We start from the raw sequence: 112973 nt of genomic DNA on the forward strand, positions 1-112973 counted from the left end.
GTCGTACTTTTCGGGGAAGTTGGTGAATGCGTTCATCGCGCTCGCCACTGAACCGGTCTCCATCAGTTCGCGCGCCATCCGGAGATGGCCTACCGCTGCCGAGACCCAGCCCCAGCCGGTCGAAAGCGTGAAGGCCGTGTTCGGCAGGTTGAAGCCCAGCGTGCAGACCGGAATCGGCATGTGCGGGATCACTTCGGCCTGTTGCTCCGGCGGCGCGCTGGCGAAGACGATGGCGTCCGCCCCCGCCTCGGCATAGGCCTTGCCGCGCCGGATCGCCTCCTCGGCCGAACCGCTGCCACCGCCGCCGTTGGCCACGGTATAAAGTTCGTCACAGCGCGCGATGATCACAAGGCCGGAATCGCCCCGCGCCTTCACCCCTGCCTCGATGCGCAGTTGCATGTCCTCGATCGAGCAGAGGCCATTGACGTGCTTGGAATGCTTCGGGTTTACCTCGTCCTCGACGTGGTAGCCGGCGATCCCGGCGGCCACATAGCGGCGCGTGAAGTGATAGGCATCGGCCACCGTCTCGCCCAGCGTGTCGGCATCGACGATCAGGGGGATGTCGATGGCCTGCGCGATCCGGCCCGACTGCTCGATCATCTCGACCTGGCTGAACACGCCATTGTCCGGCACCGCGTAGTGGAAAGCGGAGCAGGCATGGCCGCCGAGATAGGCCGCCTTGAAGCCGACATGTTCAACCGCCCGCCCGGTGATCGCCGAATAGGCCTCGGCCGCGACGAAGTGCTCGCCGTTCTCGATCAGCGCACGCAGCTTTTCACCCGGTGTCGGCATCGTCATCGTCTCCCATTCTCGCGGCCCATCCCGCGGAAGGGTCCGTCACCGCGAATGGCTCGCATGATCGGGGCGCAGCGACAAGCCGAGCCGCCATCGCCCCTGCGTTCATCGGCCCCGCGAAGCATGCCGGCTGAGGATGGGAGCCTCAAAAAGAACACGCGGCGCAACCGAAGTCGCGCCGCGTGCAGGATGCAGGCAGGAGCCCGCCGGCAGACCCCAGGGTAGGGCCTGCCAGGATAGGACTGGTTGAATTAGAAGCTGACTGTGCCTTCCACGCCGAACGTCCGCGGCGGGTTGAAGTTGGCATAATCGCCCAGCACGCCGGCGTAGCTCTTCGCGCCAGTGAGCGGGTTGACCGTGTAGACCGAGTTCGCGGCCGAACGGCGGTAGATATTCGTCTCGTTGAGCAGGTTGCGGCTCCACAGCGAGACCGTCAGCTTCGAGCCGCCATCGGTGAGCGGGATGTCCGCCAGCGCAATGCGGCCGTTGACGATGAAGCTGCTCTGCGTCTTCGTGCTTTCGTCCTCGAAGCTGTACTGCGGATCGGAATAGGCCGCGTCGAGGTGGAACAGCACGCTTTCGTCACGCACGCCCACCGGGATGCTGTAGTCGACATAGCCCGCAGCCGCGTTCTTCGGCGTGTAGACGATGAAGACGTTCTGGTAGACCGAGTTGGTATCGGTGCTGAGGAACGGGTTCAGCGTCTTCGGAACCTTGGTGTAGGTGTAGGCATAGGATGCGCCGAACGTCAGCCCATCCATCGGGTGGACGCTGAGTTCAGCTTCGATACCGCGGATCTTGGTCGTACCCGGGGCGTTGATCGTCTCCTGCGTGTGCAGGTTGAAGTACGGGCTGCTGGTATCGGTGTTGACGTTGTCGAAGTCCACCTGGGTACCGGTGCGATCCATGATGTAACCGGCCAGGTTCAGGCGAACCATGCGGTCGAGGAACAGCATCTTGGCGCCGACTTCATAGGACTTCACCGATTCCGGACCGAAAGCCGAGAAGGTCTGCGAACGGTCGTTGGCACCGCCTGCACGGTAGCCGGTCGCATACTTGGCGTAGAGGTTGATGTCCTGCGTGGCGTCATAGGCCAGCGTGACCATCGGGTCAAAGCGGTCCTTCGTGGCGTGGAAGGTATAGTCAACCGTCGCACCGTTGACCATGTCGAGCACGCCGTTACGCTTGTCGTGCGTGTAGCGGCCGCCTGCGGTCAGGTGCAGCTGGTCCAGACCGGCGGGCGTGTAAGTGGCCTGCGCGAAGGCGGCGATGCTCTGCGCCTTGGCGTGGCTGTCGCGCTGGAGGAACAGCGAGCTGTCGTCCCAACCCTGATTGCCCGAGGTCACCGGGCCGGTCACGATGGGGCTGAGCACGGTGTAGCCGGTGCCGTCCGCGTTCCACAGGTTCGAGCTGGGCGTCGCAGCGTTTTCGCTGGCATGCTCGTTGAAGTAGAAGGCGCCGGCCACGAAATCGACCTGCGGCAGGCTGCCGACCAGTTGCAGTTCCTGGCTGAACTGGTGCTGGTCAAGGAACGACAGCGAGTAACGGCTGAACTTGGCGTTCGGCAGGAACACGGTGCGGGCCGGGCCGCCCGAGTTGTCGTACTGGTCGGTATCGACCTGGCGCCATGCCGTGATCGAGCGCACCGTCAGTTCCGGGCTGATCTCATAGCTGAGGTTGCCCATGATGCCCTGCGTGCGGTCAACGCTGTACTGCTGCGGCACGCCGACATCGGCAGTCTTCACGCGCTTGTCGCCGGTGACGTCGACGATCGGCGAAAGCGGAGCGATATATCCGCTCGGCAGAGCGCCCTTGTTCGCCGCGATCTGAGCCAGCGTCGCAACCGGATAATTATTCGGGTTGTAGTTCACCAACTGGCTGTAATTCGGCGTGTTTTCGTCACGCGACTTGTCGAACGAGATGTTCGCGGTGAAACCGTCGATCGGCTTCCACAGGGCCTGAACGCGGCCGCCGACGCGGTCGTAGGCGTTCCAACCCTTTTCGCCGGCCAGCGGGTTCTTAACCGTGGGATCCTGGTGCTGGTAAACGCCGTCGACCTTGATCGAGATGTGATCGAATTCGGGGAAGTCGATGTGCGCTTCGCCGTTGCGCTGGCCATAGTTGCCCACGCCCGCCACAACGCGGCCGCCGAATTCGCCGGTGGGCGAAGCGGTGACGATGTTAAGCGCGCCGCCTTCGGTGTTACGGCCGAACAGGGTGCCCTGCGGACCGCGCAGCACTTCGATGCGCTTCACGTCGAACAGCGCGGCGTTCAGGCCCTGCTGGCGGCCGAGGTAGACGCCGTCGAGATAGACGCCCACGCCCTGATCACGCGCGGTCTGGTTGGCGTCGAACGGCACGATGCCGCGAATGCCGACGGTCAGCGCCGACTGGCGTGCTTCGAACGTGGCGACGCGCAGCGAGGGCACGCTGCCGCTCGCGAGGTCGATCAGGCTCTGGACGTGCTGCTTCTCGATATCGTCGGCGCCGATGACCGAGATGGCGATCGGGGTCTTCTGAAGGTCGGTTTCCCGCTTGGTGGCGGTGACGATGATTGTCGTATTTCCGCTGCTTTCGGCAGCAGGGCTGGCGGCGGCATCATCGGCGTAAGCAGCGACGGGCGCCTGGCTCAGCGCGACGACGCTGCAGGTGGCCGCCAGACGAATGGCGTGGCGAATCATGAGAAACTCCCTGAATTCTTTTGAATTTCTTCCCCTCGGACAGAGTGGAAGATGCGCCCGCTGGGGCGACATGGAGGCTCACTAGGGTTGGGACAGGTCAGAACTGTGTTGCTTTTTTGTGCTTTTCTTGACCAGATTGTGACGCGCAGAACATGACAAATTTGACACGTGTGTGGCGGCCGCAGTGGGCCTAATGCGACGCATAAATGCCACTGAGTTACGGAATGCCATGATCAAATCCGGCGATATCATGCTGACTTCGGGCGACCTTGCCCACGTCAGCGCCGTGCGCGACAACTTCCTCACCTTCGAGGCGGAAGTGATGGATGCGACCGCGCTTTCCGCCCGCATACCGCGAGGGCCGACCTGGGTTTTCGTGGACTGGTTGCTGCCGGAAATGTCGGGCTTGCAGCTTTGCGGCCTGCTGCGTGACCGGATCAACGACCATCCGCTGCACATTACCATGGTGCTTGGCGAGCCGGATCCCCGCGCTCAGGCCCGCGCGCTGGATGCCGGAGCGGACGACTATCTGATCGGCCCGCTCACGCCCAAGGCGCTGGTGCAACGGCTGCGCATCTATCAGCCGGTTTCGGCCGCCCGCAAGGAAGCTCCCGCGATCCAGATCGGCGAACTGGTCATCCAGCCCGATTCTCACCTGACGCGCTACAAGGGCCTTGTCGTGCCGCTCCAGTCGAACGAGCAGCGCCTGCTCAACCACTTCGCACGCAATCCGAACCGCGTGTTCACGCGCGGCGAACTGATCGGCGTGCTTGGCAAGAGCATCGCCGTTTGCGACGAACGCACGGTCGATTCGTGGGTCAGCCGCCTCCGCCGCAAGCTGCGTTCGATGCAGGTTCCGCACCTGCCGCGCACGGTCCGTTCGTTCGGTTACGTGTTCGACAGCGTGGAAGCCTGATTCGGCTCCCCGCCCGGAGCGCGAATCAAAGGCTTTCGAGCGTGGGGATCAACTCGTCAAAATGATCGATCACCGCCGTGGCGCCAAGGTCGTGTGGCGGCCTGTCATTGAAGCCGAAGCTGACCGCGACGCAGGGAATGCCCGCAGCCGCTGCTGCGCCGGTATCGTAAGTGGTGTCTCCCACGAAAGCGGCCCTGCCGCCGCCCGCGCGTTCCAGCATGAGTTCGATCAGATCGGGTTTGGGCTTCGCGCGGCCCGGGCCCAGCGTATCGCCGCCGATCACGGTGAAAAACTGATCGGACAGCCCGAGTTCGGCGAAGATCTGCACCGCCAGCGCTTCGAGCTTGTTGGTCACGATCGCCAGTTTCACCCCGCGCGCGGCAAGGCCGTCCAGCATTTCCGCGCCGCCCGGATAGAGCCGCGTGGTCATGACCACATGGTCGGAGTAGAAGGCAAGCAGCGCCTGGTGCAGTTCTTCCAGCCGCGCGTCGGAAACACCGCCGCCCGTGACTTCAAGGCCCTTGGCGAGCATCTTCCGGCCGCCGCCGCCAACCAGATCGCGCACGGCGTCCACCGCAATGGGTGGTCGCCCCTCGATCGCCAGCGCATGGTTAAGCGCCAGGGCGAGATCGCCCAGCGTATCGAGAAGAGTACCGTCGAGATCGAAGCCGACTACGTCGAAGGGGAAATCCGTCATCCGCCTTCCGTGGCCTGCCGATGTGGAAACCGCAACAATTTGCTGGCAAGTGATGAACATGGTCGAAAATTCCAACCCGCTCGCAATCGTCGTCCTCGCCGCCGGCAAGGGCACTCGCATGAAGAGCGATCTTCACAAGGTCCTTCACCCGATCGCCGGCCGCCCGATGCTGGAACACCTGCTGGAAAGCGCCGCCGCGCTCTCGCCAGAGCGGCAGGTGGTGGTGGCCGGACATGGGCGCGAACAGCTTGAAAAAGCGCTGGGCAGCCGCGCGGCGATTGCCGTGCAGGAACCGCAGCTCGGCACCGGCCATGCGGTGCAGCAGGCCGAAGGCGCCCTCGCCGGCTTCTCGGGCGATGTGCTGATTCTCTACGGCGACGTGCCTTTCGTCACCACCGAGACCATGCGCGCGATGATCGAGCGCCTTCATGCGCCCGACGCGCCCGCCGTTGTCGTGCTCGGCTTCGAACCGGAGGATCCGCTCCAGTACGGCCGCGTGCTCGCACATGATGACGGACGCATCGTCATGATGGTCGAATTCAAGGACGCGAATGAAGAGCAGCGCGCCTGCCGCCTCTGCAACTCGGGGCTCATGGCCGTGAAATCGGCCGACCTGTTCGACTTGCTCTCGCGCGTCGGCAACGACAATGCGCAGGGCGAATATTACCTTGTCGACATCGTCAACGTGGCGACGCTGGACGAGCGGACGTGCGCGGTCATCGTCACCGACGATCCGCACGAAGTGGGCGGCATCAACAGCCGCGGCGAACTGGCCGAGGCGGAAGGCCGCTGGCAAGCCCGCCGCCGCGTGCAGGCGATGGCCGACGGCGCCTCGCTGATCGCGCCCGAAACCGTGTTCTTTGCGTTCGACACCAAGCTCGGCCGCGATGTCACGATCGAACCCAACGTGGTCTTCGGTCCCGGTGTCACGGTCGCAGACGGCGTTACGATTCACGCGTTCTCGCACCTCGAAGGCGCGACGCTGGACACCGGTACCACGGTCGGCCCTTATGCCCGCCTGCGCCCCGGTACGGTGCTTCGCAAGGGCGCCAAGGTCGGCAACTTTGTCGAGATCAAGAACGCCGAACTGGGCGAAGGCGCCAAGGCCAACCACCTCTCCTACATCGGCGACGCCAGCGTGGGCGCGAAAGCCAACATCGGCGCGGGCACGATCACCTGCAATTATGACGGCTACTTCAAGTACCGCACTGTGATTGGCGAGCGCGCCTTCATCGGTTCGAACAGCGCCCTCGTCGCGCCCGTGAAGATCGGCGCCGACGCCATTGTCGCGGCAGGCAGCACGGTCACCCGCGATGTCGCCGATGGCGAACTGCGGCTGGTGCGCGGGGAACAACTGGTCAAGCCCGGCTGGGCCGACCGTTTCCATGACGCGATGAAGAAGAAAAAGGCCGAACGGGCAGCCGGCGGCAAGTGAAAAGCCGGGAGGGCGGCCAAAACCGCCCTCCTCGTCAATTCATGGCAATCAGGCGCCGATCGCCTGCCTTTGCGCAATGAAGTCCAGCTCGCTTTTCGCGCCGCTGTTGCCGGGGTCATAGAGCAGCGACTGCTCGAACATCTGCTTCGCCTCGCCAAGACGGCCGAGTTCGATCAGGTTGAAGCCCATGCCGCGCAGCGCACGCCCGGCGATTCCGGCATCCGATCCCTTGGTATTCTTGTCGACGATAGCCCAGGCATGGGCGAAGAGATCATAGCTCTTCTGGAACTGCCGCCGCGACTTGAACAGTTCGGCATATTCGTTGGCATAATGCGCGTTATCGGGCGCGAGTTCGGTCGCCCGGCGCAATTCGTTCTCGGCAAGGTCACCCCGGCCGAGATCGACGAGCGCGTAGCCCTTGCCGAAATGCGCATCGCATACCGCGCTGCTCACCATGATCGCATTGGCGGGTGCCGTATGGCCGCCGTTATCGGACAGGCACAAGCGTGGACGTGCATCCCCGGCGAGGCCCTGCTCGCTGGCGGAAATGACCGAGTCGAACAGCTTCACCGCCTTTTCGGGTTTACCCGCGCGGATCATGTCGAACCCGCGACTCACCGTGCCGACATACTCGGCATGGGCCGCTCCGCTGACCAGCGCAACGGGCGCCAGGGCGGGAGCCTCACCGGCCATCGCCATCCCGGGCACCGTCAGCGCGATACCTAAAGCCATCAAAGAAACCGACTTCAAAGCGAAGTTCATCGGCAGTGTCCTCTCCCGATCGAGCCGCTCGCACCGGTCTATGCCGGGCTGTTTCATCGAACGGCCTTCGTCGAAGCAGGTAGAGTATCCGACGAGCAAGGTTTGACAAGAAATTTCGCCGCGTCCCGATCACGGGAAGCATTATTTCACGATTGGGCGCTGATCGATATCCGCTCGTCGCGCGGGCACACTGCTTTCAACCCCGTGGCGGGATCGGGCGACAGTGGCAATCACGCCTCGCGATCCCTAAAATAACCCTTTCGCTTTGCACACATTACCAAGCCTTCATGGTGGCGCCAGCAAACGCCAACCTTTAACGGTGTAGGGCAAAGCTCTTTCCGCTCGAACAAGGTAACTTAAGCGCAATGTGTGGAATCATCGGCATCGTCGGCAAGGAACAGGTCGCGGATCGACTGGTCGACGGACTGCGGCGCATGGAATATCGCGGCTATGACAGCGCGGGCGTCTGCACCGTCGAAAACGGGCAGCTCATCCGCCGCCGCGCGCAAGGCAAGTTGATCAACCTCGTCAACGAGCTGGCCCGCGATCCCGCGCCCGGCCTGATCGGCATTGCCCACACCCGTTGGGCCACCCATGGCGCGCCCACGGCCGTCAATGCCCACCCGCACGCGACCGAGCACCTCGCCCTCGTCCACAACGGCATTATCGAAAACTTCCGCCCGCTGCGCGAAGCCCTCGAATCGCGCGGCCGCACGTTCGAAAGCCAGACCGATACCGAAGTGGTCGCCCACCTCGTGTCCGAGCAAGTCGAGGCCGGACTTTCGCCGCAGGATGCGGTGAAGGTTGTCCTCCCGCAGCTTCGCGGCGCCTTCGCCCTCGCCATCGCATTCCGCCAGCACCCCGACCTGCTGATCGGCGCGCGCCTCGGTTCGCCGCTGGTCGTCGGCTATGGCGACGGCGAGACCTATCTCGGTTCCGACGCCCTCGCCCTCGCCCCGCTCACCCAGCGCATCACGTACCTTGAGGAAGGCGACTGGGTCGTCATCACCCGCGAAGGCGCGCAGATCTTCGATGCCGACAACAACCCGGTCGAGCGCGAGATCGTCGCCTCGGGTGCCTCGGCAGTCGCCATCGAGAAGGGCAATTATCGCCACTTCATGCAGAAGGAGATCTTCGAGCAGCCGACCGTGGTGGCGCAGACCCTGCGCAGCTACATCCACCAGGTGGACCAGTCGGTCGCCCTGCCGCAGATCGATTTCGACCTTTCGGCGATCAAACGCATCACTATCGTCGCTTGCGGCACCAGCTTCTACGCCGGCATGGTGGCGAAGTACTGGATCGAGACGTTCGCCCGCCTGCCCGTCGATATCGATGTGGCTTCCGAATTCCGCTACCGCGATCCCGTTCTGGAGCCGGGCGGCCTTGCCCTGTTCATCTCGCAGTCCGGCGAGACGGCCGACACGCTCGCCGCGCTCAAGCACTGCAAGGCGGCCGGACAGACCATCGCCGTGGTCGTCAACGTACCCACCAGCACGATGGCGCGCGAGGCGGACCTGCTGCTGCCGACCCACGCCGGTCCGGAAATCGGTGTCGCCTCGACCAAGGCCTTCACCTGCCAGCTGGCCGTGCTTGCCGCGCTTGCCGCGCACCTTGCCGTCAAGCATGGACGCATGGACCGTGAGGAAGAGAACGAGGTCGTCCAGCACCTGCTCCAGACCCCGGCCAGCCTCAACGCCGCGCTCGCCTTCGACGAAGAGATCGCGGCGATGGCGCACCTCATCGCACCGGCGCGCGACGTGCTCTACCTCGGGCGCGGTCCGGACTATCCGCTGGCCCTCGAAGGCGCGCTGAAGCTGAAAGAAATCAGCTACATCCACGCCGAAGGTTACGCGTCGGGCGAGATGAAGCATGGCCCCATCGCGCTGATCGACGAAGCAGTGCCGGTCATCGTGCTCGCCCCTTCCGGCCCGCTGTTCGAGAAGACGGTCAGCAACATGCAGGAAGTGCGCGCACGCGGCGGCAAGGTCGTGCTGATCTCCGACGCCGAGGGCATTGCCGAGGCCGGTGAAGGCTGCATCGCCACCATCGAGATGCCGCGCGTCCACCCACTGATCGCACCGCTGGTCTATGCGGTGCCGGTACAGCTGCTGGCCTACCACGTCGCCTGCGTGAAGGGCACCGACGTCGATCAGCCGCGTAATCTCGCCAAGAGCGTCACCGTCGAATAAGGGAAGTGCGGCCGGATGATCGGAAAGGTTTACCTGGTAATAACCCTTCTGCGGGTAAACGCCGGGACGTGAACAAACGGTCGCAACCCCCACAAGCTCTTCCGAAGGAGCTGCCCGTCCTCGCCGTACTCGGCTTCACCGAACCGGCGGAAGGTGATTGGGCGCGTCTTCGCGGTCTCCAATATTCCTGCCTCGGCCGAGCGCGGACGGCGCGAATCGCGACGCAACTGGCAGCGCTGGCTGCTGCAGTGGCCGTGCTGTTCGGCCATATTCACCCCGCCGCCATTGGCGGCTGGGCGGCCCTCGTCTGCGCCACCCTCTGGTGGAGCGCGCGAATCGAGAGCGACCTTGCCGACGCCGACCGCCGCCGCCTGACGCACGCCGAGATCCGCCGCCATGCGATCACCGTGGTTGCCCGGGCCGTGGTCTGGTCGATCCCGGTCTGTGCCTTCGGCCCCTTCATCGATCCTCAGGCCCAGGTGAAGCTGTGGACCGTGGTGGCCATGCTGATGACCGGCTGCACCGTGCTGATGCCGGGCATTCCGCTGGGCACGCTGATCTTCACCGGCATAGTCGGCGGATCGACGATCGCCTATTTCGTGGTGCTCGGCAGCTATGACATGGCGCTGGTGGGCTTGGCCTTCGCGGGCGTCATCATCGCCGGCGCCGTTGAAAGCGCGCGCCAGTACCTCTCCACCAAAGTCGCCGAAGCGGGCATGACAGAGCGCGACGAAGTCGTCTCGATGCTGCTGCGCGAGTTCGAGGAAGGCGAGGCCGACTGGCTCTGGCAGATCGACACCGCCCGCCGCGTGCGCGCCATCTCGCCGCGCTTTGCCTATGCACTTGGCCGCGACGCGACCGAGATCGAGGGCGTTCCCTTCATCCAGCTCATCGCCGGGTCGGCTTGGGACAGCGGCCAGTTCCCGCCCAGCCTTCACGATCTGGCCGAGCGCCTCAAGCGCCGCGAAAGCTTCTCCAACCTGCTCGTGCGCGTCACCATCGATGGCAAGCCGCGCTGGTGGGAGCTTTCCGGCACGCCCAAGCTTAACGAGAATGGCCAGTTCGACGGTTTCCGGGGCGTCGGCTCCGATGTCACCGAAGCACGCGAGAACAGCGACAAGATCGCCTGGCTTGCCCGCTATGACACGCTGACCGGCCTGCCCAACCGCCTGATGCTGACTGAAGCACTAGGGGAAGCGCTCGCCTATGCCGAGAAGTGGCGCACCCGCTGCGCCTTCCTGATGATCGACCTCGACCGGTTCAAGGCGGTCAACGATACGCTTGGCCACCTCGTCGGCGACCAGTTGCTGGCCCGCGTCTCGGAACGGCTCAAGGCGCAGATGACCGAAAAGGAACTCTGCGGCCGCCTTGGCGGGGACGAGTTCGCCGTCGTCATCCGCGACGCCAGCGATCTGGAACACGTTAACCGCGTGGCCCAGCGGGTGATCCACTCGCTGTCGCAGCCCTATCACGTCGATCACCACACACTCTATGTGGGCGCCTCGGTCGGCTCCGCCATCGGCCCGCGCGATGGGCAGACGGTCGAGACGCTGATGCGCAATGCCGATCTTGCGCTCTATCGCTCCAAGGACGGCGGCGGCAACGCCCACTACACCTACGAACCCGCGCTCCACGCCCATGCCGAGGAGCGCCGCCAGCTTGAATTCTCGCTGCGTTCGGCCATCGAGCGCGGGGAGTTCACGCTCAATTACCAGCCCGTGGTCGATGCCCTGACCGAAGGCGTGGTCTCCTTCGAGGCGCTGCTGCGCTGGAATAGCAAGGAACACGGCTTCGTCAGCCCGGCGAAGTTCATTCCGCTGGCCGAAGACACCCGCCTGATCGTCCCCATCGGCGAATGGGTGCTCAAGGAAGCCTGCCTCGAAGCGATGAACTGGCCCGAGCATGTGCGCGTGGCCGTCAACGTCTCGGGCGAGCAGTTGCTTGATCACAACTTCGCGGGAAGCGTTGTCGCCGCCCTCACCCAGAGCGGGTTGTCCGCCGCGCGGCTCGAACTGGAAGTGACCGAAAGCATCTTCCTGCGCGACGCCACGCTGGCGCGTTCGGCGCTCGAACAGGTCATGGCGCTGGGCTGCAAGGTCGCGCTCGATGACTTCGGCACCGGCTATTCTTCGCTCGGCTATCTGCGCAAACTGCGGTTTTCGACGATCAAGGTGGACCGCTCGTTCGTGCAGGGCGCGGCAACGGGCAATGCCGAGAGCCTCGCCATCATCCGTGCCGTCGTCGCCATGGCCGACAGCCTCGACATGTCGACCACCGCGGAAGGCTGCGAGACCGAGAAGGAAGTCGAGATGATCCGTCAACTCGGCTGCCGCAAGATCCAGGGCTACTACTTCGGCCGTCCGATGATCGCGAAGGATGCGCTGGGGCTGTTCCATAACCGCAGTTTCGCACACGGCCAGACCGCCGCCTGAGGCGGGACGCTGCTGCGAATTGAAAAACCGCGCTCCGCATTTTCCGGGGGCGCGGCTTTTTGCATTCTCATAGCCTTCCAGCGACGACCTTCCACAATAACACTCCGTCGCCCCCGCGAAGGCGGGGGCCCCGCGTCCTTCTCTCCACGCCCGCCCAGAAAAGCGGGATCCGCCAAGTTCACAAACGAAGTGCAACACCAGGTTATGGTGTTGTCATGGGAAGAGCTTACGAACAGCTTGATCTGGAAGAGCGGTGTACGATTGCCCGTCTTCATGAAGACGGGCAATCACTGCGCCAGATCGCGGCAGCTCTGGATCGCTCGGCATCGACGATCTTTCGGGAGCTGAAGCGCAACAGCGGCAGCACGGTGGGCTATCGGCCCGGCTATGCGCAAGAGCAGGCGCGCGCCCGGCGCTGGTCGGGCATGCGCCTCGAACGCGATCAGGCCTTGCGCGAGGGCGTGCTGGGCCGCCTCGCGGCCGGCTGGTCACCCGAGCAGATCGCCGGCCGCATGGCCCGCGAGGCCGGCGTGCGTATCATCAGTCACGAGAGCATCTATCGCTTCATCCATGCCCAGATCAGGCGGACGAACGATCGATCATGGCGCCATTATCTGCCCCGCGCCAAGGCCCGCCGCGGATGGCGCCGCAAGCCCGGCGGATCCTCGGTCCGCTTCATCGCCAAGCGCCAACCCATCGCCATGCGCCCGGACGAGGCCGCGGATCGGTCCCGGCCCGGCCACTGGGAGGCCGACTTCATGCTCTTCGCCCGATACGGCCAGGCCATCCTCGTCGCCCATGAACGCTCCTCGCGCTACACCCTGATCTGCCATCCGCCCGACCGAAAGGCCCGGCGCACCGCCGACCTGCTCGCCGCCATGCTGCGGCCCTGGCCCGACGCCTTGCGCCAAACCCTGACCCTCGACAACGGCACCGAGTTTGCACAGCACCACAGGTTGCACCGTCTCGGCATCGATACGTTCTTCTGCGACCCCCACGCCCCATGGCAAAAGGGCGGCGTCGAAAACGCCATCGGCCGCCTCAGACGCGACCTGCCGCGCAAGACCAACATCGAGGATCTCTCGCCTGCCCACTTTGAGGACATCATCCAACGCTACAACAATACACCGCGAAAATGCCTCGACTTCAAAACACCCGCCGAGGCATGCTCTCTTCAACCGTTGCACTTCGAATGTGAATCCACAGCCCCGCCTTCGCGGGGATGACGAGATTAGGAAGGGCTGCGAAATTGAGAGCGTGGATGCTTTAACTACACTGACCAAAACGAAAAACGCCCCCGAAACCGGGGGCGTTCGTTCGATTCGTTATGGAGAGAACAGCGGCCTCAGGCCCCCACCAACCCGCGAATGGCGCTTTCAAACAGCGCGCGGCCGTCGGTGCCGCCATGCTTCGCATCGATGGCGCGCTCGGGGTGCGGCATCATGCCCAGCACGTTGCCAGCCGCATTGAGCACGCCGGCAATCTGGCGCGCCGAACCATTGACTTCACCCACATAGCGGAAGGCCACGCGGCCCTCGCCTTCGAGGCGATCCAGCGATTCCGCATCGGCGTGATAGTTGCCGTCGTGGTGGGCGACGGGGATCGAGATCTCCTGCCCGGCCTCATAGCCCGAGGTGAACAGCGACTGGGCGTTCTCGACCTTGAGCGTGACGTCGCGGCAAACGAAGCGGATGCCCGAATTACGCAGCAGCGCGCCCGGCAACAAACCACTTTCGGTCAGGACCTGGAAGCCGTTGCAGACGCCGAACACCGGCACGCCGCGATTGGCGGCATCGATCACGGCACGCATAACCGGCGAGCGCGAGGCAATCGCACCGCAGCGCAGGTAGTCTCCGTAGGAGAACCCGCCCGGCAGGCCGATGAAGTCCAAATTGTCCGGCAGATCGGCATCGCCGTGCCAGACGCGAATGCATTCGTTGCCCGAGATCTTTTCCAGCGCCACCGCCAGATCGCGGTCGCAGTTGGAGCCCGGGAACGTGACGACAGCGGAGCGGAACGACATCAGGCCACCTTCTCGATGCGGTAGTTCTCGATCACCATGTTGGCGAGCAGCTTGCGGCACATGTCATCGAGCGCTTCGTCGGTCACGCTCTCGTCGACATCCAGTTCGAACAGGCGGCCGGCACGCACGTCATTGACGCCGGCGAAGCCGAGGCCTTCGAGCGAGTGGTGGATCGCACGGCCCTGCGGGTCGAGGACGCCGGACTTGAGGCTGACGTGGACGCGGACTTTCATCTGGGGACCTTTCGCTTGCACAGCGCAGATTCGTTTCAGAGCGCCTATGACGCCGAGAGCGCCTCGGGGCAAGATCCGAGGGGCAAAAGCGTGTCATCTTTGCAATCGAAGAGCACTTGATGGGCGCTTGATGGGGGGCCGCCAACCTGCCATTCCCGCTTCATGCAGGATCCCATCTCGTTCGCTGGCCAGGTCGCCGTCGTCACCGGAGCCGGTCATGGCCTTGGCCGCGCTTATGCGCTGGAACTGGCGCGACGCGGTGCGAAAGTGGTCGTGAACGATCTGGGCGCCGAGCGCGACGGATCGGGGCATTCCGACGCAGCACTCGTCGTGGTCGAGGAAATCCGCAGCCTTGGCGGCGAGGCCATGGCTGACGGCGGCGACGTTTCCGATTTCGCGCAGATGGAGGCCATGGCCGCCCGCGCGAAGGAAGCGTGGGGCGGCATCCACGTGCTCATCAACAACGCCGGCACCCTGCGCGACCGTACGTTCGCCAAGATGGACATGGCGGATTTCGAGCTGGTGGTGCGCGTCCACCTGCTCGGCAGCGCCTATGCCACCAAGGCGGTGTGGGCGACCATGCACGAACAGGGCTATGGCCGCGTACTGATGACCACTAGCGCCTCCGGGCTGGGCGGCAACTTCGGGCAGGCCAATTACGGCGCCGCCAAGCTCGGCGTGCTGGGCCTTGCCCGCACCTTGCGCATGGAAGGCGCCAAGTACGGCATCCGCGTCAATTCTCTGGCCCCCACCGCCGGCACCCGGATGACCGCCGACATCTTCCCGGACGAGGCCTATGCCGCCTTCGAGCCTGAAGCGGTGGTCCCCGCCGCGCTCTACCTCGTCTCGAAAGACGCCCCCAACGACGCCATCGTCGCGGCCGGCGGCGGCGTCTGCCAAGGCGCGTTCATCACCATGAACGACGGCGTGCTGCTTTCGGGGGAGCAATTGACCGTGGAAGGTTTCGCGGCAGCGTGGGACCGCATTGCCGACCGTCATGGCGACCGGGTGATGAATACCGGCATGGAACAGGCGCATCACGCGCTCTCGCTCCTGCTAAAATCGCAGGATTGAGAGTATGTTCGCGCGGCCGCCAAAGGGCCGCGCTCAGCCCTCGACCACTTTCAGCAGCTTGCGTTCCAGCGGACTCAACACGCCGGCCAGTTCGTGCCCGCGCTTGAGGATTTGCCCCGCCTCTCCGAACAGCGTCCACATGCCCTGCTTGCCGCGCAGTGCCGGACGCTTCTCTATGCGCGCCTGCGGACGTTCGGCCGCACGGCGGAAGGCCGAGAAATTGGCCGCGTCCTTGCCGAAGTCCATCGCATAGTCGCGCCACATTCCAGCGGCGACCATGCGGCCATAGAGATCGAGAATGCGCTGGAGTTCAATCCGGTCGAACGCCGTCTGGAGCGGTACGCGCGCCGGAAAGGCGACGACGCCTGCCGGAAGCGGATTCGGACTGCCGATGGAGCTTGCCGCCATCCGCCGTTCACACCCCCTTGCGGGCCGGCTCGGTTGCCAATTCCGCTTCGCGCAGCTCAGTCTCGCGCAGCTTCAGCAGCGCATCGACTTGCGCACGAAGCGCGGCAACCTGCTCTTCCAGCTCGTCCACCCGCTGGCTACCCACCGGCTCGCACGGCTCCTTGCAGGGCGTGCCATAGGGCATGAATTCCTTCGCATATGTCTCCGCCTTGACCAGCGTGGAGCGGGCCTTGACGCCGATCATAGTCGCGCCTTCGGGCACGTCTTCAGTGACGACCGCGCTGGCGCCGACACGCGCACGCCTGCCGACCGTGACCGGGCCGATGATCTGCGCGCCCGAACCGACGATCACATTGTCCAGCAGAGTTGGGTGGCGCTTGCCACCCTTGCCGTTGGTGGGGTTCGACCCGCCCAGCGTCACGCACTGGTAGATCGTCACATTGTCACCGATCTCGGCGGTCTCGCCGATGACGGTGAAGCCATGGTCGATGAAGAAGTTCTTCCCGATCGTGGCGCCCGGATGGATGTCTATCGCGGTCAGAAAGCGGGAGACGTGGTTGACCACGCGGGCTAGGAAAAACAGGTCCGCACGGAACAGCCGGTGCGCGATCTTGTGGAAGAACAGCGCCCATACGCCCGGATAGAGCAGCACTTCCCACCGCGAACGCGGTGCAGGGTCGCGCGCGACGACCGAGTCCAGATAGCGGACAAGATTACCCAGCATCGCGCGAATCTCCCATCAAACGGCCCGTCTGGCAAGCTGCTTGGCAAGCCGGCCTCAGGTGCCTTTCGGATCGCCGCCCTTAACCTCTTCCAGCGCGTCGCGCCAGATCGCCATTGTCGGCGGACTCTTGCGCTCCAGACTGAGACGATCGATCGCGGCGACCAGTCGTTCGACGCCCAGATGGCTACGCTCGGCGCGCGGTACAAGATAGTCTAGCGCCGCCGGATCGAGAACAAGGCCGCGCATCTGCGCGTGAACCTCGATCAGGTCCGCCATCATCGCCTCGTCCGGAGCGTCGATCTCCAGCTCCAGCGCCGCACCGAGGCGCGAGCGCAAGTCGGGCAGCGCCACCTGCCAGCGCCCCTCGCCTTCGCCGCGGCGATGACTCGACACGATCAGCAGCGGCCGACGGCTTTCCTGCGCGCGGTTCCAGGCGTGGAAGACCGCGTCTTCCTCCATGCGGTCCGCATCGTCGAGCGCGTCGCCGTGTCCGGCCTCGACGAACCAGCGGGCCAGCAGCGACTTGCCCGAGCGCGGCGCGCCCGAGAGAATCGCCGCATGGAACGGCCAGCGGCCCGTCTCAAGCAGCGCGTCGATCGCCGCCGCATTGGCGTTGCCGACGACAATGCGCGGCGGGCTGTCGCTCGCGGTCGACAGCGGAAGTGGTATCTGCTTCATCCCCCGAACCCTCTAGCGGCTGATTCTCAGCGCGCCGCCTCCTGCCGAGACTTTCCAGCCCTGCGCGCGCAGCGCGGCGGCCAGTTTGTCGGCGCCGCCCTCGACGCTGACACGCAGCACCGAAATGCCGCCAATGGCAAGGCTGACCGTGGCCGCCCCCTTCACGCCCGGCACGCCGCGCACGGCAGCCAGCGCGGCATCGACCGCGGCGGCATCGGGGCTGGCGAACTGGACAGACACGGTTTCCACCGCGACCGGCGCTGCAACAGGAGCCACCGGACCCACGGGCGCCGCCGGAATTACCGGCGCAACGTCACTTTGCGGCAATGCGCCGCCCTGCGGCATCAGCTTTTCGCGCAGCTGTGCAAACGCCCGGTCGAGCGCGACCTGACTCATCGTCAGCGTCGGATCGGGGCTGAGCTGCCCGTTCGCCAGTGCGTTGCGATAGATCTCGTCGGTCCGTTCGACGGCCTTAGCCATCATGCCGGGCAATTCCTGATCGCTGGCAGCGTCCAGCTCGAAACTGTCGAGGAACGTGTTGTCCGGGCCGTAACGCGCGGTGAACGTGCCGTGGATCGGGCCACCGGGCCATTGCCGTTCAAGCCGCGCGATCGGGATCAGCACGTCGGTCGCGCCGAACTGGTCAAGCAGACCGCGCCACCACAGGCGACTGCGGCGCGTGGCCTGACCAGCGGTGAGAATCAGCGAATCGCCGCCCGCACCCACGGGGCGGACATAATCGATGGCGCTTTGCGAGGCCTGGAACTCGGCCCAGGCCTTTTGCCAGGGCCCGCGCACTTCGAAGACCTGCTGCACGCCGCCCGAATTCAGCACCGGCAGGAGGAGCAGCGGCGCCGAACGCACCATGGCCCCGCCGCCGCCCACGAATTGGCCGGCCTTGCCCTTGTCGAAGATCACGCCCAGCGTAGCGATATAGCGGCGCGGGCCGACCTGTTCCTGCCCAATCACCACCGAGGAGACCATCGCATCGATCGATTCGATCGGCATGTCCGGCCCGCCCAGTTTCTTCCAGGCTTCCTTCTCGGCCTGCTTCCAGCCTTCGAGTCGCGCTTCCGCGCCCGTCTTGGCCGTCACATCGACATGAATGCCGTTGACCTGAATGTCTTCGGAGTTGGCGAGCGGCGCAATCCCGCGGTCGCCTTCGACTTGCGCGGCGATTCGCCAGGCGCCGAATCCGACCACGCCCAGCGCGGCCGCACTGCCAAGAAGCACGGCTGCGCGTGCCGCAGTCCAGCGCCGACCCTTGTCACGGCCGGCCAATTGCCGGAATTTCTGGGGGAACGTCATCGCCATCGTCGAAACCGATGGGCCTTTTGCCTAAACGGGAATGGAAATCCAAGCCGGAAAGCGATAGGGGCGCGCAATGTCCGACGATAACTCCACGAAGAGCTACTCCTATGAGCAGGCCGGCGTCTCGATCGCCGCCGGAAACGCGCTGGTGAAAGCCATCGGCCCGCTCGCGAAATCCACTGCGCGCCCCGGCGCCGACGCCGAGCTGGGAGGCTTCGGCGGATTCTTCGACCCGCGTGCTGCGGGTTACAAGGATCCGCTGCTGGTCGCCGCCAACGACGGCGTGGGCACCAAGGTCAAGCTCGCCATCGACCACGATCGCCATGACCATATCGGCATCGATCTTGTCGCCATGTGCGTGAACGACCTTATCGTGCAGGGCGCGGAGCCCCTGTTCTTCCTCGATTATTTCGCCACCGGAAAGCTTGAAAACGGCGTTGCCGAACGTGTTGTCGCCGGCATTGCCGAAGGCTGCAAGATGTCGGGCTGCGCCCTGATCGGCGGCGAAACCGCCGAAATGCCGGGCATGTATGCTGCCGGCGACTACGACCTTGCCGGCTTCTGCGTCGGCGCCGTCGAGCGCGGCGAACAGCTTACCGGCGACAAGGTTGCTGCTGGCGACGTGCTGCTGGGCCTTGCCTCTTCGGGCGTGCATTCGAACGGCTACTCGCTGGTTCGCCGCCTTGCCGAGGACAAGGGCTGGAAGCTCGACCGCCCTGCCCTGTTCGATTCGGACACGCTGCTGATCGACGCCCTGATCGCGCCCACGCGCATCTACGTGAAGAGCCTGCTGCCCTTCATCCGCTCGGGCCGCATCCATGCGCTGGCCCACATCACTGGTGGCGGTCTGCTGGAAAACATCCCGCGCGTGCTGCCGGAAGGCCTGCATGCCCGCATCGACGTCGGCGCCTGGCCGCAGCCGCGCCTGATGGCGTTCCTGCAGGCGCAGGGCAACATCGAGCCGGGCGAGATGGCCCGCACTTTCAACTGCGGCATCGGCATGGTGCTCGCGGTCTCGGCCGACGAAGCCGCCGCGCTCAAGACCGAGCTGGAAGCCGCCGGCGAGACGGTCTTCGTGATCGGCGCCATCGAAGCGGGCGACAAGGGCTGCACCGTGCAGGGCAAGGCCGAGGAATGGTCCGCCCGTGAGGACTGGGAGGCCGTCCATCTTGCCTGAGAAGGCAAAAGTCGCCGTCCTTCTTTCGGGCAGCGGCACCAACATGGCGGCGCTGCTCTACGCCAGCCGGCGCGAGGACTGTTCTTACGAGATCGTCCTCGTCGCCAGCAACAAGCCCGAGGCCGGGGGCCTTGCCCTTGCCGAGGCAGAGGGCGTGGCGACGTTCGCGCTTAGCCACAAGGGCCTCTCGCGCGCCGAACATGACGCGGCGATGGATGCGGCGATTCGCCAGTCGGGGGCGCAGTGGGTCGCGCTCGCGGGCTACATGCGCATCCTCACCGACGAATTCGTCGCGGGCTGGGATGGCCGGATGGTCAATATCCACCCCTCGCTGCTGCCCAAGTACACCGGCCTTCATACCCACCAGCGCGCCATCGAGGCGGGTGACAGCCATGGCGGGGCGACTGTCCATCTCGTCATTCCCGAACTCGACGAAGGCCCGATTCTCGGTCAGATCCCGGTCGCCATCGTGCCCGGCGACACGGCGGAGAGCCTTGCCGCACGCGTGCTGATCGCCGAGCATCAGCTCTACTCGCGCTGTCTTGCCGAACTGGTCACGCGCGAAACGAGTCCGGAATGGCTGCTTGCCCGAGTTCGCGAACGGGCCATGGCCCTGCCGGAGACCGACGAGATCGCCAGCCACGGCATGCCGTGCTTCGGCATCGTCAAAGGCAAGAAGTTCGCCTACTTCACCGCCGACCATCACGGCGACGGCCGCACCGCGCTGCTCGTCAAGATCAGCGGGCCGGACGAGCAGGCCATGCTGATCGAACAAGACGAGGCGCGCTATTATCGCCCCGCCTACTTCGGCGACGGCTGGGTCGGCATCCGCCTCGACCTTGGCGACAATGACTGGGATGCGATTGCCGACTGGCTGTCCCGCTCATGGCGCGCGGTGGCGCCGAAGAAGCTGACTACGCTGCTGGATGTGGCCGATCAGTTCTGAGGAATTGGCGGCGTCCTGGCCTCCACCTCAATGCCGGCCCCCGATTCCTAAATCCCAAACCACGTCGTCCTCGCGCAGGCGGGGATCCCGCTTTTCTGGCGGCGTAGCGAAAAGGCAGCGGGGCCCCCGCCTTCGCGGGGGCGACGAAGTGAGGAACGTCGGGACCTGTGCCCCGCCGATTAGTTGTCGGCTCTCAATGCCTCCATGCGTCGGGAAGCATACGATTGGTCAGCCCTGAGGATCGGAGACGCGGACACGCACCATCTCCTCATCAATATCGAGCCGCATTCTATGAACCCCAAACCTCGTCGTCCCCGCGCAGGCGGGGACCCCGCTTTTCTGGCGGCGTAGCGGAAAGGCAGCGCCCTCCACCTGCGCGGGGGCGACGAAGTGTTATGCAGTCGAACCCATGCGTGCCCGACGGATTGCCCTGACTTACCGCCTCAGGCCCCAACCGCTCGCGCATCGCGGATCATGCGTCCGATCTGATCGAGCAGGGTCAGCCGCTCTTTCTTGAGATCTTCCAGCCGCGCGTCGGACGCCACTTCGAGTTGCTCCTCGATGCGGTTGATGGCGCCGTTGACCTCGCCGTAGCGATCCGCGAGCGCGGCGAAGTGACCGCGCGTGGCCTTGAGGTGGTGGAGGACCGCAATATCCTCCGGGAATTCCTCGACGAGTTCGTGGGGCTTGTAGGTCATCGGCTCTCCTCAACGCTCGATAGAGCTTCGATTTTAGCCCCTCGCCCTCCCCGCGCCTTGCGCGGGATCAAAGCGCAAGGCGGGAAATTCAGATTTGCGAGTAATCCACCTGCGGCCGGCTTTCGCGCGTGCCGCGATAGAGCTTGTCAGGTTCGCGCGGGTCCCCCGCGATCATGACGTGGTCGTCGTGGACCGCGACCAGCGTGCCCACGAACGGGAACCCCTCAAGGCTGCCGTTGACGCGGTAGCTCACGGTATCGCCGACCTTGAAGCTCGCCGCGTCGAAATTGAATTCAAAGGGGCAGGCTTCGCCCGTCTCACCCATGCCTTGCATTTATCGCTCTCCTATTCCGGGCAAAGTAACCCAGAACCCGCAGCCGCAAAACCGAAAAGCGCAGTCTTCGATCAGGTTTTACCTCTTCACACGCAAGATTGTTTTGCGCAGCCCGGACAACGGGGCCCGGCATCGAAGCCATATCGCCCCAAAACAAAAAGGCCGCCCAAACGGGCGGCCTTTTCATTCATTCGGAGAAGCGGATGCTTCAGCCGACGATTTCTTCGGGCTTGAAGAAGTAGGCGATTTCGATCGCCGCGTTCTCTTCCGAGTCCGAACCGTGAACCGAGTTAGCTTCGATCGATTCGGCGTAGACCTTGCGGATGGTGCCTTCGGCAGCATCGGCCGGGTTGGTGGCGCCCATCACGTCGCGGTTGGCCTTCACGGCGTCTTCGCCTTCGAGAACCTGCACGACCACCGGACCCGAGACCATGAACGAAACGAGGTCGTTGAAGAACGGACGTTCCTTGTGGACGGCGTAGAAGCCCTCAGCCTGTTCCTGGGTCATCTGGATGCGCTTCGAGGCGACGACGCGCAGGCCGGCTTCCTCAAGCATCTTGGTCACGCCGCCGGTCAGGTTGCGGCGGGTCGCGTCGGGCTTGATGATCGAGAAGGTGCGGGTAACCGCCATGGTAGGTTCCTTGCGAGGTAGGGGTTTTGAATTGTTGGCGGGCCCCTAGCCGGGAACGGCCCGGATCGCAAGAATTAGGCTGCGTAATGATGAACCCTCGGAGGGGAGAATCATCCAGCCTGAACCCATCTCCCGCCGTCCTGCTTCCAGTAATAGTGTTCCACGCCCTCACGGCCGCGCAACATACGCCAGGTATCGCGCGCATGCTGGAGCGTGGACTGGTCGAACAGGAAGAACATGCGCTCGAACGGAGTATCGCCTTCGCGCCATTGCCCATCGGCAATCGCCATGAACTTCGCCCCGTTGGCAGGCTTCGGCACTTCGGAAATCAGGATCGGCTGGCGGTCGTCGCCCCCGTCACCCGCGAAGCCGTTGGCAAGGAAGCTTTCCGATCCGGTCGACCACAGTGCCTGGCAGATGCGCTGGCGCTGGCCGAGGTCGGCGGAGACGACGAGCAGCCGCTCGCCATTCCCCGCGACCTTTCCGGCAATCAGCGCAAGCGCGCTTTCGGCAGGGTCGCGACTGAGCTGATAGAAATCCACGCGCATGTCGCGACCCGAGCCTTTTACTTACGCTTCAAGCGTATCGCGCACGAAGCGGTCGAGCAGGCGCACGCCGAAGCCCGAGGCGCCCTTGTCCCAGGTCGCGCCCGGCTTGTCGGTCCACACGGTACCGGCAATGTCGAGGTGCGCCCAGGGGGTGTCGTTCTCGATGAAGCGCAGCAGGAACTGCGCCGCGGTGATCGAGCCGCCGAAGCGCGGGCCGACGTTCTTGATGTCGGCAATCGGGCTGTCGATCATCTTGTCGTAGTTCGGGCCCATCGGCATGCGCCACAGGCGGTCGCCCGAGGCGTCGCCGGCAGCGTTGAGCTGGCCTGCCAGCTCGTCGTTGTTCGAGAACAGACCGGCATATTCGTGCGCGAGGCTGAGGATGATCGCGCCGGTCAGCGTAGCAAGGTCGACGATCTTGGCGGGCTTGTACTCGCGCTGCACCCAGGTCAGCGCGTCGCACAGGACCAGACGGCCCTCGGCGTCGGTATTGATGACCTCGATGGTCTGGCCCGAGAGCGAAGTGACGACGTCACCGGGGCGCTGGGCATTACCGTCGGGCATGTTTTCCACAAGACCGCAGACGCCGACGACGTTGGCCTTGGCCTTGCGCAGCGCGAGCGCGAGCATGGTGCCGGCCACCGCACCGGCGCCGCCCATGTCCCACTTCATGTCTTCCATGCCGGCGGCGGGCTTGATCGAGATGCCGCCGGTGTCGAAGGTCACGCCCTTGCCGACGAAGGCCACCGGCGCCTCGCCCGCGTTGCCGCCCAGCCATTCGAGCACCAGCAGGCGCGCCGGACGCACCGAGCCCTGTGCCACGCCGAGCAGCGAGCCCATGCCGAGATCGGCCATTTCCTTCTCGTCCAGCACGCGGACCTTCAGGCCGCTGCCCGCCATCTTCGCCTCGCAGCGGGCGACGAAAGTTTCCGGGTAGATCGCGTTGGCGGGTTCGGTAACGAGTTCGCGGGTGAAGGACACGCCCTCAACAATCGCCTGCTCCACGGCCCAGACCGCCTCGGTGCCTTCGGGCGCGCCGACCACGGCGATGTCCACGAGGCTCGGCTTGGCGTCTTCGGCCAGCTTGGTGCGATAGGTGTCGAGGCGCCATGCGCGCAGCACGGCGCCCAGCAGCGCACCGGCCGCTTCGTCGGCCGAGAGGCCCGCGCCGGTGAGGTCCAGCGTCACCGCCGTCTCGCCCGAAGTGAGGTACTTGGCGACAACAGCCGCACCGGCGCGCTCGATGGCGCCCTTGCGGTCCTTGCCGTCAGCGGACCCGATCCCGGCCAGCGCGACGCGCACGACTTTGCCGTTACGCTCGACAAAGCCCTCGAACACCTGCCCTGCCTTCGCGGTGAAACGCGATGCCTTGGCACCCTCGACCAGCACCGGCTCAAGGTCGGCGGGAATCGCGTCCTGATTCACGAAGCGGGCGACGAGACGCGCCGCGGAGGCGGCAGCTGCGTCAAGGAACTGGATATTCATGGGATCTCCTGAATTCTTGTGGGCGAGCGACGGACTTGTGCGCTTCGCCACAACAGCGGATTGCAGTTAGGCACAGGCGGTGCGATAGGCAAGCCATGCTCCCGGCCGCCCCGACCCTGCTGCATGCCCGCAAGCTGCGCCTGCACCACCTTCCGTTGCCGCTGCTGGCTGCCGGATTTGTATCTCTCTCATTGCCTTGCACTGCGTTTGCACAGGATCTGTCGCGGCAGGTGGATACCGGGCCGATTCAAGGTGCTCCGCCTGCGCCTCCGCCCGCAACTGCGGACTTGGTGCCGGTCGCTTTCGAGGCCGATACCGTCGAATACGACGAACACGGCGAAACGGTTACCGCCAAGGGCAACGTCGTCCTGCGCAAAGACAAGCAATCGGTTCGCGCCGATACCGTGACATGGAACCGGACGACCGGCCAGATCGTCGGCACCGGCAACGTGCGCGTCGTCGACCAGAACGGTAACCAGGTCTATTCCGACCATGTCGAGCTTACCGACGAGCTGAAGACCGGGGCGATGGAAAACCTGCTGCTGGTGCTGCGCGAAGGCGCGCGGCTGGCGGCGAACAAGGGCGAGCGCCTCGCCAATGGCGATGTTGTGCTCCAGCACGCCGCCTATAGCGGATGCGCCGTGTCCGACGATTCGGGTTGCCCCAAGAGCCCTACCTGGCGCGTGCTCGCCAAGTCCGTGATCTACAGCGAGGATAAGAACCTCGTGCGCTTCTCGGACGCCCGGCTCGAACTATTCGGTAAAGTCCAGATCCCGCTGTTCGGCATGTCGGTCAGCACCAATGGCGGCGCGGTGTCCGGCTTCCTGGTTCCCGATTTCCGGTCCAGCCCGTCTAACGGCATCGAGGTGGCGCAGCCCTATTACTGGAAGATCGCTCCGAACCGCGATCTGACCGGCACGCTGCACGTCTATACCGAAGCCGCGCCGATGGCTTCGTTCGAGTATCGCGCTCTCACCGATAAGGGCGCGTACCAGATCACCGGCTACGCCACGTCGAGCAACAAGATCCCGATCGACGATACCAATCCCGATCCCAACCGCGAGCGTTCGTTCCGCGGCTACATCTTCGCCAACGGCAGGTTCCAGCTCGACGAGGGCTGGAGCGTGACCGCCTCGATCCGCCGCGCCACCGACCGCACGTTCCTGCGCCGCTACGACATCAGCCGCGACGACCGCCTGCGTTCGAGCGTCGAGGTCGAGCATATCGACGAAGACAGCTACTTCTCGTTTGCAGGCTACGCCACGCAGACCATGCGCTCGGGCCAGGATCAGGGGCTGATGCCCGTTGCGATCCCGGTGATAGACTATCGCCGCCGCTTCGACGAATCGCTGCTGGGCGGCAAGATCGAGACACAGGTGAACACCATGGGTATCACCCGCGTCGACGGGCAGGATACCCAGCGTGCTTTCGCCAGCGCCCAGTGGTCGCTGCGCAAGGTCACCGGAATGGGTCAGGAAGTGGTGTTCACCGGCCTTGTGCGCGGGGATGTCTACCACTCGGACGAGAATGACACGACCACGACGGTAGCCTATCAGGGCATGCCCGGCTGGCAGAGCCGCGCGATCGCCCTGGCAGCAGTCGACGTGAAGTGGCCGCTGGTGGGGCAGGTCTTCGGCGGCACCCAGGTCCTGACCCCGCGCGTCCAGCTGGTGGCGACGCCGTCGATCAAGAATCTGGAGATTCCCAACGAGGATTCACGCGCGATCGAGTTGGAGGACACCAACCTCTTCTCGCTCAACCGCTTCCCCGGCTACGACCGTTTCGAGGACGGCGTGCGCGTCACGTACGGCTTCGACTGGATGTTCGAGCGGCCGCGCTGGCGCATCAAGAGCACGCTCGGCCAGTCGGTGCGCCTCAGCAACGATCAGTCGATTCTGCCTGACGGCACCGGCCTTTCCGACAAGACTTCGGACATCGTCGGCCGTACCGAAATCCGTTACCGCAACTTCGTCAGCCTGATCCACCGCTTCCGGCTGGACAAGGACAATCTGGCCGTGCGCCGCAACGAAGTCGATCTGGAGCTGGGCAGCAACCAGACCTATTTCGAACTCGGCTATACCAAGCTCAACCGCGACGTCACCGAGAATATCGAGGATCTCCAGAATCGCGAGGAAGTGCGCGCCGCCGGCCGCGTCGCCTTCGCGAACTACTGGTCGATGTTCGGTTCGGCGGTGGTCAATCTCACCAACCACAGCGAGGACCCGATTTACGGCTCGGACGGTTTCCAGCCGCTGCGCACGCGGTTCGGCGTTGCATATGAGGACGATTGCCTCGAAATCGCGCTGACCTGGCGCCGCGACTACGTCTCCAATGGCGACGCGCGCAAGGGCAACTCCTTCGCACTCCATTTCGCGCTCAAGAACATCGGCGTCCACTGAGCGAAAAACCCTCCAACAGGCACAAGTTGACTGGGGCACGCCCGGGGCGTTGGCAGGTCATGTCAAAGCCGCTATCGGACGCACTCAGTTTCGGTTAAGCCGCAGGCCGACATAGGCCGGAAAACGTCCGCAAGGTGTCCGTCACCTTGCGAACGGGGACCGGAAATGACTGGTCGCAGACGGGATAGAGATCAACGGTGACAGCAATCCAACGTAGCAGGTCCATCAAGCGTGCGGTGCGCAATTGCGCGATCGCGGGCGGCGCCATCGCGTCCGCCCTGTCCCCGCTCGCAGTGTCGACCGCGGCTTATGCCCAGGCTGCCGCCACGCAGACGACCGAGCAGGGCGACATCGTGATCCCCGACGACGTCAAGATCTTCGGCAACGACAACCCGAACGTCCGCCGCGCCACCGCGGTGGTCAACGGCGACATCATCACCGGTACGGACGTGGACCAGCGCCTGGCGCTGATCCTGGCCGCGAACCAGGGCAAGATCGACGATGACGAGAAGAAGCGCCTGCGCCTTCAGGTGCTGCGCAACCTGATCGACGAAACGCTCCAGATTCAGGAAGCCAAGGCGGCCGACGTCGCGGTGACCGATGCCGATGTCGACCAGACTTACGGCCGCGTCGCCTCGCAGAACTTCGGACAGAACGCTGCGGCCATGGACGCCTACCTCAAGCGCGTCGGCTCCTCCACCGATTCGCTGAAGCGCCAGATTCGCGGCGAACTGTCGTGGCAGCACCTGCTCCAGCGCAACGTCCAGCCGTACATCAACGTCTCGGACGATGAAGTGAACGAGATGCTGACGCGTCTCAAGGCGGCCAAGGGCACGGACGAGTACCGCATCGGCGAAATCTACCTCGCCTCGACGGACGATTCGCAGCAGCAGGTCTACCAGAATGCCATGCAGATCGTGCAGCAGCTCAAGCAGGGCGGCAGCTTCGTGGCCTATGCCCGCCAGTATTCACAGGCATCGACTGCCGCGGTCGGCGGCGACCTTGGCTGGATCCGCCTTGCCCAGCTTCCTGCCGAACTCGCCAATGCCGCGCACGACATGCAGCCCGGCCAGCTCGTCGGCCCGATCCAGGTGCCCGGCGGCTACGACATCATCTATCTGATCGACAAGCGTCAGGTCCTCACCGCCGATCCGCGCGACGCGGTGCTGGCGCTCAAGCAGATCTCGCTCAACTTCCCGAAGGGCATTTCGGAAGCGGAAGCCAATACCAAGGCGCAGGCTTTCGCCAAGGCCATCAGCACCGCCAAGGGCTGCGGCGATGTCGACAAGGTAGCCACCGGCGTCGGCGCGCAAGTCGTCGCCAACGATCAGGTCAAGGCGCGCGACCTTCCCGCCGCGATCCAGACCTCGATCCTTCAGCTTTCGCCCGGCGAAACGCTGCCGCCGTTCGGCTCGCTGACCGAGGGTGTGCGCATCCTGATGCTCTGCGGCCGCGACGATCCGCAGGTCGATTCGGGCCCGAGCTTCGAACAGCTCCAGTCGCAGATCGAGGACGATCGCGTGAACAAGCGCGCGCAGATGTACCTGCGCGATCTCAGGCGCGACGCGATCATCGAATACAACTGATGCGTTCATGAGCGGCACCGTAACGATGTCTGCGGCGCCGCTTGCCGTTTCGCTGGGGGATCCTGCCGGGGTCGCCCCGGAACTGATCGCCGAGGCGTGGACGCGCCGTGAAGGTTCCAACCTCGCGCCATTCTTCGCCGTCGGCGGCGCCGGCCTGCTGGCCGCTGCCGCCCACAGCCGGGGCATCGCGCTGCCGGTGATCCGCATTGCCAGCCCGGCCGAAGCGACCGCCGCTTTCGCGCACGGATTGCCCGTTCTGGGCAACGAAGACGCCTCCCCCGCATTCGGAATGCCTTCACGGGAAGGCGCGGAACTCGCGCTCCATTCGCTCTCGCAGGCAGTGCGCCTCGCCGTTTCGGGTGAAGCGGGGGGGATCGTTACCGGCCCCATCGCCAAATCGAAACTCGCGGAAGTCGGCTTCACCCAGCCCGGCCAGACCGAATTCTGCGCCGATGCCTGCGGCGTGGCCCATGACGATGCCGTGATGATGCTGGCGGGGCCGAACCTGCGGACCGTACCGCTAACCGTCCATGTGGCGCTGACTCAAGTACCCGCCCTGCTCACCCGCGACCTGATCGCGCGCAAGACGCGGATCGTCGCGCAGGCACTGGCGCGCGATTTCGGCCTGTCACCCGCGCGTATCGCCATCACCGGGCTCAATCCCCACGCCGGCGAAGACGGCCGCATGGGCCGCGAGGAAATCGACACCATCATTCCCGCCATCGAAGCGCTCGCGGCCGAAGGACTGGCCGTCACCGGCCCGCACCCGGCCGACGCGCTCTTTGCCGCCCACCAGCGCGATGCCTTCGACGTCGCGCTTTGCATGTATCACGATCAGGCCCTGATCCCGATCAAGACGCTCGACTTCGATGCCGGCGTCAATGTCACGCTCGGCCTGCCGATCGTCCGCACTTCGCCCGATCACGGCACCGCCTTCACCATCGCCGGAAAGGGCGTGGCGAGCCCGGGCGCGATGATCGCGGCGCTGCGGATGGCCGGCGAGTGCGCGGCACGCAGGGCCGCTGAAGGAATTCCGGCATGACCACTCTCCCCCCCTTGCGCGAAGTCATCGCCAAGCACGGGCTCTCGGCCAGCAAGGCGCTCGGCCAGAACTTCCTGTTTGACGAACAATTGCTCGACCGCATCGCCGCGATTCCCGGCAATCTCGACGGCGCGCAAGTGCTGGAAATCGGCCCCGGTCCCGGCGGCCTCACCCGCGCACTGCTGCGCGCCGGGGCACAGGTTACCGCGATCGAGATGGACCGGCGCTGCTTGCCCGCGCTCGCCGAACTCGAAGCGGCATTCCCCGGCAAGCTCAAGGTGATCGAAGGGGATGCGATGAAGATCGACCCCGCGACGCTGTTCGAGGGGCCGTACCATATCGTCGCCAACTTGCCCTACAATGTCGGCACCGCGCTCTTCACCGGCTGGCTTTCGGGCGAGACATGGCCGCCGCAGTGGCGCTCTCTGACCCTGATGTTCCAGGAGGAAGTGGCGCGCCGCATCATCGCCGAGCCGAACATCTCCGCCTATGGCCGCCTTGCCGTGCTGGCGCAGTGGCGCGCGAAGGCAAAGCTGGCGATGAAAGTGCACCGCAGCGCCTTCACCCCGCCGCCCAAGGTCATGTCGGCCATCGTCCATGTCGAACCGGGCGAAGCGCCCGAAGGCGTCTCCATGCGCGTTCTGGAACGGACGACCGAGGCCGCCTTCGGCCAGCGCCGCAAGATGCTGCGCCAGAGCGTAAAGGGCGTTCCCGGCGCGCTGGACGCGCTGGAACGGCTGGAAATCGACCCGCAACGCCGCGCCGAAACGCTTTCCGTCGATGAATTCGTGAGCCTCGCCCGCGAACTGAGCAAGCGCTGAGCGCGGGCTCAGCTATTTGTCGCCGAGGTCGCTTTCACCCGTCGCGGCGATATGCAAGCTGTTGAGCGGTTCCATACCCGGCGTAACAATCCGCGTCACGACGACAATGGAACACACCAGAACGCCGAGGATCAGAAAGGCCTGAAGTAGCCGCGCCGACAAAGGACCGTCCGACGCCAGTGCCGCTGCGAGCGGGCGGCGGTGCTCGGAGGCTGCTGCCGCTTCCGCACTGAGCACAATCGGCATCGCTCCACCTTCAAGCACCGCCATAACGCAGATCGGCTCACTCAAGGAAACACTGCAACGTTTGCCGCGACGCCCGCGTACCTGGCCGACCAGCGCTTGCCGGCCGACCATTACTTCAACGATTTCACCCATCGCTGGAGGTTGGGACATCATCAGGCACAGTCCACGCACGCTGGCGCCGACCACTATCGCCTCGCCCTCTACCATTCCGGTAGCCGTCGCGTGGCGCACACATGCCTGGACCATCGCACGTGCCCGGTCTCTAACGAAAACCCTCTGCTCGTTCATGGGACATGGCCCCCCAGCCGTTCCGATGAGACTACTCTACCTACCAATCTCGCAGAGGGAAGTTAATGAACTGAAAACGTTACGACATCAAACCGCGATGTCAGACTTCCGCCAACGCTAGAGATCCAGCCATCGCGGCTTTCTTGCGTAGGCGCCAGGCATGAAGCAGCGGCTCGGTATAGCCGTTGGGTTGCTCTACGCCCCGGAACACGAGGTCGCAGGCCGCGCGGAAGGCGAAGGACGTGTCCCAGTTACCCGCCATCGGCTCGTAGAGCGGATCGCCGGCATTCTGCGCATCGACCTTGGCGGCCATGCGCTTCAGCGACGCCATGACCTGTTCCTCGCTGCAAACGCCGTGCAGCAGCCAGTTGGCCATGTGCTGGCTGGAGATGCGCAGCGTCGCGCGGTCCTCCATCAGGCCCACGTCGTTGATGTCGGGCACCTTCGAACAGCCGACGCCCTGATCGATCCAGCGCACGACATAGCCGAGCAGGCCCTGCGCATTGTTGTCGAGTTCCTCGCGAATCTCGTCTTCCGACCAGTTGGCACCCTGGGCCAGCGGAACTTGCAGCAGCAGGTCCAGCCCCGGAATTTCGCCTTCCGCGATCTCTCCGCGCAGGCCGAAAACGTCGACCTCGTGATAGTGCATGGCATGGAGCGTGGCGGCCGTGGGTGACGGCACCCATGCGGTGTTCGCGCCGGTCCTGGGATGCCCGATCTTCTGCTCCAGCATGTCGCGCATCATGTCCGGCGCGGCCCACATGCCCTTGCCGATCTGCGCCACGCCCGAAAGCCCGTGTGCAAGGCCGATGGCGACGTTGCGGCGCTCGTAAGCGGCGATCCAAGTCGAGCCCTTGATCGCGCTCTTACGGATCATCGGCCCCGCGCGCATCGAGGTGTGGATCTCGTCACCCGTACGGTCGAGGAAGCCGGTGTTGATGAAGACGATTCGATCCCGGACCGCGTGGATGCAGGCGGCGAGGTTCGCAGACGTGCGCCGCTCCTCGTCCATGACGCCGACCTTGATGGTGTGACGATCCAGCCCCAGCAGATCCTCCACCGCATCGAACAGGTCGTTGGTGAAGGCACATTCCTCCGGCCCGTGCATCTTCGGCTTGACGATATAGATGCTGCTCTGACGGCTGTTGCCGAACCGGGTGAGGCCCTTCACGTCCTGCGCCGAGATCGCACTGGTAAGCACGGCATCCATGATCCCCTCGGGGATTTCCGAACCGTCCGGCAGCAGGATCGCCGGATTTGTCATCAAATGGCCGACATTGCGCACGAACAGCAGGCTGCGGCCCGGCAGGTCAACCGTTTCACCCGAGGCCAGCGTGACGCGCTTGTCGCCCGCGAGTTCGCGGGTCAGCGTGCGGCCGCCCTTCTCGAACGTTTCGGTAAGGTCGCCCCGGATCACGCCCAGCCAGTTGGCATAGGCCGCCAGCTTGTCCTCGGCATCGACCGCCGCGACCGAATCCTCCAGATCGACGATCGTGGTGAGCGCGGATTCGAGAACGATGTCGGCGATGCCCGCCTTGTCCGAACCGCCGACCTCGGTCGAGCGGTCGACCACGATCTCGATGGCCAACCCGTTCGAGCGATAGAGCCGTCCCTTCGCCGTCTCGCCCAGGTATTGCGCGGGATCGGCGAGCGGCGCGTCGGCCGTCTCCACATCGGACCAGCTTCCCGCCGCTAGCGGCAGGGCCTTGTCGAGAAACGCGCGGCCTGCCGCGATCACCGCCGCGCCGCGAACCGGATCATAGCCCTTGCCCTGTGCAGGCGCCGCGTCGAGCGCGTCGGTGCCGTAGAAGGCGTCGTAAAGACTGCCCCAGCGGGCATTGGCGGCGTTGAGCAGGAACCGCGCATTGAGCACGGGAACGACGAGCTGCGGCCCTGCCATCGTGGCGATCTCGGGATCGACGCCTGTGGTGCCGATGGCGAATTGACCGGGCTCGGGAACGAGATAGCCGATCTCACGCAGGAAGGCCTGATAATCGCCCTGATCGATGGGCTTGCCCGGGCGGCTCATATGCCAGGCGTCGATCAGCGCCTGGAGTTCGTCACGCTTCGCCAGCAGTGCGCGATTACGCGGGGCGAGTTGCCCCACCAGCGCGGCAAACCCGCTCCAGAACGTGGCAGCGTCCAGCCCGATCGGGGGCAGGACCTGCTCCTCGACAAAGCGCGCCAGTGCGGTGTCGACCCGCAGGCCCGAACGTTCCATCCTGTCAGTCATCATTCCTCGCATATCCAATGCACGCGGGCCGGTTGTTGGCGCGCGCGTCCGTGACACTGTTTTTCAAGTCTGTCCCGGGGAGGAATCGCGGGTTCTATGCCCGATCGCTGCCGCAATGGCAACAGGCCGTTCGAGACTGTGCCGCAAAGGGAGTAGTCCGTCGGACCCGCTTACATTGGCGTCGGAAAGGCTTAGATTGCAACGGTTCGTCAACCATCGAGTCCGCCGGGAACCCGTGACTGGCATGGACGTTGCTCAGAGTTAGTGAGTGGAGGTGGGGGGCGAAGTCCGCAAAGGTAAGGACATGCTGCGCAAGATTACCCGCCTATTCGTCATCAAGACGCACTGGGAAGCGTACATGATTATCTACGCCCTCGCGCTGGGCGCGGTAGAACGCGGCAGCGTCTACCTCACGCGCTTTCCCGGCTTCGGTGGCAAACTGCTGTTCCTGGCCTGCACCGGCGCGGTGTTCATGGCGGGCGCCAAGATTCTGGACGCAATCAAATACGAGAAGGCGCAAAGGCTGGCGCCCTTGCTGGAATCGGCGACTCCAAAGCCCAAAAGCCACACGTCACGGCAGGACCGCAACGCCGCCTGACGGCGGTCCGTGCCTGTCCGACCTGAAGGCCTGCCCGATCTGGAGGAAGGTGGGGTGTTTCTGTTGCAAGGTACACCCCGGACCCCTGGAATCCCTTCTGTTGCCCGGTGGGTCCAACCGCGCTTTAGCTTTGTAACTTCAGGCCGTTAGGCCCTAGAATTACGCGGCGAGAGCGAGTGCTTCGTTGTCGTTGGCACTTGTGAGTTTTGAGCCTTGAACGGGTTACTCAGCCCGGAAGAAAACACCGCTTTTCAACACACGTCGATCCTAGTTCGGCCCCGTCATCACCCCTGCGACAACAGGGTTGTCCCGCCATAAGCTGGACGGGTGATGGTGGAGCCGCCGGGTACCGCCCCCGGGTCCGCTGTGCCTATTGAACGGCGCAGTTTATCATCATAGCCAGCAAGCTGGCAGGGACCCATATAGGGTCCGCCGCGCAAAAGAAAAGGGCGGGAATCACTCCCACCCTTCTCTCGCGATCACAAAGGGTTTGCCCCGATCACCCCTTCTTCAGGGAGTCGCGGATCTCGGCGAGCAGTTCAACCTCGGTCGGCCCGGCAGGCGCGGCTTCCTTCGCCGGCATCAGCTTGTTGGCCTGACGCACGAGGAGAAAGATCACGAAAGCCAGGATCAGGAAGTTGAGCACTGCCGTGATGAACGAGCCGTAGCCCAGCATGGCGACACCCGCCGTCTTGAGCGCGGCATAGGTCATCGGGCCGTGGTAAGTGGCCGGAACCGTGCCGAGCACCACGAACTTGTTGCTGAAATCGATACCTCCGGTGATGAGGCCGATGAACGGCATGATGACATCGTCGGTAAGCGAGGAGACGATCTTGCCGAAAGCGGCGCCGATGATCACACCCACGGCAAGATCAAGCGCGTTACCGCGCGCGATGAACGTCTTGAATTCCTGAAGCATCTTCCGCTGATCCCCTATGATTTCAGGTGTTCTTACGAATTTTCAAATGGTTGTCGGGCAGGCCTGCCACGCTGCATAAGCCGCAGGTTGCCACATTGGCCCTTTGGTAACAATCGGTTGCGGGCACGGTTGCTTCCCGGACGGTCCTTGAACCGGCCCCCACCCCTGCTATCTATGCCAAGGACGCGACGTGGCCGTTTCGGCCCGATCGACCTGGAGGACACCCTATGCGCCTTTCCCTCGCCGCTCGTGCCGGACGCAACAGCCTTGCCCTTGCGGCCGCGTTGTGGCTGGCCGGTTGTGGCTTCAACTCGGTGCCGACCAAGCAGGAAGCCGCCAAGGCCAAGTGGGCCGACGTGCAGGCCGCCTATCAGGAACGCGCCAACCTCGTGCCCAACCTTGCCGCCGTGGCCAAGGGCGCGGCAACGCAGGAGAAGGAAATCCTGACCGGCGTGGTAGAAGCGCGCGCCAAGGCCACCTCGATCCAACTCAGCGCCAATGACCTCAACGATCCGGCCAAGATGCAGCAGTTCCAGGCTGCGCAGGGCCAGCTCGGCCAGAGCCTCTCGCGCCTGCTGGTCAGCGTCGAGCAGTATCCCGAGCTGAAGTCGATCGTGAACTACCAGATGCTGCAAACCCAGCTCGAAGGGCAGGAAAACCGCATCCGCATCGCCGTGCGTGACTACAACGCGGCGGTTCAGACCTACAACACCGCCGTCCGCACCTTCCCGACCATGATCGGCGCCAAGCTGCGCGGCGCGGATCCGCTGGTGCCCTACACGGCGTCGACGCCGGGCGCGGACGTCGCGCCCAGCCTCGAAGGCAAGATGTGACCCGGTGAACCCTTTCCGGGCCGTCCTTGCGGCCGTTCTTCTGGCCTTCGGCGTGCTGCTTGCCCAGCACGCAGCCGCCGAGCCCACGTTCCCCAAGCTCACCGGCCGGGTCGTGGACGACGCCAACGTCATCCCCGACGATGTCGAGGCCCGGCTGACGCAGAAACTGGACGCGCTGGAGAAGAACTCCGGCCGCCAGCTCGTCGTCGTCACCCTCCCCAGCCTTCAGGGCTACGATATCTCCGACTACGGCTATCAGCTCGGCCGCGCCTGGGGCATCGGTGAGAAGGACAAGAACACCGGCGCCTTGCTGATCGTCGCACCCAACGAACACAAGGTGCGGATCGAGGTCGGCTACGGCCTGGAGCCGATCATCACCGACGGTCTGTCGTTCCTCATCATCAACAACCAGATTCTCCCCCGCTTCAAGGCGGGCGACATGCCCGGCGGCATCGAGGCCGGGACAGACGCGATCGCCAAGCAACTCACTCTGCCGCCCGATCAGGCCCGTCAGGTGGCTGCCAATGCCGACGCCGCGCGCAAGCCGCAGGAAGGCGGATTCCCTGTGGGGACCATCATCTTCATCGGTTTCCTCGTGTTCTTCGTCGCCCTGCCGATGATCAACGAGGCACGCGCAGGCGGGCGGCGTCGGCGCGGTCTGGGCGGTCCGATCATCTGGATGCCCGGCGGTCGTGACGACGATGACCACTGGGGCGGTGGCGGCGGCTGGGGTGGCGGCGGCGGTTTCGGCGGAGGCGGCGGGTTCTCGGGCGGCGGCGGCAGCTTCGGCGGCGGCGGCGCGAGCGGAAGCTGGTAGAGGAGAACGACATGCCCTCACCCATCTACCTTTCCGAGGAAGACCACGCCCGCATTGCCGCTGCCGTCGGCGAAGCCGAGATGCGCAGTTCGGGCGAGATCGTGACCGTTCTGGCCGACCGCTCGGACGGCTATACCGACGTCGCGCTTGCGTGGAGCGCGGTAGTCGCCTTCCTTGCGCTGGCCGCGCTGGTGTTCGCGCCCGGCTTCTACATGGGACTTTACGACCGCCTGCTGGCCAGTTGGGGCCACGAATGGACTCCGCGGATGATTATCGGACTGGCCGGCGGAGTCGCCGCGATCAAGTTCGGCGCCATGCTGGCGCTGCAGCTCTGGCAGCCGCTGCGGTTCTGGCTGGTGCCGGGTCCGGTCAAGACCATGCGCGTGCACACCCATGCCCTGCGCGCCTTCCGCATCGGCGCCGAACAGCGCACCACCGGCCGTACCGGCGTGCTGATCTACCTCTCCATGCGCGAGCACCGCGCCGAGATCGTGACCGACAAGGCCATCGCCGCCAAAGTGGACCCCGAGATCTGGGGCCACGTCATGGCCGCCATGCTCGCCCACGTGGGCGACGAGCGCGTGGCTGACGGCATGGTGGTCGCCGTAGGCAAAGTGGGTGACATCCTCTCCGAACACTTCCCCCGCGCCGATGACGACGTGAACGAACTTCCCGACAGGATTATCGAAGTATGACCGAACTGGCCTCCCTGCCCCTGCCCCCCGATGCCGACGAACCCGATGAAATCATGTGGCAAGGCAAGTTCATCACCACCCGCAAACGGGGCCGCTGGGAATATGTGAGCCGCGCGCGCGGCATTCACGCCGCCGTGATCTTTGCGGTGGACGCCGAAGACCACGTGATCCTGGTGGACCAGTACCGCGTGCCGCTGGGCAAGCGCTGCATCGAACTTCCCGCCGGCCTTGTCGGCGATCATGACGATGTCGCGGGAGAGGACGCCAGCGTCGCCGCCGCACGCGAGTTGGAGGAAGAGACCGGCTACCACGCCGGCCGCATGGAAAACCTCGGCGAATTCTACTCCTCGCCCGGCATGGTGAGCGAAAGCTTCAGCCTGTTCCGCGCGCATGATCTCGTGAAAGTGGGCGAAGGCGGCGGCGTCGATAGCGAGGATATCATCGTCCACCGCGTGCCGCTGGCCGGGATCGAGCAAGCCATCGCCGAATGGCGCAAGGCGGGTTATGCGCTGGACGTGAAGCTGCTGCTCCTGCTCGGCGCGCGAATGCTGGGCTGAGGCCCATGCAAACGCGCCCCGGCATCTGTCAGCGCAAGGCCCGCTATCCCACCGAAGCAGCAGCGCTGGAAGTGGCCGCACGGGCATCGATTGTCTTGCGGCCTTATCGCTGCCCGCTGTGCCGCCAATATCACCTGACGAGCCGCACCAAAGGCATGCGGCTGCCTCGTTTCGAGCGCGAACGGCGCAAGGGCGAGCCGGAGGCGCCTTGAGTTGAAATCACGCCGGTCAGGTCGGCAATTGCGCCGGATCGAACTCGGTTCGTCGAAATTGTGTCGGATCTGCGGCAAAATATGCCGGGTCGGTTCCGATTGAGGTTGCAACAATCCTAGGATTGACGGAGGGCTGATGCCCAGTCCCTACGGAGTTTATCTTGGCCGGATCCCTGTCCAGGCGCATCGTCGTCCTGTGCGTCATTCTCAGCATCGTGCTGGCCGGGCTGGCCGGACTGCTGCTTGACGCTTCGGCGCAGATGCGCGCGAGCCTGACGTGGATCACGCATTCCTCGCAAGTGCTGGAAACCGCCGACCGGGCCTTGCGGCACCTTCAGGCCGCCGAATCCGGCCAGCGCGGCTTCACGCTGACGCAGAACCCTGAATTCGCAGTCAGCTTTCCCACCGAACTGGCAGAGGCCCGGCGCGAGGCCGCCGGCCTCGTCGCGCTGACATCCGACAATCCGCTCCAGAACACCCGCGCCAAGCAGGTCCAGAACCTGATCGACGAGCGCGCGAAAAGCCTGGAGGAAACCGCCCGCCTCACCCGCCGCGGCGATTTCGAAGCTGCGCGCGCCTATGTCGCCGCCGGCCACGGGCGCTTCCTCATGCTGCTGGTGACCGCACGCACGAATGATCTGCTTGAAGCCGAGCGCGCGCTTGCCGCCAACCGCATGGACGCGGTGAAGGAGCGCCTCGACTACATCCGCTGGCTCGTCCTGTTCGGCACGCCGATCACGGTGATCACGATCACCTTCCTGGCAAGCGCGCTGATCCGCCGCATCCGTCGTCCGGTGGACGCGATGATGGCGGTCATGGGCCAGCTCGGTGCCGGGGACCGCAGCGCGCGCATCACCGCACGCATGGAATCGAGCGAGTTCCAGCGCCTTGCCCGAGGCTACAATCGGATGGCCGACGAGCTGGAATCCGCCGTCGCCGATCAGGTTGTGAGCGCGCAGCAACTGCATCACGCCAACCACGAACTCAGCCTCAATGCCGAAGTGCTGCGCGAGCGTGGCGAGGTGATCGAACTGCTCGGCGGCATGGCCCACCGCATGCAGGCCGCCCGCACCGATGAGGAACTGGCCTCGATCATCCGCGTCTTCGTGCCGCGCGTGCTGCCGGAAGTCCCCGGCGCGCTGTTCGCGCACAACAACTCGCGCAACCTGCTGATCCCGATCGCCGCATGGGGCGGTATCGAAGTCGCGGCTGGCGGCTTCGCACCTGATCAGTGCTGGGCGCTCCGGCGCGGCCAAAGCCACTTCGTGATCGATCCTGAATCGGACATCGTCTGCGCCCATGTCGGCAACGAGACCGATCATTACCACTGCGAACCGCTGCTCGCAGGCGGCGAAGTGATCGGTGTCCTCTACCTGAAAGGCGTGGTCGAGGCCGAGAACCGCTTCCGCATGACGGTGCTGACCGAGAACATCGCCTCGGCCCTCGTCAACCACCGCCTCCAGCGCGGCCTGCGCGAACAGACCATCCGCGATCCGCTGACCGGGCTGTTCAACCGCCGCTACATGGAAGAGACTCTGGCGCTGGAAATCGCGCGCGCCTCGCGCGGCGGTACGCCGCTCGGTCTTGTCATGTGCGATGTCGACCACTTCAAGCGCTTCAACGACGAGTTCGGCCATGAGGCCGGCGATGCGGTGCTTCAGGCCGTAGCCGCCGAAATGCGCAGCCGCTTCCGCGACGGCGACGTCGTCTGCCGCTTCGGCGGCGAGGAGTTCACCATCATCGCCCCCGGCACATCAGCGGCGGCGCTGGCAGAGCGCGTCGAGGCCGTGCGGCAGGCTATCGGCGAACTCAACATCCACCAGGGCGGCCGCACGTTGGGCGCGACCACGATGTCCTTTGGCATCGCCGTGTGGGAAGAGAACATGGAGCGCGACGGCTCGACCCTGATCAAGGTCGCCGACGCCGCGCTCTATCGCGCCAAGCGCGAAGGCCGCAACCGCGTGGTGCTGGACAGCCGCGCGGAATCCATGGCGGCTTAATCGGAAGAGCCGAGGCGGGCCGGGCCGGGCCTCACCTCTATTCGTTGAGCAATCCGGTAGCATTCTCCGGATCGCTCTATTCCGTCATTGCGAGCGTAGCGAAGCAATCCAGAGCGGCGTGAGACTGCCCCCGGATTGCTTCGCTACGCTCGCAATGACGAGGGAAATTTGACGCGATAATTGCGGTGTCTCAGAGCGTCGTGAAAATCGCCCCGAAGTCCTTGCCGCCGTTGCCGGCCTCTACGAACGCTTCGTAGATCTTCATCGCGTGCTCGCCCATCGGCACAGTCGCGCCCGAAGTCTCCGCGCCCGCCATCGCAAGGCGCAGATCCTTGAGCATCAGTGCGGAGGCAAAGCCGCCCGCATAGCCATTGTCCGCCGGGCTCGTAGCACCGACGCCGGGCATTGGCGTATAATCGTTGAGCGACCAGCAGTAGCCGGTCGCCTTCGAGCTGATGTCATAGAAAGTCTGCGGATCGAGCCCGGCCTTCTGTGCCAGCGCCAGTGCCTCGCACGTGCCGATCATGTGGATCGCCAGCAGCATGTTGTTACACATCTTGGCGACCTGCCCCGCGCCGGTCTCACCAGCGTGGATCACCGCCTTCGCCATCGGTTCGAGCACGGCTTTCGCGCGCTCGAATGCCGCGTCGCTGCCACCCACCATGAACGTGAGAGTGCCGCCATTGGCCGCCGCGATGCCGCCCGAGACGGGCGCGTCGACCATCTCATAGCCTTCCGCCTGCGCCAGTTCGACCACTTCGCGTGCGGTGGCGAGATCGATGGTCGAGCAATCGAGGAAAAGCGCGCCCTTCGGAGCCTTGCCGAAAACGTCCTGCGTATAGACCGCGCGCACGATGGCGCCGTTCGGCAGCATGGTGACGACGGCATCGACGCCCTCGACCGCAGCCGGGATGCTGTCGAACGCCGCGCAGCCGTGCTCGGCCGCCTTGGCGACGGCATCGGCAGAAAGGTCGAATGCGTTCACGGCGTGCCCCGCCTTGACGAGGTTCGCGGCCATGCCGCCGCCCATGTTGCCGAGGCCGATGAAAGCGATTTTCATGACATTCTCTCCCAAATCACGCCGAGTACGGCAGCCTGTTGGACAGGCATGTCTCTATTCCGCCGCCCCCGCGCAGGTGGGGATCCCGCTTGCGAAACGGCCCTTGTGTCACCTGCCGAAAGCGGGAATGACGATGCGGAAGGGAGGCAGGTCGCGCCGCCCCACGTCGCGCTATCCGACTTACTTGCCCTTCCAGACGCCCGGACGCTTTTCGACGAAGGCGGCCATGCCTTCGGCCTTGTCCTCGGTGGCGGTAAGCACCTGGAACATGCGGCGCTCCATGATGAGGCCGGTGTCGAGCGTGGTCTCGAAGGCCATGTTGACCAGTTCCTTGTTCATCATCGCGGCGAGCGGCGGCATTGCCGCGATCGCCTCGGCCGCCTTCAGCGCTTCGTCCAGCAACTGGTCGAGCGGGACGACACGGCTGACAAGGCCCGAACGCTCGGCCTCGGCAGCGTCCATCAGGCGGCCGGTGAGGCACATGTCCATGGCCTTCGACTTGCCCACCGCGCGCGTCAGGCGCTGCGATCCGCCCATGCCGGGCGCGACACCCAGCTTGATCTCCGGCTGGCCGAACTTGGCGTTTTCCGACGCGATGATGAAGTCCGCCATCATGGCCACTTCGCAGCCGCCGCCCAGCGCGAAGCCGTTGACGGCCGCGATCCAAGGCTTGCGGGTGGTCTTGACCAGGCTGCTGGTCCAGCCCGCGAAGAAGTCCTCCGAATAGAATTCGGCGCCCGGCTTATCGGACATTTCCTTGATGTCGGCGCCTGCCGCGAAGGCCTTCTCGCCCGAGCCGGTGATGACGGCGCAACCCTGGGTCTTGTCCGCCTCGAACGCGGCGAAGGCCGCGATCAGCTCCTCCAGCACCACCGAATTCAGCGCATTGAGCGCCTGCGGACGGTTGAGCGTGATGAGGGTGACGGCACCCTTCGTTTCGACCAGGATCGTTTCGTAGCTCATCGCGGGTTCCTTCAGGTATTCGCTTCGATGTTGGCGATCAGCGCGGCGAGATGCGCCGGGCTGGCATGTTCGTGCGCCTCGTCCTTCGAGGTCGGCGTGTTGTCGTAGGGGATCGGCTCGTCGAACTGGTCGGTCGAAAGATCCCAGAAGCGGCCGTCCACCTTGTTGTAGAAGTGCGTTCCGCCTTTGGTCGACGTCTTGCAGATCTCACCGCCGAAATAGTGCTGCACGGCCAGCGAAGTCACCGCGCACTGGTTGCGCGCGGGGTTGGCCGGGTCGAACGGATCGGAAATGGTATCGGCGGACCAGGATTTCTTGACGGCGTGGTAGAGATCGATCGGCGTTTCGAACCGGCGGCTGGGCGTCAAATGGGCCTCCATTCCTCTTCCGGGGCGAGCGGCGCGAAGATCGCGTCCAGCATCGCATCGGTCACGCCCTCCGGCGCCGCCGGGTTCCACTTCGGCGCCTGATCCTTGTCGACGATCACGGCGCGGACGCCTTCGGCGAAATCGGGCAGGACCAGCACGCGGCTGCCGATGCGGTATTCCATCGCCATGTTCTCCGCGAACGTGTCGAACGTCAGCGAGGTGGCGAGCTGGCGTAGCGAGACCTTGCAGGCCTGCGGGCTCTTGGTGTGCAGAGTAGCGAGTTCGCGGGCAGTCCACTCGCTGTCGTCGCTGTCCAGCGAGGCGAGGATCTGCTCCAGCGTGTCGAAGGCGAAGTGCTTGCGGATCTGCGCCGCGTGGGCGGCAATCTTCGGCTCAGGCGGGGTGACGGCAAGCGCGGTGAGCACGGCGCCGATCTCGTGACCGGCGGCGATGCGGCGCTTGGCCTCGGGCAAGTCCTCGCTATTCAGGTAGTGCGTCGCCAGCCCGGCCCAGAGGCACTCCGCCCCGTCAAGCCGCGCACCGGTGAGCGCCAGGAACTGGCCGAGCCGCCCGTCCAGCCGCGAGAGATACCAGCCGCCGCCGACATCGGGGAACAGGCCAATTCCGGTTTCAGGCATGGCGAAGCGCGTGTTCTCGGTGGCGACGCGGTAATGCGCGGGCTGCGAGATGCCGACCCCGCCGCCCATGGTGATGCCGTCCATGAAGGCGACCACGGGCTTGGCATATTCGAAGAGCTGGTGGTTCAGCCGGTACTCCTCGAAGAAGAACCTGCGGCCCGAATGACCGTCATCCTCCAGCGCCGAGCGGCGCAAGAGATTGATATCACCGCCCGAGCAGAACCCGCGGCCCTCACTGTGCTCGATCCACACGGCTTTCACGGCCGGGTCATTGGCCCATTCGGCCAGCGAATCACTCATCGACTCGCACATGCCCAAAGTGAGCGCATGAATCGCCTTCGGACGGTTCAGCGCGATCACACCGGCCACACCTTCGCGGGACGTAAGCAGTTCTTCGGTCAGGATATCGATGGTCATGATCGTCCTCGCGCGGGTTACTTCAGGAGGTCACGCCCGATGATCATGCGCATGACCTCATTGGTGCCTTCGAGGATACGATGGACGCGCAGGTCGCGCCAGAAGCGCTCGATAGGATAATCCTTCAGATAGCCGTATCCACCGAACATCTGGAGCGCCCGGTCGACAACCGATGAGCCGGTATCGCTGGCCATCATCTTGGCCATGGCGGCAAAGCGGGTCTTGTCCGGCGCGCCGGCCGTAACCTTGGCGGCGGCGAGGTAGAGCAGCGCGCGCGCGGCCTCCAGTTCGGCAGCCATGTCGGCCAGACGGAACTGGGTGTTCTGGAATTCGGCGATCGGCTGGTCGAACTGCTTGCGGTCCTTCACATAGGCAATCGCCTCATCAAGGCAGCGCTGCGCGCCGCCCAGCGAGCAGGCACCGATGTTGAGGCGGCCGCCGTCAAGGCCGGCCATCGCGAACTTGAAACCGTCACCTTCCGCACCGACGCGGTTTTCGACCGGGATGCGGCAATCCTCGAACACCACCTGCGCGGTGGGCGAGGCGTTCCAGCCCAGCTTCTTCTCTGGCGCGCCGAAGGACAGGCCGGGCGTGTCCTTGTCCACCACGAAGCAGGATACGCCGCGCGACTTGTGATCGCCGGTGCGGGCCATCACCACGTAGACGTCGTTGACGCCGCCGCCGGAAATGAACTGCTTGGTGCCGTTGAGCACGTAGTGATCGCCGTCCAGCCGCGCCGTCGTCTTCAGCGCCGCAGCGTCCGAGCCCGAGCCGGGTTCGGTGAGGCAATAGGAGCCGATCTTCTCCATCGTCACCAGATCAGGCAGGTAGCGATCCTTGAGCTGCTGATCGCCGAACGTGTCGATCATCCAGGCGACCATGTTGTGGATCGAGACATAGGCACTGGTGGCCGGGCAGCCGTAGGACATGGCCTCCATGATGAGCGCCGCGTCCAGACGGCCAAGGCCGATGCCGCCGTTTTCCTCTGACACATAGATCGCGCCGAAGCCAAGCTCGCCGGCCGCCTTCCACACGTCCACCGGATAGTGGTGCTTCTCGTCCCATTCGGCGGCGAAAGGCGTGATGCGGTCGGCGGTGAACTTGCGCGCCGTTTCCTGGATCGCGAGTTGGTCTTCGGTGAGGCCAAACTGCCCCGTTTCAAACTGTGCGCTCATCTCAATCCTGCTGCTGGCTGGTGCGCGCCTCTAGGGGCACCGCGTGTAAGTAAGCGTTTCGGGCGCGGCGTCGGGCCCGGTGTCCTTGCGGACAAGCGTGTGGCCGCCGTCGGGACTGGCGAGCGAGACGTCAAGCTTCCAGCTCTGGCCTTCGCCCAAAAAGGCGAATTCGGCTTCGATCGCATCGTCGGCGGCGGACTTGACGGTGCCGAGGCTGGCGACCGATTCGTAGAAAGTCAGCCGCGTGGCATCGATCGTGAGCAGGCCCTTGGCATCGCCGCGCGTGCTTGTGCAATCGCCATTCACAAGGCCCCAGCGGCCGCGCAGGCTCTCCGGAATTTCGGAGGGCAGCGGCGCTTCGGTGACCGTGGAAGTCTCTGCCGCAGCCGGTTCGCCGGTTGCCGTAGCCTGCTCCTTGCTGGCCGGCTGTTTCGAACACCCGGCAAGAGTGAGCACGCCGGCCGCAAGCGCGAGCGGCAGGGACCAACGGGCGGAGACGTGCGGTGCGGTAACGGTCCTGATCTTCATCATGACTTGTCCTTTCCGGTTCCATGGGCGCTCCCGAAGGAACGCCCCGAACACCCCGCTGTTTCCGCCCTGCTCCTGCCCGCTGGCCGCTGCGCTGTCTACATTACCCCATGGTCGGGATGATGAAGGCGCTGTCGCCCGCGCCGCCATCCGGCCAACGCTGGGTCACGGTCTTGACCTTGGTCCAGAAGCGCACGCCTTCCATGCCGTACTGGTTGTGATCGCCGAAGGCCGAACGCTTCCAGCCGCCGAAGCTGTGATAGCTGACCGGCACCGGGATCGGCACGTTCACGCCGACCATGCCCACCTGCACGCGGCTGACGAACTCGCGCGCGGCATGTCCATTGCGGGTGAAGATGGCAACGCCGTTTCCGTACTGGTGACGTGTCGGCAGTTCCACCGCTTCCTCGAACGTCTTGGCACGGACGATCTGGAGCACCGGGCCAAAGATCTCTTCCTTGTAGGCGCTCATCTCGGTCGTGACATGATCGAACAGCGACGGGCCGACGAAGAAGCCTTCCTCGTACCCCTGAAGCGAAAAGCCGCGGCCGTCGACCACCAGTTCCGCGCCTTCGTCGACGCCGGTCTGGATCCAGTTCTCGATCTTCTGCTTGTGCACGGCGGTCACGACCGGGCCGTACTGCGCCTCGGGATCGGTGGAGATACCGACCTTCAGCTTGTCGATCGCGGCGATCAGCTTTTCGCGCAGGATGTCGGCGGTTTCATCGCCCACCGGCACTGCAACCGGCAGCGCCATGCAGCGCTCGCCCGCCGAACCATAGGCCGCGCCCATGATGTCGTTGACGGCCTGGTCCATGTCCGCATCGGGCATGACGATGGCGTGGTTCTTGGCTCCGCCCATCGCCTGCACGCGCTTGCCGGCGGCAACGCCGCGCGAATAGACGTACTGCGCGATGTCGGACGAGCCGACGAAGCTGACGGCGGCGATGCCCGGATGGTCGAGGATCGCATCGACCATTTCCTTGTCGCCGTGGACGACCTGAAGCACGCCTTCGGGCGCGCCGGCTTCGATGAACAGCTCGGCAAGGCGGTTCGGAACCGAAGGATCGCGCTCCGACGGCTTGAGGATGAAGGTATTGCCTACCGCAACGGCGGGAGCGAACATCCACAGCGGAATCATGGCCGGGAAGTTGAACGGGGTGATGCCCGCGCCCACGCCCAGCGGCGCGCGCAGCGAATAGACGTCGATACCGGGGCCCGCGCCCTGCGTGTATTCGCCCTTCAGCATGTGCGGGATGCCGCAGCAGAATTCCACGACCTCAAGGCCGCGCTGGATGTCGCCCTTGGCGTCGTCCACCACCTTGCCGTGCTCCGAAGCGAGCATTTCGGCCAGTGCCTGCATGTTCTTCTCGATCAGTTCCTTGAACTTGAACAGAACGCGGGCGCGGCGCTGCGGGTTGGTGGCGGCCCACTTGGGCTGCACGGCCTGCGCGGTGGCGACGGCGCGGTCCAGCAGGGCCTTGTCGCCAAGCGGCACCTGCGCCTGCACGGCGCCGGTGCTGGGATTGAAAACGTCGCCGAGACGAGCGGCCGGACCGCCGGGTCCGCCGACTACGAAGTGGTCAATCAGGCGCATTCCTCATCCTTTCGCAAATTCTATCACGGGCAAGCTCGTGCCCTTTCACGGGTTAGGTGGTCCCGGCTCGATTTGCAGGCAAGCTGAAAATACGCCATCGATAACTGCACATTTGCAGCCCCAAGGACTATTTCCCGCCGTGACGATGCCTTCCATAGACTGGAGCGACTATCAGGCCTTCCTAGCCATCGCCCGGGCGGGGCAACTGGCGGGCGCAGCCCGTGCGCTGGGCGTCGATCCGACCACCGTGGGCCGCCGCCTCCGCCGTCTGGAAGCGGCGCTGGGCATGCGCCTGTTCGAGCAGACCCGCAGCGGGCAGGACCTGACCGAGGCAGGCGAGGCGCTGCTCGCCACGGTGGAGGCGATGGCCACCGCCGCCGGCCACATTTCCGAACAGGCCGAGCGCGGCGACGGGCTTTCGGGCACGCTGCGCATCACCACCTCGGAAGGTTTCGGCTGCTGGTTCCTCGCCCGCCACCTGCCGGCGTTTCAACGCGCCCACCCGCGCCTTGCCATCGATCTCGTGGCCTCCAGCGGCTTCCTCAGCCCGGGTCGGCGCGAGGCCGATGTCGCGATCATGCTCTCGCGCCCGCGCACCGGGCCGCTGGTAGCGCACAAGCTGTCCGACTACAGGCTCGGGCTCTACGGCAGCCGCGATTACCTGGGCGCCCACGGCACCCCGCAGCGCCCGGCGGACCTGCTGGAAGGCCACAGCCTGGTCGGCTATATCCCCGATCTGATCTACGCCCCCGAACTGCGCTATCTCGACGAAATCCACGCCGGTCTTCGCGCCACGGTCCGCTCGCCCAGCATCACCGCGCAGCAGAGCCTGATCGCCAGCGGCGCCGGACTTGGCGTGCTGCCCTGCTTCATGGCGGAGGACGATCCCCGGCTGGTGCCGGTGCTGCCCGAAAGGCGCATCCTGCGCAGTTTCTGGTTCGTCACACACCAGGACATCCGCAAACTGCCCCGCGTCGTCGCTTTCCGGCAGTGGCTTGACGAAACCGTCAGGCGCATGGAGGGAGTATTGAAGCCCTGATGCCGCCGCACCATACCGACAGGATGACAGACTCAGTGACCATCACGACTTTCGACCCGGCCGAATTCCGCAAGGTGCTCGGCAGCTATCCGACCGGCGTCTGCGTGATAACCGCGCTCGATGAGGACCGCCCGGCGGGCATGGTGGTGGGTTCGTTCACCTCCGTCTCGCTCGATCCGCCGCTGGTGGGTTTCTTCCCCGACAAGCGCTCGACCTCGTGGCCGCTGATCGAGAAGGCGGGCCACTTCTGCGTCAACGTGATGGCCAGCGATCAAGGCGATGTCTGCCGCGCGGTCACCGCCAAGGGCGCCGATAAGTTCGTCGGCGTGGAATATACGGTGTCCGCGCACAATCTGCCGATCATCGCCGATTCCATCGCGGCGATCGAATGCCGGCTCTATTCGGTGAACGAAGCGGGCGACCACTGGTTCGTGCTGGGCGAAGTGCTGCGCATGGAAACCGTGCGCGAGGACGATCCGATGCTGTTCCACAAGGGCCGTTACGGCGGTTTCGCCGAGCGGATGTGATCGCGGGCATGCCGGACTTTCGCGTCGAACTGGCGGGCGGATCGCTTGTGGGCGTGCGGCGCGAGGGCACCGGAACTCCGCTTGTCCTTGCTCACGGCTTCGGCGGATCGCGACGCGACTGGGAGCCGGTGATTGCCGCGCTGCCCACCCATCTGCCCCTGATCGCCTACGACGCGCGCGGCTTCGGTGCCTCTACGGCCGAGCCCGGCATCTCCTTCTCCCATGCCGAAGACCTCCTCACGCTGCTCGACGCGCTGGGAGTGGAATGCGCAGACCTTTGCGGTCTTTCGATGGGCGGCGGCAATGTATTGCACTTCGCGCTCGATCATCCGGAGCGTGTGCGGCGGCTGGTGCTGGTGAGCCCCCTCATGCTCGGCTGGTCATGGACGAGCGACTGGATCGACCGCTGGAAAATGATGGGCCGCGCCGCGCGCGAGGACGATATGGCGACGGCGCGCACCTTGTGGTGGGATCACCCGCTGTTCGAAGGCACCCGCGAAAACCCTGCCGCCGCCGCGCATCTCAAGGTCTCGATAGAAGCATTCCCCGGCACTCAGTGGGTACAGGACGACCAACGCTCCGAACTGCCCGAAGTGGACCGGCTGACCGGCCTTGCCGTGCCGACCCTGCTGCTGACGGGAGAGCGCGACACGGAGGATTTCCGCCTGATCGCAGACCTCATTGTTGCGGCCGGACAGGATGTGAGACGCATCAACCACGCCGATGCGGGCCACCTGCTCAACCTCGAAGTCCCTGTCACGCTGGCTGGTGAAATTGCTGCATTTCTAGTCCAGGCCGCGTAGGAAATCCGTCGATTGCGGCACCGCCGAGCGCTCCGCGCGAGCGGTCCTTGCTTCAGACGGTGCTGCGATCGGTTCCGTGGCCGATCATCGATGCGAATAGCCCATCAGGCATTACCTCGGAATGGGCGGCCGTCAAGAAGGTGTTTCTTTTTCCGGGCTCGCTTCTGTCTCCCACGATCCAAAGCAGTTCAGCGAACACAAACCAATCGGCGGCCAGTCGGTGGACGATCTGGATCTCATGCACTTCAAATCGCGCGAAAAAGAGATCCAGATAAAGCCTCAGGTTCTCCGCACTGTGCATTTCGGCAAGTGCGCCCGAATCTTGTAGATAATCGCGAATACCAATCTGGGCATCGGTCCGAAAAAGGCTGGAGACCGCCCGGGCATCGGCCTTGCGGAGACCATCAAGCAATGCCTCGTGACGGTCCAGTATCGCAATTTCAGCGGCGAGCGGACCTTCGCGCCCTCCCGTATAAGGATCGCCGACAAGCGTCCGGTTCCACAACAGTTCGCCAGTAATCGCCTTTCGGCCCATTGTCGGAAACAGAACCGCTGTCTGAGCGAGGACAGGCTGATTGGCGGCCCTAAACAGACCTTCCGAAAGACCGTAGCAGAAGGCGTACCAATCGCCTTTTATCTCGGCCACAATCTGCATAGGAGCGACCGCGACGACACGATGCAGTTCCTCATAGCTGGCGCGCAGATCGCTCCTGCTGCTGACGAAGCGTTGATACGGTATCGCGCCAGCCGGAACGTCGCCCGAAGTTCGAATGACCGTGTAAGCATAGGGCTCGTCGGGCACGAGCGTTGCCATGATTTCATCCACGATATCGCGGTATTCGGCTTCCATGTGCGCCCGGGCAGCCTCGCCGCTGCGTATGCGGGCATCGAACTGGGAAGCTTTTGAAGGGAAGCTTGCCACATCACTTCTCCCAAGCGAGCTCGTCGTGCGGATGCGCACGCCGCCATCGCCGGTAGAATTGTCTAGCCGCGCTGTACCGAAAGCAATCGGTTTCGCGCTCTGTGCCTTCAGGTCGAAGGCCAGCCCATCGCGCTATCTGTTCGGCATGATGTGGGGCGAACGGCCCCGGCAGATACACCTCGCCTGCCGGTCATTCACGATACCCAACAGGTTTTCCGGGAGCAGTCCGCCAGCCGCAGTAGAGAGGGGGCATTACGCCCCCCTTCTCCTGCCCCCTCCCCCGAAGGGGAGAAGGTCGTCCCTGCCTATCGATCAGAACTTGCCCGAGATCGAAGCCCCGATCACGCGCGGCTCGTTGAACACGGCGGCCATGTAGTTCTCGATCACACCCTTGAGGTTCTTCTCATTGGTGATGTTGCGCGCGAAGGCCGCGATTTCGTACTGGCCACCCGGAGCCGAGTAACCAACCTTCAAACCGCCCTCGAAGTCACCGTCGGAGTAGAACTCCTTGGTCTTGTAGAGCACGAAGTTCGTGTAACCCTGCAACATCCAGTCGGTCGAGGCGAAGAGCGAGCCGCCGTTGCCCAGCGGCACGTCGTAGCGGGCGGTAATGTTGGCGGTGTACTTCGGCGCGTTGGGCAGCGGGTTGCCGTCGATCTGCGCGAAGACGCCCTTGCCGGCCACCGTGATCGTCGGGTTCTCGACCGTGCAGACCACCACGCCGTTAAGCGCGCAGACCTGTGCGTAGACGTTCTTGTCCTTGATCTCGGTGTGCAGCAGGCTGAGACCGGCGGTCAGCGTCAGGTTCCGCACCGGCCGCGCTTCCAGTTCGGCTTCCATGCCGTAGGCCTCGGCCTTGTCGGCATTGAACAGCACGCCGTTGCCGTCCGCATCGTTGCCGTTGAGCTGGATGTCCTTCACCCGGTACGCGAAGCCCGAAAGGTTGAAGCGCACCTTGTTGTCGAACAACTGGGTCTTGATGCCCGCTTCACCCGAAAGGATCGTTTCCGAATCCGCCGTGGTGAAGTCCGTGTTGAACACCGCCGAACGGCCCTGAATTGTCGGTCCACGGAAACCGGTGGCGACGCGGGCGTAGACGCTGACGTCCGGGTTGACCTTGTAGTTCAGGCTGACGTCCCAGCTCGGCTTCTCATCCGACAGGCGCACATTATAGCGGCCCTTGTAGGTCACCACGCCGTCGACGGTGTCGGCGGTCTTGATGAGGCGCGTCTTCTTGGTGTCGTTGGTATAGCGCGCGCCGGCGGTCAGCGTCAGGCCGTCCACCAGTTCGTAGCTACCCTGGCCGAAGAAGGCCCAACTGGTGTTGACGTTGCGCAGGCGCACCCAGTTGTTGGGGTTGTTGGCCGGCGGCGTCAGGAAATAGGCGCGCTGGTAGAAGTCGGTAATGTCACGCGAATCGAACCACATCGCACCGACCTGCCACTTGAAGCGGGTGGCGCCGTTGCTGGCGAGGCGGAGTTCCTCGCTGAGCTGGTCGAGATCGCGCACATTGCCCTGCGACTGGCCGAAGCCATTGGCCACGCCGTTCACCGGGAAGTTCGCGCCCGCGCCGCCATCGGTATCGCCGCGGCTGTAGCCCGAGGTCGATTCCCATGCCGTGATCGAGGTCAGCGTGACCGGCCCGAAATCGAGCGCGATGCGGTTGGAGGCACCGTAAGTGTCATAGGCCTGCGGGTTGTTGTGCGCTTCGTCCAGCGCCACTTCGTCGCGCGGCGTGTCGGACACGTCGTTCGAGCCCTTAGTGAAGGCACCGCGATGGAAGATCGTTGAGGTGCCCTCGTACTTGCGGGCGTGGAAGCTGGTCAGCATCGAGAAATCGCTGCCGGTCGGCGCCAGCAGCAGCTGCACGCGCGCATCACGTTCCTCGAAGCCGCCCATCGCGTCCTTCTTGGGCGAGACGGTGCCGTCGGCGCTGGGGCCGTCATACGTGTTGTCCACCCAGTCGTCGCGGCGCTGGTAGAGCGCGGAAACGCGGACCGCCAGCACGTCCTGAATGATCGGGCCGCCCACGCCGCCGTCGAAAGAGACGGTGTTGTACGAACCGTAGCTGGCATTGGCACGGCCAGTCCAATGGTCGGTTGTCGGCTTGATCGTGTCGAACTTGATGATGCCGGCCGTGGTGTTGCGGCCGAACAGCGAGCCTTGCGGGCCGCGCAGCACTTCCACCTGATCCATATCGAAGACGGGGTTCGACTTGAGCACGACGTGCTCCAGAACCACATCGTCCTGAATAATCGACACCGGCTGCGAGGCGCCGAGGTAGAAGTCGATATTGCCAAGGCCGCGAATGTAGAAGCGCGGGAAGATGCGGCCCGTGGTGGTTTCGGCATAGAGGCCCGGAACGCGGCCCGACAGCGCAAGGATGTCATCGCCGGCAGCCTGGAACGTGCGGAGCTGATCGCCCGAAACGACGCCGACCGAAACCGGCACGTCCTGAAGATTCTCGCGGCGGCGTTCGGCGGTCACGACGATTTCGCCGAGGCCCTCTCCGGCATTGGTTTCAGCCGCTGCGTTGGCGCCGGCGTCCTGCGCCAGGGCGGCATCGCTCAGCCCAAAGGCGCCAAGGCCACAACCAAGAAGAAGCGCGGTTCGGATGGTGAAAATGTGTCGCACGCGGATAGCCCCTTTGGGTAAAATCGAACGGCGCAGCTATAAAGGGAGGGTGACGCTGTCATTACAAGAACTTGTTGCGCATGGCTCAACCGGCGATTCTGCGCACGATTTCGCAGAAGGCGATGCAATTGAGCAACGCTTTCCGCTGGTGATGCAGATTGAACGGGATGAACGCATTTTCATGCGCGCAATTGCGGCGCGGAGGCCGCAATTGCGCGCAGATCTTCAAAACTTGTAGCTGATCTCCAGTCCGTAAGTGCGCGGCTCGCCCACGGCGGCGGCATTGTGGCCCAGCGCGGCGGCGAGCGTCATGCCGCCGACGAAATAGGCCTTGTCGGTCAGGTTCTTGGCAAACAGTGCCGCCGAGAAATCCGATCCCATGATGCCGTTCCAGTCGAGCCGTGCGTTGACCAGCACGTAGCCCGGCAGCTTGGTGCCCGGCGCAATCGAGTCCGCCGCGTTGGAGAAGTACTGCGCGGTCTGCCCATAGAGATCGCCGCGTAGCGAGACCTGTCCCGCGTCCTCTGCCACCGGCATGAAGACTTGCGCATAGGCGGTGCCGGAGAACTTCGGCGTATCGCCCACCGGGCCGTAGGAATAGGGCGTTCCGAACAGTTCGATATGCCCGTCAGTGAACGTGGCATTGGTATAGGCTGCCGAACCGCCCAGTTCGAGCCACTCAGCGGGACGGATATTGCCCTGCGCCTCGAAACCCCAGATCCGCTGGGACGGCACGTTGGCGGTCACCGCGATGGAGGCAAGGCCGCCGGGGCCGTCCGGGTCGGGGAACTCCACGCGCTGCACGTCCTGCACCCACTGGATGAACACGGCGCTGGCGAAGTTGGCGGGACGGCCCATGACCTGCCCCGCGAACTTCAGGCCTCCTTCGATGTCCTGCGTATGCTCCGAATTGAACAGGTTGCCGCCATCGGTCGCGGTGGCGTTGACCGGCGGGGCGGCGCCGTTGAAGCCGCCCGACCGGAACGATCCGCGCGTCTTGAGATAGGCGAACCAGTCGGACGTGACTTTATATTCCAGCCCAACTTCCCACGAGGGGTCAGAGAAGGTCTTGTGCTGGTCCGGCGCGCCGTAAGTGTAAGTCGCGCTGGGAAGCTGCGCGATCGAGACCCGCTCCCACGTGTAACGCAGGCCGCCGGTCAGCTTGAGGTCGGTCACCACTTCGTACGAGACCTGCCCGTAGACGGCATCGGTCTTGTTGCGGATGCGGAAGTTGTTGGTGACGTAGCTGGGCGGGATGATCGGCGAGACATCGAAATAGGTCTGCGGCCAAAGCGTGTCGCTGCGCTGGCGCTGCATGTAATAGCCGACGATATAGTCGAGCCGGCTGTCCAGCGTATCGCCGACAAGCTGGAGTTCGTCGGAGACCGAGCGGACCTTGAGCTGGTTGCCGAATTCACCCGCCGGGGCATTCGCGGTCAGGATCGTCACGAACGGCGCTCCGAGCTGCGGCTGTTCGGAGCGGGTTTTCGAATCCGACCAGCCGAAGATGTTGCGCAGCTTGGCACTGTCGCTCAGTTCGAACTCGGTGGTGTTGGTGACGAACCAGTCCTCGCCGTGATGGCTCGCCCCGCCGGGGTGGCGCGTCTTGTAGGGCCCGATGCGGTGCTGTTCGTTCACATAGTCGATCAGGCCGGGCGCGTAAGCGTCCGGGTGCGCGGCCAGATAGGCGTTCCACGCCCCCGGTCCGGCGATCGCGTCCAGCGAGGGTCCGAACAGACTTCCGGCCCCGCAAGTAAGCGCAAAACCGTTGTTGGTCTGGCCGCAGGAATAGACGCTGTAGGTGTAGGAAGCGCCGGTATTGGTGCCGCGCGTGTTGGTATATTGCAGCATCGTGGTGTTGCTGATCGTATCGGTCGGCTTGATCGTCAGCGTCCCGCGGCCGCTCTCGCGGCGGATGTCGCCCAGCCGCTCGTCATTGAGCAGGTTGCGGATATAGCCGTTCTTGTGCAGCAGGTTGAACGCGCCGCGCAGCAGGATCTTGTCCTCCAACAGCGGCACGTTGAGCATGCCCTCGCCTTCCCACGTGTCCAGATTGCCGACGCGCCCGCGCAGCGAGGCCTCCAGCTTGTCCGTGGGCTTGGCGGTATTGTAGAGCACCGCGCCGCCGGTGGCATTGCGGCCGAACAAGGTGCCCTGCGGGCCTTTCAGCACCTGCACGTTCGCAAGATCGTAGAACGAGGAGGCGCTGTTGATCGTCAGCGGCACTTCGTTGAGATAGGCGATCACGGCCGAGGGCGAGCCCGAGAACGTGTCCGCCGTCTGCCCACGGATCGAATAGGTCAGCGAGTTGTTGCCCTGCGTCTGGCGGATAGTCAGGCCCGGCGCGACGCGTTGCAGGTCGGAATCGGTCCGCACCCCGCGCTCGACCAGATCGCTGCCGCTGAGCGCGGTGATCGCTGCCGGTACGGTAGACAGGCTTTCGTCGCGCCGCCGCGCGGTGACGACGATATCGCCTTCATGCACGGCCACGCTGCCCGGCGCCGCCTGCTGCGATTGTGCGTAAGCGCCGTCTGCTCCAGACAGCACCGTTCCAGCCGCCAGCGCGGCCTTCAGCCAATTCCTCATGTTCCCTCTCCTCCCCGGGAACGGCATGGCGCCGCTCCAAGCTTGCCGCCACAAGTCGGCTGTCTTCGCCCCTTTGCGGGGTCTTCAGCCGTCGAGCCGCTCCATCGCCGCGAATGCCGCGGTGCGAGCGTCGAAAATCTGTTCCAGATGGTTGACCGGGTCGCCCACGGTCACGCCGCCTTCCACCGGGATCACCGCGCCGGTCATGTGGCGAGAACGGTCGCTGGCAAGGAACAGCGCCACTTGCGCCACGTCATCCGGCTCGCCGCGCCGCTTGATGAGTTGGTTGGAGAGGTAGACCGCGTTCACGCCCTCCTCGATCCGCGCGGCAAGGCCCGTGTCCGCGCCCTTCTCGCCGAAAGAAGACAATTCGGTGCGCACATGCCCCGGCACGATGCAGTTCACCCGAATGCCATGCCGCGCCAGATCGATGGCGGAGGACTTGGAGAACTGGATCAGCGCCGCCTTGGACGCGCGATAGGTCATCATCGCATGGCCTGCGAGGGTGCCGGCGATGGAGGCATTGTTGAGGATCACGCCGCCTCTACCCTGCTTCGCCATGATCCGCGCCGCATTGCGCGTGCCCAGCATCGGGCCGAGCACGTTGACGCGCATCACCCGGTCGAAATCCTCCAGCGTATCGTCCAGAAAGCTGGGAAACGCGCCGCAGGACATGCCTGCATTGTTGAACAGCACGTCGATCCCGCCGAAGCGGGAGACGGCAGCCTCGATCATCGCCTCCACCGCCGCCGGATCGGATACGTCGGTGCGCTGGTAGACCGCCGAAGCGCCCAGCCTTTCCGCCAGCGCTTCTCCCGCCTCGTCGGCGATATCGGCGATGACGACTTTCGCCCCCTCCGCCGCGAACAGTTCCACGGTGGCGCGGCCGATGCCGCTGGCGCCGCCGGTGACGACCGCTACTTTGCCCGCAAGTTCCATCAGCGCGCCTCGAAGGTGATCGGCAGCGACTCGATGGTGCGCGTGGCGACGGTGGGCGTGTAACGGATCGCGCTTTCGGGAATGGCCAGCTTCAGGTTCTTCATCTGCCGGGCGATTTCGCGCGCGGCCACTTTCACTTCCATGCGCGCCAGCGCCAGCCCGATGCAGCGGTGCGGACCGCCACCGAAGGCCACGTGACGGCCGAGATTGGGCCGGGTCAGATCGAACTTGCGCGGCTCCGGGAACACCGTCTCGTCATCGTTGCCCGATCCGTAGACCAGCAACATATGCGCATGGGCGGGGATCGTCGTGCCGTTCACGGTGACTTCGCGCGTGGTCATGCGGCTGAGCGCGCGCACCGGCGGTTCGGCGCGCAGATGCTCCTCCACGAAGCGGTTGAGCTGGCGATCGTCGTCCGCCACGCTTTCCAGCAGTTCGGCCATGCCGGGGCGGGTGGTGAGGACGTAGAACAAGTTGCCGATGGCGGTCGCGGTGGTGTCGTTGCCCGCGATCAGCGTGGCGCGCACCAGAGAGACGGCCTCTGCGAACGTCAGCTTTTCCTTGCCGCCATCCTCATTGGTGACTTCGGCGTGGACCAGATCGGAAAGCATGTCTTCCGAAGGGTTCGTCTCGCGCTGCTTCATCTTGGCGATCAGATACTGCTGAAGTTCCGCGATCTGCGCGGCGTTGGCCAGCATCGTCTCGCGGCTCTGCATCGCGCCGATCTGCGCGGTGACCGCCACCGACCAGCGCGAAATCTGCTCCTCCATGCCCTGATCGAGCCCGAGTTGCTCCACGATCACGCGAATAGTCAGCGGGATCGCGATGTCCTTCACGGCATCGCACTGGCCATCGCCGCGCGCCACCACATCGGCGATCACCCCGCGCACCACTTCGGTAATGCGCGGCTCCAGTTCCTTCACACGGTGCGCGGTGAAGGCCTGCTCCATCAGCTTGCGGATGCGCGTGTGGTAAGGCGGATCGGACATGATCGCGTCCGGGAAATAGCCGCCGCCATGTTCTTCGAGGTAGGCCTGAAACTCCTCCCGCATCCCGCGCGCCTGCTGTTCGGAGTAGCCGTGTTTGACCGAGAAAGTCACCGGGTCCGACTGGATCTGCGAGATATCCTCGTGCCGCGTCACCAGCCAGGAACCGAGCCGCTCGTCATAGTGGATCGGATCGCCATGACGCATGGCGCGATAGAACTCGTTCGGCTGCGCCTGGATCGCGGTATCGGCCAGCGAACCGCTGTCGAGCAGCGTCTGTTCCTCGGCGGTGAGTTCCCGCCGCTCGCTCATCCGATCTTCGCTTGCCCCAAGGTTCGCTGATGTTGCCATTTAGCCTGTCCCGTAAAATGATGCTGCGGTCATAGCCGCCTCTTGTCATCTTCTATGGACCGGGCAGCGACGGCCAGCCATGCCCGCCCTCGAACCAAGGCTTGCCCCGAGGGGAAGGATCAGTACCCCGAGGCAGGCGCCACGGTCACTTCCAACCCGTCCAGATCGTCGTTCATCTTGATCTGGCAGCCGAGGCGGCTGGTGTCCTTCATGACGTCCGCCACCATGTCGAGCATGGCGAATTCCACATCGTCAGGCTCGCCCACCTCGTTCCACCATTCCTGCGCGACATAGACATGGCAGGTCGCGCAAGCACATCCGCCGCCGCAATCGCCCATGATCCCGGCAACACCGCGCGAACGCCCCAGTTCCATCAGGCTCACGCCCTCCTCCACGTCGGAAAATTCGTGCTTCACGCCGTCGATGTCGGTCATGGTGACATGAAGGTTGCCCATAAATCCGGCCCGGTCCTCTTCGTTTGATTTTCACACGTGATGCCGCAGCCGGGGGGCCGCGCAAAGCGCTCCCCGTGCCCTGCGACTTGCCCCAGCGGGAAAACCGCCCCCGCGACGTACCTACAGGGACCAAGCCCACTGCCCGGCCCGTCATTTGCCGCGCCCCTCGCCGCTCTTAACCTGTGATCCAAGAGCCACGAGGACACCGGTGGCCGGAAGGAGAAAAAACGTGGGACGGACACTGATCCAGAACGCCACGATATTCGACGGGACAGGCAAGGCCACGACAAAGGGCGATCTGGTGGTCGAGGGCAACCGCATCACCTCGGTCGGCACCACGGCCGTTGCGCAGCCGGACGACATCACGATCGACGCCAGCGGCATGTTCCTGATGCCCGGCATGGTCGAAGGCCACGCGCACCTCTCGTTCGAGAATGTCTGCGCAACCGAGGACCTGATCACCCCCTGCCCCGAAACGCAGGTCTTCACCGCCGCGCGCGGGGCCAAGGCATTGATCGAGGCGGGCTTCACCTCTGCCTACGGCGCGTCCGAAGCGAAGCTGAAACTGGCCGTCGCCGTGCGTGACGAGGTCAACGCCGGCCGTCTTCCCGGCCCGCGCATCCGTGCGGGGGGCCTCGAAATCTCCGTCACCGGCGCGATGGGGGACGAGAGCAAGCTGCACAACCCGCGCATCGGCCCCTCCGCCATCATCGACGGCGTGGAAGAGATGCGCAAAACCGTGCGCCTCCACTGCCGCGAGGGGATCGACAACGTGAAGCTCGATGTCTCGGGCGACCCGTTCTACCCCGGCACCCCCGGCAACACGACGCCGATGACTTTCGAGGAAGTGCGCGTCGCCGCCGAGACGGCCCATGCCTATGGCCGCAAGATCAACGCCCACACCCGCTCCATCGAAGGCTCCAAGCACTGCGTCCGCGCGGGCGTGGACGGCCTGTTCCACTGCGAATACGTGGACGAGGAACTGCTGGACATGATGGAGGAAGCACGGGAGCGCATCTTCGTGGTGCCCACCGTCGGCCTTTTCGCGCAGATCATGGCGGGTGAGGCTTCGGCGCACGGCCTCTCGCCCGAAGTCGGCGGCTACATGAACATTCCGGACCTGCTGGAAAACTCGCTGAAAACGCATACCGAACTGCGCAGGCGCAGCATCCGCCACCTGATCGGCGGCGACTACGGCTTCGGCTGGAGCCCGCAGGGCACGCAAGGACGCGACCTTAAATCCTTCGTCGATTTCTACGGCTACACCCCGGCCGAGGCGCTGGTCTGCGCCACCCGCAACGGCGGCCTCGCCATGGGATACGGCGGCGAACTCGGCACGCTGGCGCCGGGCAAGCTGGCCGACCTGATCCTGGTCGACGGCGATCCGCTTGCCGACATTTCCATCCTCGCCGGGCCGGAAAAGGTCGCCTTCGTGATGAAGGACGGCGTGGTCCAGAAAATCAGCCCTGCCCTCGCAACACATGCGAGCACGCCGACGCTCGAAGCGGCGGAATAAGGAGCCTCAGAATGAACGTCGCCACCGGAACGCTGCAGCCCGGCGAGGCCCGCTGCCCCGCCGAATCCACGCAGGACATCATCGCCGCAGACCGCAACGCCGCCCCCGCCTGGGCGGCCAGCGAAAGCTACCACTACCTCGGCAGCGAGGACGTTTCCAAGGAACGCTACACCGATCCCGCCTTCGCCAAAGCGGAGTTCGAGCGGATGTGGACGCGCACCTGGCAGATGGCCTGCCGAGAGGACCACATCCCCGAAGTGGGCGACTATTACGTCTACGACATCGGATCGTACTCCTTCGTCGTCACCCGCTGTGATGATGACGAGATCCGCGCCTACTTCAACGCCTGCCTCCATCGCGGCACCAAGCTCAAGCCCTCCGGCACGGCGGGCTTCGCGGCGAACCTGAAGTGCCCGTTCCACGGCTGGACCTGGAACCTCGACGGATCGCTGAAGGAAATCCCCGAAAAGTGGGACTTCGCCCATACTGCCACGCAGAAGATGTGCCTGCCCGAAGCTCGAGTGGAGCGCCTGGGCGGCTTCGTCTGGGTCAACATGGACCCCGCCGCGCCCGGCCTTGAGGAGTACCTCGGCGCCGAGGCCCTAGCCCATCTCAAGGCATGGAAGCTGGAGGATCGCTACATCTACCTCCACGTCCAGAAGAGCTATCCGGCCAACTGGAAGCTGACGATGGAGGCGTTCATGGAGGCCTACCACGTCGGCGACACCCACCCGCAAGTCGCGCCCGCCAATGGCGACGTGAACTCGCAGTACGACGTCTACGGCGATCACGTGGACCGCTTCATCTCCACGCTCGGCGTGGTCAGCCCAAAGTTGCGCGACAAGTACAGCGAGGCGGACATCATCGCCAACTTCACCCTGGGCGACAGTTCCTCGCTGGGCGGCAGCAAGCCCGAACTGAAGGCGGGCGAACGCGCGCGGCAGGTGATGGCGGACATGTTCCGCGACATGTTCGAGACGGCGACGAACACCGATCTCAGCCACGTTTCGGATACCGAACTGCTCGATACCTACAGCTACACGTTCTTCCCGAACCTGTTCCTGTTCCCCGGCATCTCGCTGCCTATGATCTACCGCTTCCGCCCCGACGCGCGCGACCATCGCCGCACGATCTACGAAGTGATGTTCATGCGGCCCAAGCCCAAGGACGGCAGCGAAGTGGAAACGGCCGAGGTCGAAATCCTGCAGGATCACCAGTCCTTCGCAGAGGCGCAGGGCATGGATCCCGGTTTCGGCCATATCCTCGACCAAGATACCGACAATCTCTACGCCCAGCAGGAGGGGCTGGAGGCCAGCGCCAAGCCCGGCATCACCCTGGGCGACTATCAGGAAGTGCGCGTGCGCCACTTCGAACAGACCATCGACAAGTACATGGCGCTGCCGCCCTATCATCCTGATTTTAGGGCCCTTCAACGCTGATGACGTTTTCACTATCGGGTCGCACCATTTTCGTGGCCGGCGCCTCCTCCGGGATCGGCGCCGGTTTCGCGCGCGCCATTTCCGCTGCGGGCGGACGCGTCGTGCTGGGCGCTCGGCGCGTAGACCGCTGCGCGGAGCTAGCAGCGGAACTGGGCGAGGCACTGGCAGTCGAACTCGACGTGACGGATGAGGCTTCGGTGCGCGCCGCCTTCGATGCGGCAGAGGCCCGCTTCGGCGTGATCGACGGCGTGATCTGCAATGCCGGCGTCGGCACCGGGGGCCGCTCCACCGATGTACCGGAAGATGCGCTGCGCCGCGTGCTCGATACCAACCTGCTCGGCGCGATGCTGGTCGCGCGCGAGGCCGGACGGCGATTGATCGCGGGCGGCAGTCGCGAGCATCAACGCGGGCGCGTGGTGCTGATCGGATCGATCACCGCGCAGCAGAACGGCACCGGCGATGCCATGTATGCGGCCACCAAGGCCGGGCTTGCCCACCTCGGCCGACAACTTGCGCGCGAATGGGTGCGGCAGGGGATCAACGTCAACACCCTGCAACCCGGCTGGATCGCCACCGAGATCAACACGGACTGGTTCGCCAGCGAGCGCGGACAGGCCGACATCGCCGGCCTCCACCGCCGCCGCCTGCTCGATGCCGAGGCGCTGACGCCCACGCTGCTCTACCTGCTTTCCGACGCCTCCGCGCAAGTGACGGGCGCGACATTCACGATCGACGACGGGCAATCGCTATGACGAGTAGAGGCGCCCTCGAAGGGCTGACCGTGATCGAAACCGCCGAGCGGGTGAGCGGCGAATATACCGGCAAACTGCTGGCCGATCTCGGCGCCGAAGTGATCAAGGTGGAGCGCCCCGGCGGCGCTCCGACGCGCGCGATGGGACCTTTCGCGGCGGGGGAATCGACCCTGTTCGCCTACCTCAACACCAATAAGAAATCGGTCGTGCTGAACCTTGCCGATGCGGCGGATCGCAAGGTGCTGGACCGCCTGCTGGCGCGCGCCCATGCGCTGATCGACGATCACGACGCCGGGTGGTACCGGGCGATGGGCCTGACGCCCGAAGCAGTCGCCGCCGCGCATCCCGTGCTGGTGCACACGCTGGTCACGCCGTTCGGGCAGGGCGCGCCGGAAGGCTGGCAATCCGCCCGCCCGATCAACGTTATCGCCGCCGGCGGCTGGGCCTATCACAGCCCCAGCGAAGCGCCTGCCGACAAGCCGCCGCTGAAAGGCGCGGGCCGGTTCCTCTCCGACTACGAAGCCGGGATCGACGCCGCGCTGGCCACCATGGCCTCGCTGCTGCGCCTGCGCCGCAAAGGTCAGGGTCAGTGCGTCGATATTTCCGAAGTGGAAGTGCAATTGAACCGCATCGACTGCGTGCTCGACCGCATGCTCGCGGGTGAAGCCGAGCCCAGCGCTGCGCGCACCGCCTACGACATGGGCGGCCCCGGCACCTCCTTCGCCTGCCGCGACGGGCATGTTTTCCTGCTGATGACCAGCCGCGCGCACTGGAAGGGCCTCTGCGCGCTGATGGGCGATCCGGACTGGACCCAGGAACTGCGGGAGGACTGGCTGGAGTTCGATTGCACGCCGCCCAATGTCGCCAAATTCCGCGAACACTTCACCGGCTGGATCGCCCCGCAGGACAAGCATCCGATTACCGGGGCCGCACAGAAGGCGGGCGTCGCCATGGTGCCGGTCCAGACTGCCAAGGACCTGCCGCGCCACGAACAGTTCGTCCATCGCGGCTTCTTCCAGCAGGCGGTGCATCCGGCGTTTGGGGAGGTCTCCTATCCCACCGCCGCCTACCGCATGAGCGCCACGCCGGTCCGAATTCGCTCTGCCGCGCCGGAACTGGGCGCCAGCCGACAGGAGGCGGAAGCATGATTGGTTTCACGCGGAGGCGCGGAGACGCGGAGACGAAAAGAGAAGTAGGAAGGTTGGATTCGCGCAAAGGCGCAATGGCGCAAAGGAGTCGCGCTGCGCCGCAGGCTTCCTCATCTTCCAAACGCTGCGGCACGCGCCATCGTCGCAACGTAAAGGGCTTCGCCGAAAACACGACATCTTTGCGCCTTTGCGCCTTTGCGCGAATCCCCTTCTCTTCCCTCTTCTTCTCCGCGTCTCCGCGCCTCCGCGTGAACCCAATCCCGGAGCGCCACCATGCCGCTTCCTGACCGACAAGGCCCCCTCTCTGGCATCCGCGTCGTCGAACTCACCAAAGTCTGGGCCGGCCCCTACGCGGGCAAGCTGCTCGCCCACCTCGGCGCGGAAGTGATCAAGATCGAATCCCGCTCCAACCTCGACGAGATGCGCGCCTATGGCGGCGTGGACATCGACGCCGCGCCCTATTTCCTGTCGATCAATCAGGAGATCCTCTCGGTTCAGGTCAACATGAAGACCGCCGAAGGGCTGGACCTCGTCAAACGCATGATCGCCGAGGCCGACATTCTGATCGACAACATCCGCCCCGGCGCGATGGAGCGGTCCGGGCTCGATTACGAAAGCCTCAAGGCGATCAAGCCGGACCTCATCCAGTGCTCCATCAAGATGTGGGGCACTGATGGGCCACTCGGCTATCAGACCGGCTACGCCCCCTGCTTCGCCGCGCTCTCCGGCCTTACCGCGCTGGTGGGGCATGAGGGCGAAACGCCCAAGGGCATGAACATCCGCTACGGCGATTCCACCGCCGGCGCGCTTGCCGCGCTAGCCTGCGTGGCCGCACTCCATCATCGCGAGAGCACCGGCGAAGGCCAGTTCATCGACCTGTCGGCGGTAGAGGCGATGACCAGCCTCGTCGGAGACAGCCTCTTCGCCGCCAGCGTCACCGGAGACGTGCCCAAGGCCGACGGCAATTTCCATCCAGAGATGGCCCCCCACGGCTTCTACACCTGCGGCGAGGGCGGCTGGACAAGTATCGCGGTGGCGAACGAACCCGAATGGCGCGCCCTTTGCAACACTCTCGGCGCCCCTGCCCTCGCCACCGATCCACGCTTCGCGACGCTGGCGGATCGGCTGACCAACCGCGCCGGACTCGACGCCGAACTCTCCGCGCTCACCCGCCCGCACGACGCCATGGACCTTGCCGAAAAGCTCAGAAATGCAGGCGTTCCGGCGTTCAAGGCGATGAGTTCGCTGGACTTGTGCTCGGACGGTTTCCTCTGGGGCCGCGACGCTTTCCGCATGGTCAGCGATCACCGCAACGGCACGCGCCCGATCATCGGCCCGTCATGGCGGATCAGCCCCGAAGGCCCCTTGGTCGAACGCGGCGCGCCACTGCTCGGGGAGCACAACGGCTACGTCTACCGTGAGCTTCTGGGCTTGTCGGAAAGCGAAATGGACGATCTGATAGCCCGCAAAGTGATCGACTGAAGTCGGTCCGAAGTCACGCGGGAGGGATCAGATGAAACTCGCATTCGCAATGCCGCACATGCTCGAACTCAAGGCGACGATGCAGCCATGGGAACTGGCCGTCACCGGCGCCGACCAGACCGCGCTGGCCAAATGGGCAGAAAAGCTGGGGTTCGAGATGATCGCGGTGCCCGAGCATCACGTCATCCCGAAGCGCCATGTCGACCTTTCAGGCCCGTTCTACTTCAACGCCTATACCGCGATGAGCCACTTCGCCGGTGCCACGGAGCGAGTGCGGGTCAATTCCTGCATCGCCATCCTGCCCGCGCAGCACCCCATCGTCACCGCCAAGGCATTGGCGACGATGGACTGGCTCTCTTCCGGCCGAGTGACAATCACGTTCGCGGTCGGTTGGCTGGAGGACGAATTCGCCCTGCTCGGCATACCCTTCCACGAACGCGGGGCCATGGCGGAGGAATACATTCAGGCGATCCTCGCGCTCTGGACTCAGGAAAACCCGGAGTTCGAGGGCAAATACGTCTCCTTCCGCGATGTCGCTTTCGAACCGAAGCCGGTGCAGAAGCCGCATATCCCGGTATGGTTCGGCGGCGATGCCGATGCCGTGCTGAAGCGCACCGCACGCTACGCGCAAGGCTGGTGGCCGTTCCTGACCAAGCCCGAGACCATCCCCGACAAGATCGACTTCATCCGCTCACAGCCGGACTACAACGGGCAACTCGCGGACGTGTTCTATGGCATCTCTACCGCTCGCGTCGGCGAAGGGCACAAAGTGCAGGACGATCCCTCCGCCCGGCCCGGCCAGACGAAGCAGGAACTGATCGACCGCCTGAGCCATCTTGCGCAACTGGGCGTAACGTGGAGTTCGGTGCCGATCCCGCCGCTTTCCGGCGTCGATGCCTACCGCGATTACACCCAGTGGATCGCCGAGGAGATCATGCCGGTCATCTCCTGACCGCTGGCACGATCAATACGCCGCACTGCTTGACGCCGAGGCCCCTGCGCCGGACTTCTCTGGCCAACGAATGGGAGAGGAACGATGAATCCACCGCGGCCCCGGCCGAAGCTGGACCAGGAGAATACCGCGTTCTGGACGGGCGGCAGCGAAGGCAAGCTGAACATCGTGAAGTGCGGCGATTGCGGTGAGTTCACCCATCCCCCGCGCCTACTCTGCCGCCACTGCCAGTCCGAGAATATCGCACCCCACGCGGTAGCCGGCACCGGCGTGATCGACAGCTTCACAGTGAACCACCAGCCCTGGGCCAAGGGTCTGGAAGTCCCCTATGTGATCGCCCGCGTAAAGCTGGACGGCGCGCCGGGGGTCTACCTGACCACCAACATCGTGAATTGCCCTGTCGATGCGGTCGATTTCGAGGACAAGGTCCGCGTCGTGTTCGAGGAGCAGGACGGCATTTTCTACCCCCTCTTCGAGAGGACCGTCTGATGGCCAGTACGGAAGCCTATATCACCGGTCTCGGCCAGTCCGAAGTCGGCGTGCGCCTGCCGCGCCATCCGCTGCTGCTGACCGTCGACGCCGTGCGTGAAGCGCTGGACGACGCGGGGCTGACGCTCTCGCAGATCGATGGCGTGTTCACCTACCCCGGCAAGATGAACGGCTACACCGCCTTCTCGCCCGTCAGCAGCGACGATCTGATCGAGGTGCTGGGCATCAAGTCCAAATGGCATCTCGGCGCTGCCGAACAGCCCGCCCAGCTTGCCGCCATCGGCGCGGCGGTGATGGCGGTGAAGCAGGGCCTCGTCCGCCACGCGATCTGCTTCCGCACCGTTTACGAGGCGGGCGGCATGGCCGATCCCGGCACTTATATGTCGGGCGCGCGGCAGGATACGGTCACCGGCTCCTCGCAGTGGACCAGCCCGTTCTGGGCCACCTCCGCCGCCTGCTGGACCGCGCAATACGCCGCACGCCACATGCACCGCTACGGCCTGACGCGCGAACAGCTTGGCCAGATCGCCATCAACGGTTCGAAGAACGCCATGCGCAACCCGCGCGCAAGGGCGATCACCAAGGAAGAACTGACGCTCGACAAGTACATGTCCGCGCGGATGATCACCACGCCGCTGTGCCTCTACGATTGCGACCGTTTCTCCGACGCCTCCACCGTGGTGATCGTCTCGGCCGGAGATGCGCTGGGCGACGTCAAATCCACGCCCGTCCGCGTGGCCGCGATGTCCGGATCGGTCGATCGCTACTCGTGGGATCAGGTGGAATGGCCCGCCGCCTATGAGACCGGCGCCGACCTCTGGACGCGCACCGACTACACCGTGAAGGACGTGGATACCGCGCAGTTCTACGACGGTTTCGCGTTCCTGCCGATCACTTGGCTTGAAGGCCTCGGCTTCTGCGAAAAGGGCGAAGGCGGCAAGTTCATCGAGGGCGGCACGCGCATCGCCTTGGACGGCGAATTGCCGCTGAACACCTTCGGCGGCCAGCTGGGCGCGGGCCGTCTCCACGGCTTCGGCTTTGCGCATGAGGCGGTGAACCAGCTTCGCGGCACGGCCACCGGGCGGCAGATCGCCGGCGATCCGAAAGTGGCGGTGGCGACTTCGGGCGGCGGCCCGATGGCGGCGGCGCTGCTCTTGGCAAGGGATTGAGGGCTCCGGCCTCGCGGGCTCTCCTCCTGCGAGGCCGGGGATGGCTTTCGACGTTAATTCAACACCAATATTCCCGTCGCCCCCGCGAAGGCGGGGGCCCCGCATCTCTGCGTGAACCCCAAAATGCAACGGCAGGGCGTCGGGTCTATTGTCGCTTATCCGCCGAGGCACTTGCGCCCCTCGTGGATTCGATTTTTCCTCGTCATTGGAATGAGGCCAATCACGCCTCGCAGCTGGTCGGGAAATACCCTGCCAAACCGTCAGGCCGCGGTTGAAACCGCGACCTTCTCCGTCAACTTGCGCGGCGCCCGATGCCGCTTCAGCCCGATCAGCGGACGCAGCGGACCGATCTCACGCCCGATGAGGTAGAACAGCCAGGATCCTCCCGCCACGCTGAAGCACAAGGTCAGGAATTCCGGCAGCGCGGTCAGGCCCATGTCGCGGATGCCGTAGCTCACGAAGACCATCACCGTCTGGTGGGCGATATAGATCGGGAACACCGCCTCGACCAAAGTCGCGCGCCACTTGCTGTCGAAGTTCCAATAGCGATCGGCAATGCCGAACAGCGCGATCACCGTGCCCCAGCACTGAACCGACTTGGCGAAGGACAGCGGCTGCTCCCACGCGGCGGGCGTGGGCGTGTTGCCCGGCCAGAGCAGCGTATCGCCGATCACCCAGGCATAGCCGAGCACGGCCAGCACCAGCGCCAGTTTCCACTGCTTCGCAATGGCCTGCCGCATCGGCTCGGACCCGCGCAGCAGGAAGCCGAACAGGAACATGCCCATGTAATGGAGGTGCGCCGCGCGGTCCACGAACAGGCTGTGGATGTCGGTCCAGCCATCGTAGAACATGCGGACCGCGAAGATCAGGCCGATGCCCAGCGGCAACAGCGCCGGGCCGGACAGCAGCTTTTCCGCATTGTCGCGCAGCCATGTCCGCCATGATGCGGGCAGGAACATCAGCCCCGCGCAAAGCACCAGCGTGTAGACCAGCAGGTAGATGACGAACCACAAGTGCATGGTCGCGGGCAGGTCTTCATTGCCCTCTTTGCGGAAACTGAAGGCGTCGTGGAACAGGAAGTAGCCGTAGCCGTGCTCGTAGCCGCTGTTGATCAGCCCCATGTAGGGCTGCGGCGGCACCACCACGGTCAGGCCGAACAGCAGCGGAATGCCAAGGCGCATCAGGCGGCTTTTCAGGAAGACCCTGTTGTTGCCGTCCTTCTTCAGCAGCGCCGCGCTGGCATAACCGGAAATCGCGAAGAGCAAGGCCAGCCGCCAGGCGCTCAGGCCCAGCAGCGGCAACTCGGCCCAGCCGATCACGCCGCGCGTGGGTGTCTGATACCCCCAGGGGGTGAACGAGAAGCCGACATGGTAGAAGATCAGCAAGACAAAGGCGCCGACGCGCAGCCAATCCATTCCATAGTGGCGTTGCGTCGGGGCGGGCTTCATCATTCTCCATGGGGGATGGGAGGGGCCCCATCCAGCGGGAACCCTGCTCATTCCGGGCTCACTTAGGGATTGGTACCCCGGGTCGCAATGACGGGGTTGTATCGTTCTGTCGCGTATACGGCGCGGTTTCGCGCAGTTTTCGCATTCGTCGCCCTATAGCACATGTTCCCGGCAAATGCATCCGGATCCGACCAGACTCTGCTTGGTGGCCTTCGGAGCATCTCGCATTATCGTGCGATGACCGTGCTCTCACCCCGCCCCACGATGGATGACGTCGCCCGGGCCGCCGGGGTTTCCAAGAAGACGATCAGCCGCTTCATCAACAATTCGCCCGATGTCAGCACGGCCATGCGCGCCCGGGTGGAAGCGGCGATTACGGCACTGGGTTTCGTGCCCAATGCGCAGGCGCGGGCACTGGCCTTGCGGCGGACTTTTCTGGTTGCGCTGGTTCACGACGGTTCGGATCGCGGCATGCGCGAAGCGGTCGAAAGCGGCATGCTGCATGCCATGGAAGGCAGTGAACTGGCGCTGGTACTGCGCCCGCTGGAACGCGACGAAGCAGCCGGTCTGCGTGCTTTCGTCGATCGCCACACGCCCACCGGCGTCGTCCTGCTGCCGCCCCTGTCCGAGCGAGAGGACCTTGCCGCGATCTGCGAGGCGGCCGGTGTGCGCTGCGCACGATTGGGTCGGGTGTGCGGCGAGTTTGACCCTTCCTGTAACGAGGCCTGCGACGATCGCGGTGCGATGGCTGCGCTCGTCGCGTGGCTGGTGCGGCAAGGTCACCACCGCATCGGTCTGGTCGGTGGGCCCGAAGCCTCCCTCACCGCCCGGCAGCGTGAACTCGGATACCTTGACGCCATGGCCGATCACGGGTTCGACCGGGGGCTCTCGCTGATCGTGACGGGATACTATTCCTTTGCCTCGGGCGCCGAAGCCGCACGGTTGCTGTTGGAACTGAGCCCCCGCCCCTCCGTGATCGTGGCCTGCAATGACGAGATGGCCGCCGGCGTTATCGCTGCCGCGGCGGCAGCCGGAATTGCAGTGCCCGGCACGCTTTCGGTGGTGGGCTTCGGCGATACGGCGATTGCGGCGATGACGGCGCCGCCACTCACATCGATGCATGTTCCGTGGGCAGAAATGGGCCACGACGCGGCCGCCCGCATTTCCGGCGGCCTGATCGACCCGCTGCCCGATCCATCGTTCGAAACCGCGATGGTGCTGCGCGGATCGGTGCAGGCCAAGCTCGGCTACGTCAGGACATCGGCATCCATGCCGGAGGCCATGCGGCGCTGACCCGGCATCTTATGCACTGGCTGCCGCATTGGCCGCGCGCAATTCCTCCAGCGTGAAGCCATTGGCGGGCATGCACTGCTGCACCTCGATCACATTGCCCTCGGGATCGTAGCCATAAAGCGTGCGAACATGGCCCACATCCACGAAGTCGCGCTCATTGAAGGTCATGCCGCAGGCCTTGAGGTGGACGATATCCTCCGCGATGTCGGTCACGTCGATGCACATGTGCGTGTAGCCGCGATCGTTGGGACGCAGCGGGCGTTCGATATCCGAAGCCGGTGCCGCATATTCGAAAAGCTCCAGATAGCACTGGCCTGCGCGCAGCATCACGCCCTTGGCGGCGGAGCCCGGCACATCGACGATCAGGTCCATCACCGGCTCGTCCGACCAGCCGAATCCCTCGTCCACCGGCTCGAAACCGAAAGCCTCGCAATAGAAACGCTTCATCCGGCCGATGTCGCGGCAATTGACGCCGACATGGTGGATACCCCTGATCATGGTCTGCTCTCCCGCATTTTCTTGAGCGCGAATATTGGCCTGCACCGTGGCTGAGGCAATCGCCGCGACTTGTCCCTCCCGGAGCAATCGGAAGTGCGTCCGGGCGAAACATGCTGACCGCGGCAACTTTTGCCTATTAGCACCGGCTTTACCTTTGCCATTTACGAGATCGGGGGAATTCCCGGAGGACTCTTCCGCCACCCGATCGAGGATTCGCTTGCTTGTTCCATGCTCCTATCCGGAACCCGGCGCCTGAAACGTCGGAATTCGGAACCACCCTGACAACCGATTCCACCCTGTTCGCCGAGGCGACCCGCCTTGTCGGCCTGGGCGCGTGGTCCTGCGACCTTGCCTCCGGGCAATTGTCGTGGACGGCGGAGGTGTTCGACCTCTTCGGCCTGCCCAACGACCGCCGGATCGACCGGCGCGAGGCCGTGGCGCTCTATGGCGAGGAATCGCGCGAGACGATGGAGCGCCTGCGCGCCCACACCATCGCCACCGGCACCGGCTTTGCCATGGATGCGCAGATCCGACGCACCGACGGCAGCACGCGCTGGATCCGCCTGACTGCCGCTGCCCGCACGGAAGGTGGCCGCACGGTGGCGCTCTACGGCACTAAACAGGACGTGACCGAAGAACACGCGCGCTGGGAACGCCTGCGGCGCATGGCGGAGAACGATCCCGTTACCGGCCTTGCCAACCGCGCCCAGTTCCAGGCCCGTTTTCTCGATCTGCCCGAGGACCACACCGGGCTGCATGACATCACCGCGCTGGTGCTGTTCGGCCTCGATTCGTTCAAGCAGCTCAACGACCGCTGGGGCCATGCCGCCGGAGACGCCTGCCTCGCCACCTTTGCCCAGCGGTTGCGACAGGCCTTTCCGGAAGCACCGCTGATCGCGCGCATCGGCGGTGACGAATTCGCCATGCTGCTTTGCCCGCGCACGCCGTGTGCGGAAGGGCTGCTGCGGCTGCAATTGCCCGCCCTGCTCGCCCCGGTCTTGTGGGACGGGCAGTTGCTGCCGCTCGGCGCCTGCGCGGGGATCGGGCTTGCCCAGCCGGGCGCATCGCTCGATCCGGAAGCGCTGTTCGTGCGGGCCGATACCGCGCTGTACCGCGCGAAACGGCAGGGCGGCGGGCACCTCTGCACCGGGGATTGAGGCGGAGCCCCTGATGCAAGAACCCGTCCAGCGGACTAATACCGGCTCAATATTGGCGGTGAACTAGCAACTCAAAGCCCCGTCGCCCCCGCGAAGGCGGGGGCCCCGCTTTGCTTGTTTCACGCAGAGACCAGAGGCGCAGAGAAACCGTGCAGCAAGCCACCGTCCTCTCTGCGCCTCTGGTCTCTGCGTGCCAAAAAAAGAACAAGCGGGATCCCCGCCTTCGCGGGGATGGCGGGTATAGGGGTAGGTTGCTGATTTAGCGCCTACCCCTATACCCGCATTCAGCCCTGCTCCGGCTCCACCCACGTGGTGCGCGTGACGCGCGGGCTGAGGTACTTGGTCGCCGTCCAGCCGCCATCGACCACGATCGACTGGCCATTGATCATCTCGCTGCCCGGCAGGCAGAGGAACGCGATCACCGAAGCGATATCCTCGGGCAGAGCAAGGCGCGGATAAGGCGTGGTCTCGACATTGGCGCGCTTGAAGCCTTCGTCCTCGAAGCGGTGGCGCACCATGTCGGTCATCGTCACGCCCGGCGCCACGCAGTTCGAACGGATGCCGCGCGGGCCATATTCGCAGGCCATGTGCTCGGTCAGCGACTTCAGGCCGCCCTTCGCCGCCGAATAGGCACCGCCGCGACGGCCGCCGATATGCGCGAATGTGCTGGTCACATTGACCACGCTGGCGCCCTGCGAAAGGTGCGGGATCACGTCGCGGCAGAGCCGGAACGGGGCGACCAGCATGATGTCGAGGAAATCGTCCAGCGTCTCATCATCGGTCTCGTCGAGCGGCTTGGGGCTGCCGACGCCGGCATTGTTGACCAGCGCGTCGATGCGGCCGAAGCGGTCGAGCGTGGCCTTCACGATCTGCCCCGGCGCGGCCGGGTCGGTCAGGTCGGCCGAGATCGCCAGCACATGGTCGGGGTTACCGATTGCCGCCTCCAGCGTCGCCAGCTTGTCCTTGCTACGGCCGACGCCGACGATGGCGAAGCCTTCGGCATGGAGGATCTTCGCGGTTTCGAGCCCGATGCCGCTGCCCGCGCCGGTGATGATCGCCGTTTTCATCGCATTCCTCTCGTGTTCGTCGTTCCCGCCCGGCTAAGCGCGTTCGGGGCCCCGGATAAAGCCTGACTGCGCGGGCAGCGATGCTTGATCGTCGCTGCGATAAGCGCCTCCCCTCGCCTTGGCCGCTCCCGAGGCCGGGGCTAGCGTCGCACCATCATGAGCACGAACAACAGCACCTCGAAAGCCGCACTAGACGGCATCCGCGTCATCGACATGAGCCGCGTCTTCGCCGCCCCGGTCGGCGCACAGATTCTGGGCGACCTTGGCGCCGACGTCATCAAGATCGAGCGCCCCGGCGTGGGCGACGACGGGCGCGGCTACGGTTTCTCGTGGGTGCCGGGCAAGGACGGGATCGAGACCCGCCATTCCAGCTTCTTCACCGTATCCAACCGCAACAAGCGCTCGATCACGCTCAACCACTCGAAGCCCGAGGGGCAGGAGATCCTGCGCGAACTGATCAAGTCCGCCGACGTGCTGATCGAGAACTACAAAGTCGGCGATCTCGCGCGCTTCGGCCTCGATTACGAGAGCCTGAAGGCGATCAATCCGCGCCTGATCTACTGTTCGGTCACCGGCTTCGGCCAGACCGGCCCGATGGCGGCGCGCCCCGGCTATGACGGGCTGTTTCAGGCCACCGGCGGCATGATGGCCGTCACCGGCATTCCCGAAGGCCAGCCCGGCAGCGGCCCGCTCAAGACCGGCCCGAGCCTTGTCGACTTCGTGACCGGCCACAACACCGCGATCGCCATCCTCGGCGCGCTGCAATATCGCAACCGCACCGGCGAGGGGCAGTTCATCGACATTGCCCTGCTCGACAGTTCAGTGGCGATGGTTAGCCACATCATGCAGGATTACCTGATCAGCGGTCAGGCCCCTCCCCGCCTCGGCAACGGCGGCAACGGCGGCGGCCCGGCTGATCTCATGCGCTGCTGCGACGGCATCATCTACCTGACCGCCGGGACCGACGAACATTATCGCCGCCTGACCGTGCTGATGGAGCAGCCCGAACTGTTCACCGACCCGCGCTTCGACAGCAACCTCAAGCGCGGCAAGACCAACCGTGCCGAGCTGATGGACATCATCAACACATGGAGCGAAGGCTTCACGGTCAACCGGATGCAGGAGATGCTGGACGGCGTCGGCATCCCCGCCGCGCGTTACAACGAACTGGCCGACGTGTGGGAGGACGAGCAGGTCAAGCACCGCGAACTGCGCGCGACCACGCCGCATGCCTATGCCGAAAGCGGCTCGGTCGACCTGATCGCCAGCCCGCTTGCGAAGATGTCGGAGAGCCCGGCAACGATCCGCATGGCCCCGCCGATGCTGGGCGAACACACCGCCGAAGTGCTGGCCGAAATCGGTATCGGCGAGGAGCAACTGGCGAAATTGCGCGAAGCCGGGGCGATCTGAACAAGGCTGTCTTCGGCGGCTGAAAAGGCCGTCGTCACGCCATCTTCGCATCCCATGCAACGGGGTGCGCTGAATTGGTTCGCGCGGAGAAGCGGTGGGGCAATCCGCCTCTCTGCGCTTCCGCGTGCCAAATCGATTTTACGCGGCGCGCCCCGACTATCTCACATCAGCAGACTCTTGAGCGTTTGCAGGACCAGATCGAAAGGCATGGTCAGGAAAAGCGCCGCGACGAATGGTAGCAGCGTCGCGAGCGCCAGCATGATGACACTGCGCGTATCAACCGGAATGAACTGCATCGACTGGACGCTCGCGACCACCGTGTAGAGATCCGCCGCTGCCGAGAAATCCGGCGCGCTGAGGATCTCCTGAGGCTCTCCGGCATCGTCGCCGCCGGGCTGCGCTTCCTTGGCCCGAACGTCATCGGCCGCCCCCGGCCGAACCGGCAGAAGCGGCTCCAGCCATGCTGCCTCCAGCTTCGTGCCCAGCCGCATCGCCAGCGCGCCATAGACCATCGAGCCCCGGCGCCATGTGTCCATCATGCGGCCGGAAAACGCACAAAGCGGCCCGACGCACAGGATCGCCACGACGACGACGCTGCCGCCGGCCAGAAGCCCGTCGTTGAACGAATTCGACTTCCCCGCCAGATGCTCATGCGCCAGCCGCCCGGCCGCAATCGCACCCAGCGCCATGCCGAAAGCGGCAAAGGCCCGCAGTGATTGGCCAAGAAAGCCGAGGCCGCCGCATTGGTCGGGATGCGATGCAATCAGATTGAGATCGAACCGGGAAATGCGCATGAGCAACCGGGCCCAGATCGCGATCCGCCACAGCCAGCCGAGCATGAGCGTCAGCAGCAGCGGCAGACTCACGGCGAACTGCCACGCCCCGGCCATCGAAAGCGTGCCCTGGCGGCCGTCCTGCAAAGCCCAGGCCGCCATATTCGGGGAGCCCGTCATGCCCCGGAACGTCGCCGTCGCCATGACTACGGCGAGCAGGATTGTGATCCCCTCGACAACGCGCGAATCGAGCAATCTGTGGCTGATCGCCAGCTCGGTCCGAAGGTCTTCCCGCCCCTTCTCGTCCAGAAGGCCGGCGTGCGCGAAATTTCCCGCAATCAGGCCGAGCCGCCTGCCGCAGGAGGCATAGGCCACCACCAGCAGCGGCGCCGCGACGGCGCTGCGGGCATGGACCGCGATGTCCCACCCCAGATCGGACAGCAAGCGCGGCTGAGTGGCGAGAGTCATGAGAATGAGCGGCAGCCAGCCCAATACCAGCACCAGCGCAACGCGCGGCACCGGGGTTGAAAAGGGTGGCAGAGCGACGCGCGCGAAGCGCGCCGTTCGGCGCGGCGGACCATGACGGAACAGGGTTTCGAGGTCGAGCATGGCAGGGACCTTGCGGCACGCATATCCGACGCGGAATGCGCAGGACTATCCAGACCTGCCAAACTATCCGCGCCAGATCGCTGCCCGAAATCGGGAGAAACCCGCAGGTTGCCCGGTGGCCGCCCTGCCCGCCTTATTTTATCCGCCCCGCCGTCAACGACGGGAAGGCGTTTTCCTACACACCGCCGCCCGCGTTATGTTGCCGGCGATGCCTGCCGCCCCGTCCTCTTTGTTGCACGCCCCGCTTGGCCTTGCAGGGCGCGCAAGGTTACACTTCGCCCCGCAAGGTGACAGCTTCCGCCACAAGGTGACGGCTTTTCCTCTGGACAGTGTAAACTGTGTAAACCCCGGTGTAACCTTGCGGTCAGCGGCCCTTGAACACCGGGCTGCGCTTTTCGGAAAACGCGGTCACGCCTTCCACGAAATCCTCGGTCCGCGAGGCATCGCGCTGGCCAAGGCGCTCATTGGTAAGAGCCTGTTCCAGCGTGCAGTCGGTCGCCGCCCAGGCCACCTGCTTGATACGCCGCAGCGACCACGGTCCCTGCGCCAGTTCGCCTGCCAGAGCCATCGCGGCGGCATCGAGATCCTCGTCGGGCACCACGCGATTGACGAGGCCCCACTCCAGCGCCTTTGCCGCCGGAAGCCGCTCGCCCAGCAGCATCATCTCCATCGCCCGCACGCGCCCCACGGCGCGGGTCAGCAGCCACGAGGAACCGCCGTCGGGCACCAGGCCGACATGGCGGAACGCCTGAAGGAAGAACCCGCTTTCGGCGCAGAGGATCAGGTCGCCCGCCATCGCGAGCCCGGCACCCACGCCCGCCGCCGCGCCGCGCACGGCGGTCACCACCGGCTGCGCCATGTCGCGCATGGCCACGATCACCGGGTTGAAGTGGCGGTCGAGCAAAGTGCCGACATCGCGGCGCGGATCGGCCAGCATGTCCGCCGCATCGCCAAGGTTGGCGCCCGAACAGAAGGCCTTGCCCTCGCCCGTCAGCACCACCGCGCGCGCCTCGAACGAGGCGCGGGTCACCGCGTGGAACAGTTCCTCGCCCATCTGCGCGGAACCCGCGTTGCGCGTGGCCGGATCGTTCATCGCGATCCGGGCGACGCCGTTCTCAAGGCTGTAGAGGACTTTCTCGTAAGTCATGACGTTCGGCGCTCCGTTCAGGCCCGTATTGTTTTAGACCAGCATCTTCCCGAGACGGCCTTTGACGATTTCCTCTGCATCGGCAACGATCCTGTCGATCAGTTCCTTGCAGGTCGGCAGGTCGTGGATGAGGCCCTGCACCATGCCCGCCCAGAAGATCCCCCTGGTGAGATCGCCGGTCTGGAGCAGTTCGCGGCCCACGGCGCCCGCGACAAGGTGCTTGATGTCGTCGAAAGTCGCTTCGGGGCGGGCCGAGATCTCGACCACTTCGTCCGACACGTCGTTCTTGCCCACGCGCGCGGTGTTCTTGAACTTGCGGAAGATCAGGTTGGTGCCGCGCTCGTCGTTCTCGATGTACTTGGCCTTCACATTGTCATGGATCGGTGCTTCCTGCGTGGCGCAGAAACGCGTGCCCATGTTGATGCCCTCGGCCCCCAGCGCCAGCGCGGCGGCAAGGCCGCGACCGTCACCGAAGCCGCCACTCGCCAGCATCGGGATCTTCACCTTGTCCGCCGCCGTGGGGATCAGGATCAGGCCGGGAATATCGTCCTCGCCCGGATGACCGGCGCATTCGAAACCATCGATCGAGATGATGTCGCAGCCGTGCTTCTCGGCCGAAAGCGCATGGCGCACGGCAGTGCACTTGTGGAGCACGGTGATCCCGTGCGGCTTCACCATCTCCCAGATCTCGCGCACTTGCTGGGTGCCGGCCGTCTCGATGATCTTCACGCCGCCGTCGATCGCCGCCTGGGCATAGGCCTTGTAGTCGGGCGGGAGCAGCGTGGGGAACACGGTGATGTTCACGGCGAAAGGCTTGTCGGTCATCGACCGGCAGCGCTCGATTTCCTCGCGCAGCGCCTTCGGGCTCGGCTGGGTCAACGCGGTCAGCGTGCCGAGCCCGCCTGCATTGGAGACCGCGCTGGCCAGTTCGGCCAGTCCCACGCCCTGCATGCCGCCCTGCACGATCGGGTGCTCGATACCGAGCATCTCGGTGACGCGTGTCTTGAACGCCATTCCACTCAACTCCCAAATAGCTCTTTGGGGCGGTCCTAGGGGGGATTGGCGCGCTTGGGGACACCCGATCACGCACGGGATCGAGCAATTCGCGCAGGCGATGGGCCGCCCGATCCGGATCGGGCCGTTCCGGATATTGAAAGCAGCCGCCCGCTATCTAGATTCGGGACTGCAATCACAAGGAGTTCGAAGAAAGTGAACGGTATCAAGACGGCCATGCTGCTAGCGGCGTTGACGGCGCTGCTGATGGGGCTGGGCTATGTGTTCGGCGGCGGCGGCGGTGCGATGATCGCGCTGATCGCAGCGGCAGGCATGAACCTGTTCACCTTCTGGAACGCCGACACCATCGTGCTCAAGATGCACAACGCGCGCGAGGTAGATGCCCGCTCCGCGCCCGAGTTCTACGGCATCGTCGCCGACCTCGCGCGCCGGGCGCAACTGCCGATGCCGCGCGTCTATCTGATCGACAGCGCCAATCCGAACGCCTTTGCCACCGGCCGCAATCCCGATCACGCCGCCGTGGCGGCCACGACGGGCCTGCTCAATATGCTCACCCGCGATGAAGTGGCAGCAGTGATGGCGCACGAACTGGGCCACGTGAAGAATCGCGACACGCTGACCATGACCATGGTGGCGACGATTGCCGGCGCGATCTCGATGATCGCCAACTTCGGCATGTTCTTCGGCGGGCATCTCGGGGGCAACAGTGAAAACCGGCCCAATCCGTTGATCGCCATCGCCGCGATGGTCATGGCGCCTTTCGCGGCGATGATCGTGCAGATGGCGATCAGCCGTACCCGCGAGTTCAGCGCCGATCGCGCCAGCGCGGAAATCAGCGGCAACCCGCGCGCGCTGGCCTCTGCGCTCGCCAAGATCGCAGGCCCGGCGCAAGCGATTCCCAGCTTCGCCTCGGAGCGCAATCCGGCCGCCGCTCAGCTCTATATCGTGCCCACCGGCGTTTCCGACCTGTTCTCGACCCACCCGGCGACCGAAAAGCGCATTGCCGCTCTGATGGCGATGGACGGCACGTCGCCGGGCAGGCCCGCAGCCCCGGTCAGGAGAGCTTCGGCGCTCGATCCGCTGCGCAAGTGAGTGCCAAGGACGCCCGGCGCATGCCTTCATGCGCCACTTAGCGCGTCTGCGATGCGCCTTGCGCGTCCGGCCATTGCCTGCCTCGCACAGGGTTGTACATTCGTTCAACACGAATGAAGAACAATCCGAGAGGTGTCGGAGTGCTGAAATCTACAGACGGCGGCCTGAGAGCCGTCCCCTACCCGATCGAAGATCCCGAACGGATCCCGGTCAAGCGCTACTACGATGCCGATTTCTATCAGGCAGAGCTGGACCACTTGTGGCCGCACGTCTGGCAGATGGCCTGCCGTGAAGAGCAGATCCCCGAAGTGGGTGACTGGATCGAGTACGAGAATGTCGGCAAGTCCGTCATCATCGTGCGCACGGCCAGCGGCATCAAGGCTTTCCACAATGCCTGCCGCCATCGCGGCGTGCCCTTTGCGGGCGGCACCGGCCATTCGCACGGCAACTGCGCCAAGTCCGGCTTCGTCTGCCCGTTCCACGGCTGGCGCTGGAACATGGATGGCGAATCCACCCAGGTCTACGGCAAGCACCTCTTCTCCGAGCGTCAGCTTCAGGAAGACGACATCAACCTGATCCCCTGCCGCGCCGAGACTTTCATCGGCTGCGTGTGGATCAACCATGACGATGACGCGCCGTCGGTCCGCGATTCGCTCGGCCCGATTGCCGGCAATCTCGAAGCGCGCGGGCTCGACAAGATGCGCGCGGAATGGTGCTACGGCGCCGAACTCCCGGCCAACTGGAAAGTCGCGATGGAGGCCTTCATGGAAGGCTACCACGTGATGCAGACGCACCCGCAGCTGCAACACGCCGCGCCGATGATGTACGATTCGATGTACCGCAGTCCGCGCGGTCCGGTGCCGATCATGGCCGAACCGCACCTCTCCTATCGCGAGAATCAGGAGCTGCAGGTCAAGTCCATGGCGCTCCTGAGCGAGGGCATGGCGGGCATGGTCCACGAGAAGGAAGTGGAAATTGCGCGCGGCCTGATCGGTGTCGAGGAAGGGCTGCCCGAAGACCAGAACATGGCGATGTTCCACTGGCTGGGCATCGTCATGCACCAGATCTCGGCCCAGTTGCAGGCGCGCGGCGAGCCGGTTCCGGACCTCTGCGCAGTATCGCAGACGCATCCGGTGAAGGCGGTAGAGTTCCTCTTCCCGCACTACTTCCTGCTGCCCTACTTCACCTCGATGTCGGCCTACCGCATCCGTCCGACAGGTCCGGAAAGCTGCTTCTTCGAGATCTGGTCGCTGACCTACATGCCCGAAGACACCGACTTCGAAACGGTCATGGAGCCGGTGGTGCTGCCTTACAACAGCCCGGATTTCCCGCCGATTCCGCGGCAGGACTATTCGAACATCCCGATCCAGCAGAAGGGCCTGCACGCCAGCGGGTTCGAGTTCATGCGCCTCTCGCATGAGGTGGAAGGCATGATCAGCAACTATCAGCGGATCATCGACGGCTACCTCAAGGGCGTGCCGCAGGAAAAGCTCGCCACGGCGATCCACAAGCTGGGCGGCAACTTCGACGGTCCGATCGAGGATCTCGGCATCTGACGATGCGAGCTGGGGCTCGGTTGATGCCGGGCCCCAGTCTATCTGCCGCGCCTACTTCGACTTGGTCCGCATGGCCGGCGGGATCGGCAGCATTTCCACTTTTCCGGTCGCAACGTCGTAGACGGCTGGCACCACCTTGAGTTCGCCTGCCTTCACTTTGGCCTCGACCACGGGCGACGAATTAATCAGCGTCGCTGCATGGATCACGGCATTCTGGCGGGTGACGACCATCGGATCATCACTGCCGCTCATGTAGACGGCGGGCAGGATCGCCGGGAACAAGGCGCTGATCTGCCCCGGAACCTCGGGGTTCTCCATCGCCGCCTTGATCGCCCCGCAGTTCGAATGGCCCATCACCACCACGGCCTTTATGCCCAGCACGGCTATCCCGTATTCGAGGCTGGCGATGATTTCCGGCGTGGTGATGTTGCCCGCGACGCGCGTCACGAAAAGGCGGCCGATGGGCTCATCGAAAACCATTTCCACCGGCACCCGCGAATCCGCGCAGGACAGCACGCCGACGATCGGCCACTGCCCCTCGGCCGCTCGCGCCTTGATGATCGCAAGGTCCTTGGTATGCGCGGTGGGCGCGCCCGCGATGAAGCGGGCATTGCCGTCCATGATCTCCTTGAGCGCCTGATCGGGCGTAATCGTCTCAGTTGGCGCGGCGCCGGAGGGTGCCTCCGCCGCCCGGACAGGCCCAGCAACCAAGCCGATTGCCGGCGCCGCCGCGAGCGCGGCCACGGCGCCGATGATGTCACGCCGCGACGTGCGGCAGCGGGAATTGTGATTTTCCGGGGGGACTTCGCTCAAGGACATGGCAGTCTCCAGCGTGGTGCACGCCGGAGGCTATCACGCGCCCCTGTGTCCCGCCATAACCCTTGCGAAAGGACGCGTCAGGCGGTCAGCGCGGCGACCAGCGCCTTGACCTTCTTCTGGCGCCACTGCGGAAGCGGAGCCACCAGCCAGTAAGCGCGGCGGCAGGATGTGGCGGCGCCGACTTTGACACTGGTGCCGGCAGGAAGTCCCTCAGTCAGCAGTGCCGGCACGCGCACGCGGCCAAGGCCGGATGTCGCGGCGGCAACCGCCTGTCCCGCATCGGCCAGCAGGATGGCCGGCTTGGCCTCTTCCTCATCAGCGCCTTCGTGGCCCTCGGGCGTGGGATCGCCCGGCCAGCCCATCCAGTCGCCCTCGCCCAGCTCGACCCATTCGGGCGCGCCGAGCGTGATGCCTTCAAGGTCCCCCGGCCCCTCGCTCCAGCGCACCGCCAGATCGAGATTGGCCTCGGTAAAATCGGTCAGTTCGCCATCGACGAGCACATAGCGCACTTCCGGATTCGCGGCCCGGAACGCGGCAAGGCGCGGCGCCAGCCAGGCGGCGAAGAACTCGCGCGGGGCGGCAATGGTGTACACATGGCTGGACTGGCTGGCCTGCATGGCCTGCACCGCGTCCTCGAAATGCAGGAATCCGGTGCGCAGCGCGGCGAGACCGGCACCGGCCTCGTCGGTCAGTTCCAGACCCTTGCTGGTGCGGCGGAACAGCACGACCCCAAGCAAGTCCTCCAGCGCGCGGATCTGCTGGCCGACTGCTGCCGGCGTCACCGCCAGTTCGTCTGCCGCGCGCGTGAAGGAGAGGTGGCGGGCCGCGGCATCAAAGACGCGCAAGGCATTGAGAGGCAGGTGCGTGCGCTTCATGGCGCTTCCCTAAGCGCTTGGCGTTGCTGCGGCAACGGGGAAGTAGATGGGGCGAAGTCGAGGTTCAGCCGACCTTCGCGGGCGCGGCGAGCGGGAAGAACGGAATCTGGGCCTCCAGCTCGGTGCCGTCGCTGCGCACGAAGGTATAGTAGCCTTCCATCGAGCCCTGCGGCGTCGTCAGCGGACATCCCGAGACATAGTCATGGCTGCGACCGGGCCGGATCAGCGGCTGCTCACCCACCACGCCCTCGCCTTCGACCAGATTCACATCTCCATTGGCGTCGGTAATCCGCCAGTGACGCGTGAGAAGCTGAAGCGAATCGTCCGAATCGTTCTCGATGCGGATGTGGTAGACCCAGAACCACTTGCCCGCTTCGATGCGGGACTGTTCGGGCAGAAAGTTCACCGCGACGCGGACAGTCACACCCTCGGTGATGGCGGTATGCTGGAAGAGTTGCTTCATGATGCAGCCAACCTAACCGGCTAACGACTTATGGACAACTCTTAGACCCAATGCCTTGCTCCCGCAAATCGCTGGAAAATTATCAGTGGATCACAGAATCGCCGAGACGGGGCATGCGAGGTACCACGCAAAGCCGGAAGGATCGTAAACGGTCTCCACTTGCGCATTGAGCTTCACGCGCGGCACGTCGACGATGATCCGCGTGCCGAATCCCGGGCGTGTCGGGGCCGACACCGGCGGGCCGCCCTGCTCGCGCCAGGCGATGCGGAAACCGGGCGCTTCGCCATCCGGCGCCGGTTCGACCGACCATTCGATCGCGACACGGCCATCCGGCACCGAAAGCGCACCATACTTGAGCGCATTGGTGCCCATCTCGTGGATAGCCATGGCCAGCGCCTCTGCCGCGCCGGGGGAGAGCAGGACTTCCGGCCCGTCCAGGCGCACTTGCACGTGCGAATCCACCAGCGTCTGCAACTGGGTATCGATCATCTCGCGCACCGGAATGCTCGACCACGCGCGGCGCACCAGAAGGTCCTGACTGGCGGCAAGGCTGCGGATGCGCTGCTCCAGCCGTTCGATGAAGTCCGGCCGGTTCTTGTCCGTCCGGCGCGCAAGCGACTGGATGATCGACAGCATGTTCTTGCTGCGATGATTGACCTCCTGCAACAGCAGCTCGATGCGCTGCTCCGCATCGCGCATCTCGGTCACGTCGGTATTGGTGCCGAACCAATAGAGGATGCTCCGCGCTTCGTCGCGGATCGGCGTCGCGCGCGAGAGGAACCAGCGCCATTCGCCGTTCGCGCTGCGCAGCGGGAAAGTATCCTCCCAGTCTTCGCCCGAGGCGAGATGATCGCGGAACCGGGCATTGACCGCCTCGCTGTAGTCGGGATGCTGCACCGTCTGGCGGCCGCTGGCCTCCATCTCCTCGGGCGTGGTGCCGGTATAATCGAACCAGCGTTTGTTGCGCCAGACGACCCGGCCGTCGCGCCCGGCGATCCACGCGAGTTGCGACATGTTGTCCGCCAGCAGGCTCAGCCGCGCCTCGCTCTCTTCCAGCCGGCGCTGCGTTTCCTTCTTGAGGCTGATGTCGCGCGCGATCTTGCTGGCGGCGACCACCCGCCCTTCACTGTCGAGCACCGGCGAGACGGTGACGGCAACGTCGATGGCGCTGCCGTCCTTCCGCTTCCGCACGGTCTCGAACGTGGGCACGCGCTCGCCCCGCGTGATGCTGGCGATGATCGCGTCTTCCTCGGCCTGCCGGTCCTCGGGGATCAGCGTGCGCACGTTCATCCCGACGATCTCGGCCGAACTCCAGCCGAAAATGCGCTCGGCAGCCTGGTTCCAGCTCAGGATCGTCCCATCGAGCGACTTGCCGGCAATGGCATCGTCACTTGATTCGACGATCGCCGCGAGGAGTGCCCCGGCGTCGGTCCCGAGCCCGAGCGGGTTCAGAGACCCGCCTTGGCCAGCGCCTGATCGAGATCCGCGATCAGATCATCCGGATCTTCCAGACCGATGTTGATGCGCAGCATGCCTTCCGAAATGCCCATGGCCTCGCGTGCCTCCGGCCCCATGTTGTGGTGCGTCGTCGAGGCAGGATGGCACATCAGCGAACGCGAGTCGCCGATGTTGTTGGAGATATCGATCAGCTCCAGCGCGTCCAGCAGCGCGTGCGCCTGCGCGCGGCCCCCATCGAGCACGAAGCTGAAGATCGGGCCGCAGGCGTCCATCTGCTTCATCGCCAGCGCCTGAGCCGGGTGGCTGTCCAGCCAGGGGTGCAGGATCTTCGGCACGCGGCCGGCGACGAACTGGCCGACCTTCAGCGCGTTCTCGCTCTGCTTCTTGGCGCGCAGGTCCAGCGTCTCAAGCCCCTTCAGCACCACCCAGGCGTTGAACGGCGAAAGGTTCGGGCCGGTGTTGCGCTGGAACGGCAGCAGCTTGTCGTTGATGAATTCCTCGCTGCCGCAGACGGCACCGGCCAGGACTCGACCCTGCCCGTCCATCAGCTTGGTGGCCGAATAGGCGACCACGTCGATGCCGAATTCCAGGGGGCGCTGGAGCGCCGGGCTGCAGAAGGCATTGTCGACCACGGTGGTGATGCCGTGCGCCTTGGCGATTTCGGCAATAGCGGCAAGGTCGGCGACGTCCATCGTCGGGTTCGCCGGGGTTTCGAAGAAGAACACCTTAGTGTTGGGGCGGATCGCCGCTTCCCACGCGGAAAGGTCGGTGGCGTCCACCACCGTTACGTCCACGCCGAAGCGCGGCAGCAGGCTGTCGCCCAGCCAGCGGCACGAACCGAAGGCGGCGCGCGCGGAAACCATGTGATCGCCCGCCGAAAGCTGGCAAAGCAGCGCCGCGGTCATCGCCGCCATGCCCGATGCCTGCGTGCGGCACGCCTCGGCCCCTTCAAGCAGAGCGATGCGCTCTTCGAGCATCTGCACCGTCGGGTTCTGGAGGCGCGAATAGGTCATGCCGTCGTCCTCGCCCATGAAGCGGGCGGCAACGGTGGCGGCATCGTCGTAGGAATAGCCCGAGGTGAGGAACAGCGCTTCGCTGGTCTCACCCATTTCCGAGCGCCAGGTTCCCCCGCGGATCGCGCGGGTGGCGGGGCGCCAATTGCGGGTCTTGGTGCGGTCCTGTCCGGTCGTGCGTTTCATGGCCCAAGCCTCTAGGATCGCGCGCGGATGGATGCAAGCGCCCGCGCCCGTCCGCCCGGCGCAAATGGCGCGCTTGCAGTCCACACGCTTCCCCCTTATTCCGCGCCTCCGATGCCGACCGCTTCCCGCAACAATCGTGACCCGCTCGGCTGGTGCCTTGCCGTAACCGGGCTTTTCCTGGCTCTCGCGCTCTGGCGGATCACGACGCCAAGCATCTATTACTTCGACGAGGTTCACTACGTCCCGGCTGCGCTGAAGATGCTCAGCCTGATTCCGACGAATCGCGAGCATCCGCTGTTCGCCAAGGAAGTGATTGCCGCCTCCATCCACTTCATCGGTGATCGGCCGCTGGGCTGGCGATTGGGGCCGGTGCTGTTTGGCACGGCGGGCCTCTTCGCGTTCGGCCGACTGGTCTGGCACGCCTCTCATCGGCGCGTCGCGACGATCTCTGCAATCATTCTGCTGGCGACCAACTTCATGTGGTTCGTGCAGAGCCGCATCGCCATGCTGGACATGGTGGAAGCCGCGCTCTGCATGATCGGCCTGTGGCAATTCGCCGCGGCGCTGAACACCACGAGCACCGGCGCCGCGCGCGGACGCCTTGCCGCCGCCGGCATCGCGCTGGGACTGTCGCTGGGCGCCAAGTGGAGCAGCGCCCCGGCGCTGATCATGCCGGGCCTGTGCTTCCTTGTGCTGCGCATGAAGGAAACCGGCTGGAAGTTCATCGGCAAGCGCAATGCGGGACCGATCCCCGGTGTCTCGCTGGTGGAGGCGGCCTTCTGGCTGGGCCTGCTGCCGATCGCGGTCTATTGGGCGACCTATACCCCGGCGATGTTCTATTCGCGCCTGACGCTTTCCCCGTTCGATTTCATCGGACAGCACGAGCTGATGGTCCGCTTGCAGGACAGTGTGAAGAAGCCCCACCCCTACCGCAGTTTCTGGTATCAGTGGGCGGTCGACTGGCGGGTGATCTGGTACTTGTTCAAGAACGTCGACGGCGCTCATCGCGGCATCGTCATGCTTGGCAATCCGTTCTCGATGCTGGCGGGGCTTGTCGCGTTCTTCTGGGGTCTATGGGCCGCGCTGTTCCGCCGCCGGGGCGACATCGGCGTCTTCCTGGCGCTTTACGCGGCCACGCTGATGATGTGGGCGGTGAACGGCAAGCCGGTGCAGTTCTATTACCACTACCTGCTGCCCGGAGCCTTCCTAATGGCACCGCTGGCTTTCGCCCTGGAGGCGCTGTGGCAGCGCAAGGATCGCTGGCGCCACCTCGCCACGCTGTCGATGGTGGTGACGCTGGGCATGTTCGTGCTGTTCTTTCCGATCATCTCGGCCCTGCCGCTGCCGACCGAAGAGACCTACAACTTCTGGATGTGGCTGCCGAGCTGGCGATAAACGGGCACGGACAGGGCTGGAGTATGACCTCCCGCCCTTATCCGTCCGCCTCGCTCACGCCATCGCCCGTTGCGCCCCTGCGCCTTGCGCCAGTGCCGCCTTCCAGTTGGGCAGCGTGACGGTGGCAAGGTATTCCGCCTGCATTTCGGGCGTCAGCACCTCGACCACACGGTCACCCTCCATCCATAGCTCGATCACGCCGAAGGCACCGCCGCGCTTGCAGTACTTGGCAGGCCAGCCCTCGCGCGCGGCGATCAGGAAGACTTGCGCGGGCCCGAGGTTGGTCGCCATGGCGAAGTGCGTGGCGCTGAGCCCGCCGTCGCCCGGCACGCCCAGAAAGTCGCCCTTCCCCGGCGCTTCCATAAGCTGGGTTCCGCGCGGATAGACCTCGACCAGCGTGTTGCGTTCGTCGCCCGCGTGGGCGACCCAGCTCCCCTCGGCAACCGGCGGAAACGGCGTCGCTTCGCCGCCCAGCAGTTCGGCCAGCACTTCGGCAACCCGCTGCGGATCGCGGGCGTCGGTGGAAACGTGAAAGATCATGAAATTCTCCCTACCCGGTTCGATGGCGGGGAGAGACGCCAGAGCTTCGCACCGATCAAAGCGTTTCCGGCGAACGCCAGTTTATTGTCGATCAAGTACCCACAACGACAAACGCGCGCCGACCAGCGGCGCGCGTTCATGGTGATGACTATATCGATAGGGCCGCAGAACGGCCGAGTCGATGGTCAGTACTTGCCCCAGACGAACTTCGACGACAGCGCGAAGTTCCAGACCGAAGCCAGCACGATGCCGATGATCGCCGCCGCATAGTCATGGAAACCGATGCGCACCAGCGCGGTGGAGGCGCCGATGTTGGCAACCATGCCGAAGGCGCAAGTCAGCGCGAACTGCGCCCAGCCACGCACCAGCGGGCCGAACCCGCGCAGGCGCTTGTCCGCATACGTCAGTTCGTTGTTGAGCACGAAGTTGAACGTCATCGCGACGATGGCCGCGATCGTCTGGCCGACGATGAACGCGGTTTCCTTCGGATAGTGGCTCATCGCGAATTCGGCGCCGAACAGGTGCAGCACGAGTGCCAGCACGCTCATGTGCAGAACCGCGCCCAGGCCGCCGACCGTGCCGAACAGCGCGAAGCGGGTGGGGATGAAGCGGCCGAGCCACTTGTCGTAAAGACCAACGAGGAATTCGAACACGACCGTCCTGTCCAGCTTGCTTTCGCCTTCCGCGCGCGCGGCGAAGTTCAGGGGAAATTCCTTGACCCGCAACGGTGCATCGACCGTGGCGAGAATATCGAGCAGAATCTTGAAGCCCACACCCGAAAGCCGATGCGCGTCGGCCCGCAGGATCTTGGTCTGGAGCATGAAGAAGCCGCTCATGGGGTCGCTGAGATCGACGCCCGTGACCTTGTTGGCAATCTTGTTGGCAAAGCCCGACGCCTTTACGCGGTCCGGACGGCCCCAGGCCTCGGTGCTGGCGCCTTCTGCGAAGCGCGAGGCATAGGCCAGGTCGTATTCGCCCGAGCTTACGGCCTTCAGCATCTGCGGCAGCAGTTCGGGATCGTGCTGGTGATCCGCATCCATCACCGCAACCACCGGCGCCGCCGTGGAGCACATGCCTTCGATCGCGGCACTGGCAAGGCCGCGGCGGCCGATGCGCTGGATGCAGCGCACGCGCGGATCGCGCAGCGCCAGATTCCGCGCCTCGTCCGAGGTGCCGTCGGGGCTGTTGTCGTCGACGAAGATCGCTTCCCACACGACGCCCTTGAGCGCCTTGTCGAGCCGGTCGATCATCGTCGCGATGTTCTTGCGCTCATTGTACGTCGGCAGGACGACGGCCAGCTCAAGCGGCTTGGAAGCCTGAGCTGCGGCGACGTCTACGGCCTCGGCAAGATCGGAACGGGTGATGTTCATGCGCCCTGTTTTACTTGGTAAACCTGAAGAAACCTTATCCGCGATCAGAGCCGCGCGAGCACGGCATCACCGATCTCGCGGGTGCCTGCCGAGCCGCCAAGGTCGCCGCCCTTGATCCCGTCGGCCAGCGTCTTCGCCACTGCCGCCTCGATCCGCACGGCCTCGGCTTCGAGACCGAGCGAGTGGCGCAGCAGCATCGCCGCCGAAAGGATCGTCGCCATCGGATTGGCAAGACCCTTGCCGGCGATGTCAGGCGCCGAACCGTGGATCGGCTCATAAAGGCCATAAGAGCCTTCGGCAAGACTGGCCGAAGCGAGCAGGCCGATCGAGCCCACGCACATCGAGGCCTGGTCGGAAAGGATGTCGCCGAACAGGTTGCCGGTAACGATCACGTCAAACTGGCCGGGGTTCTTCACCAGCTGCATCGCCGCGTTGTCGACGTACATGTGGCTGAGTTCGACTTCGGGATATTCCTTGGCAACCTCGATCACCACATCGCGCCAGAGCTGCGAGGTTTCGAGGACGTTGGCCTTGTCCACCGAGCACAGCTTCTTCGAACGGGTCATCGCCGCCTGGAAACCGGCATGGGCGATGCGGTGCACTTCGTCTTCGGCGTAGGACATCATGTCCCAGCCCTGACGGCGGCCGTCTTCCAGCGTGCGGATGCCCTTCTCGCCGAAGTACACGTCGCCGTTCAGCTCGCGCACGATCAGCAGGTCGATCTTCGCCGCAACTTCCTCGCGCAGCGTGGTCAGGTCTTCCAGACCCGGGAACACGCGCGCCGGACGCAAGTTGGCGAAGAGGCCCAGTTCCTTGCGCAGGCCGAGAATGGCCTGTTCGGGACGCAGGTGACGCTCAAGGTGATCGCACGAGAAATCGCCCACCGCGCCGAACAGGATCGCCTCGGCCGAGCGCGCAATCTCCAGCGTTTCTGCGGGCAGCGGGTGGCCGTGCTTGCGATAGGCGACGCCGCCGACATCGCCCTCGACGAGTTCGAGGCCGGGAAGTTCAAGCGCCTTGAGAACACGCACTGCCTGCTCGGTGACCTCGGGACCGATCCCGTCTCCTGCAAATACCGCAATGCGCATGTACGTTCTCCGTTGGGCGTTTAGCCGTGAATTCGCCCCAGCCGCTCGCGCAGAAGGACGCGCGCCCCCATAGCGTCTCCGCGCCGTTCGGCAAGCGGATAGCGCGCAAGCTCGGGCCCGAGGCGGTCGAAAACGTCAAGCATCGCCCCCCAGTCGTCGTCGTTCGGGCGGCCGACCGGAACCCCATAGCCAAGCTCGCGCAGCAGCAGGACTTCGAACGAAAGCAAGGGCATGACCCAGCCCCGCGCGGACGGCGCGACGCAGATCGCATCGAGCAGCGCGGTGAGCGCCTGATAGAGCGCGGGAAAGGCCTGCCGCTCGGGAAGCGCAGTTGCGGCCAATGCGGTAACCCACGAAATCGCGGCGGCCGGGAGCGGTTCGCTGAGCCAGGGCCCACGAGATTCGAGCAGCTCGACGCGCGCGAAAGGAAGCTGGTCCTCGCTGCGCGACCGCAAGTCGATTTCCACTACATTGCCGGGGATCAGCACCGGGCGAAGCTGCCGCCCGCGCCCTCCGGCGACATAGGCGGCAACGATCCCGGCCTCTTCGGTGAGCAGCCGGGCGATGACGGCGGTCTCACCATGAGGCCGCGTCGCACAGACGATAGCGGAAGCGCGCAACTGCATGGCTGCGGCTTGTGGAGCTTCAGGAAACGCGAAACAAGGTGGAAGGAGGCACCCTCACAGGACGCTCCCCCGGCGGGCGATCACTCGCCCGACTTGCCTTCGAGCTTGGCGATGCGGGCCTTGAGGTCCTCGATCTCGCCACGCGCGGTGGCGGCCAGTTCCTTCACGGCCTCGAATTCCTCGCGGCTGACGAAGTCCATGTCGCCCATGAACTCCCGGAAGCGCTCGCGCGCATTGTCGCGCGCTTCGCGGCCGACGCCGGCGAGCGTGCCGGCGGCGCTGTTCATCATCTTGACGAAATCGGCGACGAAGGGGTTTTCGCTTTGCATGGGGGCTATTTGGTCGCTTGCGGCAAACTGCGCAAGAGGCAGTCCGTCAGATTTCGAAACGCTCCACCGCGCGCGGGCCTTCAACGCCGTCCATGTCGCGATTGAGCTGGAGGAAAGCGAAGTTGAGGTAACTGGCGAAGCAGATCCACGCGAGATACGGCACCAGCAGCAGTGCCGCCACCGGGCGCACGCGGGCAAAGAACAGCATCGTCACGATCACCGCCGCGATCATCAACCCTAGCACGACGAGCCCGACGGTCATCTGGTGGAGTGCGAAAAAGATCGGGCTCCAAGCGAGATTGAGCGCCAATTGCACGACAAAGGCCACGACCGCCGCCGCGCGCCCCCGTGCGCCTCGCGCGGCGCAGACCATCGCCAGCGCCAGCCCCATCAGGGCGTAGAGCGCGGTCCAGACGATCGCGAACGTTATCGGCGGCGGATAGATCCCGGGCTTGGCAAGCGCGTCGAACCAGGCATTGCCCGGCCCGCTGTCCGCGATCTTGCCTGAAAGAAAGCCCAGCAACACGATCAACGGCACGAGCACCAGCGACCAGCGCAAGAGGCTGGCACGCAACTGGGCCGGTGAGGCAATTGGGTTCATTTCCTGGCAAACCCCCGAATCAGGAAAAACCATCAAGTGCGGCGGTTTGTGGTACGACTCGGGCAAACACGCAATGCGCGTGGAGCGCAAAAGTCGGCCGGTCCATCGATCCGCCGCCCGCCATGCTCAACCGCGCGATGCGGAAACCAGAAATTCCACGTTTCCTTCCGGGCCCTTGATCGGGCTTTCGACGATGCCCTGGATCGTCCAGCCATCGCTTTCCAGCCAGTCCCGCACTTCGCCGCAGACCCGCTCATGCAGCGCGGGATCGCGCACGACGCCGCCCTTGCCCACTTCGCTGCGGCCCACTTCGAACTGCGGCTTGATGAGCGCGACCACGCGGCACTGCGACGCAGCAAGGCGCAGCGGCACTTCCAGCACTTTGGCCAGCGAGATGAAGCTGGCGTCGCAGACCACCCAATTGCACGGACGATCGATCTGCTCAGGCGTCAGGATCCGCGCGCTGGTCTGCTCCAGCACGGTCACGCGGGGATCCTGCCGCAGCTTCCAAGCCAGCTGGTTGGTGCCCGAATCCACCGCGAAGACATGCTCCGCGCCCTTGGTCAGCAGCACGTCGGTAAAGCCGCCGGTCGAACTGCCGACATCCATGGCGATGACGCCCGTGGGATCGAGATCGAAGTGCTCGATGGCATGCGCCAGCTTGATCCCGCCGCGCGAGACCCAGGGATGATCCCGCCCACGCACCTCCAGCGGTGCGTCGCTCTTGAGGCTCTGCCCCGGCTTGGCGATCTTGGTCTCGCCGGAAAACACAAGGCCCGCCAGCACCAGCGCCTGCGCCCGCGTGCGGCTTTCGGCAAGGCCGCGATCGACCAGCATCTGGTCGACGCGCGCCTTCGCCGGGCGCTTGCTGTCGGCGGGCTTGTTTTCGATATGTCGGGGCTCGGACGGGTCGATCATTGGCTTTGTGCACTTGAGAAGGAGCGCGCCTCATTCCATACCGGGGGCATGAAGGCAAATCCGCGCCGGCTTGCAGCCGTCCCGTCGTTCCCCCGCAAACTTGTCGCAAGCGCCCCGCTGACCGCGCTGGCGCTGCTCGCGGCCTGCGTGTCCGCGCCCCAGCCACCCGCGCCCGCGCCGCGCCCTGCGCCGGCTCCCGTCACGCGGCCCGCCGCACCACCCGCCGACTGGCGCGATGCCCCGCAGACCCCGGGCGACTGGAGCATGACCGCACCCGGCACCGCCACGTTCGCGGGCGGGCTCTTCACGATGCGCTGCAATAGGCCAGCGGGAACGGTCACGCTGATCCGCGCAGGAAATGCTGCATCCGCGCCCGGTTCCCTCACCGTGCGCACATCCGATGTTGCGCGCGCCCTAACCGCCTCGCCCGTGGCCGGGGGCCTGGCAGTGGACGTGCCGGCGCGCGATGCGCTGCTCGATGCCATGGCCTTCAGCAAGGGCCGCTTCGCCATCGAAACGGCGGGCACTGCCACGCTCTATATACCGAGCTGGACCGAAGTCTCCCGCGTGGTCGAAGACTGCCGCTGAGAATGGCGCTGAACGCTCTCTAAACGTGCACTTTTGAACGGGACTCGCGAGGCGCCTTTCAGGGCGCCTGAAGAGCCTGTCCGGAGCGAAAATCGGGCGCTTTCAGGCCGCAACCCAGCGCCCCAACAATCGCGTTCCGGAGCGGATCGAAGGCTGGGGAAAACTAGCCCGAAGCACCGATAATGATCCCAAAAAAAACGAATACAAGTCTTGTTGTGCGCTGCGGAATCAGACACACATTTGAACAGGGCCGAGGGACCCTGGGAAACGCGCCCGGGATGGACCGAAGCCCCAGCCGGTAACACGGCGTACTTTGGCTCAACAGCGCGAAAGGAGGTGATCCGATGTCTCATGGTTCAGCAGAGAGGTCGGCAATTTCCGTCGCGAGGCATTATCGCTGAGTTGAATTAGCGATAAAGGCTTTCGCTGGCGGCACTTCCCGGCCGCTGACCATGCGAAGGGCCGCACCGGATTTCCGGGGCGGCCCTTCTCATTTGGGCGCATTCCCGGCTTTGCACATCGCTGAGCCCCAGAACGCGCCGCACTCCTCAACATCACCCGAAGCAAGCCGCCCGGCGCATTTCGCACTGGCCCTTTCGCGCGAGCAGGCGCTAGGAGCATTCACGCTCTGGCTTCCTGTGCGAGTCTACCGGCTTTCCGCCCTCAATTCGCGCTAAAGCAACAACACCGCGTATCAAAATTACTATATGGTTGCGCTGCGTGTAATTTTCGTTCAGAGAGCGCGGGCAATCGCAGTCTAGAGGATTTCGTTCGATGGCGACGCTCGCCGATGCCGGCCTGACTTTCAGCACTCTGCCCCACCCCGCGCCGACCAGCGCCGAAACGCGCGAGGCGATCCTTGCGAATCCCGGTTTCGGCATGCACTTCTCGGACCATATGGTCACTGTAGAGTGGACCGAGGGCAAGGGCTGGCATGACGCAGTGGTAGGCCCCCGCCAGCCGCTCGCGCTCGATCCTGCCGCGGCCGTGCTGCACTACGCGCAGGAGATCTTCGAAGGCCTCAAGGCGTACAAGCAGGCCGATGGCGCCGTCGCGCTGTTCCGCCCGGCGGCCAATGCCGCGCGCTTCAACACCTCGGCCCAGCGCCTCGCGATGCCCGAAGTGCCCGAAGAGCTGTTCATCGAGGCGATCGAGCGGCTCGTCCAGGCAGACAGCGCATGGATCCCGGGTGCCGAAGGCGCCTCGCTCTATCTGCGCCCCTTCATGATCGCCACCGAGGCCTTCCTCGGCGTGCGTCCGGCCAAGCAGTACAAGTTCATCGTCATCGCCAGCCCGGCGGGCAATTACTTCAAGTCGGGCGCCCCGGCCGTCTCGATCTGGGTTTCGGACTATACCCGCGCTGCCCCCGGCGGCACCGGTGCGGCCAAGTGCGGCGGCAACTACGCCGCCAGCCTCGTGCCGCAGGCCGAAGCCATCGCCCGCGGCCATGACCAGGTCGTCTTCCTCGATGCCGCCGAGCACAAGTGGATCGAGGAACTGGGCGGCATGAACCTCTACTTCGTGTTCGCGGATGGCACCCTGCTCACCCCTGCCCTCACCGGCACGATCCTGCCCGGCATTACCCGCGACAGCCTGCTGCAACTGGCGCGCGAGGAAGGTCTCAAGGTCGAGGAAGGCCGTTACAGCCTCGAAGAATGGCGCGCCGACGCTGCCTCCGGCAAGCTGATCGAAACCTTCGCCTGCGGCACTGCGGCGGTCGTGACTCCGGTCGGCAAGGTTTCGGGCCGCGATGGCGATTTCATCATCGGCTCGGGCGGCCCAGGTCAGGTGACCTCCAAGCTCAAGAACCGGTTGGTTTCGATCCAGCGCGGCGAAGCTGCGGATACCCATAGCTGGATCCGCAAGATCGACTGCAAGTAAACGCATGCAGGCAGGGGTAACGCCCCTGCCTGTTTCCGTAAGCGATCGTTTGAAAATCACGGGCCAGCAATTGCTGGCATTCAGGCCTTTACAAGACCGCATAGGCGCAGGATCGCCATATGCGTGCCTGTCAGCCGCTCAACCGCCTCATCAAGCGAAGATTCGGGCTGAACGCTGTTCCGATAGACGCGCGCGCCTGCCAGTACCCACGTCAGCATGAACGTGGCGAAGACCTCGGCATCCAAGCCCTCGGCCATGGGCTCGGTCTCGAAATGGACGCGCAATTCCTCGGCCAGGCCATCGAACATCGCATAGCGGTCCGAGATCCGGCCCGGGGACAGGAAATCCTCCGTCCACAGCGCCACGACTTCCGGATTCTCCAGCACATAGCGGATTACGCTGCGCCCCCGGTGCTCGGCCGTGTCCGTGGACGAGAGCACCGCGGTAAGTTGCTGCGCCGACCATTTGCGTATGGCATCAATCAACGCCTCGCGGTCCGCGAAGTGATAATAGATGGTGGTCCGGTTCACACCGGCCTCACGCGCGACTTCCGAAAGTGAAAGTGCTTCCATTCCCTTTGCCGAAACCAGTTTCACTGCGGTCTCGATCAGTACGAGGTGGGTTTCTTCGAACCCCTTGTTGCGGCGACGCGACTGGCGGCTGGTCTCCCCGGAACGGCCGGAGAGCTCATTTTCAATCGATTGAATCATGCCTGACCTGCTTGCCCAACCTGAGCATTGCCTGTCAACGCCTGACCCATAGGCAAGTTCCTCATACTTTCGGATTACGAATTTGATTTATTTATCTTATTTCAATTACCTGAGCGCCCGGCGAAGACCGGTCGAAGGGTTGTAGCGGGCCATCGCCGACCCTACCTGACCGGGAACGACACTCACGGAGTTCCTCCATGCTCAAAACCACCTACGAACCGCCGAAAGTCTGGACCTGGGACAAGGAGAACGGCGGCGAATGGGCCAAGACCAACCGCCCGGTGTCCGGCGCCACGCACGAGCAGACACTGCCGCGCGGCCAGCATCCGTTGCAGCTCTACTCGCTCGGCACGCCGAATGGGCAGAAGGTGACGATCATGCTGGAAGAGCTGCTAGCCGCCGGCGTGGCCGAGGCCGAGTACGATGCATGGCTGATCGACATCGGCAATGGCGACCAGTTCGGGTCAGACTTCGTTGCGATCAATCCCAATTCGAAGATCCCCGCCCTGCTCGATTGCTCCGGCAATGAGCCTGTCCGCGTCTTCGAATCCGGCTCGATCCTGTTCCACCTTGCCGAAAAGTTCGGCAAATTCCTGCCCTGCAGCCAGCCCGCGCGCGCCGAATGCATGTCCTGGCTCATGTGGCAGATGGGCACAGCGCCGATGATCGGCGGCGGTTTCGGCCACTTCTACGCCTACGCGCCGGAGAAGTACGAATACCCGATCAACCGCTACGCGATGGAAACCAAGCGCATCCTCGACGTCGCCGACAAGCGCCTCGCCGAGACCCGCTATCTGGCGGGTGACGACTACACGATCGCAGACATCGCCTGCTACGGCTGGTTCGGCGGCTTCTTGCGGGGCGACGCCTATGGCGACGCGGCAACTTTCCTCGACGTGCCGAGCTATGCGAATCTCGTTCGCTGGGGCGAGGATCTCGCCGCCCGCCAAGGCATCCAGCGCGGCCGCATCGTCAACCGCAACGGCGACGGCTTCGTCCGCGAACGGCACTCGGCCGCCGATATCGACGCGGTGCTGGCCAAGTAAAAGGGCAGCAAGCGCGGGGAAGCGCCACTACTCCCCGCGCTTGCACGCCTTCGTGCACGAGCCTGCGGAAAACTTCTCCCAAAAGCCCTTTTCAGCACCGACATTAGCCGCTAAGCGCGCATTCCCTGCTGGGGCGTCGCCAAGTGGTAAGGCACCGGTTTTTGGTACCGGCATTCGCAGGTTCGAATCCTGCCGCCCCAGCCAGCCGAATCCTCATGATTCGGCCAGATCTCATTGATCATCTTACTAAAAATCGTGAAGGGCCCTTGCCCACCAGCTAGACCCGGTTTGCCTCGGCAGGACCGGTTTAGACGGCATTTGTATCACGATTTGTATCATGATTTTTTGCGATTCGGGGCCGGCCACGGAGTCGGTAAATGACACGGAAAATCGCCTTTTCACCTGCATCGCTCGACACGCTGAACAAGGGTTCAATAAGGGACCCTTTGTATCCGGGTTTGAGCCTCGAAGTGCTGCCGAGCGGCAAGAAGGTGTGGCGTTACGCGCGCCGCATCTCGGGAGACGGAGAGCTCGTCCGGATGCGCCTCGGCACTTACCCTGCCCATACCATCGCCGATGCCCGCAATTGGGCCAAGGGGCTCAATGATGAGGTCGAGGCCGGGATCGATCCCCGCGAAGCGAGACGACTCGCTGATACGCGCGATTCAATGACCGTCGCCCGCGCGCACGAACTTTACATGGAAGCCACCCGCGAAGGTCGCGGCTCCCGGTCAAAGCGCAAAAACAAGCCACGTACGATCCAGGACAAGCTCTATATTTATCGCTGCGACATCGCGCCCCGGCTCGCAAAGAAGTCGATCTATGCCGTCACGGAAAGGGATCTGATCAATCTGGTGCTGGCGAAAGGCCGTACCGCCAAGGTCCGGGCTAACCGGCTGGCGGCCGAACTCAAGGTGTTCTTCGGTTGGGCCGCCAGCCTGCGCGGGCTTATCATCGGCCTTGAGGTCGATCCTTCGCGCCGGCTCGCCGATCTGCGTTTTCCTGAAACACCCCGGAGCAGAAAGCTCAGCCTCGAGGAAATCGGGTGGTTCCTGGAAGCGGTAGCAAAGGAGGAGGAACGCGATTTTCGGCGAGGCATGCTGCTCTGGCTTCTGACCGCCGCCCGATTCTCGGAGGTTATCCGCGCGCGATCGGACGAGATCGAGAACGGCGTATGGACGATCCCCGCCGCCCGATCGAAGAACAGTGCTCCGCATTCGATCCAGTTGGGCCCGTGGGGCCGCCATCTGATCTCGTCGGAAGGGGAATGGGTATTCCCCTCTCCCCGCATCTCGGCCCCCCGCACGAACGGCTGGTATCCTGCAAAGAAGCGCGCGCTTGCTTTGATGGCTCAGATTGCGGGACGCGAAATCGATCATTTCGTGCCGCACGATTTCAGGCGCACTGCCCGCAGCAATACCAAGCGCCTCAAGGTCGATTACGAGACTGCCGAAGCGATGCTGAACCACCTCAAAGTGGGAATGGAGCGCATCTATGACGGCTACGAACTCGAGGAGGAAAAGGCCGCCTGGTTCATGAAGTGGGAGGCGGAAATCGTCGAGATTGCTCACAAGAGCGGCGTCGCGCGATTGCTTGAGATCCCCGAAGGGCCGATCAAGCCACTGGCTTAGTCATCGCGAAAGTGGCGCGGGGAGCGACAATGCACCGTGGCAATGCTGTTGCCCGCGCCAGAATATCAGACTGAGTCCCACGGTGGCGCGCGACTTTGCCTGTTCCTCAGAGCAACGTGTTTGCTGGCGATGCCGGCGCCTTCCTGGCCGACCACAGTTCGTCCGTGCGCACCATCTCAATCAATTCATCCGGGAACTTCCTTTCTTGGAAGGCCATCAGGTCTTCGAAGCTGCCTTGCAGCCAGGTATCGTACTCGTCCGGCAGGAGAGTCCCGAGTTCTGGCAGAGTTTGTGCCCATGTGGCGGTTGCGGCACGGTGCGGCATCCGAATTCCACAGCATGAGCGGCCTGTGAAAGGCATTGCCTGGGGTGACGGGTTTACCCGCGAGCACTTATGGAAAGACGCACTTTTCGAGCACCGACAAGGCGTTGGCGCCGTGGGCCCGCGTGAGAAGCCCATCGCCGGCATCTGTCCGTCAACGGCTTCCCCGCACTGACAAGCGCGCACCGCGCCGTTGGCGGGGAAGCCACAATGTCAGTTTCGGAATGGGAACAAGCCGGTGCGGGTTACGGGCGGAAGGCCCGATACCGGCTGCAGCTTACTGGGGATCGTCCAGACTGAATTGGTCGTCGTCTTCATGATAGGTGAAGATTTCGGCGTACCGGCCCCAGTTGGTGACCGTCGAAAGCGTTTCCTCGGCGAAATCCTCGCTCATGTGGTCCTCCAGCTCATCGCGGAAGCGCCGGGCGGGGGCGCGGTGGCTTGCACGTTCGTCCAGAACGCGGCGGATGTGCTGGGCAAGCGGGACATGGGCCAGCAAGGCATCGCCGAACATGCCCTTGCGCGCATCCACTTCCGCCTGCGCATAGCGGCGGGCCGCCGGCGTGAGCACGAGTTCCGCCCCGCGCAGTTCGGCAAAGCGCAGCAATTGCAGCGTTTCTGCCATGGGAAACAGCTCGTCCACTTCCAATTGCAGGGAATCGGCCAGTTCCGCCATGCTCGCCCGGCCGTTGAAGGGCGTGCCGTCGACTTCTTCGATCAGGCCCGCCAGCGTGTTTGTGGAGACATGGGGCAGCACCATGGCAATGCCGGTGCCCGGCTGCACGCCATTGGGTGCGTGCTGCGACGGTACGGGCCGCGCCATCATGCGGGCATAGATCTCGTCCACCAGCGCGCGGAATGGCGGATCGAGCCGATCGCGCGGGCGGGGAATATCGACCTTGATCTCGGCCACGACCCGTCCCGGATTGGAGGAGAACACCAGAATGCGGTCGCACATCTGCACCGCTTCCTCGATGTTGTGCGTGACGATCAGGATGGACTTGATCGGCATCCGCCCTTCCGACCACAGATCGAGCAGATCGGTGCGCAGCGTTTCGGCGGTCAGCACGTCGAGCGCGGAAAAGGGTTCGTCCATCAGCAGCAGCGAGGGGTTCACCACCAGCGCGCGGGCGAGGCCGACACGTTGCCGCATGCCGCCCGACAGCTCCTTGGGATAGGCGCTTTCGAAGCCGTCCAGACCGATAAGATCGATGGCGGCAAGGGCACGGGCGCGGCGTTCGGGCGCCGGCACCTTCTGCGCCTCCAGCCCGAGTTCGACGTTCTGCTGCACTGTCAGCCACGGGAACAGGGCGAACGTCTGGAACACCATCGATACCGACGGATCGGGGCAATCCTCGCTCGCCACGCGCTCCACCGTGCCTTCGCGCGGATGGATCAGGCCGGCGATGGAGCGCAGCAAGGTGGACTTGCCTGAGCCCGAGCGGCCCAGCAGCCCGACAACCTCGTTCTGGTTGAGCGTGAGATTCACATCTTCCAGCACCAGATGCCCGCCGGGAGGAGGCCCGTAATAGTGGTTGAGCCCTTTGACCTCGATCAGCGGCAGAACGCTATGGGATGCGGTGGTTGCCATGGCAGTGCTTTCGACAAAAAGATCAGGACAGGCTCAGGCGGCGCTCGCCAAAGGCGTAGAGCGGGCGCCAGACCAGACGGTTGAAGCCGAGGACGAAGAGACTCATCACCCCGATCCCGAGCGCGACCTGCGGGTAATTGCCGCTCGTGGTGGCACTGGCGATATAGGCGCCAAGGCCGTGCGCCTCCAGATGGCGATCGCCCCAACTGACGGCTTCCGCCACGATCGAGGCGTTCCACGATCCGCCCGAAGCGGTGAGCGCACCGGTGATGTAATAAGGGAAGATCCCGGGCAGTGCGACCTGCCGCCACCATTGCCAGCCCTTGAGGCCGAACATGCCGGCCACTTCGCGCAAGTCGTTGGGAATGGCGCTGGCGCCGGCGATGACGTTGAACAGGATGTACCACTGGGTGCCCAGAATCATCAGCGGCGAGAGCCATATGTCTGGCGTGAGGTGCCAGTGGACGATGGCGATCACCGCAAAGGGAAACAGCACATTGGCCGGGAACGCGGCGAGGAACTGGGCGATGGGCTGAACCGCCTCGGCCAGACGCGGACGCAGGCCGATCGCCACGCCCAGCGGCACCCAGATCAGGCTCGCCAGCGCGATCAGCACCACCACGCGGATCATCGTCAGCATCGCCAGCCCCAGCGCGGTGCCGATCTCCAGAAGGCCGAGCGAGGCCAGAATATAATGCGCCGTCCACGCGGCGGCAGCCAGCACGGCCGCCCAGATGGCGACTTGCCGAATACGCTCGCCCCGGGGGTTGGGGGCACGGGTTTTGCGTGAGCGAGCCGGGCGATGGCGCGGCTCCAGCGCCAGCAGTAGCGTGCCGACTGCACCGAACGGGCGGAACAGCACCGGCAGCAGTCGCGTACGGCGCAGCAGGTCGTAGACCCAGCTGGCGGGGCGCTCGCCGCCTGCGGTCTGTTCGAAACGGAACCGGTCGGCCCAGGCCACGATGGGGCGGAAGAACAACTGGTCGTACGCGACGATAACCACCGCCATCATGCCCACCGCCCATCCCACCGCGTGGAAATTCTCGTGCGCGATCGCCATGGCCAGATAGGAACCGATCCCCGGCAAGGTCACGGTGGTATTGCCCACCGTGATCGCCTCGGAAGCGACGACGAAGAACCAGCCTCCGGACATCGACATCATCGCGTTCCACACCAGCGCGGGCGTCGCGTAGGGCAGATCCAGCCGCAGGAAACGGCGCACCGGCGAAAGGGCGAACCCCTGGCACGCCTCCTCCAGATCGCCGGGCAGGCTGCGCAGCGACTGGTAGAAACTGAACGCCATGTTCCAGGCCTGCGAGGTGAAGATCGCGAACACGCTGGCCAGTTCGACGCCCAGCACATTGCCAGGGAACAGGTTCATGAAAAAGGTGACGGTAAAGGTCAGGAAGCCCAGAATCGGCACCGATTGCAGGATGTCGAGCGCGGGCACGATGATCTTCCCGGCGGCGCGACTGCGCGCAGCCAAAGTCGCCACCACCAGTGTAAACAGCGTCGATGCAAACAATGCCGCGAACATGCGCAGCACCGTGCGCAGCGCGTAATAAGGCAATTGCCAGGGATCGAGCGTAACGGGTTCGAGATGCAGCGACGAGAGCGGCTGAACCGCCCCTTCCGCCCCGCGAAACACCAGCAGTGCCAGCGCGGCCAGAATGGCGAACGCCAGCGCATCCTCGCGGCTGGGGCGTGTCAGGCGCAGCATCCGCGAGAAGGCGGGCAGCGCGCGAATGGGGCCCATGGCTTGGCCGATCCTGCCCGAAAGAGCGTCAGAAGTCGGCATGCGTACGCACTCCTACGACACGGACAAAGCGCGGACTACGCTCATAGCCGAAGGCCGGTATAGCGCCGCTCTGAAGCGAGGTCGCCAGCGGATAAAACGGTGAAGAGCCCACGATTACCTCCCTACCCGTGCGCCTAGCCTGTGAATGTGACAGGCAGGTCACGGACGGCGGGCAGAAACGAGCGGAAAGAAGGCCGGGTGTGGCGACAGGCGTGGGGGACATGAGGGGGTAATCCTTGGCCGGAATGCTTGGCGCTCCGGTCGTCAGGATCAGGCCCCGGCGCTATTCCCGCCGCAAAGCCCTTGCCCGTCCGAGACGAAGCCCATGACAAAAAGCGTTGATCGGGCTTGCGCCGCGACTGTCGCTTTCGCTGGTCTCTGTGCTGCTATTGGGGGGCATGAAAACGAACCTGCCGGCTGCGAGGGACGATAAGAGGGCGCATGGCCGAATTGCTGCCAACTCGACACTGCTGCGCTTATACTCTAGGGGGGTATGGTATCAACCCCCAAAAGGCCCTCATGACGCACGTTGCCGCAGAAAAGCAGAAACTGCTCAATCGCCTGAAACGATTGCGCGGGCAGATCGATGCGCTGGAGCGCGCGGTCGATGCCGATGTCGAATGCGCCCGCGTATTGCAGCAGGCCACCGCGTGCCGCGGCGCGCTGGAAGGGTTCATCGCCGAAGTGATCGAGGATCATATTCGCGAGCATATGGTGGACCCCGCCCTGCCGGGTAACGACCCGCGCACGATTGCGGCCGAGGAACTGGTTTCCATCATCAAGGCCTATATGCGGTAAAATCGCCGCGCCCGGCCTGCACCCGCAGTTGCGCGTGGAAATAACGGCCTTATACGGACGCCCGTGCCGGGTGCGACTCCTGCCGCTCCGGCCGACCGAATTCTCGTACCCCCGCCCGATCGCATCGATCGTGCTACGAAAATTCGTGTTACAGCGTTGGAATTGTCACGATGACGGGCAACGGAGAGGAACGGCTGCTCCATCTGGTCGGATGGGTGGGTCGTCATGTGCTTCCACATGAAAGGCAGTTGCGCAAATGGCTGCGCTCGGCCTTTCCGGCGATAGATGTCGATGACGTCGTGCAGGAAGCCTATTGCCGCATTTCCGAGCTTGATCGGTTCGAGCATATCGACGATCCGCGCCGCTATTTCTTTCGGACCGCCCGCAATATCGTATTGGAACAAGTGCGCCGGGATCGCGTCGTGCGGATCGAGGCGGCGAGCGGTCTGGTCGAGATGGAGCACGCACTCGACGAGTTCTCGCCGGAGCGGATCGCCGCAGGGCGCAGCGCGTTGCAACGCGTGGAGCGTCTGATCGATGCCCTGCCGGAACGGGCGCGGCAGGTCTTTCGGCTTCGCAAGATCGAAGGCGTTTCCCAGCGCGAGATCGCATCCCGCCTCGGCCTTACGGAGAACGTGGTCGAAAACGAAGTGGCGCGCGGGCTGCGCCGCATTCTCAACCAGATGACCGATGACGAGCGTGGCGACTTGCCCGCCCGTTCCAGATCGACCCCGAAATCAGCAGCATCCATGCGTGCGACACGGAAGCAGCCATGATCGAAGAAATCGCCTCTCAATGGGCCGCCGGGCTCGATCGCGGCATCCTTCCCGCCGAGCGCGTCCAGCTTGACGCTTGGCTTGCCGAAGACCGGCGCCATCGCGGTGCGCTGCTGCGCGCACAGGCGGCGATGAGCATGCTCGACCGGTGCCGCGTCCTCGCCGGAGCCGAAGAGGAGGAAACCGCCGAGGAAACCGCGGATGACGACGCGCCCCCTGCCCGCGCCGCGTTCCCGTTCGCGCGCCGCCGCTTGCTGGCGCTGGGCGGAAGCGGGATCGCCGCAGCCCTGATCGGCGCCCTGTCCTTCAACTTTTGGCCCCGGGGAACCACGCTCGGCACCGATACCGGCGAAATCCGGCGCGTGCCGCTGGCCGACGGATCGCTGGCGGTGATCAATTCCGCCAGCGAACTGCGCGTGTCGTTCACGGCGAACCGGCGGGACGTGCAACTGACGCGCGGCGAAGCATGGTTTCAGGTTGCCAAGATGCCGGATCGGCCGTTCACCGTGACGGCGGGCCCGGTCAACGTACAGGCCGTGGGCACGGCTTTCAGCGTGCGTCGCCGAAACGGTGCCACCGTAGTCGTGGTCACCGAGGGCACTGTGAAAGTGTGGTCCGGCCGCGAGACGGACAGCGCTTTCGTGACCGCCGGGCAGAGCGCCGTGATCAGCGACGCGGGCGTCAAGGTTGCCGCGCTCGAAAGCGAAACGGTCGACCGGCAACTGGCGTGGCGGGACGGCCGGATCGTGTTCGAGGATGTGCCGCTGGCGCAGGCCGCCGCCGAGTTCAACGGCTATCATGCGATGCAAGTTGTCGTGGACCCTGTTTTCGCCGATAAGAGCGTGGTCGGATCGTTCCAGACCGACGACATTGAAGGCTTCGCATCGGCCTCGGCCGCGATGGTCGGGGGCCGTGTCGTCCACGATGGCAACGTCATACGCGTTGTCCCGTAAATTATTTTTGCATCGCTGACGGAAACTGTTCCGCCGAACGTCTTTCTAAAAAAACCGGCCGAAGTGTTCGGCTGCAAAAAGAAAGGGGAGGCAACATGCGATCCATCCGCCGTTTCCACGTTCAATCGGCTTTGTTGGCAAGCGTTGCCGGCGTGTCCATCATGGCCAGCACGCCCGTGCTGGCACAGGACCAACTGCATAATTTCAACATTCCTGCGCAAGCGGCCGGCACCGGCATCCTGGCCTTCTCCCAACAGGCGGGCATCCAGGTCCTGGCCTCGGGCGGCGCCACCCACGGCCGCAAGGTCAACGCCGTTCAGGGCCGCTTTACCGTAGAGGACGGCCTGCGCCGCCTGATCGCGGCCAGCGACTTGCGCCTCGTATCGTTCGATGGCCGCACCGCCGTTCTGGCAGAGCGCAGTGCCCCGGCGACAAAAGGGGGCATGACCACCGCCTCTTACGGACAGGCCGCGCCCACGGCAGCGACCACCGCGACGCAAGGCGCCGCACCGCAGGCCGAAGACACCACGGCATCTGCCGACAACGGCCCCAGCAGCCTCAACGAGATCATCGTCACCGGCAGCACCTCCGGTCGCCGCACGCTGTTCAACTCTTCGTCCAACGTGACGCTGGCCAATCAGGCGGACCTTGTCCGCAAGGCCCCGCGCTCGATGGCCGAAACGCTGGAACTGGTGCCGGGCATCTTCGTGGAAGCCACCGCCGGCCCCGCCTCCAACAACTATTCGGTGCGCGGCCTGCGCGGCGGCGCGCAGACTTTCATCACCATCGAACAGGACGGCCTGCCGATCCTCTACGGCGGCGGCGGCGCGGACTTCTACTTCCAGCAGGACCTCTCGGTAGACCGCATGGAAGCGGTTGCCGGCGGCACCTCGGGCATTCTCGCGCCCAACGGCGCGGGCGCGACCATCAACTTCATCTCCAAGCCGCTGAGCTACGACAAGCCGACCGGGTCGATCCGCGCAACGGGCACGACCTACAACGACTACCGCGTGGACGGCTATTTCTCGGCACCGATCAGCGATAGCGTGTCCTTCGCGGCAAGCGGCTATTTCTGGAGCCAGGAAGGCCAGCGCAAGTCGCCGTTCCGGTACGACAGCTTCCAGGTCAAAGCCGTGCTGGAAAAGAAGTTCGACGACGATGGCTACGTTCGCGTGAGCTATCAGCGCCGTGACCAGTCGGACCCCTACTATGCCGACATGCCCTTCGCGGTGTCCGCATCGGGCAAGATCAGCTCGGTCCCCGGCATGGACCTCAAGTACGACAACATCCTGGGCGAAGACTTCCGCTTCATCGGCGTGCCGGTCTCGTCGGCAACGGGCAACACGATCCGTCCGTTCCGGGGCGATCGCGGCATTCACACGCAGTCGAACACCTATCGCCTCGACTTCGAAAAGCCGGTGAGCGACGAACTAAAGCTGTTCGCGCATGCTCGCTACCTGGACGGCAAGTACGACTTCAACGGCATCTTCCCGGGCAGCGGCGCGGGAACCTCGGGGCTTGCCTCTGCCGTCGATTACCTGACGCCCGGCACATCCCCGGTCGACTCGCTGCTGACCGCCGGTCTGGCAGCCTTCCCCGGCACCGCGCAGTTCGGCATCCGCGACTTGCAGTCCGGGCAGGTTACCCCTGCGTCCAACACCGCGGCGCTCAATGCGCTCAACGGCAATGGCCTGCTTCAGCAGACGGTGCTCAACCACCAGACACTGTCCACGAAGGACTTCGGCAGCAACTTCGGCGTGCGCTGGGATACCCAGGGCGACACGATCAAGAATTCGCTCACCGTCGGCGGCATGTACTACAATGTCCGCCGCCGGAACGACCAGTCGGCCGTCGCTTACGCAATCAACGATGTGACGAACAATTCGCACATCTACGATCTGGTCGCGCTGGACGGGAACGGGAACGTGCTCGGTCAGCTGACCAACAACGGCATGATCAGCTATGGCAACTGGGGCCAGGGCATCTTCAATGACAAGGTCAGCTCGGCCTCGGCCTATTTCAACGACGAACTGACCGTCAACGACAAGCTGCACGTCGACTTCGGCGTCCGCTACGAGCATCAGCACGTTGCGGTGAACATCGGCAATACTGCGGCGGTCAACGAACCCGTGGCCCCCGGCACGCCCGGCCTTGCGCAGGACGTCGGCAGCACGTTCGACGGCACGTACAACCACGAGAGCGCCAGCTATCACGACTGGGCCTACACGGCCGGCGTCAACTATGAGCTGACCGACAATATCTCGCTCTACGTGCGCGGTGCCCGTGGTTTCCAGACCAATGGCGGCGACACCGGCGGTACGCATGAGCCTACCGACCTGACGCTCTATGAAGGCGGCGTACGCTTCCAGAACCACTGGCTGAGCGCTTCGCTCGTCGGCTTCCGCACGATCTTCAAGAACCAGTCCTACCAGTTCATCGATCCCAACGATCCGGCCAATGCGACCAATGCGCTGGCGAACAACAAGACCAACGGTATCCAGCTCGATGCGGAAATCCGGCCGGTCTCGTTCTTCACCCTCACCGCGACGGGCGTCTATCAGGATCCGAAGCTCAGCAACTTGCGCTTCAACGGCGTGGAGCAGCCGCAGTTCGACGGCAATACGCCCGAACGCACGCCCAAGAAGCTGCTGACGGTGACGCCGGCCTTCATCCTGCCGCACGGGCTGGGCGAGGTTTACGGTCGCTGGAAGTACATCGGCAAGATCTTCGCGGACTCGGGTAACGGCGTGGCTCTGCCGAGCTACAGCGTCTTCTCGATCGGCGCGACGGTGAACGTGACCAAGCAGATCAACGTCAACGTCAGCGTGGACAACCTGACCAACGCGAAGGGCTTCACCGAAGGCAATCCGCGTCAGGGACAGACGCAGACGATCGTGGACGGCTTCTTCTATGGCCGCGCGATCGCCGGCCGCAATGCGCTGGCCTCGGTCACCTATTCGTTCTGAGCGAATACCGACCCATAAACTGACTGGAAGTCAGCGGTGGCACCGTCGATACGACGAAGCCGCCGCTGGTTTTCGAAAGGCCGCGCTCCTCCCCCTCCTCCCGGAGCGCGGCCTTTCACATTTTACATGGAGCTTCCCGATGCCTCCCCTGTTTCGCAGGCCCTCCCTTCGGCTCGCCGCGCTGGCCTTGACGGCCGCTCCTCTCGCCCTTGCATCCCCCTCGCCCGCCTGGGCTCAGGAGGCTACCACACAGGCGCCCCTGCACACCGTGCAGGAGGGACTGAACCTCAACACGTTCGTCCAGCAGGGACCGGTAGCCGCGCACGTGCTGCTGCGCTCGGGCAATGACCCGCGCGTGATCGTCGCCTTCCCGGCGGGCAACAGCGGCGTGGGCCTGTGGTTCGAGAAAGTGCCGCAAGCCGCCGAATGGACGATGACCGGGCAGCCCCAGCCCGTCAGCGGAACCGACGCGCAGGGACGCACCCTGCACGGCGTCACCTTCCGCGCCGAAATCCGCGCCTCGCGGCTGGTCGTGCGGCAGGCGGTGCTGTCCAGCGTGCGCGTGCTGCGCGACTATCAGGCGCTGGGCACGGCTCCGGCGGAAGTGCTGGTGCCGGGACAGACGCAGGCCCGCACGCTCGTCTGGGCAAGGGACCGGCTGGACGGCGCGCCCGGCTACAAGCTCTCGCTCACCGCCGAGCAAGGCACCGTCAGCGGCAACACGATCACGGCGGGCCCGGACGGACGCATCGTCTTCACGGTGACCGCGCTCACCGGCGAAAAACCGCTGACGCCCTTCACGCCCGAAACGCTTCTCACCGACAAGGCTGCCGCCGACCCGGCCGCCCGAGCCGCGTTGCAATTCCTCAGCTACCATGAGAAGTTCATGGCGGGCTCCTGGAGGTTCAACACCTATTTCGGTCGCGATACCCTGATGTCGGTGCGGATGCTGATGCCGGCGCTGCAACCGGAAGCGGTGGAAACCGGCCTGCGCGCCGTGCTCGAACGCCTGTCGCACGACGGCAACGTGGCGCATGAGGAAGACATCGGCGAATTCGCGGTGCTCGATCACATGCGCGCGGGTCAGGGCAAGTCCGACACGCCGACGTTCAATTACGCGATGATCGACAGCTCCTTCATGCTGGCGCCCGTCGCTCAGGCATGGCTGCTGGACGATCCGCGCGGCAAGGCGCGCGCTGCCGATTTCCTTGCCGAGCAGGATCAGGGACGTCCGCTCGGTCAGGCGCTGATGACGAACATCCGCTTCGTGGCGCAGCAGGCACAGGCCTTCGCCAAGGACCCGCGCTGGAACAACCTGATCGCGCTGCACCCCGGCATGGATGTCGGCCAATGGCGTGACAGCAACGATGGGCTTGGCGGCGGTCGCTATCCTTACGACGTCAACGCGATCCTCGTTCCAGCCGCGCTCGACGCCGCCGACGCGCTCGCCCGCGCCGGCCTGCTCGACGCTTTCACCAAGCCCGAGGACAAGGCCATGCTGGCGCAGCTTTCGCAGATGGCGAAAGTCTGGCGCGAACGGGCGCCCGGGCTGTTCCAGCAGACCGTGCAGCCTGCCGCCGCGCAGGCCGCAATCGCCCGTTATGCCAAGCAGGAAGCCGTGCCCGCCGCCCCCGCGCTGGCGGCAGCGCAGCGCCCGATCCGCTATCACGCCATCGCGCTCGACGCGCAGGGCAAGCCGGTGCCCATCGTCAATTCCGACGAAGGCTTCGCGCTGCTCTACGGCCGCCCGACCAGCGACCAGCTGAGCATTGCCGCCGAGACCATCGGCGATGCCTTCCCGGCGGGCCTGATGACCGGCGCAGGCATGGTCGTCGCCAACCCGGTGTTCGCCTCGCCCGAACTGCAAAAGACGTTCAGCCGCAACGCCTATCACGGCACGGTGATCTGGTCGTGGCATCAGGCCCTCGCCGCATCCGGGCTGGCCCGCCAGATCGCGCGGACGGACCTTTCCCCCGGCGTCTGCCGCCAGCTTCTGGCCGCACAGGACAGCCTGTGGAACGCCATCGCCGCCAGCCGCAGCGTGCAGAGTTCCGAGCTGTGGTCGTGGAACTACGAAGGCGGCGCCTACAAGGTCGTGCCCTTCGGCGCGAGCGGCGCGGATGTCGACGAATCGAACGCGGCGCAGCTCTGGAGCACGGTATTCCTGGCCGTCCAGCGCCCCGCACCAGCCACGGGATGCGGTAAATGACAGACAAGGCGCCGATCCGCTCCATCGTCATCCTCGGCGGCGGAACGGCCGGATGGATGACGGCCGCGGCCCTGTCCAAGGCGCTCCAACCCAACGGGATCGCAATCCGCCTCGTCGAATCCGACGCCATCGGCACGATCGGCGTCGGCGAGGCGACGATCCCGACGATCCACTGGTTCAACCAGCTCCTCGGCCTCGACGAAGCCGAATTCATGGCCGCCACCAAGGCGACCTACAAGCTCGGCATCGAATTCCAGGGCTGGCAGGGCGACGGGCACAACTATCTCCACCCCTTCGGCACGTATGGCGGCCCCGGCGACGCCGTGATGTTCCCGCACCGCCTGATCCGCGCGTGGCTGGGCGGGCATGACCTCTCTCCCGAAGACTATTCGCTGACCACGCAGCTGGCGCGCCAGCGCCGCTTCATCCAGCCCGCGAACGACCCGCGCTCGCTGCTCTCCACGCTGGGCTATGCCTACCATTTCGACGCCAGCCTCTACGCCGGATACTTGCGCAAGCACGCCGAAGCGCGCGGTGTGCAGCGCCACGAAGGCAAAGTGACGGAGATCGAGCAGGACGGCGAAACCGGCTTCATCGGCAGCGTGTCCACCGACAAGGGCGAGCGCCTGTCCGGGGACCTCTTCATCGATTGCTCGGGCCTGCGCGGCCTGCTGATCGAGGATCGCCTGCAAGCCGGATTCGAGGACTGGTCGCACTGGCTCCCCTGCGACGGCGCATGGGCCGCGCCGACCCCGGCAGACGCGGAGCCGGTGCCTTTTACCCGTTCGATCACCCATGAAGCCGGCTGGCGCTGGCGCATCCCGCTGCAGCACCGCGTCGGCAACGGCTATGTCTTTTCCAGCGCGTTCCAGACGCCCGAAGCCGCGCGCGAAACGCTGCTCGGCGCGATTGGCGAACCGAGCGCCGAACCGCGCCTGATCCGTTTCACCCCCGGCCGCCGCAAGCGCGCGTGGGTCGGCAATGTCGTGGCCATCGGCCTGTCCAGCGGATTTCTGGAGCCGCTGGAATCGACCAGCATCCACCTGATCCAGACCGGCATCGGCAAGCTGCTCTCGCTGTTCCCGCGCGCCGGCTGCGAGCCGCTGCTGGCCGAGCAATACAACCGCATCTTCGCGCGCGAGATGGAAGACGTGCGCGATTTCCTCGTGCTGCATTACCACTTCACCGCCGGGCGCAGCGAGCCGATGTGGCAACACTGCCAGACCGCCGCGCTGCCCGAAACGCTCGCCTACCGGATCGCCCAGTACGAGACCTCCGGCCGGATCATGTTGACCGGCGAGGACCTGTTCCGCGACGCCAGCTGGTTCGCCGTGATGACCGGCCAGGGCATCCGCGCGCGTGACTACAACCCGATGCTCGATGCCGCGCCGGAAGCGGAAAACCTGCGCCATCTCGAAGCGGTACGCGCCGCCGTTCGCCAGTCGAGCGAACGCATCCCCCGGATTGCCTGAGGAATCCCCGACGTGAACCGTGCTGCCCCCTCGCGCCGCCTGGCCCTGCCCACCCGTGCGGGGCTGGCCCTGCTTACCACCCTCGCCTGCGCCGCGCAGGCCGCCCCGCCTCAGAGCCCCGAACAACTTTTCGGGCCTCTCTACGAAGCGGTGCAGACCGAACACATCTTCGCCGATGGCAAGACCTTCGCCGACGCCACCCCGCGCGAAGACCCGGAAACGATCCTGCGCGCCTGGCACGCCGAACAGCCGGAAGGCCCCGAGGCGCTGCGCGCGTTTGTCCTGCGCCATTTCGACGTTCCGCACGCCCCCACCGAGAAGCTTTCGCTCAAGGCCCATATCGCCGCGCTCTGGCCGCAGCTGACGCGGCCGCCGCTCGATCCCCCGGCGGGCTCCTCGGCACTCGCCCTGCCCGCGCCCTATGTGGTTCCCGGCGGCCGCTTCCGGGAAATGTACTATTGGGATTCGTACTTTACGATGCTGGGCCTTGTCGCGGACGGGCATGACGATCTGGTCGAGGGGATGATCGACAACTTCACCAGTCTGATCGAGCGCTTCGGCCACATTCCCAACGGCACGCGCACATATTACCTCGGCCGTTCGCAGCCGCCGTTCTTCGCGCTGATGCTGGACCTGTCGAAGCAGGCCGACCCGAGGGTCCGCGCCCGCCGCCTTGCCGCGCTGCGCAAGGAACATGCCTACTGGATGGCGGGAGAAGCCTGCGCGACCGCCGCGAAACCCTGCGAACGTGTGATGCGCATGCCCGATGGCAGCCTGCTGAACCGCTATTGGGACGATAACGACACCCCGCGCGACGAGTCCTACGCGGAAGACCGCACGACCGCCGCCAAGGCAGCCGGACGCGATGCCGCAGAGGTTTACCGCGACTTGCGGGCGGGTGCCGAAAGCGGCTGGGACTTCAGCTCCCGCTGGCTTGTCGATCCGCACAACCTTTCCACGATCCGCACCACCCGGATCGTCCCCGTCGATCTCAACGCGCTTTTGTGGGCGATGGAAACGCGGATCGAGAAGGGTTGCGAAGCCGCCGCCGACAAGCCCTGCGCGGCCGAGTTCGCGCAGCGCGCGGCACGGCGCAAGGCCGCGGTCGACCGCTACCTCTGGTCCAAAAAGGACGGGCGCTTTGCCGACTGGTCGCTGGATGACCGCGCGCCGACGCTGGTGCTGTCCAGCGCCACGCTCTATCCGCTCTTCACCGGCATAGCCTCGGCCGCGCAGGCCAAGGCCATGGCCGGGATCACCCGCACCGCACTGCTCGCGCCGGGCGGGCTGCGCACGACGACGCTCACCACCGGCCTGCAATGGGACGCACCCAACGGCTGGGCGCCGCTCCAGTGGGTCGCGATCGACGGACTGGGCCGCTACGGCGAACAGGCACTCGCGCGCGACATCGCCCGCAGGTGGGTCGAGACGGTGCAGGTCACCTACCGCGAAACCGGCAAGATGCTCGAAAAGTATGATGTCGAGGAGCGGCTTCCCGGCGGCGGCGGCGAATATCCGCTGCAAGACGGCTTCGGCTGGACCAACGGCGTGACCCGCGCGATTCTCGAACGCTATCCAGAGCTTGAGAGTGCAGGTGCGGCGCCCAACCGCGATCCGGCACCCGCTCCGGCAAAACAGCACTGACCTGACGATAGCGGCGAAGGCGGGCTTCGCCGTTTCATCGATTACAAATGTCGTCTGTCGACGAAATGTTGTTCGCGCGCCCCGCGCCTTCCATCCGCCATGCGTTCTTGGGAGGATATGCATGGATCGTCGCGAAATTCTGACGCTGGCCGGAGGGGCGGTTTCCGCAGCGCTTTTGGGCCCCGTCGCCGCTTATGCCGCGCAGGTACCGGAGCGGAAATCCGGCAGGGCGCTCGTCATCGACGGCAATCTCGTGGCGCCGGTGGATTCGCCCGATCCGCTGGATGCGGAAACGCGGGCCATGGTGCGCTCGTCGGGCCTCGACGCGTTCAAGATAACGCTCGGCGGCAGCGGCAACCTGAGCAAGGCCGAAACCGACGAACAGATCGCCGGCTTCGCAAAAGGCATCGCGGTCAATTCGGACCTGTTCACGAAAGTCACGAGCCCCGCCGATCTCGCACAGACGAAGCGGAACGGGAAAGTGGGCGTCATCCTCTCGTTCGAGGCGGCGGGAATGCTGGAGGGGCGCGTCGAGAATATCGACCATTTCCGCGCCGCCGACGTGCTGGTGATGGGGCTGACCTATAACACCGTCTCGCCGTTCGGTTCCGGCGTATTGGCGCCGCAATCGACCGGCCTTACCGAACTGGGACATGCGGCGATAAGCCGGATGAACACGCTCGGCACCTCGATCGACATCAGCCACAGCGACGAGCGGACCAGCCTCGATGCGATGGCGGCCTCCAAAAAGCCGGTGCTCATTACCCATGCCGGGTGCGCCGCGATCCACCCGCATCCGCGCAACAAGTCCGATGCACTGCTGCGCACGCTGGCGAACAAGGGCGGCGTGGTCGGGATCTACGAGCTGGCCTTCCTCGTCCCCGCGCCCGCCCAGCCGGGTCTGGATGCCTATCTCGCCCATATCGAACATGCCGTGCGGGTCTGCGGAGAGGATCACGTGGGGATCGGGACCGACGGGCTGCTCACCCCGTTCGACACATCGCCGGAAAGCATGAAGGCCTGGAACGACGACATCGCGGAGCGCAAGAAGGCCGGCGTCTCGGCACCGGGAGAAGGCCCGCCGCCCTTCGTGATCGGGCTCAACCGGCCGGATCGCTATGCAGTGATTGCCGATGCACTGGCCAAACGCGGCTATTCGCGCCGGACGCTCGACAAGATCCTTGGCGGGAATTTCGAGCGTGTCTTTTCGGAGACCTGGCAAAGTGCCTGATTAGGGCGCCTGATTTGCGCGCCCCCTAATAGGACCGTCTCGGGGGGATTGAGACGGTCCTACGGGGTTGCGACCCGGCAATTAGGGGGGCGCCGGGCCACATGGGCAGCTAGCAGCCAGTTTATGCCGGGCACAATGGTTGAAACCCGCGAGTCGGCGGCGGGTCAGGCGAGCCGGTGGAAAGGCGCGGCAGTCTGTTTACCAACTTAATGCGATGCCGGCGCAGCGCGTAAATTCGGGCGATGTTGCGCAAC

Annotated in this window: 102 protein-coding genes, 1 tRNA gene and 1 other RNA gene (1 of these 104 cut by a window edge); 50 read left to right on the forward strand and 54 right to left on the reverse strand. The window is 64.8% G+C overall.

The window, feature by feature from the left end; all coding sequences use genetic code 11:
- Nucleotides 1-792, reverse strand: the 5' portion of a protein-coding gene (locus AC1VVK_RS03950; RefSeq protein ID WP_482904460.1) for an isocitrate lyase/PEP mutase family protein. 87 nt of this gene lie to the left of the window's left edge; only the first 792 of its 879 coding nucleotides appear in the window; its start codon is at nucleotides 790-792; the stop codon falls past the left edge of the window.
- Nucleotides 793-1046: 254 nt separating this feature from the next.
- Complete coding sequence (locus AC1VVK_RS03955) at nucleotides 1047-3476, reverse strand: TonB-dependent receptor (protein WP_482904461.1); 2430 nt, start codon at nucleotides 3474-3476, stop codon at nucleotides 1047-1049.
- A 229-nt stretch (nucleotides 3477-3705) separates the two neighbouring features.
- On the opposite strand from AC1VVK_RS03955, the gene AC1VVK_RS03960 reads away from it, so the two are divergent.
- Nucleotides 3706-4392 carry a response regulator transcription factor gene (locus AC1VVK_RS03960; RefSeq protein ID WP_482904462.1) on the forward strand — a complete coding sequence of 229 codons (687 nt, stop codon included), beginning with the start codon at nucleotides 3706-3708 and terminating at the stop codon, nucleotides 4390-4392.
- Between the two features lie 25 nt (nucleotides 4393-4417).
- Here AC1VVK_RS03960 and AC1VVK_RS03965 read toward each other — a convergent pair whose 3' ends face one another.
- Entirely contained in the window at nucleotides 4418-5089 is a 672-nt protein-coding gene (locus AC1VVK_RS03965; RefSeq protein WP_482904463.1) for an HAD family hydrolase, read from the reverse strand.
- A 58-nt stretch (nucleotides 5090-5147) separates the two neighbouring features.
- Here AC1VVK_RS03965 and glmU point away from each other — a divergent pair, with 58 nt between their 5' ends.
- The gene (gene glmU / locus AC1VVK_RS03970; RefSeq protein ID WP_482904464.1) at nucleotides 5148-6524 is read left to right on the forward strand and encodes a bifunctional UDP-N-acetylglucosamine diphosphorylase/glucosamine-1-phosphate N-acetyltransferase GlmU; all 1377 of its coding nucleotides are present in this window, start codon (nucleotides 5148-5150) and stop codon (nucleotides 6522-6524) included.
- A 48-nt stretch (nucleotides 6525-6572) separates the two neighbouring features.
- On the opposite strand, the gene AC1VVK_RS03975 is transcribed toward glmU, so the two are convergent.
- On the reverse strand, nucleotides 6573-7286 hold the full coding sequence (locus tag AC1VVK_RS03975; RefSeq protein ID WP_482904465.1) for a tetratricopeptide repeat protein: 714 nt from the start codon (nucleotides 7284-7286) through the stop codon (nucleotides 6573-6575).
- Nucleotides 7287-7651: 365 nt separating this feature from the next.
- Here AC1VVK_RS03975 and glmS point away from each other — a divergent pair, with 365 nt between their 5' ends.
- The 3 genes from glmS to AC1VVK_RS03990 all read left to right on the forward strand — a co-directional run bounded on the left by glmS (nucleotide 7652) and on the right by AC1VVK_RS03990 (nucleotide 13133).
- A complete protein-coding gene (glmS, locus tag AC1VVK_RS03980; RefSeq protein ID WP_132391761.1) occupies nucleotides 7652-9475 on the forward strand; it encodes a glutamine--fructose-6-phosphate transaminase (isomerizing) in 1824 nt (607 codons plus the stop codon).
- Nucleotides 9476-9543: 68 nt separating this feature from the next.
- Nucleotides 9544-11907, forward strand: a complete 2364-nt coding sequence (locus tag AC1VVK_RS03985; protein ID WP_207904917.1) for a putative bifunctional diguanylate cyclase/phosphodiesterase — start codon at nucleotides 9544-9546, stop codon at nucleotides 11905-11907.
- A 215-nt stretch (nucleotides 11908-12122) separates the two neighbouring features.
- On the forward strand, nucleotides 12123-13133 hold the full coding sequence (locus AC1VVK_RS03990) for an IS30 family transposase (RefSeq protein WP_482904466.1): 1011 nt from the start codon (nucleotides 12123-12125) through the stop codon (nucleotides 13131-13133).
- Between the two features lie 119 nt (nucleotides 13134-13252).
- Here AC1VVK_RS03990 and purQ read toward each other — a convergent pair whose 3' ends face one another.
- Together purQ and purS are read right to left on the reverse strand one after the other, a co-directional pair.
- Nucleotides 13253-13930 carry a phosphoribosylformylglycinamidine synthase subunit PurQ gene (gene purQ / locus AC1VVK_RS03995; protein ID WP_482904467.1) on the reverse strand — a complete coding sequence of 226 codons (678 nt, stop codon included), beginning with the start codon at nucleotides 13928-13930 and terminating at the stop codon, nucleotides 13253-13255.
- On the reverse strand, nucleotides 13930-14163 hold the full coding sequence (gene purS, locus AC1VVK_RS04000) for a phosphoribosylformylglycinamidine synthase subunit PurS (protein ID WP_132391767.1): 234 nt from the start codon (nucleotides 14161-14163) through the stop codon (nucleotides 13930-13932). The genes purQ and purS overlap by 1 nt, the downstream gene beginning before the upstream one ends.
- Nucleotides 14164-14325: 162 nt before the next feature.
- Between purS and AC1VVK_RS04005 the strand changes: the two genes are divergently transcribed.
- A complete protein-coding gene (locus AC1VVK_RS04005; RefSeq protein ID WP_482904468.1) occupies nucleotides 14326-15237 on the forward strand; it encodes an SDR family NAD(P)-dependent oxidoreductase in 912 nt (303 codons plus the stop codon).
- 33 nt (nucleotides 15238-15270) lie between these two features.
- Here AC1VVK_RS04005 and AC1VVK_RS04010 read toward each other — a convergent pair whose 3' ends face one another.
- The 4 genes from AC1VVK_RS04010 to AC1VVK_RS04025 are packed head-to-tail and all read right to left on the reverse strand — an operon-like array spanning nucleotide 15271 to nucleotide 18361.
- Nucleotides 15271-15645: a DUF2794 domain-containing protein gene (locus AC1VVK_RS04010; RefSeq protein ID WP_482904469.1), complete on the reverse strand. Its 375-nt coding sequence runs from the start codon at nucleotides 15643-15645 to the stop codon at nucleotides 15271-15273.
- Nucleotides 15646-15652: 7 nt separating this feature from the next.
- Entirely contained in the window at nucleotides 15653-16369 is a 717-nt protein-coding gene (gene epsC, locus AC1VVK_RS04015; protein ID WP_132391771.1) for a serine O-acetyltransferase EpsC, read from the reverse strand.
- A gap of 54 nt (nucleotides 16370-16423) precedes the next feature.
- Nucleotides 16424-17047, reverse strand: coding sequence for a P-loop NTPase family protein (locus tag AC1VVK_RS04020; RefSeq protein WP_132391773.1), 624 nt, complete (start codon nucleotides 17045-17047; stop codon nucleotides 16424-16426).
- Between the two features lie 12 nt (nucleotides 17048-17059).
- Complete coding sequence (locus tag AC1VVK_RS04025) at nucleotides 17060-18361, reverse strand: heavy-metal-associated domain-containing protein (RefSeq protein WP_482904470.1); 1302 nt, start codon at nucleotides 18359-18361, stop codon at nucleotides 17060-17062.
- A gap of 70 nt (nucleotides 18362-18431) precedes the next feature.
- Here AC1VVK_RS04025 and purM point away from each other — a divergent pair, with 70 nt between their 5' ends.
- Entirely contained in the window at nucleotides 18432-19535 is a 1104-nt protein-coding gene (gene purM / locus AC1VVK_RS04030; RefSeq protein ID WP_132391777.1) for a phosphoribosylformylglycinamidine cyclo-ligase, read from the forward strand.
- Nucleotides 19536-19578: 43 nt separating this feature from the next.
- Nucleotides 19579-20481 carry a phosphoribosylglycinamide formyltransferase gene (gene purN, locus AC1VVK_RS04035; RefSeq protein ID WP_243652799.1) on the forward strand — a complete coding sequence of 301 codons (903 nt, stop codon included), beginning with the start codon at nucleotides 19579-19581 and terminating at the stop codon, nucleotides 20479-20481.
- 443 nt (nucleotides 20482-20924) lie between these two features.
- Here the strand turns inward: purN and AC1VVK_RS04040 are convergent, their stop codons facing one another.
- From AC1VVK_RS04040 to AC1VVK_RS04060, 5 genes are all read right to left on the reverse strand, one after another.
- Nucleotides 20925-21179, reverse strand: coding sequence for an HP1242/YdcH family protein (locus AC1VVK_RS04040; RefSeq protein ID WP_482904471.1), 255 nt, complete (start codon nucleotides 21177-21179; stop codon nucleotides 20925-20927).
- An 88-nt stretch (nucleotides 21180-21267) separates the two neighbouring features.
- On the reverse strand, nucleotides 21268-21513 hold the full coding sequence (locus tag AC1VVK_RS04045) for a hypothetical protein (RefSeq protein WP_132391783.1): 246 nt from the start codon (nucleotides 21511-21513) through the stop codon (nucleotides 21268-21270).
- A 208-nt stretch (nucleotides 21514-21721) separates the two neighbouring features.
- The gene (ndk, locus tag AC1VVK_RS04050) at nucleotides 21722-22144 is read right to left on the reverse strand and encodes a nucleoside-diphosphate kinase (protein ID WP_132391785.1); all 423 of its coding nucleotides are present in this window, start codon (nucleotides 22142-22144) and stop codon (nucleotides 21722-21724) included.
- Nucleotides 22145-22254: 110 nt separating this feature from the next.
- A complete protein-coding gene (locus tag AC1VVK_RS04055; protein ID WP_482904472.1) occupies nucleotides 22255-22692 on the reverse strand; it encodes a DNA polymerase III subunit chi in 438 nt (145 codons plus the stop codon).
- Between the two features lie 21 nt (nucleotides 22693-22713).
- Nucleotides 22714-24177 (reverse strand): leucyl aminopeptidase, encoded by a 1464-nt coding sequence (locus tag AC1VVK_RS04060; RefSeq protein WP_482904473.1) that lies wholly within the window; start codon nucleotides 24175-24177, stop codon nucleotides 22714-22716.
- Nucleotides 24178-24272: 95 nt separating this feature from the next.
- Here AC1VVK_RS04060 and AC1VVK_RS04065 point away from each other — a divergent pair, with 95 nt between their 5' ends.
- The 4 genes from AC1VVK_RS04065 to rsmA all read left to right on the forward strand — a co-directional run bounded on the left by AC1VVK_RS04065 (nucleotide 24273) and on the right by rsmA (nucleotide 30025).
- The gene (locus AC1VVK_RS04065; protein WP_132391791.1) at nucleotides 24273-26576 is read left to right on the forward strand and encodes an LPS-assembly protein LptD; all 2304 of its coding nucleotides are present in this window, start codon (nucleotides 24273-24275) and stop codon (nucleotides 26574-26576) included.
- Between the two features lie 197 nt (nucleotides 26577-26773).
- Complete coding sequence (locus tag AC1VVK_RS04070) at nucleotides 26774-28162, forward strand: peptidylprolyl isomerase (RefSeq protein WP_482904474.1); 1389 nt, start codon at nucleotides 26774-26776, stop codon at nucleotides 28160-28162.
- 7 nt (nucleotides 28163-28169) lie between these two features.
- On the forward strand, nucleotides 28170-29204 hold the full coding sequence (gene pdxA / locus AC1VVK_RS04075; protein ID WP_482904475.1) for a 4-hydroxythreonine-4-phosphate dehydrogenase PdxA: 1035 nt from the start codon (nucleotides 28170-28172) through the stop codon (nucleotides 29202-29204).
- Nucleotides 29201-30025: a 16S rRNA (adenine(1518)-N(6)/adenine(1519)-N(6))-dimethyltransferase RsmA gene (gene rsmA, locus AC1VVK_RS04080; protein ID WP_482904476.1), complete on the forward strand. Its 825-nt coding sequence runs from the start codon at nucleotides 29201-29203 to the stop codon at nucleotides 30023-30025. Before pdxA ends, rsmA begins: the two co-directional genes overlap by 4 nt.
- Before the next feature lie 12 nt (nucleotides 30026-30037).
- On the opposite strand, the gene AC1VVK_RS04085 is transcribed toward rsmA, so the two are convergent.
- Nucleotides 30038-30478 (reverse strand): hypothetical protein, encoded by a 441-nt coding sequence (locus AC1VVK_RS04085; RefSeq protein ID WP_482904477.1) that lies wholly within the window; start codon nucleotides 30476-30478, stop codon nucleotides 30038-30040.
- A 181-nt stretch (nucleotides 30479-30659) separates the two neighbouring features.
- The gene (locus AC1VVK_RS04090; protein ID WP_482905111.1) at nucleotides 30660-32792 is read right to left on the reverse strand and encodes a malate synthase G; all 2133 of its coding nucleotides are present in this window, start codon (nucleotides 32790-32792) and stop codon (nucleotides 30660-30662) included.
- A 304-nt stretch (nucleotides 32793-33096) separates the two neighbouring features.
- Here AC1VVK_RS04090 and AC1VVK_RS04095 point away from each other — a divergent pair, with 304 nt between their 5' ends.
- Entirely contained in the window at nucleotides 33097-33390 is a 294-nt protein-coding gene (locus AC1VVK_RS04095; protein ID WP_482904478.1) for a hypothetical protein, read from the forward strand.
- An 86-nt stretch (nucleotides 33391-33476) separates the two neighbouring features.
- Here AC1VVK_RS04095 and ssrA read toward each other — a convergent pair.
- Nucleotides 33477-33841, reverse strand: a transfer-messenger RNA (tmRNA) gene (gene ssrA / locus AC1VVK_RS04100).
- 48 nt (nucleotides 33842-33889) lie between these two features.
- The gene (gene mscL / locus AC1VVK_RS04105; protein WP_132391799.1) at nucleotides 33890-34309 is read right to left on the reverse strand and encodes a large conductance mechanosensitive channel protein MscL; all 420 of its coding nucleotides are present in this window, start codon (nucleotides 34307-34309) and stop codon (nucleotides 33890-33892) included.
- Between the two features lie 227 nt (nucleotides 34310-34536).
- Here mscL and AC1VVK_RS04110 point away from each other — a divergent pair, with 227 nt between their 5' ends.
- The 6 genes from AC1VVK_RS04110 (at nucleotide 34537) to AC1VVK_RS04135 (ending at nucleotide 39423) form a co-directional block, all read left to right on the forward strand.
- A complete protein-coding gene (locus AC1VVK_RS04110; protein WP_132391801.1) occupies nucleotides 34537-35142 on the forward strand; it encodes a LemA family protein in 606 nt (201 codons plus the stop codon).
- A gap of 4 nt (nucleotides 35143-35146) precedes the next feature.
- The gene (locus AC1VVK_RS04115) at nucleotides 35147-35959 is read left to right on the forward strand and encodes a TPM domain-containing protein (RefSeq protein WP_482904479.1); all 813 of its coding nucleotides are present in this window, start codon (nucleotides 35147-35149) and stop codon (nucleotides 35957-35959) included.
- A gap of 11 nt (nucleotides 35960-35970) precedes the next feature.
- Entirely contained in the window at nucleotides 35971-36654 is a 684-nt protein-coding gene (locus AC1VVK_RS04120; RefSeq protein ID WP_482904480.1) for a TPM domain-containing protein, read from the forward strand.
- On the forward strand, nucleotides 36651-37211 hold the full coding sequence (locus AC1VVK_RS04125) for an NUDIX hydrolase (protein ID WP_482904481.1): 561 nt from the start codon (nucleotides 36651-36653) through the stop codon (nucleotides 37209-37211). Before AC1VVK_RS04120 ends, AC1VVK_RS04125 begins: the two co-directional genes overlap by 4 nt.
- Nucleotides 37212-37216: 5 nt before the next feature.
- A complete protein-coding gene (locus AC1VVK_RS04130; RefSeq protein WP_482904482.1) occupies nucleotides 37217-37423 on the forward strand; it encodes a hypothetical protein in 207 nt (68 codons plus the stop codon).
- Between the two features lie 161 nt (nucleotides 37424-37584).
- Nucleotides 37585-39423, forward strand: coding sequence for a diguanylate cyclase (locus tag AC1VVK_RS04135; RefSeq protein ID WP_243652787.1), 1839 nt, complete (start codon nucleotides 37585-37587; stop codon nucleotides 39421-39423).
- 190 nt (nucleotides 39424-39613) lie between these two features.
- On the opposite strand, the gene mmsB is transcribed toward AC1VVK_RS04135, so the two are convergent.
- The 7 genes from mmsB to AC1VVK_RS04170 form a co-directional block, all read right to left on the reverse strand.
- Nucleotides 39614-40483, reverse strand: a complete 870-nt coding sequence (mmsB, locus tag AC1VVK_RS04140; protein ID WP_482904483.1) for a 3-hydroxyisobutyrate dehydrogenase — start codon at nucleotides 40481-40483, stop codon at nucleotides 39614-39616.
- A gap of 180 nt (nucleotides 40484-40663) precedes the next feature.
- Complete coding sequence (locus AC1VVK_RS04145) at nucleotides 40664-41446, reverse strand: enoyl-CoA hydratase-related protein (RefSeq protein ID WP_132391813.1); 783 nt, start codon at nucleotides 41444-41446, stop codon at nucleotides 40664-40666.
- Nucleotides 41447-41457: 11 nt separating this feature from the next.
- On the reverse strand, nucleotides 41458-41814 hold the full coding sequence (locus AC1VVK_RS04150) for a YunG family protein (protein WP_482904484.1): 357 nt from the start codon (nucleotides 41812-41814) through the stop codon (nucleotides 41458-41460).
- Nucleotides 41811-42869: an enoyl-CoA hydratase/isomerase family protein gene (locus AC1VVK_RS04155; RefSeq protein ID WP_482904485.1), complete on the reverse strand. Its 1059-nt coding sequence runs from the start codon at nucleotides 42867-42869 to the stop codon at nucleotides 41811-41813. The genes AC1VVK_RS04150 and AC1VVK_RS04155 overlap by 4 nt, the downstream gene beginning before the upstream one ends.
- 17 nt (nucleotides 42870-42886) lie before the next feature.
- Nucleotides 42887-44044: an acyl-CoA dehydrogenase family protein gene (locus AC1VVK_RS04160; protein ID WP_482904486.1), complete on the reverse strand. Its 1158-nt coding sequence runs from the start codon at nucleotides 44042-44044 to the stop codon at nucleotides 42887-42889.
- Nucleotides 44045-44074: 30 nt separating this feature from the next.
- Entirely contained in the window at nucleotides 44075-44575 is a 501-nt protein-coding gene (locus tag AC1VVK_RS04165; protein ID WP_482904487.1) for a hypothetical protein, read from the reverse strand.
- Between the two features lie 100 nt (nucleotides 44576-44675).
- The gene (locus tag AC1VVK_RS04170; RefSeq protein WP_482904488.1) at nucleotides 44676-46169 is read right to left on the reverse strand and encodes a CoA-acylating methylmalonate-semialdehyde dehydrogenase; all 1494 of its coding nucleotides are present in this window, start codon (nucleotides 46167-46169) and stop codon (nucleotides 44676-44678) included.
- Between the two features lie 145 nt (nucleotides 46170-46314).
- Here AC1VVK_RS04170 and AC1VVK_RS04175 point away from each other — a divergent pair, with 145 nt between their 5' ends.
- From AC1VVK_RS04175 to AC1VVK_RS04185, 3 genes are read left to right on the forward strand one after another with little or no spacing between them, the layout of a single operon-like run.
- Nucleotides 46315-47208 (forward strand): LysR family transcriptional regulator, encoded by an 894-nt coding sequence (locus AC1VVK_RS04175; RefSeq protein ID WP_482905112.1) that lies wholly within the window; start codon nucleotides 46315-46317, stop codon nucleotides 47206-47208.
- A gap of 35 nt (nucleotides 47209-47243) precedes the next feature.
- On the forward strand, nucleotides 47244-47735 hold the full coding sequence (locus AC1VVK_RS04180) for a flavin reductase family protein (protein ID WP_482904489.1): 492 nt from the start codon (nucleotides 47244-47246) through the stop codon (nucleotides 47733-47735).
- Between the two features lie 8 nt (nucleotides 47736-47743).
- Nucleotides 47744-48538 (forward strand): alpha/beta fold hydrolase, encoded by a 795-nt coding sequence (locus AC1VVK_RS04185; protein ID WP_482904490.1) that lies wholly within the window; start codon nucleotides 47744-47746, stop codon nucleotides 48536-48538.
- Nucleotides 48539-48590: 52 nt separating this feature from the next.
- On the opposite strand, the gene AC1VVK_RS04190 is transcribed toward AC1VVK_RS04185, so the two are convergent.
- The gene (locus AC1VVK_RS04190) at nucleotides 48591-49460 is read right to left on the reverse strand and encodes a hypothetical protein (RefSeq protein ID WP_482904491.1); all 870 of its coding nucleotides are present in this window, start codon (nucleotides 49458-49460) and stop codon (nucleotides 48591-48593) included.
- A gap of 312 nt (nucleotides 49461-49772) precedes the next feature.
- Nucleotides 49773-52094 carry a TonB-dependent receptor gene (locus AC1VVK_RS04195; RefSeq protein ID WP_482904492.1) on the reverse strand — a complete coding sequence of 774 codons (2322 nt, stop codon included), beginning with the start codon at nucleotides 52092-52094 and terminating at the stop codon, nucleotides 49773-49775.
- A gap of 13 nt (nucleotides 52095-52107) precedes the next feature.
- Between AC1VVK_RS04195 and AC1VVK_RS04200 the strand changes: the two genes are divergently transcribed.
- Nucleotides 52108-52332 (forward strand): hypothetical protein, encoded by a 225-nt coding sequence (locus tag AC1VVK_RS04200; protein ID WP_482904493.1) that lies wholly within the window; start codon nucleotides 52108-52110, stop codon nucleotides 52330-52332.
- Here the strand turns inward: AC1VVK_RS04200 and AC1VVK_RS04205 are convergent.
- From AC1VVK_RS04205 to AC1VVK_RS04220, 4 genes are all read right to left on the reverse strand, one after another.
- The gene (locus AC1VVK_RS04205) at nucleotides 52320-54680 is read right to left on the reverse strand and encodes a TonB-dependent receptor (RefSeq protein WP_482904494.1); all 2361 of its coding nucleotides are present in this window, start codon (nucleotides 54678-54680) and stop codon (nucleotides 52320-52322) included. The two genes, AC1VVK_RS04200 and AC1VVK_RS04205, sit on opposite strands and share 13 nt — an antisense overlap.
- 84 nt (nucleotides 54681-54764) lie before the next feature.
- Nucleotides 54765-55619, reverse strand: coding sequence for an SDR family NAD(P)-dependent oxidoreductase (locus AC1VVK_RS04210; protein WP_482904495.1), 855 nt, complete (start codon nucleotides 55617-55619; stop codon nucleotides 54765-54767).
- Nucleotides 55619-56956, reverse strand: coding sequence for a cytochrome P450 (locus tag AC1VVK_RS04215; RefSeq protein WP_482904496.1), 1338 nt, complete (start codon nucleotides 56954-56956; stop codon nucleotides 55619-55621). The genes AC1VVK_RS04210 and AC1VVK_RS04215 overlap by 1 nt, the downstream gene beginning before the upstream one ends.
- A 119-nt stretch (nucleotides 56957-57075) precedes the next feature.
- Nucleotides 57076-57411 (reverse strand): 2Fe-2S iron-sulfur cluster-binding protein, encoded by a 336-nt coding sequence (locus AC1VVK_RS04220; RefSeq protein WP_482904497.1) that lies wholly within the window; start codon nucleotides 57409-57411, stop codon nucleotides 57076-57078.
- Nucleotides 57412-57640: 229 nt separating this feature from the next.
- On the opposite strand from AC1VVK_RS04220, the gene AC1VVK_RS04225 reads away from it, so the two are divergent.
- The 8 genes from AC1VVK_RS04225 to AC1VVK_RS04260 all read left to right on the forward strand — a co-directional run bounded on the left by AC1VVK_RS04225 (nucleotide 57641) and on the right by AC1VVK_RS04260 (nucleotide 66358).
- On the forward strand, nucleotides 57641-58927 hold the full coding sequence (locus AC1VVK_RS04225) for a metal-dependent hydrolase family protein (RefSeq protein ID WP_482904498.1): 1287 nt from the start codon (nucleotides 57641-57643) through the stop codon (nucleotides 58925-58927).
- A gap of 11 nt (nucleotides 58928-58938) precedes the next feature.
- Nucleotides 58939-60366, forward strand: a complete 1428-nt coding sequence (locus AC1VVK_RS04230) for an aromatic ring-hydroxylating oxygenase subunit alpha (protein ID WP_482904499.1) — start codon at nucleotides 58939-58941, stop codon at nucleotides 60364-60366.
- Entirely contained in the window at nucleotides 60366-61118 is a 753-nt protein-coding gene (locus AC1VVK_RS04235; RefSeq protein ID WP_482904500.1) for an SDR family NAD(P)-dependent oxidoreductase, read from the forward strand. The genes AC1VVK_RS04230 and AC1VVK_RS04235 overlap by 1 nt, the downstream gene beginning before the upstream one ends.
- Entirely contained in the window at nucleotides 61115-62266 is a 1152-nt protein-coding gene (locus AC1VVK_RS04240; protein WP_482904501.1) for a CaiB/BaiF CoA transferase family protein, read from the forward strand. The genes AC1VVK_RS04235 and AC1VVK_RS04240 overlap by 4 nt, the downstream gene beginning before the upstream one ends.
- A 273-nt stretch (nucleotides 62267-62539) precedes the next feature.
- Nucleotides 62540-63748 carry a CaiB/BaiF CoA transferase family protein gene (locus AC1VVK_RS04245; protein WP_482904502.1) on the forward strand — a complete coding sequence of 403 codons (1209 nt, stop codon included), beginning with the start codon at nucleotides 62540-62542 and terminating at the stop codon, nucleotides 63746-63748.
- A 31-nt stretch (nucleotides 63749-63779) separates the two neighbouring features.
- Nucleotides 63780-64700 (forward strand): TIGR03619 family F420-dependent LLM class oxidoreductase, encoded by a 921-nt coding sequence (locus AC1VVK_RS04250; RefSeq protein ID WP_482904503.1) that lies wholly within the window; start codon nucleotides 63780-63782, stop codon nucleotides 64698-64700.
- 84 nt (nucleotides 64701-64784) lie between these two features.
- On the forward strand, nucleotides 64785-65189 hold the full coding sequence (locus AC1VVK_RS04255) for a Zn-ribbon domain-containing OB-fold protein (protein WP_482904504.1): 405 nt from the start codon (nucleotides 64785-64787) through the stop codon (nucleotides 65187-65189).
- The gene (locus AC1VVK_RS04260) at nucleotides 65189-66358 is read left to right on the forward strand and encodes a thiolase family protein (RefSeq protein WP_482904505.1); all 1170 of its coding nucleotides are present in this window, start codon (nucleotides 65189-65191) and stop codon (nucleotides 66356-66358) included. The genes AC1VVK_RS04255 and AC1VVK_RS04260 overlap by 1 nt, the downstream gene beginning before the upstream one ends.
- A 260-nt stretch (nucleotides 66359-66618) precedes the next feature.
- Here the strand turns inward: AC1VVK_RS04260 and AC1VVK_RS04265 are convergent, their stop codons facing one another.
- A complete protein-coding gene (locus AC1VVK_RS04265) occupies nucleotides 66619-67809 on the reverse strand; it encodes an acyltransferase family protein (protein ID WP_482904506.1) in 1191 nt (396 codons plus the stop codon).
- Nucleotides 67810-68043: 234 nt separating this feature from the next.
- Between AC1VVK_RS04265 and AC1VVK_RS04270 the strand changes: the two genes are divergently transcribed.
- On the forward strand, nucleotides 68044-69099 hold the full coding sequence (locus AC1VVK_RS04270) for a LacI family DNA-binding transcriptional regulator (protein ID WP_482904507.1): 1056 nt from the start codon (nucleotides 68044-68046) through the stop codon (nucleotides 69097-69099).
- 9 nt (nucleotides 69100-69108) lie between these two features.
- Here the strand turns inward: AC1VVK_RS04270 and AC1VVK_RS04275 are convergent, their stop codons facing one another.
- Nucleotides 69109-69597 (reverse strand): VOC family protein, encoded by a 489-nt coding sequence (locus AC1VVK_RS04275; RefSeq protein WP_482904508.1) that lies wholly within the window; start codon nucleotides 69595-69597, stop codon nucleotides 69109-69111.
- Nucleotides 69598-69818: 221 nt separating this feature from the next.
- On the opposite strand from AC1VVK_RS04275, the gene AC1VVK_RS04280 reads away from it, so the two are divergent.
- Entirely contained in the window at nucleotides 69819-70754 is a 936-nt protein-coding gene (locus tag AC1VVK_RS04280) for a GGDEF domain-containing protein (RefSeq protein WP_482904509.1), read from the forward strand.
- Nucleotides 70755-71038: 284 nt separating this feature from the next.
- Here the strand turns inward: AC1VVK_RS04280 and AC1VVK_RS04285 are convergent, their stop codons facing one another.
- Nucleotides 71039-71821, reverse strand: coding sequence for an SDR family NAD(P)-dependent oxidoreductase (locus tag AC1VVK_RS04285; RefSeq protein ID WP_482904510.1), 783 nt, complete (start codon nucleotides 71819-71821; stop codon nucleotides 71039-71041).
- A 156-nt stretch (nucleotides 71822-71977) separates the two neighbouring features.
- Here AC1VVK_RS04285 and AC1VVK_RS04290 point away from each other — a divergent pair, with 156 nt between their 5' ends.
- Entirely contained in the window at nucleotides 71978-73231 is a 1254-nt protein-coding gene (locus AC1VVK_RS04290; RefSeq protein WP_482904511.1) for a CaiB/BaiF CoA transferase family protein, read from the forward strand.
- 161 nt (nucleotides 73232-73392) lie between these two features.
- Here AC1VVK_RS04290 and AC1VVK_RS04295 read toward each other — a convergent pair whose 3' ends face one another.
- The 3 genes from AC1VVK_RS04295 to AC1VVK_RS04305 form a co-directional block, all read right to left on the reverse strand.
- A complete protein-coding gene (locus AC1VVK_RS04295) occupies nucleotides 73393-74613 on the reverse strand; it encodes a hypothetical protein (RefSeq protein ID WP_482904512.1) in 1221 nt (406 codons plus the stop codon).
- A 364-nt stretch (nucleotides 74614-74977) separates the two neighbouring features.
- The gene (locus AC1VVK_RS04300; RefSeq protein WP_132391861.1) at nucleotides 74978-75760 is read right to left on the reverse strand and encodes an enoyl-CoA hydratase-related protein; all 783 of its coding nucleotides are present in this window, start codon (nucleotides 75758-75760) and stop codon (nucleotides 74978-74980) included.
- Between the two features lie 33 nt (nucleotides 75761-75793).
- Nucleotides 75794-76774 carry an NAD(P)H-dependent flavin oxidoreductase gene (locus tag AC1VVK_RS04305; RefSeq protein ID WP_482904513.1) on the reverse strand — a complete coding sequence of 327 codons (981 nt, stop codon included), beginning with the start codon at nucleotides 76772-76774 and terminating at the stop codon, nucleotides 75794-75796.
- 195 nt (nucleotides 76775-76969) lie between these two features.
- On the opposite strand from AC1VVK_RS04305, the gene htpX reads away from it, so the two are divergent.
- Nucleotides 76970-77866, forward strand: a complete 897-nt coding sequence (htpX, locus tag AC1VVK_RS04310; protein WP_482904514.1) for a zinc metalloprotease HtpX — start codon at nucleotides 76970-76972, stop codon at nucleotides 77864-77866.
- A gap of 140 nt (nucleotides 77867-78006) precedes the next feature.
- A complete protein-coding gene (locus AC1VVK_RS04315; protein ID WP_482904515.1) occupies nucleotides 78007-79422 on the forward strand; it encodes an aromatic ring-hydroxylating oxygenase subunit alpha in 1416 nt (471 codons plus the stop codon).
- Between the two features lie 51 nt (nucleotides 79423-79473).
- Here AC1VVK_RS04315 and AC1VVK_RS04320 read toward each other — a convergent pair whose 3' ends face one another.
- The 5 genes from AC1VVK_RS04320 to AC1VVK_RS04340 form a co-directional block, all read right to left on the reverse strand.
- Nucleotides 79474-80235, reverse strand: coding sequence for a carbonic anhydrase (locus tag AC1VVK_RS04320; RefSeq protein WP_482904516.1), 762 nt, complete (start codon nucleotides 80233-80235; stop codon nucleotides 79474-79476).
- 83 nt (nucleotides 80236-80318) lie between these two features.
- Nucleotides 80319-81116: a LysR family transcriptional regulator gene (locus AC1VVK_RS04325; protein WP_482904517.1), complete on the reverse strand. Its 798-nt coding sequence runs from the start codon at nucleotides 81114-81116 to the stop codon at nucleotides 80319-80321.
- A gap of 64 nt (nucleotides 81117-81180) precedes the next feature.
- Nucleotides 81181-81579, reverse strand: coding sequence for a Co2+/Mg2+ efflux protein ApaG (gene apaG, locus AC1VVK_RS04330; protein ID WP_132391871.1), 399 nt, complete (start codon nucleotides 81577-81579; stop codon nucleotides 81181-81183).
- A gap of 90 nt (nucleotides 81580-81669) precedes the next feature.
- Nucleotides 81670-83031, reverse strand: a complete 1362-nt coding sequence (locus AC1VVK_RS04335; protein WP_482905113.1) for a PAS domain S-box protein — start codon at nucleotides 83029-83031, stop codon at nucleotides 81670-81672.
- Complete coding sequence (locus AC1VVK_RS04340; RefSeq protein ID WP_132391875.1) at nucleotides 83028-84236, reverse strand: trans-sulfuration enzyme family protein; 1209 nt, start codon at nucleotides 84234-84236, stop codon at nucleotides 83028-83030. Before AC1VVK_RS04340 ends, AC1VVK_RS04335 begins: the two co-directional genes overlap by 4 nt.
- A 111-nt stretch (nucleotides 84237-84347) precedes the next feature.
- Here AC1VVK_RS04340 and AC1VVK_RS04345 point away from each other — a divergent pair, with 111 nt between their 5' ends.
- Complete coding sequence (locus tag AC1VVK_RS04345) at nucleotides 84348-85631, forward strand: phospholipid carrier-dependent glycosyltransferase (protein ID WP_482904518.1); 1284 nt, start codon at nucleotides 84348-84350, stop codon at nucleotides 85629-85631.
- A 54-nt stretch (nucleotides 85632-85685) separates the two neighbouring features.
- Here the strand turns inward: AC1VVK_RS04345 and AC1VVK_RS04350 are convergent, their stop codons facing one another.
- From AC1VVK_RS04350 to AC1VVK_RS04380, 7 genes are all read right to left on the reverse strand, one after another.
- Nucleotides 85686-86171: a hypothetical protein gene (locus AC1VVK_RS04350; RefSeq protein WP_482904519.1), complete on the reverse strand. Its 486-nt coding sequence runs from the start codon at nucleotides 86169-86171 to the stop codon at nucleotides 85686-85688.
- Between the two features lie 185 nt (nucleotides 86172-86356).
- Nucleotides 86357-87541: a glycosyltransferase gene (locus AC1VVK_RS04355; protein ID WP_482904520.1), complete on the reverse strand. Its 1185-nt coding sequence runs from the start codon at nucleotides 87539-87541 to the stop codon at nucleotides 86357-86359.
- A 44-nt stretch (nucleotides 87542-87585) separates the two neighbouring features.
- Nucleotides 87586-88629: a 3-isopropylmalate dehydrogenase gene (leuB, locus tag AC1VVK_RS04360; protein WP_482904521.1), complete on the reverse strand. Its 1044-nt coding sequence runs from the start codon at nucleotides 88627-88629 to the stop codon at nucleotides 87586-87588.
- Between the two features lie 20 nt (nucleotides 88630-88649).
- Nucleotides 88650-89255, reverse strand: a complete 606-nt coding sequence (gene recO / locus AC1VVK_RS04365) for a DNA repair protein RecO (protein ID WP_482904522.1) — start codon at nucleotides 89253-89255, stop codon at nucleotides 88650-88652.
- An 80-nt stretch (nucleotides 89256-89335) separates the two neighbouring features.
- Nucleotides 89336-89584: an accessory factor UbiK family protein gene (locus tag AC1VVK_RS04370; protein WP_132391885.1), complete on the reverse strand. Its 249-nt coding sequence runs from the start codon at nucleotides 89582-89584 to the stop codon at nucleotides 89336-89338.
- A 46-nt stretch (nucleotides 89585-89630) separates the two neighbouring features.
- Nucleotides 89631-90185 carry a TspO/MBR family protein gene (locus tag AC1VVK_RS04375; RefSeq protein WP_482904523.1) on the reverse strand — a complete coding sequence of 185 codons (555 nt, stop codon included), beginning with the start codon at nucleotides 90183-90185 and terminating at the stop codon, nucleotides 89631-89633.
- 126 nt (nucleotides 90186-90311) lie between these two features.
- Complete coding sequence (locus AC1VVK_RS04380) at nucleotides 90312-91103, reverse strand: TlyA family RNA methyltransferase (protein ID WP_482904524.1); 792 nt, start codon at nucleotides 91101-91103, stop codon at nucleotides 90312-90314.
- A 48-nt stretch (nucleotides 91104-91151) separates the two neighbouring features.
- Here AC1VVK_RS04380 and AC1VVK_RS04385 point away from each other — a divergent pair, with 48 nt between their 5' ends.
- Both AC1VVK_RS04385 and AC1VVK_RS04390 read left to right on the forward strand, forming a co-directional pair.
- Nucleotides 91152-91691 carry a hypothetical protein gene (locus tag AC1VVK_RS04385; RefSeq protein WP_482904525.1) on the forward strand — a complete coding sequence of 180 codons (540 nt, stop codon included), beginning with the start codon at nucleotides 91152-91154 and terminating at the stop codon, nucleotides 91689-91691.
- A 774-nt stretch (nucleotides 91692-92465) separates the two neighbouring features.
- Complete coding sequence (locus AC1VVK_RS04390) at nucleotides 92466-93572, forward strand: branched-chain amino acid aminotransferase (protein ID WP_482904526.1); 1107 nt, start codon at nucleotides 92466-92468, stop codon at nucleotides 93570-93572.
- 80 nt (nucleotides 93573-93652) lie between these two features.
- Here AC1VVK_RS04390 and AC1VVK_RS04395 read toward each other — a convergent pair whose 3' ends face one another.
- The gene (locus AC1VVK_RS04395; protein WP_482904527.1) at nucleotides 93653-94282 is read right to left on the reverse strand and encodes a TetR/AcrR family transcriptional regulator; all 630 of its coding nucleotides are present in this window, start codon (nucleotides 94280-94282) and stop codon (nucleotides 93653-93655) included.
- A 197-nt stretch (nucleotides 94283-94479) separates the two neighbouring features.
- On the opposite strand from AC1VVK_RS04395, the gene yghU reads away from it, so the two are divergent.
- The 3 genes from yghU to AC1VVK_RS04410 all read left to right on the forward strand — a co-directional run bounded on the left by yghU (nucleotide 94480) and on the right by AC1VVK_RS04410 (nucleotide 96959).
- The gene (yghU, locus tag AC1VVK_RS04400; protein ID WP_482904528.1) at nucleotides 94480-95328 is read left to right on the forward strand and encodes a glutathione-dependent disulfide-bond oxidoreductase; all 849 of its coding nucleotides are present in this window, start codon (nucleotides 94480-94482) and stop codon (nucleotides 95326-95328) included.
- A gap of 129 nt (nucleotides 95329-95457) precedes the next feature.
- Nucleotides 95458-95532: transfer RNA gene (locus AC1VVK_RS04405), tRNA-Gln, on the forward strand.
- A 266-nt stretch (nucleotides 95533-95798) separates the two neighbouring features.
- Entirely contained in the window at nucleotides 95799-96959 is a 1161-nt protein-coding gene (locus AC1VVK_RS04410) for a tyrosine-type recombinase/integrase (RefSeq protein WP_482904529.1), read from the forward strand.
- A 106-nt stretch (nucleotides 96960-97065) separates the two neighbouring features.
- On the opposite strand, the gene AC1VVK_RS04415 is transcribed toward AC1VVK_RS04410, so the two are convergent.
- From AC1VVK_RS04415 to AC1VVK_RS04425, 3 genes are all read right to left on the reverse strand, one after another.
- Entirely contained in the window at nucleotides 97066-97284 is a 219-nt protein-coding gene (locus tag AC1VVK_RS04415) for a hypothetical protein (protein ID WP_482904530.1), read from the reverse strand.
- A 274-nt stretch (nucleotides 97285-97558) separates the two neighbouring features.
- Complete coding sequence (locus tag AC1VVK_RS04420; RefSeq protein ID WP_132386422.1) at nucleotides 97559-98872, reverse strand: ABC transporter ATP-binding protein; 1314 nt, start codon at nucleotides 98870-98872, stop codon at nucleotides 97559-97561.
- 22 nt (nucleotides 98873-98894) lie between these two features.
- Nucleotides 98895-100592 carry an ABC transporter permease gene (locus AC1VVK_RS04425; protein WP_482905114.1) on the reverse strand — a complete coding sequence of 566 codons (1698 nt, stop codon included), beginning with the start codon at nucleotides 100590-100592 and terminating at the stop codon, nucleotides 98895-98897.
- 519 nt (nucleotides 100593-101111) lie between these two features.
- Here AC1VVK_RS04425 and AC1VVK_RS04430 point away from each other — a divergent pair.
- The 8 genes from AC1VVK_RS04430 (at nucleotide 101112) to AC1VVK_RS04465 (ending at nucleotide 112719) form a co-directional block, all read left to right on the forward strand.
- Nucleotides 101112-101468 carry a metal/formaldehyde-sensitive transcriptional repressor gene (locus AC1VVK_RS04430; RefSeq protein WP_482904531.1) on the forward strand — a complete coding sequence of 119 codons (357 nt, stop codon included), beginning with the start codon at nucleotides 101112-101114 and terminating at the stop codon, nucleotides 101466-101468.
- 170 nt (nucleotides 101469-101638) lie between these two features.
- Complete coding sequence (locus AC1VVK_RS04435; RefSeq protein ID WP_243652492.1) at nucleotides 101639-102244, forward strand: RNA polymerase sigma factor; 606 nt, start codon at nucleotides 101639-101641, stop codon at nucleotides 102242-102244.
- Entirely contained in the window at nucleotides 102241-103197 is a 957-nt protein-coding gene (locus AC1VVK_RS04440) for a FecR family protein (RefSeq protein ID WP_482904532.1), read from the forward strand. The genes AC1VVK_RS04435 and AC1VVK_RS04440 overlap by 4 nt, the downstream gene beginning before the upstream one ends.
- A 95-nt stretch (nucleotides 103198-103292) precedes the next feature.
- Nucleotides 103293-106163: a TonB-dependent receptor gene (locus AC1VVK_RS04445; protein WP_482904533.1), complete on the forward strand. Its 2871-nt coding sequence runs from the start codon at nucleotides 103293-103295 to the stop codon at nucleotides 106161-106163.
- 139 nt (nucleotides 106164-106302) lie between these two features.
- Nucleotides 106303-108372, forward strand: coding sequence for a glucosidase family protein (locus AC1VVK_RS04450; RefSeq protein WP_482904534.1), 2070 nt, complete (start codon nucleotides 106303-106305; stop codon nucleotides 108370-108372).
- On the forward strand, nucleotides 108369-109844 hold the full coding sequence (locus AC1VVK_RS04455; RefSeq protein WP_482904535.1) for a tryptophan halogenase family protein: 1476 nt from the start codon (nucleotides 108369-108371) through the stop codon (nucleotides 109842-109844). The genes AC1VVK_RS04450 and AC1VVK_RS04455 overlap by 4 nt, the downstream gene beginning before the upstream one ends.
- A gap of 12 nt (nucleotides 109845-109856) precedes the next feature.
- Nucleotides 109857-111488 carry an alpha,alpha-trehalase TreF gene (gene treF, locus AC1VVK_RS04460; RefSeq protein ID WP_482904536.1) on the forward strand — a complete coding sequence of 544 codons (1632 nt, stop codon included), beginning with the start codon at nucleotides 109857-109859 and terminating at the stop codon, nucleotides 111486-111488.
- Between the two features lie 121 nt (nucleotides 111489-111609).
- Nucleotides 111610-112719 carry a dipeptidase gene (locus AC1VVK_RS04465; RefSeq protein ID WP_482904537.1) on the forward strand — a complete coding sequence of 370 codons (1110 nt, stop codon included), beginning with the start codon at nucleotides 111610-111612 and terminating at the stop codon, nucleotides 112717-112719.
- The last annotated feature ends 254 nt before the right edge of the window (nucleotides 112720-112973 follow it).

It is taken from the genome of Novosphingobium sp. BL-S-32, assembly GCF_056857055.1.

Bases quoted from the DNA above. Each gene is read 5' to 3' on its own strand.
- AC1VVK_RS03955 (WP_482904461.1), bottom strand. From the start codon at position 3,476: ATGATTCGCCACGCCATTCGTCTGGCGGCCACCTGCAGCGTCGTCGCG.
- AC1VVK_RS03960 (WP_482904462.1), top strand. From the start codon at position 3,706: ATGATCAAATCCGGCGATATCATGCTGACTTCGGGCGACCTTGCCCAC.
- AC1VVK_RS03965 (WP_482904463.1), bottom strand. From the start codon at position 5,089: ATGACGGATTTCCCCTTCGACGTAGTCGGCTTCGATCTCGACGGTACT.
- glmU (WP_482904464.1), top strand. From the start codon at position 5,148: ATGGTCGAAAATTCCAACCCGCTCGCAATCGTCGTCCTCGCCGCCGGC.
- AC1VVK_RS03975 (WP_482904465.1), bottom strand. From the start codon at position 7,286: ATGAACTTCGCTTTGAAGTCGGTTTCTTTGATGGCTTTAGGTATCGCG.
- glmS (WP_132391761.1), top strand. From the start codon at position 7,652: ATGTGTGGAATCATCGGCATCGTCGGCAAGGAACAGGTCGCGGATCGA.
- AC1VVK_RS03990 (WP_482904466.1), top strand. From the start codon at position 12,123: ATGGGAAGAGCTTACGAACAGCTTGATCTGGAAGAGCGGTGTACGATT.
- purQ (WP_482904467.1), bottom strand. From the start codon at position 13,930: ATGTCGTTCCGCTCCGCTGTCGTCACGTTCCCGGGCTCCAACTGCGAC.
- purS (WP_132391767.1), bottom strand. From the start codon at position 14,163: ATGAAAGTCCGCGTCCACGTCAGCCTCAAGTCCGGCGTCCTCGACCCG.
- AC1VVK_RS04005 (WP_482904468.1), top strand. From the start codon at position 14,326: ATGCAGGATCCCATCTCGTTCGCTGGCCAGGTCGCCGTCGTCACCGGA.
- AC1VVK_RS04010 (WP_482904469.1), bottom strand. From the start codon at position 15,645: ATGGCGGCAAGCTCCATCGGCAGTCCGAATCCGCTTCCGGCAGGCGTC.
- epsC (WP_132391771.1), bottom strand. From the start codon at position 16,369: ATGCTGGGTAATCTTGTCCGCTATCTGGACTCGGTCGTCGCGCGCGAC.
- AC1VVK_RS04020 (WP_132391773.1), bottom strand. From the start codon at position 17,047: ATGAAGCAGATACCACTTCCGCTGTCGACCGCGAGCGACAGCCCGCCG.
- AC1VVK_RS04025 (WP_482904470.1), bottom strand. From the start codon at position 18,361: ATGGCGATGACGTTCCCCCAGAAATTCCGGCAATTGGCCGGCCGTGAC.
- purM (WP_132391777.1), top strand. From the start codon at position 18,432: ATGTCCGACGATAACTCCACGAAGAGCTACTCCTATGAGCAGGCCGGC.
- purN (WP_243652799.1), top strand. From the start codon at position 19,579: ATGGCGGCGCTGCTCTACGCCAGCCGGCGCGAGGACTGTTCTTACGAG.
- AC1VVK_RS04040 (WP_482904471.1), bottom strand. From the start codon at position 21,179: ATGACCTACAAGCCCCACGAACTCGTCGAGGAATTCCCGGAGGATATT.
- AC1VVK_RS04045 (WP_132391783.1), bottom strand. From the start codon at position 21,513: ATGCAAGGCATGGGTGAGACGGGCGAAGCCTGCCCCTTTGAATTCAAT.
- ndk (WP_132391785.1), bottom strand. From the start codon at position 22,144: ATGGCGGTTACCCGCACCTTCTCGATCATCAAGCCCGACGCGACCCGC.
- AC1VVK_RS04055 (WP_482904472.1), bottom strand. From the start codon at position 22,692: ATGCGCGTGGATTTCTATCAGCTCAGTCGCGACCCTGCCGAAAGCGCG.
- AC1VVK_RS04060 (WP_482904473.1), bottom strand. From the start codon at position 24,177: ATGAATATCCAGTTCCTTGACGCAGCTGCCGCCTCCGCGGCGCGTCTC.
- AC1VVK_RS04065 (WP_132391791.1), top strand. From the start codon at position 24,273: ATGCTCCCGGCCGCCCCGACCCTGCTGCATGCCCGCAAGCTGCGCCTG.
- pdxA (WP_482904475.1), top strand. From the start codon at position 28,170: ATGAGCGGCACCGTAACGATGTCTGCGGCGCCGCTTGCCGTTTCGCTG.
- rsmA (WP_482904476.1), top strand. From the start codon at position 29,201: ATGACCACTCTCCCCCCCTTGCGCGAAGTCATCGCCAAGCACGGGCTC.
- AC1VVK_RS04085 (WP_482904477.1), bottom strand. From the start codon at position 30,478: ATGGTAGAGGGCGAGGCGATAGTGGTCGGCGCCAGCGTGCGTGGACTG.
- AC1VVK_RS04090 (WP_482905111.1), bottom strand. From the start codon at position 32,792: ATGACTGACAGGATGGAACGTTCGGGCCTGCGGGTCGACACCGCACTG.
- AC1VVK_RS04095 (WP_482904478.1), top strand. From the start codon at position 33,097: ATGCTGCGCAAGATTACCCGCCTATTCGTCATCAAGACGCACTGGGAA.
- mscL (WP_132391799.1), bottom strand. From the start codon at position 34,309: ATGCTTCAGGAATTCAAGACGTTCATCGCGCGCGGTAACGCGCTTGAT.
- AC1VVK_RS04110 (WP_132391801.1), top strand. From the start codon at position 34,537: ATGCGCCTTTCCCTCGCCGCTCGTGCCGGACGCAACAGCCTTGCCCTT.
- AC1VVK_RS04120 (WP_482904480.1), top strand. From the start codon at position 35,971: ATGCCCTCACCCATCTACCTTTCCGAGGAAGACCACGCCCGCATTGCC.
- AC1VVK_RS04125 (WP_482904481.1), top strand. From the start codon at position 36,651: ATGACCGAACTGGCCTCCCTGCCCCTGCCCCCCGATGCCGACGAACCC.
- AC1VVK_RS04130 (WP_482904482.1), top strand. From the start codon at position 37,217: ATGCAAACGCGCCCCGGCATCTGTCAGCGCAAGGCCCGCTATCCCACC.
- mmsB (WP_482904483.1), bottom strand. From the start codon at position 40,483: ATGAAAATCGCTTTCATCGGCCTCGGCAACATGGGCGGCGGCATGGCC.
- AC1VVK_RS04145 (WP_132391813.1), bottom strand. From the start codon at position 41,446: ATGAGCTACGAAACGATCCTGGTCGAAACGAAGGGTGCCGTCACCCTC.
- AC1VVK_RS04155 (WP_482904485.1), bottom strand. From the start codon at position 42,869: ATGACCATCGATATCCTGACCGAAGAACTGCTTACGTCCCGCGAAGGT.
- AC1VVK_RS04160 (WP_482904486.1), bottom strand. From the start codon at position 44,044: ATGAGCGCACAGTTTGAAACGGGGCAGTTTGGCCTCACCGAAGACCAA.
- AC1VVK_RS04165 (WP_482904487.1), bottom strand. From the start codon at position 44,575: ATGATGAAGATCAGGACCGTTACCGCACCGCACGTCTCCGCCCGTTGG.
- AC1VVK_RS04170 (WP_482904488.1), bottom strand. From the start codon at position 46,169: ATGCGCCTGATTGACCACTTCGTAGTCGGCGGACCCGGCGGTCCGGCC.
- AC1VVK_RS04175 (WP_482905112.1), top strand. From the start codon at position 46,315: ATGCCTTCCATAGACTGGAGCGACTATCAGGCCTTCCTAGCCATCGCC.
- AC1VVK_RS04185 (WP_482904490.1), top strand. From the start codon at position 47,744: ATGCCGGACTTTCGCGTCGAACTGGCGGGCGGATCGCTTGTGGGCGTG.
- AC1VVK_RS04205 (WP_482904494.1), bottom strand. From the start codon at position 54,680: ATGAGGAATTGGCTGAAGGCCGCGCTGGCGGCTGGAACGGTGCTGTCT.
- AC1VVK_RS04210 (WP_482904495.1), bottom strand. From the start codon at position 55,619: ATGGAACTTGCGGGCAAAGTAGCGGTCGTCACCGGCGGCGCCAGCGGC.
- AC1VVK_RS04215 (WP_482904496.1), bottom strand. From the start codon at position 56,956: ATGGCAACATCAGCGAACCTTGGGGCAAGCGAAGATCGGATGAGCGAG.
- AC1VVK_RS04220 (WP_482904497.1), bottom strand. From the start codon at position 57,411: ATGGGCAACCTTCATGTCACCATGACCGACATCGACGGCGTGAAGCAC.
- AC1VVK_RS04230 (WP_482904499.1), top strand. From the start codon at position 58,939: ATGAACGTCGCCACCGGAACGCTGCAGCCCGGCGAGGCCCGCTGCCCC.
- AC1VVK_RS04235 (WP_482904500.1), top strand. From the start codon at position 60,366: ATGACGTTTTCACTATCGGGTCGCACCATTTTCGTGGCCGGCGCCTCC.
- AC1VVK_RS04240 (WP_482904501.1), top strand. From the start codon at position 61,115: ATGACGAGTAGAGGCGCCCTCGAAGGGCTGACCGTGATCGAAACCGCC.
- AC1VVK_RS04245 (WP_482904502.1), top strand. From the start codon at position 62,540: ATGCCGCTTCCTGACCGACAAGGCCCCCTCTCTGGCATCCGCGTCGTC.
- AC1VVK_RS04250 (WP_482904503.1), top strand. From the start codon at position 63,780: ATGAAACTCGCATTCGCAATGCCGCACATGCTCGAACTCAAGGCGACG.
- AC1VVK_RS04255 (WP_482904504.1), top strand. From the start codon at position 64,785: ATGAATCCACCGCGGCCCCGGCCGAAGCTGGACCAGGAGAATACCGCG.
- AC1VVK_RS04260 (WP_482904505.1), top strand. From the start codon at position 65,189: ATGGCCAGTACGGAAGCCTATATCACCGGTCTCGGCCAGTCCGAAGTC.
- AC1VVK_RS04265 (WP_482904506.1), bottom strand. From the start codon at position 67,809: ATGATGAAGCCCGCCCCGACGCAACGCCACTATGGAATGGATTGGCTG.
- AC1VVK_RS04270 (WP_482904507.1), top strand. From the start codon at position 68,044: ATGACCGTGCTCTCACCCCGCCCCACGATGGATGACGTCGCCCGGGCC.
- AC1VVK_RS04275 (WP_482904508.1), bottom strand. From the start codon at position 69,597: ATGATCAGGGGTATCCACCATGTCGGCGTCAATTGCCGCGACATCGGC.
- AC1VVK_RS04285 (WP_482904510.1), bottom strand. From the start codon at position 71,821: ATGAAAACGGCGATCATCACCGGCGCGGGCAGCGGCATCGGGCTCGAA.
- AC1VVK_RS04290 (WP_482904511.1), top strand. From the start codon at position 71,978: ATGAGCACGAACAACAGCACCTCGAAAGCCGCACTAGACGGCATCCGC.
- AC1VVK_RS04295 (WP_482904512.1), bottom strand. From the start codon at position 74,613: ATGCTCGACCTCGAAACCCTGTTCCGTCATGGTCCGCCGCGCCGAACG.
- AC1VVK_RS04300 (WP_132391861.1), bottom strand. From the start codon at position 75,760: ATGACTTACGAGAAAGTCCTCTACAGCCTTGAGAACGGCGTCGCCCGG.
- AC1VVK_RS04305 (WP_482904513.1), bottom strand. From the start codon at position 76,774: ATGGCGTTCAAGACACGCGTCACCGAGATGCTCGGTATCGAGCACCCG.
- AC1VVK_RS04325 (WP_482904517.1), bottom strand. From the start codon at position 81,116: ATGAAGCGCACGCACCTGCCTCTCAATGCCTTGCGCGTCTTTGATGCC.
- apaG (WP_132391871.1), bottom strand. From the start codon at position 81,579: ATGAAGCAACTCTTCCAGCATACCGCCATCACCGAGGGTGTGACTGTC.
- AC1VVK_RS04340 (WP_132391875.1), bottom strand. From the start codon at position 84,236: ATGAAACGCACGACCGGACAGGACCGCACCAAGACCCGCAATTGGCGC.
- AC1VVK_RS04345 (WP_482904518.1), top strand. From the start codon at position 84,348: ATGCCGACCGCTTCCCGCAACAATCGTGACCCGCTCGGCTGGTGCCTT.
- AC1VVK_RS04350 (WP_482904519.1), bottom strand. From the start codon at position 86,171: ATGATCTTTCACGTTTCCACCGACGCCCGCGATCCGCAGCGGGTTGCC.
- AC1VVK_RS04355 (WP_482904520.1), bottom strand. From the start codon at position 87,541: ATGAACATCACCCGTTCCGATCTTGCCGAGGCCGTAGACGTCGCCGCA.
- leuB (WP_482904521.1), bottom strand. From the start codon at position 88,629: ATGCGCATTGCGGTATTTGCAGGAGACGGGATCGGTCCCGAGGTCACC.
- recO (WP_482904522.1), bottom strand. From the start codon at position 89,255: ATGCAGTTGCGCGCTTCCGCTATCGTCTGTGCGACGCGGCCTCATGGT.
- AC1VVK_RS04370 (WP_132391885.1), bottom strand. From the start codon at position 89,584: ATGCAAAGCGAAAACCCCTTCGTCGCCGATTTCGTCAAGATGATGAAC.
- AC1VVK_RS04375 (WP_482904523.1), bottom strand. From the start codon at position 90,185: ATGAACCCAATTGCCTCACCGGCCCAGTTGCGTGCCAGCCTCTTGCGC.
- AC1VVK_RS04380 (WP_482904524.1), bottom strand. From the start codon at position 91,103: ATGATCGACCCGTCCGAGCCCCGACATATCGAAAACAAGCCCGCCGAC.
- AC1VVK_RS04385 (WP_482904525.1), top strand. From the start codon at position 91,152: ATGAAGGCAAATCCGCGCCGGCTTGCAGCCGTCCCGTCGTTCCCCCGC.
- AC1VVK_RS04390 (WP_482904526.1), top strand. From the start codon at position 92,466: ATGGCGACGCTCGCCGATGCCGGCCTGACTTTCAGCACTCTGCCCCAC.
- AC1VVK_RS04395 (WP_482904527.1), bottom strand. From the start codon at position 94,282: ATGATTCAATCGATTGAAAATGAGCTCTCCGGCCGTTCCGGGGAGACC.
- yghU (WP_482904528.1), top strand. From the start codon at position 94,480: ATGCTCAAAACCACCTACGAACCGCCGAAAGTCTGGACCTGGGACAAG.
- AC1VVK_RS04415 (WP_482904530.1), bottom strand. From the start codon at position 97,284: ATGCCGCACCGTGCCGCAACCGCCACATGGGCACAAACTCTGCCAGAA.
- AC1VVK_RS04420 (WP_132386422.1), bottom strand. From the start codon at position 98,872: ATGGCAACCACCGCATCCCATAGCGTTCTGCCGCTGATCGAGGTCAAA.
- AC1VVK_RS04425 (WP_482905114.1), bottom strand. From the start codon at position 100,592: ATGCTGCGCCTGACACGCCCCAGCCGCGAGGATGCGCTGGCGTTCGCC.
- AC1VVK_RS04430 (WP_482904531.1), top strand. From the start codon at position 101,112: ATGGCCGAATTGCTGCCAACTCGACACTGCTGCGCTTATACTCTAGGG.
- AC1VVK_RS04435 (WP_243652492.1), top strand. From the start codon at position 101,639: ATGACGGGCAACGGAGAGGAACGGCTGCTCCATCTGGTCGGATGGGTG.
- AC1VVK_RS04440 (WP_482904532.1), top strand. From the start codon at position 102,241: ATGATCGAAGAAATCGCCTCTCAATGGGCCGCCGGGCTCGATCGCGGC.
- AC1VVK_RS04445 (WP_482904533.1), top strand. From the start codon at position 103,293: ATGCGATCCATCCGCCGTTTCCACGTTCAATCGGCTTTGTTGGCAAGC.
- AC1VVK_RS04450 (WP_482904534.1), top strand. From the start codon at position 106,303: ATGCCTCCCCTGTTTCGCAGGCCCTCCCTTCGGCTCGCCGCGCTGGCC.
- AC1VVK_RS04455 (WP_482904535.1), top strand. From the start codon at position 108,369: ATGACAGACAAGGCGCCGATCCGCTCCATCGTCATCCTCGGCGGCGGA.
- AC1VVK_RS04465 (WP_482904537.1), top strand. From the start codon at position 111,610: ATGGATCGTCGCGAAATTCTGACGCTGGCCGGAGGGGCGGTTTCCGCA.